The 115,343-nt window shown below is 37.8% G+C and carries 115 protein-coding genes, 17 tRNA genes, 1 rRNA gene, 1 riboswitch and 3 other annotated features (2 of these 137 cut by a window edge); of the genes, 100 read left to right on the forward strand and 33 right to left on the reverse strand.

The features are described from left to right. The 17 genes from rrf to RHP56_RS00190 all read left to right on the forward strand — a co-directional run. A 5S ribosomal RNA gene (gene rrf, locus RHP56_RS00110) occupies positions 1-106 on the forward strand; it begins 11 nt to the left of the window's first position. Between the two features lie 40 nt (positions 107-146). Then, positions 147-237 (forward strand) — tRNA-Ser (locus RHP56_RS00115). Between the two features lie 4 nt (positions 238-241). Then, positions 242-314 (forward strand) — tRNA-Val (locus RHP56_RS00120). 40 nt (positions 315-354) lie between these two features. Then, positions 355-427 (forward strand) — tRNA-Thr (locus RHP56_RS00125). 8 nt (positions 428-435) lie between these two features. Continuing rightward, a tRNA-Gly gene (locus RHP56_RS00130) sits at positions 436-507 on the forward strand. A gap of 5 nt (positions 508-512) precedes the next feature. Beyond that, positions 513-596, forward strand: a tRNA-Leu gene (locus tag RHP56_RS00135). Positions 597-601: 5 nt separating this feature from the next. Continuing rightward, positions 602-675: transfer RNA gene (locus RHP56_RS00140), tRNA-Arg, on the forward strand. Between the two features lie 68 nt (positions 676-743). Then, positions 744-817: transfer RNA gene (locus RHP56_RS00145), tRNA-Pro, on the forward strand. 28 nt (positions 818-845) lie between these two features. Next, positions 846-919: transfer RNA gene (locus tag RHP56_RS00150), tRNA-Met, on the forward strand. A 13-nt stretch (positions 920-932) separates the two neighbouring features. Beyond that, positions 933-1,006, forward strand: a tRNA-Ile gene (locus RHP56_RS00155). Positions 1,007-1,030: 24 nt separating this feature from the next. After that, positions 1,031-1,120: transfer RNA gene (locus RHP56_RS00160), tRNA-Ser, on the forward strand. Between the two features lie 31 nt (positions 1,121-1,151). After that, positions 1,152-1,225: transfer RNA gene (locus RHP56_RS00165), tRNA-Met, on the forward strand. Positions 1,226-1,227: 2 nt separating this feature from the next. After that, positions 1,228-1,301, forward strand: a tRNA-Asp gene (locus RHP56_RS00170). A 20-nt stretch (positions 1,302-1,321) separates the two neighbouring features. Continuing rightward, positions 1,322-1,394, forward strand: a tRNA-Phe gene (locus RHP56_RS00175). 27 nt (positions 1,395-1,421) lie between these two features. After that, a tRNA-Gly gene (locus tag RHP56_RS00180) sits at positions 1,422-1,492 on the forward strand. Positions 1,493-1,524: 32 nt separating this feature from the next. Further along, a tRNA-Ile gene (locus RHP56_RS00185) sits at positions 1,525-1,598 on the forward strand. A gap of 395 nt (positions 1,599-1,993) precedes the next feature. After that, positions 1,994-3,199, forward strand: coding sequence for an MFS transporter (locus tag RHP56_RS00190; RefSeq protein WP_011679034.1), 1,206 nt, complete (start codon positions 1,994-1,996; stop codon positions 3,197-3,199). A gap of 45 nt (positions 3,200-3,244) precedes the next feature. Here RHP56_RS00190 and RHP56_RS00195 read toward each other — a convergent pair whose 3' ends face one another. Beyond that, the gene (locus RHP56_RS00195; protein ID WP_011679035.1) at positions 3,245-4,021 is read right to left on the reverse strand and encodes a TIGR01457 family HAD-type hydrolase; all 777 of its coding nucleotides are present in this window, start codon (positions 4,019-4,021) and stop codon (positions 3,245-3,247) included. A gap of 235 nt (positions 4,022-4,256) precedes the next feature. Here RHP56_RS00195 and RHP56_RS00200 point away from each other — a divergent pair, with 235 nt between their 5' ends. Then, the gene (locus tag RHP56_RS00200) at positions 4,257-4,700 is read left to right on the forward strand and encodes a hypothetical protein (RefSeq protein WP_102753332.1); all 444 of its coding nucleotides are present in this window, start codon (positions 4,257-4,259) and stop codon (positions 4,698-4,700) included. Further along, positions 4,700-5,491 (forward strand): DUF6681 family protein, encoded by a 792-nt coding sequence (locus RHP56_RS00205; RefSeq protein WP_011679037.1) that lies wholly within the window; start codon positions 4,700-4,702, stop codon positions 5,489-5,491. Before RHP56_RS00200 ends, RHP56_RS00205 begins: the two co-directional genes overlap by 1 nt. 34 nt (positions 5,492-5,525) lie before the next feature. Here RHP56_RS00205 and RHP56_RS00210 read toward each other — a convergent pair whose 3' ends face one another. Then, positions 5,526-5,966, reverse strand: a complete 441-nt coding sequence (locus RHP56_RS00210) for a GNAT family N-acetyltransferase (protein WP_010287964.1) — start codon at positions 5,964-5,966, stop codon at positions 5,526-5,528. Positions 5,967-6,067: 101 nt separating this feature from the next. On the opposite strand from RHP56_RS00210, the gene RHP56_RS00215 reads away from it, so the two are divergent. From RHP56_RS00215 to RHP56_RS00230, 4 genes are all read left to right on the forward strand, one after another. Then, positions 6,068-8,266, forward strand: coding sequence for an LTA synthase family protein (locus RHP56_RS00215; protein ID WP_014324132.1), 2,199 nt, complete (start codon positions 6,068-6,070; stop codon positions 8,264-8,266). Positions 8,267-8,319: 53 nt separating this feature from the next. Continuing rightward, positions 8,320-9,381, forward strand: coding sequence for a glycosyltransferase (locus RHP56_RS00220; RefSeq protein ID WP_042252537.1), 1,062 nt, complete (start codon positions 8,320-8,322; stop codon positions 9,379-9,381). A 67-nt stretch (positions 9,382-9,448) separates the two neighbouring features. Next, a complete protein-coding gene (locus RHP56_RS00225; RefSeq protein WP_010284476.1) occupies positions 9,449-9,889 on the forward strand; it encodes a MerR family transcriptional regulator in 441 nt (146 codons plus the stop codon). An 82-nt stretch (positions 9,890-9,971) separates the two neighbouring features. After that, positions 9,972-10,865, forward strand: coding sequence for an RluA family pseudouridine synthase (locus tag RHP56_RS00230; RefSeq protein WP_010284478.1), 894 nt, complete (start codon positions 9,972-9,974; stop codon positions 10,863-10,865). A gap of 73 nt (positions 10,866-10,938) precedes the next feature. Here the strand turns inward: RHP56_RS00230 and RHP56_RS00235 are convergent, their stop codons facing one another. The 3 genes from RHP56_RS00235 to RHP56_RS00245 form a co-directional block, all read right to left on the reverse strand. Continuing rightward, complete coding sequence (locus RHP56_RS00235; protein ID WP_010284482.1) at positions 10,939-11,691, reverse strand: MIP/aquaporin family protein; 753 nt, start codon at positions 11,689-11,691, stop codon at positions 10,939-10,941. 92 nt (positions 11,692-11,783) lie between these two features. Beyond that, positions 11,784-13,835, reverse strand: a complete 2,052-nt coding sequence (locus tag RHP56_RS00240) for a copper-translocating P-type ATPase (protein ID WP_102753331.1) — start codon at positions 13,833-13,835, stop codon at positions 11,784-11,786. Further along, positions 13,832-14,257 carry a CopY/TcrY family copper transport repressor gene (locus tag RHP56_RS00245; RefSeq protein ID WP_011679041.1) on the reverse strand — a complete coding sequence of 142 codons (426 nt, stop codon included), beginning with the start codon at positions 14,255-14,257 and terminating at the stop codon, positions 13,832-13,834. The genes RHP56_RS00240 and RHP56_RS00245 overlap by 4 nt, the downstream gene beginning before the upstream one ends. 201 nt (positions 14,258-14,458) lie before the next feature. Between RHP56_RS00245 and RHP56_RS00250 the strand changes: the two genes are divergently transcribed. Genes RHP56_RS00250 through RHP56_RS00270 form a run of 5 tightly spaced genes read left to right on the forward strand, consistent with a single transcriptional unit; the run spans position 14,459 to position 18,258 of the window. Beyond that, positions 14,459-14,824, forward strand: coding sequence for a GntR family transcriptional regulator (locus RHP56_RS00250; RefSeq protein WP_010289471.1), 366 nt, complete (start codon positions 14,459-14,461; stop codon positions 14,822-14,824). Continuing rightward, complete coding sequence (locus RHP56_RS00255) at positions 14,821-15,726, forward strand: ATP-binding cassette domain-containing protein (protein WP_102753330.1); 906 nt, start codon at positions 14,821-14,823, stop codon at positions 15,724-15,726. Before RHP56_RS00250 ends, RHP56_RS00255 begins: the two co-directional genes overlap by 4 nt. Further along, positions 15,723-16,556 carry an MFS transporter gene (locus RHP56_RS00260; protein WP_025267643.1) on the forward strand — a complete coding sequence of 278 codons (834 nt, stop codon included), beginning with the start codon at positions 15,723-15,725 and terminating at the stop codon, positions 16,554-16,556. Before RHP56_RS00255 ends, RHP56_RS00260 begins: the two co-directional genes overlap by 4 nt. 25 nt (positions 16,557-16,581) lie before the next feature. Beyond that, a complete protein-coding gene (locus RHP56_RS00265) occupies positions 16,582-17,487 on the forward strand; it encodes an ABC transporter ATP-binding protein (protein WP_011679044.1) in 906 nt (301 codons plus the stop codon). A 3-nt stretch (positions 17,488-17,490) separates the two neighbouring features. Beyond that, positions 17,491-18,258 (forward strand): ABC transporter permease, encoded by a 768-nt coding sequence (locus RHP56_RS00270; RefSeq protein ID WP_011679045.1) that lies wholly within the window; start codon positions 17,491-17,493, stop codon positions 18,256-18,258. Positions 18,259-18,309: 51 nt separating this feature from the next. Here RHP56_RS00270 and RHP56_RS00275 read toward each other — a convergent pair whose 3' ends face one another. The 8 genes from RHP56_RS00275 to RHP56_RS00310 form a co-directional block, all read right to left on the reverse strand. After that, positions 18,310-19,170: an aldo/keto reductase gene (locus RHP56_RS00275; RefSeq protein ID WP_011679046.1), complete on the reverse strand. Its 861-nt coding sequence runs from the start codon at positions 19,168-19,170 to the stop codon at positions 18,310-18,312. Positions 19,171-19,532: 362 nt separating this feature from the next. After that, positions 19,533-19,604 (reverse strand) — tRNA-Asn (locus tag RHP56_RS00280). 58 nt (positions 19,605-19,662) lie between these two features. Then, complete coding sequence (locus tag RHP56_RS00285; protein ID WP_102753329.1) at positions 19,663-20,781, reverse strand: aminotransferase class III-fold pyridoxal phosphate-dependent enzyme; 1,119 nt, start codon at positions 20,779-20,781, stop codon at positions 19,663-19,665. Positions 20,782-20,791: 10 nt separating this feature from the next. Beyond that, complete coding sequence (argB, locus tag RHP56_RS00290) at positions 20,792-21,526, reverse strand: acetylglutamate kinase (RefSeq protein ID WP_014324140.1); 735 nt, start codon at positions 21,524-21,526, stop codon at positions 20,792-20,794. 43 nt (positions 21,527-21,569) lie between these two features. Further along, complete coding sequence (gene argJ / locus RHP56_RS00295; RefSeq protein ID WP_102753328.1) at positions 21,570-22,784, reverse strand: bifunctional glutamate N-acetyltransferase/amino-acid acetyltransferase ArgJ; 1,215 nt, start codon at positions 22,782-22,784, stop codon at positions 21,570-21,572. Positions 22,785-22,828: 44 nt separating this feature from the next. Further along, positions 22,829-23,869, reverse strand: a complete 1,041-nt coding sequence (gene argC, locus RHP56_RS00300) for an N-acetyl-gamma-glutamyl-phosphate reductase (protein ID WP_102753327.1) — start codon at positions 23,867-23,869, stop codon at positions 22,829-22,831. 124 nt (positions 23,870-23,993) lie between these two features. Further along, entirely contained in the window at positions 23,994-24,500 is a 507-nt protein-coding gene (locus RHP56_RS00305) for a YbhB/YbcL family Raf kinase inhibitor-like protein (protein WP_011679050.1), read from the reverse strand. Positions 24,501-24,502: 2 nt separating this feature from the next. Continuing rightward, positions 24,503-24,883, reverse strand: a complete 381-nt coding sequence (locus RHP56_RS00310; protein WP_102753326.1) for a GTP-binding protein — start codon at positions 24,881-24,883, stop codon at positions 24,503-24,505. A 110-nt stretch (positions 24,884-24,993) separates the two neighbouring features. Between RHP56_RS00310 and RHP56_RS00315 the strand changes: the two genes are divergently transcribed. Further along, the gene (locus tag RHP56_RS00315) at positions 24,994-25,290 is read left to right on the forward strand and encodes a helix-turn-helix domain-containing protein (protein ID WP_002815450.1); all 297 of its coding nucleotides are present in this window, start codon (positions 24,994-24,996) and stop codon (positions 25,288-25,290) included. 20 nt (positions 25,291-25,310) lie between these two features. On the opposite strand, the gene RHP56_RS00320 is transcribed toward RHP56_RS00315, so the two are convergent. After that, positions 25,311-25,976 (reverse strand): potassium channel family protein, encoded by a 666-nt coding sequence (locus RHP56_RS00320; protein ID WP_010286784.1) that lies wholly within the window; start codon positions 25,974-25,976, stop codon positions 25,311-25,313. A gap of 31 nt (positions 25,977-26,007) precedes the next feature. Continuing rightward, a complete protein-coding gene (locus RHP56_RS00325; protein ID WP_014324145.1) occupies positions 26,008-27,411 on the reverse strand; it encodes a TrkH family potassium uptake protein in 1,404 nt (467 codons plus the stop codon). A 311-nt stretch (positions 27,412-27,722) separates the two neighbouring features. On the opposite strand from RHP56_RS00325, the gene RHP56_RS00330 reads away from it, so the two are divergent. Then, entirely contained in the window at positions 27,723-28,928 is a 1,206-nt protein-coding gene (locus RHP56_RS00330) for an MFS transporter (RefSeq protein ID WP_011679053.1), read from the forward strand. Between the two features lie 56 nt (positions 28,929-28,984). Here the strand turns inward: RHP56_RS00330 and RHP56_RS00335 are convergent, their stop codons facing one another. Next, positions 28,985-29,707 carry a helix-turn-helix domain-containing protein gene (locus RHP56_RS00335; protein WP_014324146.1) on the reverse strand — a complete coding sequence of 241 codons (723 nt, stop codon included), beginning with the start codon at positions 29,705-29,707 and terminating at the stop codon, positions 28,985-28,987. 320 nt (positions 29,708-30,027) lie between these two features. On the opposite strand from RHP56_RS00335, the gene RHP56_RS00340 reads away from it, so the two are divergent. The 7 genes from RHP56_RS00340 (at position 30,028) to RHP56_RS00370 (ending at position 36,182) form a co-directional block, all read left to right on the forward strand. Continuing rightward, positions 30,028-30,300, forward strand: coding sequence for a helix-turn-helix domain-containing protein (locus RHP56_RS00340; RefSeq protein WP_014324147.1), 273 nt, complete (start codon positions 30,028-30,030; stop codon positions 30,298-30,300). 517 nt (positions 30,301-30,817) lie between these two features. After that, complete coding sequence (locus tag RHP56_RS00345) at positions 30,818-31,027, forward strand: Blp family class II bacteriocin (protein ID WP_014324148.1); 210 nt, start codon at positions 30,818-30,820, stop codon at positions 31,025-31,027. Positions 31,028-31,067: 40 nt separating this feature from the next. Further along, entirely contained in the window at positions 31,068-31,274 is a 207-nt protein-coding gene (locus RHP56_RS00350) for a hypothetical protein (protein WP_014324149.1), read from the forward strand. Positions 31,275-31,703: 429 nt separating this feature from the next. Continuing rightward, positions 31,704-32,369 (forward strand): CPBP family intramembrane glutamic endopeptidase, encoded by a 666-nt coding sequence (locus tag RHP56_RS00355; protein ID WP_014324150.1) that lies wholly within the window; start codon positions 31,704-31,706, stop codon positions 32,367-32,369. A gap of 177 nt (positions 32,370-32,546) precedes the next feature. Beyond that, entirely contained in the window at positions 32,547-34,103 is a 1,557-nt protein-coding gene (locus RHP56_RS00360; protein WP_011679055.1) for an ABC transporter ATP-binding protein, read from the forward strand. Then, positions 34,103-35,224, forward strand: a complete 1,122-nt coding sequence (locus RHP56_RS00365) for an ABC transporter permease (protein ID WP_102753323.1) — start codon at positions 34,103-34,105, stop codon at positions 35,222-35,224. Before RHP56_RS00360 ends, RHP56_RS00365 begins: the two co-directional genes overlap by 1 nt. A gap of 1 nt (position 35,225) precedes the next feature. Further along, positions 35,226-36,182: an ABC transporter permease gene (locus RHP56_RS00370; protein ID WP_102753322.1), complete on the forward strand. Its 957-nt coding sequence runs from the start codon at positions 35,226-35,228 to the stop codon at positions 36,180-36,182. Positions 36,183-36,221: 39 nt separating this feature from the next. Here the strand turns inward: RHP56_RS00370 and RHP56_RS00375 are convergent, their stop codons facing one another. From RHP56_RS00375 to trpX, 4 genes are all read right to left on the reverse strand, one after another. Then, positions 36,222-37,136, reverse strand: coding sequence for a lactate/malate family dehydrogenase (locus RHP56_RS00375; RefSeq protein ID WP_102753321.1), 915 nt, complete (start codon positions 37,134-37,136; stop codon positions 36,222-36,224). A gap of 115 nt (positions 37,137-37,251) precedes the next feature. Next, the gene (locus tag RHP56_RS00380; RefSeq protein ID WP_102753320.1) at positions 37,252-38,007 is read right to left on the reverse strand and encodes an ABC transporter ATP-binding protein; all 756 of its coding nucleotides are present in this window, start codon (positions 38,005-38,007) and stop codon (positions 37,252-37,254) included. Next, a complete protein-coding gene (locus tag RHP56_RS00385; RefSeq protein WP_036089366.1) occupies positions 38,000-38,899 on the reverse strand; it encodes an ABC transporter permease in 900 nt (299 codons plus the stop codon). The genes RHP56_RS00380 and RHP56_RS00385 overlap by 8 nt, the downstream gene beginning before the upstream one ends. Then, positions 38,896-39,900: a tryptophan ABC transporter substrate-binding protein gene (trpX, locus tag RHP56_RS00390; RefSeq protein ID WP_011679060.1), complete on the reverse strand. Its 1,005-nt coding sequence runs from the start codon at positions 39,898-39,900 to the stop codon at positions 38,896-38,898. The genes RHP56_RS00385 and trpX overlap by 4 nt, the downstream gene beginning before the upstream one ends. Positions 39,901-40,366: 466 nt before the next feature. Between trpX and RHP56_RS00395 the strand changes: the two genes are divergently transcribed. The 3 genes from RHP56_RS00395 (at position 40,367) to RHP56_RS00405 (ending at position 41,990) form a co-directional block, all read left to right on the forward strand. Then, complete coding sequence (locus RHP56_RS00395; RefSeq protein ID WP_002815470.1) at positions 40,367-40,954, forward strand: helix-turn-helix domain-containing protein; 588 nt, start codon at positions 40,367-40,369, stop codon at positions 40,952-40,954. A gap of 57 nt (positions 40,955-41,011) precedes the next feature. Further along, positions 41,012-41,749, forward strand: a complete 738-nt coding sequence (locus RHP56_RS00400) for an SDR family NAD(P)-dependent oxidoreductase (RefSeq protein ID WP_102753319.1) — start codon at positions 41,012-41,014, stop codon at positions 41,747-41,749. Positions 41,750-41,864: 115 nt separating this feature from the next. Next, positions 41,865-41,990, forward strand: a complete 126-nt coding sequence (locus RHP56_RS00405; RefSeq protein ID WP_011679061.1) for a putative metal homeostasis protein — start codon at positions 41,865-41,867, stop codon at positions 41,988-41,990. An 818-nt stretch (positions 41,991-42,808) separates the two neighbouring features. On the opposite strand, the gene RHP56_RS00410 is transcribed toward RHP56_RS00405, so the two are convergent. Continuing rightward, positions 42,809-44,158, reverse strand: a complete 1,350-nt coding sequence (locus tag RHP56_RS00410) for a bacteriocin secretion accessory protein (RefSeq protein WP_014324155.1) — start codon at positions 44,156-44,158, stop codon at positions 42,809-42,811. A 17-nt stretch (positions 44,159-44,175) separates the two neighbouring features. After that, positions 44,176-46,323 carry a peptide cleavage/export ABC transporter gene (locus RHP56_RS00415; protein WP_096638837.1) on the reverse strand — a complete coding sequence of 716 codons (2,148 nt, stop codon included), beginning with the start codon at positions 46,321-46,323 and terminating at the stop codon, positions 44,176-44,178. 688 nt (positions 46,324-47,011) lie between these two features. Here RHP56_RS00415 and RHP56_RS00420 point away from each other — a divergent pair. The 7 genes from RHP56_RS00420 to RHP56_RS00450 all read left to right on the forward strand — a co-directional run bounded on the left by RHP56_RS00420 (position 47,012) and on the right by RHP56_RS00450 (position 49,547). Next, the gene (locus tag RHP56_RS00420; protein WP_036089375.1) at positions 47,012-47,212 is read left to right on the forward strand and encodes a ComC/BlpC family leader-containing pheromone/bacteriocin; all 201 of its coding nucleotides are present in this window, start codon (positions 47,012-47,014) and stop codon (positions 47,210-47,212) included. Beyond that, positions 47,205-47,369, forward strand: a complete 165-nt coding sequence (locus tag RHP56_RS00425) for a class IIb bacteriocin, lactobin A/cerein 7B family (RefSeq protein WP_096638839.1) — start codon at positions 47,205-47,207, stop codon at positions 47,367-47,369. The genes RHP56_RS00420 and RHP56_RS00425 overlap by 8 nt, the downstream gene beginning before the upstream one ends. 604 nt (positions 47,370-47,973) lie before the next feature. Continuing rightward, entirely contained in the window at positions 47,974-48,150 is a 177-nt protein-coding gene (locus tag RHP56_RS00430) for a class IIb bacteriocin, lactobin A/cerein 7B family (protein ID WP_096638841.1), read from the forward strand. A gap of 29 nt (positions 48,151-48,179) precedes the next feature. Next, entirely contained in the window at positions 48,180-48,341 is a 162-nt protein-coding gene (locus RHP56_RS00435) for a class IIb bacteriocin, lactobin A/cerein 7B family (RefSeq protein WP_010287029.1), read from the forward strand. A 621-nt stretch (positions 48,342-48,962) separates the two neighbouring features. Continuing rightward, on the forward strand, positions 48,963-49,142 hold the full coding sequence (locus RHP56_RS00440; protein WP_036089377.1) for a class IIb bacteriocin, lactobin A/cerein 7B family: 180 nt from the start codon (positions 48,963-48,965) through the stop codon (positions 49,140-49,142). 13 nt (positions 49,143-49,155) lie between these two features. After that, entirely contained in the window at positions 49,156-49,329 is a 174-nt protein-coding gene (locus tag RHP56_RS00445; RefSeq protein ID WP_072612884.1) for a class IIb bacteriocin, lactobin A/cerein 7B family, read from the forward strand. A gap of 5 nt (positions 49,330-49,334) precedes the next feature. Continuing rightward, positions 49,335-49,547 (forward strand): hypothetical protein, encoded by a 213-nt coding sequence (locus tag RHP56_RS00450; protein WP_011679067.1) that lies wholly within the window; start codon positions 49,335-49,337, stop codon positions 49,545-49,547. A gap of 271 nt (positions 49,548-49,818) precedes the next feature. Here the strand turns inward: RHP56_RS00450 and RHP56_RS00455 are convergent, their stop codons facing one another. After that, positions 49,819-50,544 carry a response regulator transcription factor gene (locus RHP56_RS00455; RefSeq protein ID WP_011679068.1) on the reverse strand — a complete coding sequence of 242 codons (726 nt, stop codon included), beginning with the start codon at positions 50,542-50,544 and terminating at the stop codon, positions 49,819-49,821. 5 nt (positions 50,545-50,549) lie between these two features. Then, positions 50,550-51,860, reverse strand: coding sequence for a sensor histidine kinase (locus RHP56_RS00460; protein ID WP_061514751.1), 1,311 nt, complete (start codon positions 51,858-51,860; stop codon positions 50,550-50,552). A gap of 471 nt (positions 51,861-52,331) precedes the next feature. Between RHP56_RS00460 and RHP56_RS00465 the strand changes: the two genes are divergently transcribed. The 9 genes from RHP56_RS00465 (at position 52,332) to RHP56_RS00505 (ending at position 62,538) form a co-directional block, all read left to right on the forward strand. Next, positions 52,332-53,135 carry a hydroxymethylpyrimidine/phosphomethylpyrimidine kinase gene (locus RHP56_RS00465; RefSeq protein WP_102753837.1) on the forward strand — a complete coding sequence of 268 codons (804 nt, stop codon included), beginning with the start codon at positions 52,332-52,334 and terminating at the stop codon, positions 53,133-53,135. Beyond that, positions 53,119-53,685, forward strand: coding sequence for an ECF transporter S component (locus RHP56_RS00470; protein ID WP_011679072.1), 567 nt, complete (start codon positions 53,119-53,121; stop codon positions 53,683-53,685). Before RHP56_RS00465 ends, RHP56_RS00470 begins: the two co-directional genes overlap by 17 nt. Before the next feature lie 196 nt (positions 53,686-53,881). After that, positions 53,882-55,279 (forward strand): flavocytochrome c, encoded by a 1,398-nt coding sequence (locus RHP56_RS00475; RefSeq protein WP_102753745.1) that lies wholly within the window; start codon positions 53,882-53,884, stop codon positions 55,277-55,279. Positions 55,280-55,459: 180 nt separating this feature from the next. After that, on the forward strand, positions 55,460-56,350 hold the full coding sequence (locus tag RHP56_RS00480) for an XRE family transcriptional regulator (RefSeq protein WP_102753744.1): 891 nt from the start codon (positions 55,460-55,462) through the stop codon (positions 56,348-56,350). Positions 56,351-56,446: 96 nt separating this feature from the next. Next, positions 56,447-57,085, forward strand: coding sequence for a hypothetical protein (locus tag RHP56_RS00485; RefSeq protein WP_242824525.1), 639 nt, complete (start codon positions 56,447-56,449; stop codon positions 57,083-57,085). Between the two features lie 209 nt (positions 57,086-57,294). Continuing rightward, positions 57,295-59,397, forward strand: coding sequence for an ArnT family glycosyltransferase (locus RHP56_RS00490; RefSeq protein WP_102753743.1), 2,103 nt, complete (start codon positions 57,295-57,297; stop codon positions 59,395-59,397). A gap of 20 nt (positions 59,398-59,417) precedes the next feature. Further along, positions 59,418-60,422: a glycosyltransferase family 2 protein gene (locus RHP56_RS00495; protein ID WP_102753742.1), complete on the forward strand. Its 1,005-nt coding sequence runs from the start codon at positions 59,418-59,420 to the stop codon at positions 60,420-60,422. 109 nt (positions 60,423-60,531) lie between these two features. Next, positions 60,532-60,987, forward strand: coding sequence for a GtrA family protein (locus RHP56_RS00500; RefSeq protein ID WP_223316390.1), 456 nt, complete (start codon positions 60,532-60,534; stop codon positions 60,985-60,987). A gap of 180 nt (positions 60,988-61,167) precedes the next feature. Next, positions 61,168-62,538, forward strand: a complete 1,371-nt coding sequence (locus RHP56_RS00505; RefSeq protein ID WP_050884117.1) for an FAD-dependent oxidoreductase — start codon at positions 61,168-61,170, stop codon at positions 62,536-62,538. Between the two features lie 87 nt (positions 62,539-62,625). Here RHP56_RS00505 and RHP56_RS00510 read toward each other — a convergent pair whose 3' ends face one another. Then, on the reverse strand, positions 62,626-63,165 hold the full coding sequence (locus RHP56_RS00510) for a YagU family protein (protein WP_011679077.1): 540 nt from the start codon (positions 63,163-63,165) through the stop codon (positions 62,626-62,628). A 208-nt stretch (positions 63,166-63,373) separates the two neighbouring features. After that, positions 63,374-63,619, forward strand: a binding site (T-box leader). 68 nt (positions 63,620-63,687) lie between these two features. Here RHP56_RS00510 and RHP56_RS00515 point away from each other — a divergent pair. The 22 genes from RHP56_RS00515 to xylB all read left to right on the forward strand — a co-directional run bounded on the left by RHP56_RS00515 (position 63,688) and on the right by xylB (position 85,069). Further along, entirely contained in the window at positions 63,688-63,834 is a 147-nt protein-coding gene (locus tag RHP56_RS00515) for a hypothetical protein (protein ID WP_014324168.1), read from the forward strand. Positions 63,835-64,270: 436 nt separating this feature from the next. Continuing rightward, positions 64,271-65,353, forward strand: coding sequence for a glutathione S-transferase C-terminal domain-containing protein (locus RHP56_RS00520; RefSeq protein WP_011679078.1), 1,083 nt, complete (start codon positions 64,271-64,273; stop codon positions 65,351-65,353). Further along, the gene (locus RHP56_RS00525) at positions 65,328-66,662 is read left to right on the forward strand and encodes an MmgE/PrpD family protein (protein WP_102753403.1); all 1,335 of its coding nucleotides are present in this window, start codon (positions 65,328-65,330) and stop codon (positions 66,660-66,662) included. The genes RHP56_RS00520 and RHP56_RS00525 overlap by 26 nt, the downstream gene beginning before the upstream one ends. 21 nt (positions 66,663-66,683) lie before the next feature. After that, positions 66,684-67,241 (forward strand): GNAT family N-acetyltransferase, encoded by a 558-nt coding sequence (locus RHP56_RS00530; RefSeq protein WP_011679080.1) that lies wholly within the window; start codon positions 66,684-66,686, stop codon positions 67,239-67,241. Positions 67,242-67,255: 14 nt separating this feature from the next. Continuing rightward, the gene (locus RHP56_RS00535) at positions 67,256-67,924 is read left to right on the forward strand and encodes an amino acid ABC transporter permease (RefSeq protein ID WP_102753402.1); all 669 of its coding nucleotides are present in this window, start codon (positions 67,256-67,258) and stop codon (positions 67,922-67,924) included. Positions 67,925-67,938: 14 nt separating this feature from the next. After that, positions 67,939-68,691: an amino acid ABC transporter ATP-binding protein gene (locus RHP56_RS00540; protein WP_011679081.1), complete on the forward strand. Its 753-nt coding sequence runs from the start codon at positions 67,939-67,941 to the stop codon at positions 68,689-68,691. 34 nt (positions 68,692-68,725) lie between these two features. Further along, complete coding sequence (locus RHP56_RS00545) at positions 68,726-69,541, forward strand: transporter substrate-binding domain-containing protein (protein ID WP_011679082.1); 816 nt, start codon at positions 68,726-68,728, stop codon at positions 69,539-69,541. 25 nt (positions 69,542-69,566) lie between these two features. Further along, the gene (locus RHP56_RS00550; RefSeq protein ID WP_102753401.1) at positions 69,567-70,733 is read left to right on the forward strand and encodes an amidohydrolase; all 1,167 of its coding nucleotides are present in this window, start codon (positions 69,567-69,569) and stop codon (positions 70,731-70,733) included. Positions 70,734-70,747: 14 nt separating this feature from the next. After that, positions 70,748-71,062, forward strand: coding sequence for a thioredoxin (gene trxA, locus RHP56_RS00555; RefSeq protein WP_010291094.1), 315 nt, complete (start codon positions 70,748-70,750; stop codon positions 71,060-71,062). 74 nt (positions 71,063-71,136) lie between these two features. Next, positions 71,137-71,385 (forward strand) — a binding site (T-box leader). 72 nt (positions 71,386-71,457) lie between these two features. After that, positions 71,458-72,204, forward strand: a complete 747-nt coding sequence (locus RHP56_RS00560; RefSeq protein WP_011679084.1) for a cyclase family protein — start codon at positions 71,458-71,460, stop codon at positions 72,202-72,204. A gap of 1 nt (position 72,205) precedes the next feature. Next, the gene (locus RHP56_RS00565) at positions 72,206-73,537 is read left to right on the forward strand and encodes an APC family permease (protein ID WP_011679085.1); all 1,332 of its coding nucleotides are present in this window, start codon (positions 72,206-72,208) and stop codon (positions 73,535-73,537) included. A gap of 50 nt (positions 73,538-73,587) precedes the next feature. Then, entirely contained in the window at positions 73,588-74,364 is a 777-nt protein-coding gene (locus RHP56_RS00570; protein ID WP_014324174.1) for an acetoin reductase, read from the forward strand. A 47-nt stretch (positions 74,365-74,411) separates the two neighbouring features. Continuing rightward, entirely contained in the window at positions 74,412-75,275 is an 864-nt protein-coding gene (locus RHP56_RS00575) for a MetQ/NlpA family ABC transporter substrate-binding protein (protein ID WP_010284863.1), read from the forward strand. 35 nt (positions 75,276-75,310) lie between these two features. Continuing rightward, entirely contained in the window at positions 75,311-76,390 is a 1,080-nt protein-coding gene (solA, locus tag RHP56_RS00580) for an N-methyl-L-tryptophan oxidase (protein ID WP_102753399.1), read from the forward strand. 148 nt (positions 76,391-76,538) lie between these two features. Continuing rightward, positions 76,539-76,937, forward strand: coding sequence for a fluoride efflux transporter FluC (locus tag RHP56_RS00585; protein WP_011679089.1), 399 nt, complete (start codon positions 76,539-76,541; stop codon positions 76,935-76,937). Next, complete coding sequence (locus tag RHP56_RS00590) at positions 76,934-77,269, forward strand: fluoride efflux transporter FluC (protein WP_102753398.1); 336 nt, start codon at positions 76,934-76,936, stop codon at positions 77,267-77,269. The genes RHP56_RS00585 and RHP56_RS00590 overlap by 4 nt, the downstream gene beginning before the upstream one ends. Positions 77,270-77,315: 46 nt before the next feature. Further along, entirely contained in the window at positions 77,316-78,197 is an 882-nt protein-coding gene (locus tag RHP56_RS00595; protein WP_102753397.1) for a DegV family protein, read from the forward strand. An 83-nt stretch (positions 78,198-78,280) separates the two neighbouring features. Next, on the forward strand, positions 78,281-78,919 hold the full coding sequence (trhA, locus tag RHP56_RS00600; RefSeq protein ID WP_002815718.1) for a PAQR family membrane homeostasis protein TrhA: 639 nt from the start codon (positions 78,281-78,283) through the stop codon (positions 78,917-78,919). A 142-nt stretch (positions 78,920-79,061) separates the two neighbouring features. Then, complete coding sequence (locus RHP56_RS00605) at positions 79,062-80,516, forward strand: sugar porter family MFS transporter (RefSeq protein WP_011679092.1); 1,455 nt, start codon at positions 79,062-79,064, stop codon at positions 80,514-80,516. Positions 80,517-80,721: 205 nt separating this feature from the next. Further along, positions 80,722-81,891: an ROK family protein gene (locus tag RHP56_RS00610; RefSeq protein WP_102753396.1), complete on the forward strand. Its 1,170-nt coding sequence runs from the start codon at positions 80,722-80,724 to the stop codon at positions 81,889-81,891. 173 nt (positions 81,892-82,064) lie between these two features. Then, entirely contained in the window at positions 82,065-83,411 is a 1,347-nt protein-coding gene (gene xylA / locus RHP56_RS00615) for a xylose isomerase (RefSeq protein ID WP_179876368.1), read from the forward strand. Positions 83,412-83,557: 146 nt separating this feature from the next. After that, complete coding sequence (xylB, locus tag RHP56_RS00620; protein WP_050884109.1) at positions 83,558-85,069, forward strand: xylulokinase; 1,512 nt, start codon at positions 83,558-83,560, stop codon at positions 85,067-85,069. A gap of 152 nt (positions 85,070-85,221) precedes the next feature. Here xylB and RHP56_RS00625 read toward each other — a convergent pair. Further along, positions 85,222-85,294: transfer RNA gene (locus tag RHP56_RS00625), tRNA-Lys, on the reverse strand. A 139-nt stretch (positions 85,295-85,433) separates the two neighbouring features. On the opposite strand from RHP56_RS00625, the gene RHP56_RS00630 reads away from it, so the two are divergent. From RHP56_RS00630 to thiD, 11 genes are all read left to right on the forward strand, one after another. Continuing rightward, a complete protein-coding gene (locus tag RHP56_RS00630; protein ID WP_041775143.1) occupies positions 85,434-86,279 on the forward strand; it encodes an undecaprenyl-diphosphate phosphatase in 846 nt (281 codons plus the stop codon). 120 nt (positions 86,280-86,399) lie between these two features. Next, positions 86,400-86,657: a binding site (T-box leader), on the forward strand. Between the two features lie 169 nt (positions 86,658-86,826). Then, positions 86,827-87,858 (forward strand): uroporphyrinogen decarboxylase family protein, encoded by a 1,032-nt coding sequence (locus tag RHP56_RS00635; RefSeq protein ID WP_462794707.1) that lies wholly within the window; start codon positions 86,827-86,829, stop codon positions 87,856-87,858. Next, positions 87,851-88,852, forward strand: a complete 1,002-nt coding sequence (locus tag RHP56_RS00640) for a uroporphyrinogen decarboxylase family protein (RefSeq protein ID WP_011679097.1) — start codon at positions 87,851-87,853, stop codon at positions 88,850-88,852. The genes RHP56_RS00635 and RHP56_RS00640 overlap by 8 nt, the downstream gene beginning before the upstream one ends. A gap of 15 nt (positions 88,853-88,867) precedes the next feature. Beyond that, a complete protein-coding gene (locus tag RHP56_RS00645) occupies positions 88,868-89,728 on the forward strand; it encodes a transporter substrate-binding domain-containing protein (protein ID WP_011679098.1) in 861 nt (286 codons plus the stop codon). Between the two features lie 23 nt (positions 89,729-89,751). Continuing rightward, on the forward strand, positions 89,752-90,474 hold the full coding sequence (locus RHP56_RS00650) for an amino acid ABC transporter permease (RefSeq protein WP_011679099.1): 723 nt from the start codon (positions 89,752-89,754) through the stop codon (positions 90,472-90,474). After that, on the forward strand, positions 90,471-91,181 hold the full coding sequence (locus RHP56_RS00655) for an amino acid ABC transporter permease (protein WP_011679100.1): 711 nt from the start codon (positions 90,471-90,473) through the stop codon (positions 91,179-91,181). Before RHP56_RS00650 ends, RHP56_RS00655 begins: the two co-directional genes overlap by 4 nt. Positions 91,182-91,191: 10 nt before the next feature. Continuing rightward, a complete protein-coding gene (locus RHP56_RS00660) occupies positions 91,192-91,974 on the forward strand; it encodes an amino acid ABC transporter ATP-binding protein (RefSeq protein WP_147011347.1) in 783 nt (260 codons plus the stop codon). A 118-nt stretch (positions 91,975-92,092) separates the two neighbouring features. Beyond that, positions 92,093-93,604, forward strand: coding sequence for a peptide chain release factor 3 (locus tag RHP56_RS00665; protein ID WP_011679102.1), 1,512 nt, complete (start codon positions 92,093-92,095; stop codon positions 93,602-93,604). Between the two features lie 89 nt (positions 93,605-93,693). After that, positions 93,694-94,236 carry a hypothetical protein gene (locus RHP56_RS00670; RefSeq protein WP_014324186.1) on the forward strand — a complete coding sequence of 181 codons (543 nt, stop codon included), beginning with the start codon at positions 93,694-93,696 and terminating at the stop codon, positions 94,234-94,236. Between the two features lie 117 nt (positions 94,237-94,353). Beyond that, positions 94,354-94,486, forward strand: a riboswitch (THF riboswitch). 36 nt (positions 94,487-94,522) lie between these two features. Then, positions 94,523-95,080 (forward strand): folate family ECF transporter S component, encoded by a 558-nt coding sequence (locus tag RHP56_RS00675; RefSeq protein ID WP_014324187.1) that lies wholly within the window; start codon positions 94,523-94,525, stop codon positions 95,078-95,080. 38 nt (positions 95,081-95,118) lie between these two features. Beyond that, positions 95,119-95,946: a bifunctional hydroxymethylpyrimidine kinase/phosphomethylpyrimidine kinase gene (gene thiD / locus RHP56_RS00680; RefSeq protein WP_011679105.1), complete on the forward strand. Its 828-nt coding sequence runs from the start codon at positions 95,119-95,121 to the stop codon at positions 95,944-95,946. A gap of 15 nt (positions 95,947-95,961) precedes the next feature. Here thiD and RHP56_RS00685 read toward each other — a convergent pair whose 3' ends face one another. Next, a complete protein-coding gene (locus tag RHP56_RS00685) occupies positions 95,962-96,645 on the reverse strand; it encodes a DUF6198 family protein (protein ID WP_011679106.1) in 684 nt (227 codons plus the stop codon). Between the two features lie 127 nt (positions 96,646-96,772). Here RHP56_RS00685 and RHP56_RS00690 point away from each other — a divergent pair, with 127 nt between their 5' ends. Both RHP56_RS00690 and adhE read left to right on the forward strand, forming a co-directional pair. Next, positions 96,773-97,549, forward strand: a complete 777-nt coding sequence (locus tag RHP56_RS00690; RefSeq protein WP_010290041.1) for a (S)-acetoin forming diacetyl reductase — start codon at positions 96,773-96,775, stop codon at positions 97,547-97,549. Positions 97,550-97,775: 226 nt separating this feature from the next. Continuing rightward, entirely contained in the window at positions 97,776-100,478 is a 2,703-nt protein-coding gene (gene adhE, locus RHP56_RS00695) for a bifunctional acetaldehyde-CoA/alcohol dehydrogenase (RefSeq protein ID WP_462794708.1), read from the forward strand. Positions 100,479-100,510: 32 nt separating this feature from the next. Here adhE and rlmD read toward each other — a convergent pair whose 3' ends face one another. Both rlmD and RHP56_RS00705 read right to left on the reverse strand, forming a co-directional pair. Then, positions 100,511-102,001, reverse strand: coding sequence for a 23S rRNA (uracil(1939)-C(5))-methyltransferase RlmD (gene rlmD / locus RHP56_RS00700; protein WP_050895327.1), 1,491 nt, complete (start codon positions 101,999-102,001; stop codon positions 100,511-100,513). Positions 102,002-102,072: 71 nt separating this feature from the next. Then, positions 102,073-103,236 (reverse strand): AbrB/MazE/SpoVT family DNA-binding domain-containing protein, encoded by a 1,164-nt coding sequence (locus RHP56_RS00705; protein WP_011679109.1) that lies wholly within the window; start codon positions 103,234-103,236, stop codon positions 102,073-102,075. A gap of 273 nt (positions 103,237-103,509) precedes the next feature. Here RHP56_RS00705 and RHP56_RS00710 point away from each other — a divergent pair, with 273 nt between their 5' ends. The 4 genes from RHP56_RS00710 (at position 103,510) to RHP56_RS00725 (ending at position 107,991) form a co-directional block, all read left to right on the forward strand. Further along, entirely contained in the window at positions 103,510-103,734 is a 225-nt protein-coding gene (locus tag RHP56_RS00710) for a hypothetical protein (protein ID WP_011679110.1), read from the forward strand. A 56-nt stretch (positions 103,735-103,790) separates the two neighbouring features. After that, positions 103,791-105,941 (forward strand): AAA family ATPase, encoded by a 2,151-nt coding sequence (locus RHP56_RS00715; protein WP_462794709.1) that lies wholly within the window; start codon positions 103,791-103,793, stop codon positions 105,939-105,941. A 107-nt stretch (positions 105,942-106,048) separates the two neighbouring features. Next, entirely contained in the window at positions 106,049-107,041 is a 993-nt protein-coding gene (locus RHP56_RS00720; protein ID WP_462794710.1) for a nucleoid-associated protein, read from the forward strand. A gap of 11 nt (positions 107,042-107,052) precedes the next feature. Beyond that, the gene (locus RHP56_RS00725) at positions 107,053-107,991 is read left to right on the forward strand and encodes a DUF1810 family protein (protein WP_462794711.1); all 939 of its coding nucleotides are present in this window, start codon (positions 107,053-107,055) and stop codon (positions 107,989-107,991) included. Positions 107,992-108,022: 31 nt separating this feature from the next. On the opposite strand, the gene RHP56_RS00730 is transcribed toward RHP56_RS00725, so the two are convergent. The 3 genes from RHP56_RS00730 to RHP56_RS00740 form a co-directional block, all read right to left on the reverse strand. Continuing rightward, positions 108,023-109,453 carry an aspartate ammonia-lyase gene (locus tag RHP56_RS00730; RefSeq protein WP_010292838.1) on the reverse strand — a complete coding sequence of 477 codons (1,431 nt, stop codon included), beginning with the start codon at positions 109,451-109,453 and terminating at the stop codon, positions 108,023-108,025. A gap of 117 nt (positions 109,454-109,570) precedes the next feature. Beyond that, positions 109,571-110,257: a ribose-5-phosphate isomerase RpiA gene (gene rpiA, locus RHP56_RS00735; RefSeq protein WP_002816154.1), complete on the reverse strand. Its 687-nt coding sequence runs from the start codon at positions 110,255-110,257 to the stop codon at positions 109,571-109,573. Then, positions 110,254-110,535 (reverse strand): GNAT family N-acetyltransferase, encoded by a 282-nt coding sequence (locus RHP56_RS00740; protein ID WP_011679114.1) that lies wholly within the window; start codon positions 110,533-110,535, stop codon positions 110,254-110,256. Before RHP56_RS00740 ends, rpiA begins: the two co-directional genes overlap by 4 nt. A gap of 232 nt (positions 110,536-110,767) precedes the next feature. Between RHP56_RS00740 and RHP56_RS00745 the strand changes: the two genes are divergently transcribed. The 3 genes from RHP56_RS00745 to RHP56_RS00755 are packed head-to-tail and all read left to right on the forward strand — an operon-like array spanning position 110,768 to position 113,102. Next, positions 110,768-111,307: a dCTP deaminase/dUTPase family protein gene (locus RHP56_RS00745; protein ID WP_011679115.1), complete on the forward strand. Its 540-nt coding sequence runs from the start codon at positions 110,768-110,770 to the stop codon at positions 111,305-111,307. A gap of 47 nt (positions 111,308-111,354) precedes the next feature. Beyond that, positions 111,355-112,725 carry a DNA repair protein RadA gene (gene radA, locus RHP56_RS00750; protein WP_071951759.1) on the forward strand — a complete coding sequence of 457 codons (1,371 nt, stop codon included), beginning with the start codon at positions 111,355-111,357 and terminating at the stop codon, positions 112,723-112,725. Positions 112,726-112,727: 2 nt separating this feature from the next. After that, entirely contained in the window at positions 112,728-113,102 is a 375-nt protein-coding gene (locus RHP56_RS00755) for a hypothetical protein (RefSeq protein WP_147011368.1), read from the forward strand. A gap of 45 nt (positions 113,103-113,147) precedes the next feature. Here RHP56_RS00755 and RHP56_RS00760 read toward each other — a convergent pair whose 3' ends face one another. Next, positions 113,148-114,386 (reverse strand): YhgE/Pip domain-containing protein, encoded by a 1,239-nt coding sequence (locus RHP56_RS00760; protein ID WP_462794712.1) that lies wholly within the window; start codon positions 114,384-114,386, stop codon positions 113,148-113,150. A gap of 134 nt (positions 114,387-114,520) precedes the next feature. Between RHP56_RS00760 and RHP56_RS00765 the strand changes: the two genes are divergently transcribed. Both RHP56_RS00765 and gltX read left to right on the forward strand, forming a co-directional pair. Continuing rightward, entirely contained in the window at positions 114,521-115,108 is a 588-nt protein-coding gene (locus RHP56_RS00765; RefSeq protein ID WP_011679118.1) for a TetR/AcrR family transcriptional regulator, read from the forward strand. A gap of 98 nt (positions 115,109-115,206) precedes the next feature. Next, positions 115,207-115,343, forward strand: the 5' portion of a protein-coding gene (gene gltX, locus RHP56_RS00770) for a glutamate--tRNA ligase (RefSeq protein WP_042252391.1). Its footprint extends 1,360 nt past the window's final position; only the first 137 of its 1,497 coding nucleotides appear in the window; it begins with the start codon at positions 115,207-115,209; its stop codon lies beyond the right edge, outside the window.

Consider the following 115,343-nt stretch of genomic DNA (forward strand, 5'->3'; position numbering starts at 1 on the left):
TAGCATAGAGGACACACCTGTTCCCATACCGAACACAGAAGTTAAGCTCTATAGCGCCGAAAGTAGTTGGAGGATCGCTTCCTGCGAGGATAGGACGATGCGGTGCCGTACATAGAAAAGAAGTAGAGAGCAGTAGGAAGATAATCGGAGAGGTGTCCGAGTCTGGCCGAAGGAGCACGGTTGGAAACCGTGTAAGCAGGGGAACTTGCTTCGAGGGTTCGAATCCCTTCCTCTCCATCATGGACGCTTAGCTCAGCTGGGAGAGCACCTGCCTTACAAGCAGGGGGTCACAGGTTCGATCCCTGTAGCGTCCATTGACATTCATGTCAAACTTGCCACGTCGGGATAAGCGATGCCGACTTAGCTCAGTTGGTAGAGCACCGCTCTTGTAAAGCGGGGGTCGAAGGTTCGAGTCCTTTAGTCGGCATAATTTATGCGGAAGTAGTTCAGTGGTAGAACATCACCTTGCCATGGTGGGGGTCGCGGGTTCGAATCCCGTCTTCCGCTTCTATGCCGGCGTGGCGGAATAGGCAGACGCACAGGACTTAAAATCCTGCGATAGAAATATCGTACCGGTTCGATCCCGGTCGCCGGCATATATGCACCTATAGCGCAATTGGATAGAGCGTCTGACTACGAATCAGGAGGTTGCAGGTTCGACTCCTGCTAGGTGCATAGAGGTTGAAGGAATTCAAACTCTTTTTTTAAGTTTAGTGGGGCGATAAGCTCTCGATAGACTAATTCGGGATGTAGCTCAGCTTGGTAGAGCACCTGGTTTGGGACCAGGGGGTCGCAGGTTCGAATCCTGTCATCCCGATTGATTAGGGAAGCTAATCAAGACAGACCGCGGTGTAGCTCAGCTGGCTAGAGCGTTCGGTTCATACCCGAGAGGTCGAGGGTTCGATCCCCCCTGCCGCGATAGGCTCGATTTAGGACCATTAGCTCAGTTGGTTAGAGCAGACGGCTCATAACCGTCCGGTCGTTGGTTCGAGTCCAACATGGTCCATGCAGGACAAGTAAGAAAGATAATGGAGAATTACCCAAGTCTGGCTGAAGGGAACGGTCTTGAAAACCGTCAGGTCGGGAAACCGGCGCGTGGGTTCGAATCCCACATTCTCCTTAGGCATTTGAAGAAGGTGTCATAATATAATCGCGGGATGGAGCAGTCTGGTAGCTCGTCGGGCCCATAACCCGAAGGTCGTAGGTTCAAATCCTGCTCCCGCAATTGGTCGCATGGTCTAGCTGGTTAGGACGCCTGCCTGTCACGCAGGAGATCGCGGGTTCGAGCCCCGCTGTGACCGTTCATTGGGAACAATGAGATGGCTCTGTAGCTCAGTTGGTAGAGCAATGCATTGAAGCTGCATGTGTCGGCGGTTCGATTCCGTCCAGCGCCATAGGGAGAGGATCCCGAAGAAAAGCTTGCGAATGTAGTTCAATGGTAGAATTCCAGCCTTCCAAGCTGGCTATGCGGGTTCGATTCCCGTCATTCGCTTTTGTCTATGTAAGAGTAGGCAAGGGGAATACGGGCCATTAGCTCAGTTGGTTAGAGCGCTGTGTTGATAACGCAGAGGTCCCAGGTTCGAGTCCTGGATGGCCCATTAAGAAGTAGGAGAGGTTTAACTCTCCTTTTTTGTTGTGTAAAACCTTTGTATTGTTTTCTTCATATAGAAAAAACTAAGAAATAATTACTGTAAATTACTGAAAGAAAATAAATTTCACAAGAGGAAACAAGCAATTTAATAATATTAAAAGCTTATTTGTCAACTTATTTGACAAGTATATAAGTGAATTAAAAAAATTTTGCAACCTTTGTGAAATCGTGGTAATCTAATATCAACGGCTTAACGATTACATTATTTTCATGCAAACGCGCGCAGTGTTAAAATGATTGAAGGAACGCGATATGCATGTTTTAAAATCTGATTTCAAGTTTGCACCTACATAGCTACTTTGCTATTGTTAGAGTTGCTAAATAGAATTTGAGATTGGGAAAATGGAAGAAAAATTATTTAATAAAGGCTTTTTAACAATTACTATTATTAACTTTATCGTGTACTTAGTGTATTATCTGATGATGGTTATAATTGCTGTTGTTGCACACAATCAACTACATGCTTCGTTTGGGCAAGCGGGATTGGCCTCTGGGATTTATATCATAGGAACGTTAATAGCTCGGCTAATAGTTGGAAAAGAGTTAGAACTAATCGGACGGAAAAAGATTGTTCGATGGGGCGCTATTCTATATTTAATTACAACAATTGCTTACTTATTTGTACCAACAGTCGCTATATTAGATGCGGTACGTCTCTTTAATGGTTTTGCGTACGGAATGACTTCAACAGCCCTAAATGCTATTGTGACCGAATTTATTCCTGAGAAACGCAAAGGAGAGGGTATAAATTATTATGGGTTGAGTACAAGCTTAGCTGCGGCTATTGGCCCCTTCATTGGTTTATTGTTATTGAATGCAACTAGTTTTCGATTTATCGTGATATTATCGGTTATCTTAATTGGAATTTCAATGGTTGCATTGTTTGCAATTAAAATTAACAATGTGACGCTTTCACCAGAACATTTATCCGAATTGAAGTCTTGGAAGGTTTCTAGTTTCATTGAATTTAAAGTATTATTAATTGCTGGTGTAGGATTTTTGATGGGCTTGTCTTATTCGTCAGTACTATCATTTTTGGCTTCATATGCGGAAACTTTGAACTTGGTTTCAATTAGTTCATTCTTTTTCGTAGTCTATGCCGGTATTGTAACATTGACAAGGCCAATGTCAGGACGTATTTTTGATCGCTTTGGTGAAAATTATGTTATGTATCCGAGCTACTTTTTCTTAGCTCTTGGTTTAGTTGTTTTGGCATTGACTCATAATGGATTTACTTTGTTATTGTCCGGTGCATTCATTGGTTTAGGATATGGAACATTCATGTCAAATGGTCAAGCGGTTTCCTTAAAGTTAGTTTCGAGTCATCGTGTCGGTATTGCTTTATCAACATACTTCATCGGCTTGGACTTGGGGTTAGGTGTCGGACCATACGCTCTTGGTGCTTTACACGCCGTGTTGACATTCCGTGAACTGTATTTGGTTTCAGCTGTTATTCCCGTGATTTCAGCAATACTTTATCTGGTATTTTATCATCCAGATCGCATCAAAAAAAATGTAGCAACCATTCCTAGCGAGGAATTAGCTTAAAAATAAAAGCGGTATGTTTCACGTGAAACATACCGCTTTTATTTTTTAAATTGTCCAATTGTCTAAAGTTTCAACTTCATGGGTTGGCTTTTGAACCATCTGAGAAATTTGCTTAGGTGTAGAAACGCCTGAATATACGAGTAATGTGTCAATTTGTGAATTAATGCCGGCAAGAATGTCAGTATTGTAATTATCACCAACCATAACAACATCTTGTTGATTAATATGAAGCTTGTTTAACGCACCATCCATAATGGGTATTTCTGGTTTAGCTATCACAGTTGGCTCAACCTGTGTTGCAGTTTGGATGGCAGAAATTAATGAACCAGCTCCAGGTAACATGCCACGTTCATTGGGTAAATTAGTATCACGATTTGTTGCAATAAACTGTGCACCTTGTTGGATTGCTAATGTAGCGGTAGTGAGCTTTTCATAGTTGAATGCTCGATCTAGTCCGGCAACAACAAAATCAGCATTTTCGTCACTAGTTATTGTAAAATCAGCATTTATTAATGCATCCCGTAGACCAGATTCGCCTATTATATATACTCTTTTTTTGTCAGGTGAAGCAATCGTTTTAAGAAAATCGGCTGTTGCCATTGAGCTAGTATAAACTTGGTCGGCCGATGTTTCAATATCATGGTTTTTGGTTAAGTTATCAGCCACGTCTTCTGGGTTTTTGGTTGAATTATTGGTTACAAATAGGTAAGGAATATTAGCTGCCTTTAGTCGATCAATGAAACGTTTTCCAGAAGGCATCTTTTTGTTACCTTGATATATTGTGCCATCTAGGTCGATGAAGTAAGCTTTATATTTTGACATGTTTAATCTCCATTTAATATTGAATGTCTATATTATACCCATCAACATTGGTTGATATCAAACAACGAATCAACGGACTTCTCTCCCATCTCAATCTCCCTAAAATAAAATCTCCTAAAATATTTTATAAATATAGTTCGCCCGCAAGTAATTGCGGGTTTTCGTTGGTTATAGGTTAAATCTTTATCCTAATTTGATATAGAAAGGGTAAAATAGAATAACAGGGGAATAAATTATGCCTAAAAAATATCGAACACCACCGTTTTTAACACCATCAGCTATTGTTTCCTTAATTGTTGCTATCAGTGCTGCAAATTTAGCAGTAAACGTTGCAACTGGTACAAGTGAAGGTGGGAAAGTATCATCAAGTGCTAGTAGTGCCATGAGCACTTCGATGATAACAAGTAGCACAACAAGTAAATCGACTAGTAGTGATGATAAATCAAGTAGTTCATCAACGTCTAGCAGCGATGACGAGTCAAGTTCAACATCGGATGATACATCAGCTGATGATACGTCATCGGCTGCTACAACTTCGGCCGCAGATACGACAACCTCAAGTGCTGCTACATCATCATCTGGTACATCATCTTCAGCAACATCGTCAAGTGATAATAATGCAACATCAAGTTCATCAAATGCAACACGCACAACAAGTAGTTCGGAGGATACCCAATAATGCTGACAGTTCTTGATTTAATTAATCATTATCTCGGATATTTTACGACAAATTCAAAAACCAAAGGTCGCATATATACTGTTGTTGGGGCCGGGGGTGTTTGGTATCTACTTTATTTAGCCTATCGTTTTTTTGTGAATGGTCGTTGGTTGCGTGGTGCATTAATTGCTGCAGTATTCTTGCTATTACTTTACTTCGTCATTTTGAATATAATATATTATTTTACGAAGCATACGAGTAAGTGGGATGTTTCACCTAGGATTGAGAAATTATTAGGGGGACCTCATGAGGAAAAGAGTGAACGTGAATCGGAGACGGTTATCATGCCGGCTAATGGACTATACAGTCGACAGAATGTTATGTCAGGCACAGTGGTAAGTGACGCGCAGCAACAAGCCAATCTAGACACGCTTGCATTAGAGATGCGACAACTTGATCTAATAGCAAATGATTACGGGCATCTTGGTGAACAAGCACAACGACAAATTATTGCGCAACAAGGAGTAATTTACGCCAACCATCCTGGGACTTTGTTACCTTATTTTGCAATGCGTGAAAATAATGGTACGCTACAAATATTCGGCGGCATTAACCAATTACAAGCTCGAGAATTGGGTAATGTTTCTATGGTTGGTCTAACACCTACGGCTCAAGCATTGACTAATTATCGCTTGGCAATAGCCTCAGTAGTTCTTATAGGAGGGCCAAGTCATTTAGCGACACGGAGTGAGTTAGTTGATGACGTGCAGCCGTACAAAATAAAAATAGAAATAGCTTATGATCATATATAATAATACTATCGCATAAAAAAGAGCTAATAATTGATTATAGCTCTTTTTTCATATGTATATGTTGTATTCCAGCTTCAAAGAAAGTCGCTCCAATCGCTGCAAAGCCGAGTGATTCATAAAATCCTCGGGCCTGAACTTGAGCACCAAGGACAAGATTTTGAATACCATAAGATGGTGCTAGGGTTTCAATGTATTCCATAAGTTTTCTACCTAACCCCTGTCCACGAAGAGGAAATAATGTAGCGACACGTTGTATGTGCCAAGTATCATCTGATTCAGCTAATACACGAGCAGTGGCTGCAAGTTTGTTATCAACATAAATAACGATATGGATAGCATTCTCTTCAGCAGCTTGATCATTCAATTCATCTTTAATGTCAACCCCTTGCTCAACAATAAAAACTGCTTTACGTATTGCTAGGGCATCTTCGTGGATAGGTCCGAGGCCTTGTTCATGTTTAATCTGTATTTTCATAGCATTATTATAGCAAGTTAAGTGCAAGAAAAGCAATGGGGATAACAGTGAGACGCTGGTTCAGCAGAAATTATAAACCTAAACCCTGCAAAGTTGGTATAATGATAGTTATGAAAAAATATTTAAAAAATATTTGGCATGAAACTTTGGCGCCAAAAAATTGGATTAAACAGCTGAATACTCGTACAGGTTTTTTTACGTGGACGGTTGTATTATTTACGTTAAAAACAATTTTGGCATATGGTGCTGATTTTTATTGGTTACATGTCTCCGACCCTTTGCAGATATTCTTGATGCTAGTCAATCCAATCGGGTTTACGATAATTATCTTTAGTATTGCGTTATTTATTAAGCCTAAGCAATTATACTATGGTGCATTGATTTTACTTGATGCCGCAATGACCGGCCTACTATATTTAAATGTGATTTATTTTCGTGAGTTTTCTGATTTTATGTCAGTTAACACAATGTTGGGATACAGTTCGGTTAATCAGGGTGGAAAAGCAGCTGGAGCAATTGCGTTTGGGATTCATGATGTATTTTTCTGGATTGATATTATCATCCTGATTGGCTTATTCTTAGCGCGAAAGATTCATTTTGATAGTCGTCCAATGATGCGGTTACAACCATTTAAAATTTTAACCATCGGTGTATTTATTTTTATGGCCAATCTATTGTTGGCTGACTTGAATCGCCCACAATTACTGGTTCGGCAGTTCGATCGAGAGTACATGGTTAAATACCTTGGTATAGGACCGTTTACAATTTATGATGCCATCAATACATATCAAACTAGTCAAATCCGAAAAACGGCTACGCCATCAGAATTGACAGCTGTGCAAAACTACATTAAGAAAAACTATGCTGCGATTAATCCTAAATTTTACGGAAAAGCTAAGGGAAAGAATGTAATCGTCATTCATCTGGAAAGCTTTCAACAAATGTCAATTGATCGAAAAATAAACGGGCAGGAAGTCACACCATTTTTGAATAGTCTTTACCACAGTAAGTCAACCATTGCTTTTGATAATTTTTTCAATCAAGTTGGACAGGGAAAAACGTCAGATGCAGAAAATATGTTAGAAACGTCTACATTTGGTTTGCCCCAGGGGTCTTTATTTACTAAATTGGGTGATGATCAGACTTTCCAAGCGATGCCAGCAATTTTGAATCAACGGGCCGGCTATTCCAGTGCAGTATTTCATGGTAATATGGGTTCATTCTGGAATCGTAGTACAGTTTATAAACGAATGGGTTATCAAAATTGGGTTTCAGGTGATTATTTCGATATTACTGGAAAAAAAGCAACTTCTTGGGGTCTGAAGGATAAGTTGTTATTTCATAATTCAGTCCCTTATTTGGAACGGCTACAACAACCATTCTATGCTAAATATTTAACAGTAACTAATCACACACCGTTTACTCTAGATAAACAAGATCAAGACCCTAATTTCCAAACGAGCAATACTGGATCAAAATTAGTTGATAATTATTTCATTACTAATCATTATCTTGATCAATCTGTGAAAGAATTTTTTGCTTATCTGAAAAAATCGGGCTTATATAAAAATACAGCTGTTGTTTTGTACGGTGATCACTATGGTATTTCAAACACAGATGCCTCTTATTTAGCTTCACTATTAGGAAAAGACTCTGACGACTGGACTGATCTAGATAATGCAAACCTTCAGCGCGTACCATTTATTGTTCATATTCCGGGAATGAAAAACGGTTATGTTGACCATACTTATGGTGGTGAAATTGATGTGGCCCCAACGATAGAACATTTATTGGGCATTAGTACGAAACGTTACATTCAATTCGGGCAGGATTTATTGAGTAAAAATCATAAGCAAATTGTCGTATTTCGAAATAAAGACTGGATAACGCCAGAATATGCCAGTCTATCGGGAAGAATATGGAATACTAAGACAGGGCAAGAGATTACAACTCCAGGTAAGGCATTGCAGGCCAAGGTTGATAAAATTCAAGCATATGTAAATAAAAAGTTATCCATGTCAGATAACTTAAATCAAAAAAACTTACTTAAATTCTATACACCTGAAGGCTTCAAGACAGTCAAGGCCAATAGTTTTGACTACAGTAAAGAAGCGACCATTAAACGACTGAAGAAACAAAATAAAAAATTGGGAACAAAATCAACAAGTTTGTTTGCTCAAAATGGTAATAAGTCGACATTGAGTGATTATATTACTGATGCACCGGAAGTTGATGATGAAACGACAGATACAACCAGATTATTGCCACGAAATGCGGATGATTGGAGTAACGACGAATAATTTTTTAGAAATCAACCTGTCGTGATGACGGGAATATAAATTTGGAGTAATATATGGCAAAAATTTTAATTGCGCTCGAAAATATTGAACTCGGGGGAATGAAGCGAGCAACAACTGTCGTCGGTAATGCATTGGCAGCAAGCCATGAAGTTACCTATTATAGTTTTTCTGATTTACCACCGTTTTATGGATTGTCAGCACCTTTAGTTGTTGCTTCACCCGCGCTACGTCTAACAAGTGAAGCGCATCCATTTAAAAGATACGCCCAAGCTATTGAAAATTTCTCACTTTTAGCACAGCGCTATGATGTGGTTATTTTAGCAGGTGGACTACTATCCAGTTTTGCAGCTGTTTTGAAACCAAAGTTGCCACATACAAAACTGCTTGGGTGGATGCATAACAACATTACGACTTATAGAGATCAATACTATGCAATGATGCGCGAGGAATTTATAGCTGGCTTACGTGTTTTAGATGCGGTAGTGGTACTAACTGATTTTGATTTAGGTGGCTTTAAAAAATACAATGAACGTACGGTTAAAATTTGGAACCCTTTGACAATTGCACCTAAAGGCCCTTCTAAATTGGAGAAACACATTATATCGTTTACGGCACGTATTGCTATTCAACACAAAGGAATTGATTTTGCTGTACAATTGGCCACTAAATTACCGGATGATTGGCAATTAGCAATTGCCGGGGGTGGGATGCAGGAGGATATGGAAACCTTTGAGCAATTAATCAATGAGTACGGGGCGCATGAAAAAATAATATATCGTGGTCCATTGAAAGATAATGAATTGCGTGACCATTATCGTAACTCAAGTTTATTTCTGCAAACATCACGCTGGGAAGGATTACCGCTTGTCCTAGTTGAGGCAATGAGTTTTGGTTTGCCAATTATCGCTATGAGACAGACAGGGTCCGCAGAAGTATTAAAAGAGGGTGAATTTGGGGTTTTGATAGAGAACGGTGACATTGATGGGGCAGCTATAGCGATTCAACGGCTAATCAACAGTCGTCAGCAGCAACTTGATTTAGCAGAAAAGTCCTTAAATCGTGTTCGTGATTTTCAAATCGAACCCATTTTGAAACAATGGGAAGCTTTATTTTAATTATTATATAGATATTTGTTGACAAGTAACTTGACAACTATATAATATTAACTTAGAGGTCTAATTCATGGACAATCGCAGCACCATTCATAAAAAAACAGCATTCGATAAGTTACAATTCGGCATTGGTGATCTTGCGCGGATGACAGGCGTGTCTACCCGACAACTGCGTTATTGGGAAAAACAAGGTTACGTTAAGGCACTGGATCGTAATGACGATCAAGAATCCCGCTTATATGGCTTTCGTGCATTCTTAAAGGTTAGCATTATTAAGCAACACATTGATGATGGCGATACCTTGCGTACAGCAGTGATTCATGCTAATGAACACATTGACAGTGCAATGATTACAAAGCATATTATGAAACAAGCATTTCAGGGCCTAGAAGACTTTCAAGGTACTGTGGCAGTAAATATGGGTTACTTTGATGACGACGAGACACAATTGCTATACGTATTTTTAGAGGATGGTAAAGCCAAGTATCGCGTTGTCGATAGTAAAAAATGATTGTCAAACAGACAGTCATTTTTTATTATGTATACTCACATTTCTGTGTTGGGCAACTGAATGAAAATAGCGAATTAGATATATGAAAAAGTGGCAGTATAATTTTATAATAACATCCCAGAATTCTGGCCAAACTGTTAAGGAACTATTGATAAAATGGTACGTGCCACAAAGGATTCGCGGCGCTTTGCGAATTAAAAAGCATTTTAGTGTGAACAATATTATTGTACCTACCAACTATGAATTACGAACAGGGGATCAGTTGCAGCTTAATTTCGATGCAGATGACTTTCGTACTAGTGAATCAAATTATCTACCCAACCATCAGAAGTCGGTAAATATCATTTTTGAAAATAAAGACTTGGTTGTTATTGATAAACCTGCAGGAATGAAAATGCATCCGCATTCGCCAACGGAAACTGATACTTTGTTGAACTATTTAGCAGGTGAGTTTATTCAGCGAAAGGTCAGTGATCAGCCTTATATGGTTCACAGGATAGATCGAGCAACTTCAGGTTTAGTAATTGTAGCAAAGAACCCCGTCGTGGTACCAATTCTAGATAGAATGTTAGCAGATAAACGGATTGTACGAACTTATGTAACGTGGGTTAGTGGCGTCGTGCAAGATAATCATGGTACAATCGCAAAACCGATAGGAATCGACGCTCGAGATGATCGAAAACGTGCCGTTGACGGGAAAGAAGCCCAAGTGGCGATGACACATTGGTGGCGAATGCATACGGTGTTTTGCAGTTCATTACTACGGGTGCAATTAAGTACGGGGCGCATGCATCAGATACGCGTGCACTTAGCTAGTATAGGACACCCTATTGTTGGGGATGAACTATACGGTGGAGTATACAATGGCCGTATGCTGCTACATTCAGCAACCATAAAAATACCATTGCCGTTTGATGAGGGAGTAAGAATGATTACAGGACCACTCCCAAGCGATTTTCCAAGACAGCTACGATAAGCAACACAAAAAGACGAACACTTGAATGAGTGTTCGTCTTTTTATCTGACATCATTATTTGACTAAGATGAAATTATGCTTTTTTAGTTTCTTTAACTTCTTTTGGTGTGCTTGCAACTTCTTCCTTTTTATCAAGGAAGTTAGCGGCAAATGCTGCCAATGCACCACCAAGTAAGTCAGCAACTAGGTAAACCCATACATGAGTAAGTGCTTTACCTTGAACAAAAATTGCTGGGGCTAATGCACGTGCTGGGTTGAATGCACCACCAGTAATTGGTAATACAACAACAATTAATACGGCCAACCAGATACCGATAATAAATGGTGCTGGTACGTTATTCAACTTAGTAACAATTGCGATTACCAAAACGAACAAGAATGTTAATACAAGTTCAAATGCAAATGCATACCAACCTGAACCATCAGAGAAGTTTGTTTGTCCAAGACCAGCTAAGGATACGAATTGTTTTACGGTCATTGATTGACCAGACAAAGCAGTAGTTACAGTTGATGATTTCAGGTAAGCTGTTACACCGCCATAGACAGCAGCAGAAGCAACAATAGCACCAAGTAATTGTGCAATCACATAGCCAATAAATGTCACCCATGGTAAACGCTTTTGAATAGCCATTGCCAATGAAACGGCAGGGTTAAAATGTCCACCTGAGATATGACCAAAGGCATAGATGGCAACGGCTAATGAAAGACCGAATGCCAAACCGACAGTGATGGCCGATTGTGTTGTAGCAGCTGAATAAACAACGCTACCAGTTCCAAAGAACACTAGCATAAATGTTCCAAGGAATTCTGCGATATACTTACGCATGAAATTTCTCCTTATATGTATGTAAAATTACCAATATCTACTATTATACACTCTTAGATTAACTGGTTGTTAAATATTAAGGAAAGGTATAACTAATGCTTTAATAATAATGCATTAATTGCAACAATGATTGTGGACAGTGACATAATTAATGCGGCAATCATTGGGTTTAGCATTATACCAGCAAATGCCAACACACCGGCAGCTAAAGGAATAGCAATAATGTTGTAACTAGCTCCCCACCACAGGTTTTGCACTTGTTTAGTATTGCTACGCTTAGCTAGATTAATAAAGTCAATAATTTTTGATAACTGATCAGCTATTAATATAGCATCAGCGGAAGCATGTGCTACTTCCGTTCCAACACCGATGGCAATACTTAAATTAGCTTGAGCTAAGGCTGGGGCATCATTAATACCATCACCAATCATCATTGTCGTACCATGTTGTTGATACTCTGAAACCAGATTGATTTTGTCTTGAGGGGATACTTGTGAATGGATATCTGTTATTTTTAACTCGTCAGCAATCTGTTTAGCAGCCAATTCGTTGTCACCTGTGATCATAACAGGTGTGATCCCTTGGTTCAATAAGGTGCGAATAAAGGCAGGAGCTGATTCTTTGAGATGGTCCCCTTGTGCTATTGCAGCTATAACGCGTCCCTCTTCCAATAAGTAAGAGATTGAGCCTTCCGTTTGTAGTGGCGTAAAAGTAATATGATTTTGTTTGAGATATTTTGCCGAAGCAAGTGTATATAATTGATCATCTATTTTACCACGTACACCATAACCGGCAATGTTTTCTACGTGTGATGCTTGTATTTTTGGCGCGTGTTGTTCTTTTGCGTAGTTAACAATGGATTGCGCAAGTGGGTGGGTAGATTGCTGGTCTAATGCGCTCATAATTCCTAGTGCTTTACTTTGATCAAAGTCATAGACACTAAAGCGCTGTACAGTAAATTTTCCAGTTGTTAATGTACCAGTTTTATCCATCAAAGCAAACTTTAAATGATTTGCTGCCACTAGTGCTTTACGATTTTTGATTAATATGCCTTCTTTTGCTGCAATCGCCTTTGTTCGATTGATGACCAAAGGTACTGCTAGACCCAAAGCATGGGGGCAGGCAATGACTAACACAGTTGCGGCAATATTAACTGCAAAACCTAGTCCGCGTAGTGGCGTCCAAATAAGTAGAGAACCAATAGCAAATAATAGAGCCACCCAAAACAACCATGCTGCGACTTTGTCTGCTAGTGTTTCAGCGCGTGATTTCTTATCTTGAGAAGATAGTAAGGTTTCTTTTAGCTGGCCAATAAATGAATCATCCCCAACAGTCGTTAATTTGACATCGAGCGTACCATTACCATTAATGGTACCACCAACCACTTGAGAACCTATTTTCTTTTCGACTAGTCGACTTTCACCAGTCATTAAAGATTCATCAACCTGGCTTACACCTTCAACTACAGTACCATCAGCAGGGAAAGATTCACCAGCCAACACACGAACAATCATGTTTGATTTTAGTGTGTCAATAGGCATATCCATCAACATATCATCATGTTTGACATGAGCAATGTTTGGCATTAATTCGCGTAACTTAGCCGTCGCATCTCCGGCTTGCATGGTCACAGACATCTCAATTCGGTGACCTAGAAGCATAATAACATTTAGTGTTGCAAATTCCCAAAAGAAATCCATAACGTGAACATGAAATAGTTGCGTCGATAGAACCGCGTAAATAGAATACCAAAAAGTAACATTCAGTCCGACGGTAATTAAGCTCATCATAGCGGGCTTTTTAGTACGAAATTCAGCGTGCGCACCATCCCAAAAAGGTTTGGAACCAATGAAGTAGAGGAGGGTAGATAATAGCGCAGATACCCAAGAACTGCCAGGAAAAGTAAAAGTAAATGGCAAATGGATACCCATGAAGGGTGTGATAATGATGATTGGAAGCATTAAGAAAAAAGCCCACCAAAAACGGCGTTTCATGTCTGACATATCCATACTGTCCATGCCGGCATGAGAAGTGTGTTCATGACTGGACATGTCCATATGATCGTGGTTCATGCTTGACATGTCATGGTGCTCATGTGATGTATTTTTATTTGTCATATTCATGTGATCATGGTTCATAGTCATTTACAATCCTCACAGTTTTCGGGTAGACAGTTACAAGCAATGCTTTCCGGGGCATTTTTCACTTTTTGTGCTAGTAACGCTTGTAGTTTGACAATGTCTGATTGAGATAAGGTCATGTCAGCAAGTACATCCACTAATGTGTGGCCTATACACATGGCACACATATCGTCGATTGTGGCACGTAGTGTTTGGGTCATCGTTTCATGTTCACCTACAGTTGGTGTGTATAATCGATTGCGTGTAGCACCATCTGTACGTAACAATCCTTTTTTTAGTATTCGGTTGATCAACGTTTTAACCGTTGATGGCTGCCAATCTTTCTGGTTGTGCATAATATGAATGATTTGATTGGTGGTAGCTTCACCTAACGTCCATATCACACGCATTATTTCCCATTCACTTGTTGTTAGTAATTTATTCATACTTTTAGTCTACAACTGTAAACTAAAAAACACAACTATTTTGAATGCTTTATAAATAAAAATGATTGACAAGACAAAGTGTACTGTGTATTATAGTACACGTAGTACAGATATCATGGGGAACAATGAAACACACAAAGGAACAGTTATTGATAGGACAATTTATAAAAACCTATCAAAATTTAATAAGGAAGTGCACAGATGGCGCAAATTCAACGCAGTCAACCATTATATGAGCAGTTAATGTGGCGTATTAAAGCGCAAATTGCGTCTGGTGTATTGCATATTGGTGATAAATTACCATCAGTCCGAGAAATGGCTTTAATTGAGGGATTAAATCCAAATACAGTGGCAAAGGCTTATAAGGCTCTTGAAACGCAAAATGTGATTGAAACGGTGACTGGTAAAGGTACTTTTGTTCGCGAAAACGAGGGTATTGTAGATGATAAATTATTAGCACAATTACGTTTAAAAATGACCGAAATTGTTATTGAGGCCAAACGTGCATCTATTGATGCCAAGCAGCTACATAGTTGGATTGAAGAATTATATGGAGAAATATCATGAGTTTAATTTTAGAAAATATTTCTAAAAAGATACACCATCATGCCATTCTAAATAATGCAAGCTTTGAACTCAAAGAGGGAGAAGTTGTTGGTCTAGTTGGGCGTAATGGTACGGGGAAAACAACTTTATTTAGAACAATATCTGGGGAGATGCAAGCTGATTTTGGTCGTATTGGTCTAGATAATAAAGATTATATGAAAACAATTGCAGTTCACGACCAATTATTTTATATTGATATGCCAGACAATTGGCTAGCATATTACACACCAAAGCGGATTAAATCAATTTTATCTGTCGCTTATGTGAATTTTGATTCAGAATGGTACGATGAACGTTTGAATCAATTTGGACTAAACAATAATAAACGTGTTCAAAATTACTCAAAAGGGATGAAAGCGTTGTTCACGATTATTGTCAGCTTCGCTAGCCGTGCCCAATATGTTTTATTAGATGAACCGCTTGATGGATTAGACGTATTAGTTCGAGATCAGGTAAAACAGTTAATTATTGACCGTGTTACAAAAAATAATACGACTGTTCTCATTGCGTCACATAATTTGGTTGAACTTGATACTTTAGTTGATCGTATTCTATTGCTAAAAGATGGTACAATTGATCGCGCATTTGCGATTGAAAATAATAAAAACATTAAAAAGTATCAACTGGCTTACGATGGGGATGTGATGCCAGAATTTCTAAGGAACAATGGGACGATCATTGCTCAGGTTGGTCATATTGTAACCATTGTGTTTGATAATTTTGATGAAGATATTGGTATTAGGTTAGCTGGATCGGATTTCAAGTTCATAGAAGAACTACCCATTAGCAGTGAAGACATATTCCGCGCGAGCTTTGCCAACGAAGTATATGCTTGGCAGCAAGAATTAGGGGGTGAACAATGAAACAAGCACTACGGCTATATGGCAGGATTAAATCTAATCAAATTATATTAATAGCGATCCTTGGTGTTCTAGTGACTTGTTTTATTGGGGGCGTGAATACATATTATGGGAGAGCAATAACAAACATAGGAAGTGACAGCGAGTTGGGAGGCGTACTTATGGGTATAATGCTCATAGCAGCAGGCGCCGCTACGTACGCAGATCAAACAAGACACTTGAATACCTGGTTGAGTACGCAAAGTGCCTCTAGAAGGCAGTTCTTCATCAGTAAGGTGGTGTGGATGATTATTGCGCCAATTATATTGGGTGCTGCTATTGACTTATTTATGTCCATTACAATACGCTCTGATAATTTGCACAAAGTGGCGAGTAACAATTTAAACGACGGTGTGGAATTATTTTACGTGGCTAGTGTGGTGGTGTTGGTTAGTACAATTGTTGGACCAATATGGCAAAAAATCGTAGGTAGTTTTTTTGCATTAGTTGTTTGCTCATCACTATCTGTGGGTGTGAACACAATATCTATTGACTTTGGGATGAAAGAACTAGTTCAAAACGCTGAGTTCACAACGTTAGTTACATTTATCGTAGCACTGCTCTTACTGGGTGCTAGCTACTATATTGTGGGCATTATCGGGATAGAAAGTGAACACGACGCAGTACGTGTACCGGCTTTGCGGTGGCCAGTGGTTATATTTGTGTTTATCTCAACACTGTTCTTGCCACTAAATGAGAGTCCACTGACAGCAAGCTCATTCGTATTACCAGTAGTTTTGAGCGTAATCACATTCATCTTCGTATTTAAACCAAAATTATCTTGGCAAAAATAGTTGATTCAATAAAAAGGGGAAAAACATGGCATTATTGGAAGTAAAGAACGTTAATAAAAAGTATGGTAATAGAGCAGCAATGGACGACGTCAGTTTCAACGTTGAAGCTGGTCACATTGTTGGATTGATTGGTCCCAATGGCGCTGGTAAATCAACAACCATGCGTGCTATTACTGGTTTAATGAGCTACTCATCTGGACAAATCACGTTTGATGGGCAACCTGTGACCTTTAATAATCATAGTGCGCTTGATAAAATTGGTAATTTGATTGAATATCCAGCCATTTATCCGAACTTAACCGCGCTAGAACACTTGAAGTTGTATGCAATGGACACAAAAAATCCCGCTGATTTCAAAGAATTAATGCATAAAACGCAAATTGACGGGGACAATTTTGGAAAACGCAAGGCGAAAAACTTTTCATTAGGCATGAAACAGCGCCTTGGTATTGCTATTGCGCTCATCCGAAATCCAAAATTAGTTATTTTGGATGAACCAATGAACGGACTTGACCCACAATCTGTTCACGACTTGCGTGAATTAATTCGCTCATTGGCTGAAGAAGGGGTGGCTTTCTTGATTTCAAGCCATCTATTGGATGAATTGCAAAAACTAGTTGATGATGTTGTAATCATTAATCACGGTAAAATTATTCAAACGGCTACCATAGAAACTTTCTTTATTCATGACCAAGCACGTTGGACATTTGACACTAGTGATAATGAATTAGCTCTACAAATAGCACAAGATAAAAACTGGCAAGCTACAATTGACAACAGTCAGTTGCAAATTAGTGGGGCAGAAAATTTGCAGCAAGTGATCACAGCACTCAATGCGGCCAATATACAAATTCAATCACTTAATACTGCAACTGGCAATCTAGAAAAGTCACTACTTGATATGCTAGCGGCTGATAATCAGGGGGAATAACGCATGTTAACATTAATGAAGCAAGAATATTACAAAGCATTCAAGCAAAATAGATTATACATTTGGTTGATTTTGGGATTTATTTTTCCCATTGCTATCATTGGTATCTTTAAGTCAACAAGAACAGCTGGATCGATTATTAACCTTGGTCAGTCCTTAATTTATGTTGAAATGGCAGGAATCATTATTACTGCTTTGTCTATCTCCCAAGAGTTCGGTTTTGGTACAATTCGTCCATTGCTGTCACGTCGCTTTAGTCGAGGTGAAGTGTTCATCAGTAAGTTGTTATTAAATATTAGTGTTTACATTGGATTGTTTTTATCAGCTTTTATTGGCACTGTTTTGGCTACTGCTATATTTGCCCCTAAATATGATTTCTCACAAAAGTTAGGATATATAGGGAACAGTTGGCAGGGCATGATGATTTCGATTATGGATGTAGCACTTCAAATGATATTTGTGGCTGCATTAGTATTGATGGTTACTAATATGGTCAAGAGCTCAGGAGCTGCTATTGGACTTGGCGTAGTTATGATTGTTGCTACACCAATCATCTCTGTCATTTCGTTAAAATTAATTGATTTAGCACCAATCTTGAAGTGGAATCCATTCAATATATATTTAGGTATTGCTAGTATTGGACAAGTTAAACCTAGTATAATGGCACAAATAATGGATATGTCACAAGGAGCAATGATATCAGCATACTTGATATATATTGTGTTGATGTACGGTATCGCTTATTTAATCTTTAGAAAACGCAGCGTTTAAAATTAGTAAATAATAAAAAACACGAACTCACATTACGTTCGTGTTTTTTATTTAAAAATCGGCTGAGGAAGCATCAGTATGGAATCCACCCACGCCAGTGAGTGAATCTAATGATTCAATTTCTGCTGATGTTAGAGCAAAGTCGAATACATCGGCATTTGCTTTAATGTATGTTTCATGTGTTGATTTTGGTAAAGGTAAAAATCCCTTATCCAAGGACCAACGAATTAATATTTGCGGTACGGATTTATTGTATTTTTCACTCAGACTAACGACTTGTGGTAAATCAACGAGCTTTCCTGTACCTAGTGGGGAATAGGCTTCGTTAAGCATGCCATGATCTTTATCATAGTCAACTAATTCTTGTTGGTTATCAGAAGGGTTTAAAAAGTTTTGATTAACCATGGGTGCTATGGTTTGTGTTTTAGCTAGCGCTTCTAGATGTTCAATTTGGAAATTTGACACGCCAATGGCTGTCGTTTTTCCTATTTTATATTCGTCTTCCAAAGCACGCCAAGTATCCGCGTTTGCATCAATCCAGGCATCCTTTCCTTGTTTTTGAAGGGCAGCAGGATTTGGCCAATGGATTAAATATAAATCAACGTAATCTAAGCCAAGCTTGCTAAGGGATGTGTCAAGCGCTTGTATAGCTCTTTCATATGTGTGCGCATCGTTCCAAAGTTTAGTCGTCACAAACAATTCATCACGTGGAATACCAGAATCTTTTATGGCACGACCGACAGAATCTTCATTACCATATACAGCCGCTGTATCGATGTGGCGATAACCTGCTTCTAGAGCCCAACGTACAGACTGATAAGCTTCTGTACCGTTTGCACTTTGCCAAGTTCCAAACCCAATTATGGGAATTTCGATGCCGTTGGTTAGCTTATATGTATCTACAAGGGACATGTTATTTACCTCCGTGAGCCTTTTATTATACGGTGTTGTTTTGATAGCACCAGTTACCATCAGTATAACATGTCAGCCTCACTAATTGATTTTTAGTGCACGGAGAAAAATAATTATTTTAACACTGGTTTAATGTTAGTGCAGTACAGTGATTATATTGACAATAATACTTAATTTGTCAAATTAGCGAAGCCCCCTAAAAAAGATACACTCAATCTATTATTATTCTCTCAAATTATAATTCTCTTCTCTCCCCCGTATCTTTGGATGCGGGGGTTTCGTTTTTGAGTGGTGAAAGAATCTAGCTGTTTTAAAGTAACTAAAAAACACCAAAACCTTATCGATTTTGGTGCTTTTTTATACTGCTCCACTTGGATTCGAACCAAGGACCTGCGCATTAACAGTGCGTTATTCTACCACTGAACTATGGAGCAATTAGCTGAATTAATCAACTATTAAAGTATATCAACGTTGGAATATCTTGTCAACAGTTTATTGCGAAAGTAACTGCTTAATTTTTTGTAGTGCTGTTGTGAGCTGTGATTCTGATATTGTCAGTGGCGGTAACAAACGAAGCGTATTGTGCCCCGCACCCAAAGTAACAATTTTTTCATCCAATAAGTCAGCAACAACTTGCTTTACAGGTATATTTAATTCAATACCGGCCATCATACCAAGGCCACGTACTTCAACAACGTTCCTTAACTCTTTGAAGGCTGCCAATTCCTGCCAAAAAAGATTAATTTTTTCTGAAATATTAGGCAGAATTAAAGATAATTCGTCTAGCGTTGCACTAGCAGCACTCATAGCCAGTGGATTCCCACCAAATGTTGAACCATGTGCATTATATGAAAATGAACTGGCAAATTCGTTTTTAGCAAGCATTGCACCCACAGGGACACCGTTAGCCAATGCTTTGGCATTCGTAAAAATATCCGGTTGAAAATGATAATTTTCAAATGCAAACTTTTTCCCCGTGCGTCCCATGCCAGTCTGTACTTCATCAATCATGACTAAAGACCCATTATCATGAACTATTTGAATTAGTTCTGTAACAAAATCTTGATGCGCAGGAATGACACCTCCTTCGCCTTGAACAAGCTCAAGCATTACGCCAGCAACGTCTTTATTAAGGAGTTCTTTTAAACTATTAATGTCATTAAATTCTGCATACTGGAACCCATCTAACATAGGTAATCCATAATGAATGCTATCTTGTCCAGTTGCTGACATAGCACCATAAGTACGACCATGAAAAGAGTTTTTGAAAGTAATGATTGTTTCCCGCTTAGTCACTAAACGGGCTAACTTAATTGCCGCTTCGTTAGCTTCCGCTCCTGAATTAGCAAAATAAGTGGTATAATCTTCACCACCTAATTTTGCTGCCACAGTTTCTTGCAATTCATTTTCGTATAAATTAGGCAAGTGCCAGATTTCTTTAGCTTGAGCAATAAGTGCTGACTCAACAGCATCATTATTTGCGCCAACATTATAGACACCAATACCACTGGATAGGTCTGTGTACTCATTGTTCTTACGGTCAGTCCAGGTGGCATTTTTAGTTTTCTTAAATGTTAGTGGGGCACGTTGATAGTTTGGAAATAGCGTCATGTGATATACCTCAAATTGTGACAATAGTACCGGGATGGGTGACTGTATTTGTAATATGAACAGCGCGCACGCCATGACGTGCTGCAAATAAGGCACTGTTTACTTTTGGAATCATGCCACCGGTAATCATCTGTTTTTTTTGTAATTCTTCCATCGTTTTGGAAGTTAGATTTTGTAAAACGTTTCCCTTAATTTTCACACCAGAAACATCTGTCAATAGATATAATTCGTCAGCCTTTAGATACTTAGCCAGAGCTGTCGCTGCGTGATCCGCATTAACATTTAACCACTGACCACTATTAGTAATTGCCATCGGAGCAATAATAGGAATGAGATTTTTTTCCCAAAGGTTATGAATTAATTTAGTATTCACTTGGTGAATGTTGCCAACGTATCCGAATGTGTCTTGATCAATTGTGTGACCAGTTAACAGTTGATCACTTGCAGCATTTAATCCAATTACAGATAGGCCGTTGACACGGCAAGCTTCAAGTAGCGCAGGTTGTACCTGACCAAGGAGTGCCATTTTTGTGATGTTGATACCATTTTGTGTTGTAAAACGAATACCGTTTATCTTCTGAACAGGTTCATTAAGTTGTGACATTAAGGCAGAAATAGTGTCACCACCGCCATGAACAATTGCAATTTTATAATGTTGTTTTTGCCAAAATTTGATAGTATCAAAAAAGGCAGGTGTAAGTTGAGTGGCGGCGTTGCCACCAATTTTGATGACTATTTTTTTCATTAGACTTTATCTCCCATAAAACGAACAAGATGAGAATGAATTCTCACGTTGTATAAAGTGCATTAATTTTTACATATTCGTATGTTAAATCTGAACCCCAAGCACAACCGGATTCAGTACCGGCATGTAAATCGACATCAATGTGAATGTCATGCTCCTCAAGTTTTTCTGCCATGGCATCGGCATCAAAATCTGCAGGGGCACCATTTACTAATACAGCGATTTTATTAATGCTAATATCAATAAGATTTGGGTTAAGATCGACATTGCTGGCTCCAATAGCAGCGATAATGCGGCCCCAATTAGGATCTTTACCAAAAATAGCTGTTTTTACTAATGAGGAACCGACAATTTTTTTAGCAACCATTCGCGCATCAAGAGCACTTTGCGCATGATTTACAGCAACAGCAATTAATTTAGTGGCGCCTTCACCATCATTAGCAATAGCAATCGAAAGGGCGGTAGTTACGGTGTGTAACATGTCTTTGAATTGCTCATATTCAGCTGTATGATTCTCAATCATTTTATGACCAGCTAAACCGTTTGCCATTACTAAGACAGTGTCATTAGTTGATGTATCACCATCGATTGTAATTTGATTAAAACTTGTCTCAACATCTTCTGAAAGTGCTTGCTGTAAAAGTTTAGCATCAATGTTAATATCGGTCGTTATAAATCCAAGCATGGTAGCCATATTTGGATGTAACATGCCCGAACCTTTTGCCACACCGCTCATTGTGACAATTTTGCCCTGAATAGTGGATTGAATGGTAATTGATTTTTCCTTAGTATCAGTAGTCATAATGGCGTGCGCAAACCCATTTGTGTCGCCATCAATCTTTAACTGTTTGATACCGTTGATAATCTTATCGATTGGCAGTACTTTGCCAATAATACCGGTAGAAGCAACGCCAACCAGGCTGGTATCGATGTTTAGTTGTTGTGCAGTAAACTCTTGCATAGATTCCGCATGTGACACACCAATGCTACCGGTGACAGCATTAGCATTTCCAGAATTAACAATAATGGCTTGCAATTGACCATTTCGAATCGTTTTTTTATCCAGTTGAACTGGAGCGGCCTGCACTTGATTCGTTGTAAAAACCCCGGCCACACTAGCTATCACGTCACTGTAAATCCAACCGAGATCTTTTGATTTGTGCTTGAGACCAACGTGTTGGCCATCCGCGTGAAATCCTATGGGAGCAGCAATGTCAGCTGTTGATAGTGTTGTAATTTGATTTAATAATTCTGTCATAAGGATTTTCCTAAGTATATTTTTAGACGTTAGTATAATGAATATTATGCGTATTGAGCAATTAAATGAAGTCCTGTGCTTTCCTCTAGATCAAACATATGATTCATGTTTTGGATAGCTTGTCCAGCAGCGCCTTTGATCATATTGTCAAGAACACTAACAATGGTGAGGTATTTGGTATCAGGATTGTATGTTAGTCCGATATCAGTAAAGTTAGTACCGATAACCTGTTTGATGCTTGGTAATCGATTTTTGGGCATGACACGTACAAATTGCTTATTTGCATACGTTGCAGTGTATAATTCCTGAATTTTTTCGGCCTGGCTGTCGTCGTTTATCTTGACATAAGCACTGACAAAAATGCCGCGATTAATTGGTAGTAGGGATGTGGTGAATTGAATATGAGCAATATCGGATTGCCATTGTTGCAGTTGCTGGGTAATTTCAGGAATGTGTTGATGATGGTTGGCCTTATACATGGTGAAGTTTTCATTAACGTTAACAAAATGACTCGCTAATGTCAGGGATTTGCCAGCACCAGATAATCCGCTTTTAGCATCAATGATGATGTTATCTTTATCAAGCAGGTGGTTTTGTGCAAGAGGGGCAAGAGCAAGAAGTGTGCCCGTGGCATAACAACCAGGATTGGCAATGTAAGTTACTTTATTGTCATAAAAATCTGCTAAGCTGTAGTGTGCTTGTTGAATCGCTTCGTCAGAGGCTGGTTCGTTTTTGTACCATTTTTTATAAATATCAGCGGGAAGACGAAAATCACCAGATAGATCAATGACGGGAAACTTAGCTTGAATAAAGTCCTGAGCTAAATCTTTGGAAACGCCACTGGATGTTGCAAAAAATACAAGATCCGCTTCTTGCATAATATGCATTGGGTCGAATGTCGTAGGCGTTAAATTATACATTGATTTTAGATGCGGAAACTGTTCGCTAATGTCAGTGTTTTCTGTTTGGGTATTATGTATGGACACAACCTTAGCATTAGGGTGATTGTAAAGCAGTCGCAATAATTCAAGACCGCCGTATCCTGTAATGCCAACGATAGCAATTTTTATAATTTTGTCTGTCATGGTGTGCCCTCCTTGTGTTTGATGTTTTAAATATTAAACCAATAAGCATTTAAATACAATAAATATGCAAAACGGAATTGGATATTTTAAATTTAATGTATAAAAAAACACTTCATACGAAGTGTTAAGCTCGTGCAGGTAATTCAAGAATTGCTATATCAAGTACGTGTTCCATGCTTTTGGAACGTAATTCATTGAGGAAAAATCCGTTCTGCAGGTCCAATTTAGTATCTAAGGCGAATACAGTTAGTGTGTAGTTATGAGTCTTATCAGGAGGCATTGGGCCAATATAAGATTGATTTATGCTAGCATTGGCTGGGTGTCCTAACTTTTGCACATCATGCCAAGTTGAATTTGTACCAAATGTACCGCGTTTGGTAGCACGAAGATTTTCAGGAATATTAGTTACAGGGAGGTTTGCCGCTAACCAGTGAATCCAAGGGAAACCGCATACAGGAACGGCATCGTAGTCGATTAAACTGACAGACAATGATTGGGTACCAGCCGGCGTGTTGGATATTTCGACTGGGAAATTAGTGGTTGGCATATCATTGGTACGATAATTAGCAGGTGCATATTTTGCATACTTATCTGGTATAAAACCGTTATCAAGTGTGACATCTATTTTCATGATCATTCTCCTATTAAGTTTTTCTTGGCCTGTGCCAAACGTGTGCGAACAGCGATGGGCATTTCAGAATTATATTTACGAATGGATGAAATGGCATCAATAACAATCTCTGTGCGGGCATCTATGTCTTGTATGCCAGCAGTTTTTGAGTGTATTTCCTTTTCGAATCGTTCAATAAAATCAAGCTGGAGTTGTGTTTTATCAGCGCGGAGGGTCTCGGCTGCGGCAACTTCACCGTTAGACTCAAGGTCAGTTATAGCTATATTATACCCCTCAAAAAAGTCAGATGCATTGGTCGTATTTTTCCAAGTAATCGGTTCATTTGCTGCGTCAATATTTTTTTCTGTCGTTTTTTTCTTTTTGAAAATGTTAAAGAAAGACATAATTAGAAATCCTTTCAAGTATAAATATATAGTAATTTTTCATGTTCGTTTAATGGCGAACAAACGTTTTATCTGATACAATAAAAATAGTTTTTGAATCGGGGAAAATTATGGCAGCACATAAAACGGTATTTAATGACAAACAACGTATCTTGCGGCTTTATTCAGCATTGATAAGCCATCGAGCGCTCTCAATTGAAGAAATTGAGGACATGTTTTTTATTGGCCGAAAAACTGTCCAACGCGATATCTCCGAAATCCGAACTTTTTTGCATGATTTGCAAATCGGTGAACCAATTAAATCTGAGATTATTTTTGATCGTCATTCAAAGAAATATCGATTGACTGAGATGGAAAACTTATTTAGAGTCTTCGATAAAATCAATAAAATTGATGAAGAGGAATGACGCGGTTTTGGTGTGGATGGTTATTTATTGTTTGTTAGTTGGTCAAAATCGTCTACCATATCTTTAGGACCCACTACCGAGACAATGTCTTTCTCATGTAGTTTGTAGGTTGAATCCGGTGCCACAATAACATCCCCATCATGGCGAACAGCAATAACATTTAATCCAAATTTTTTACGAATATTCAAGTTACTAATTGATCGACCATAAAAAGCGGGGTTTACAATTTGAACCTCTGCCATTGAATAGTCATCAGATAGTTCAATGAAGTTTAACATATTAGGCGCAAGAAGTTTGCGTGCCACTCGTTCGCCCATTTCGCGTTCAGGTTGTACGACGACATCTGCGCCTATTTTTGTGAGCACACGCAGATGGGTGCGATTTTCAGCCTTAGCAATAACATTCTTAGCACCAAGATCTTTGGCGTTGATGGTCGCTAGAATGCTGGCTTGCATATTATGACCAATGGCAATCACAATATGATCAAAACTAGCAATGTCTAGTTTGCGTAACACTTCATCTTCTTGAGCGTCTGCAATGACAACTTGTGTTGCGATATCACGATAATCATTAACATGTTCTTCACTGATATCAATGCCTAAAACATCTTGCCCATTGGCAACCAATGTTTCTAAAAGGGCGCCGCCAAAACGTCCGAGGCCTATAATGGCATAGGTTTGTCTCATTTTTATTTCTCCTAACTATGGTTGCAAAACGCTATCCAATGATAACGGATTCTTCTGGGTATCGGAAGGGTGCTTTATCATCATGTACATTTAGAATGGAGAACATGACGGTATAGATTCCGACACGACCAATGAACATTGCAAGCATGATAATAAGTTGTCCAAAGGTTGTTAGATGTGGAGTCAGACCAAGAGTTAAGCCAGTTGTAGCAAAAGCACTGACCACCTCAAAAATAATGTATTCTAGCCCATAATGTGCAGTGTGCTCTTGAGTAAGCATTAATAGAAATGATAAGATGCCCAAGAATGCTAGCGATACGAAAACTAATAGCAGTGCACGAACAATGTTTTCGTGTGATAAGCGACGATGCGAAAATACAACATCCTTTTTCCCACGTAAAGCAGCGTGTGTTTGTAAAATCAACACACCAAGCGTAGTGGTTTTGATACCACCAGCAGTTGATCCTGGTGTACCACCAATATACATTAACATCATGGTTAATAACACGGTTGCTGAGCTCATTGAATCGAAACCAAATTGTGCGAATCCCGCGGTACGATATGAAATAGACATAAATAATGTATCGAAAATGCGGTTTATAGGTTGAATGTCTTGAACAGAGTTCATATTACGTTCGGTCAATTCAAACAACAACCAACCACCTACAATTAGAACACCTGTCATAACAAGTGCTAGCTTGGAGTGTAATGTTAGGCGATGTGTTGTCCGATATATGAGTAGATCACGCCAGACTAAGAACCCGAGAGAACCAGCAATAATTAGGAAGGCAATAATTAGTAGAATCCAGGGTTGATTATTATAAGCAGCTGTCCCGTGAGGTAAAATTGAGAAACCTGAATTACCAAATGCTGAAATGGCGTGGAATACAGCATAAAACATACCATGTTTCCAACCAAAGTCATTTATAAAGAAAGGCGCTAGCAACACTGCACCGATACTTTGAATAATAACTGATAGTTTAATAACATACCCAAAGACCACCCGTGTATCATAGAGGCTTTCCAAGTTATAGACTTCTTGAACCATCATTTTACTTCTTAAATCCATTTTTTTTCGGGTGGCCGTAAATAACAGCACTGAAAACGACATGAATCCTAGTGCGCCAATCTCAATCAAAACCATGATGACGATTTGACCAAAGGTGGTCCAGTGGGTTGCTGTGTCGACAACTGTGAGGCCAGTAACCGAGGCTGCTGAAGTTGCTGTAAATAAGCCATCCATGAAGGTGTGACCCACATTACCATGATAACTAAGGGGCAGCATTAGCAATAGCGCACCGACTGTAATGACTGTTAAAAAGCCTAATGACAATCGTTGTGGCATTGATATGCGTGACCAAAAAGTATGGCGTTGCGATTTGTCATGAAATTTTTGCATTTCAGCTGCAGTTGGTAAATCGATTTTTCTAGACATATTTATTTTTGTAGGGTTCTTTCTCAAAATAGATTGTTGTTTAATAGAGAGGTATATTACCTTTGTTCAATTATACACTGTGGGTTGTAAAATCGGATATTTTTGGATGATGAGCTGATTAAGATTAGCTATTTTACAGTATGATTTCACGATAATGATGACGGTTTACAAATGACGTCACTAATGTTAATATAAAATGTTCGAAAATTATGATAAAATTGTTAGATTATTATAATTGTAACTTATATTTATCATTTCTAGATAAAAAATAAACACGAATGCCATGAATTATTTAAGGGGACATATCAAGTATGATTCGATTAATGCAAAATAAAGATCAGAGGAATAATATTAGTGTACGTATTGCTATTTATTTGACCTATATTGTACAGGGATTTGCTTTAATTATTTTAGCGCAGACCGTGCAACAATTAAGTGAATTGTGGAATGCCTCAATTGCTGGTACAACTGCTGTCGTTTCAGCAATTGGTATTGGAAAGCTAATTGCTTATCCAATTTTGGGAGAATTGTCTGATCACGTTGATAGAAAAAAATTATTAATGATGGCTATGTTCATGTATTTAATATTTTTTTCTATTTTACCATTAACAAAGAATATATTTTTCGCCGTTGTCATAACCACGCTGGCAGGACTAGCCAACGCGGCATTAGATTCTGTGGCCTACCCCACATTATTAGAAATGAATCATGGTAAATCCAGTGGGAATGTACTGATTAAAGCAATGATTTCATTGGGTGAGGGGATATTACCGATTATTTTAGTCATGTTGATTAATCAACATATTTGGTTTGGTTGGTTATTTTGGGTTGCCACGGCTATTCTGGTAGTAAACTTAATTATCATGACCTCAATTAATGCAGCTGGTTTTTACACTATTCGTACCTCAAAAGGGGGCAAGAGAGCTACCAATAAGGGTACATGGCATTGGAATATTACAAAAATATTATTTATGATTTATGGATTCAGTGCAATGTGGGTGATGATTCATTTTACTCAGTGGGTCACGCGATATTTTCACATTGTACAATCATTTTCAACGGTTAGTTCGCATGTGCTAATGTCTTTTTACAGTATTGGCTCACTCATGGGCGTGGGTACTTTGTTTTTATTGACCAACCGGGGATGGATCAGCGAAAAGATATTGTTAATGATCACAGCGATAGGGACAATAGTTGGATTAGTTATTGTCGTTTTGAGCCAAGAAACAATCAGTGCTAGTTTCGGTTGCTTTATTTTTGGTTTTTCAGCCGCAGGAGGAGCGCTACAGTTGGGATTGAGTCAATTAATAGCCTCAGATCCAAAGTTTTCAGGCCGTTTGACCGGTCTCTATTTTTTCTTTGGTAGCATTGCATTTTTTGTTATGCCAATTGTCACTGGTCACTTTGCCGCACAACATTTGCAAGGTGTGATGTTGAGTTTGTTGGCTGTGGCTGGTTTGAATTTGTTTATTGTAGTCTTTAATTTTTATCATTCGCAACAAGTGCAGAAACAATAATTTCATAAACAAATACAAAAAAGCAAGACTAACATGTCTTGCTTTTTTTGTGTTTGTTATAAGTTGGACAGATACTTTTTCATCCGGTTCTGAAAATCAACTAGTGGCTCTGGTTCAGGTTGGCTCATCCAGACAGAAATAAACGATGTGAGCATTTCAATTAAGTATTCTGTGGTTAGAATGTCAGCAGCCAACTTGGGATTATATCGTGTAATTAGCGATAAATATTTGGATTTGATAAATGTAATCCAAATATTTCTAATGTATGGGCGCGTATATAAAAGGTGTAATTCTTCTTTCTTTTCGTAGAGCATCGGTGCCATGTCGTTGATAAAAACTGATATAAGATTATCATTGGTTGACAAGCTTGTTTCTACCTTGATTTTAACGTCTTTGTCAATCCGATTGATTACAGCATAAAATAAATCATCATATGAGGGATAATATTGTTTAATTTTCTGGATAGCGATACCAGAAGTTTTTTCTAGTTGTTTGAGACTAGGCTTATCTTCTCTGTTTGAATGCATATTGGCTAAGAAAGATAGTAAAATTAGCTCTTCATCATTGTCTTCACACGGATTAGTCGGTGGAATAATAAAAAAATCTAGAGGTAAATCAAACTTTTCAATAATTAAGAGCATCATTTCTGTTGTAGGGTGCCCTTTGTGACGTTCCCAATTAGAGACAGATTGAAATGAAATATATAGTTTTTCAGCGAATTGCTGTTGTGTTAGTCCGTTTTTTTTACGGAGCGCTTTAATTTTATTACCAATCTCCATAATAGTCTCCAAAATAATTCTTTGATACCATGATATAACATATTTGGAATGAATCCAATATTTTATCATAAAATGTCTGGATAATCACTAAAAAATGATAATTATTAGTGATAGATTTTGAAATTTATAAAAATCCACTTTGATATAATACTAAAAAGGATGAGAAATATTCTTTGTTTTGCACAACTTGAGCAAAAAGATTGTGGGGTACTGAATACTTCAAAGGTGATAAAAGGAAAAAAGTTAGATTACGTATTATTAAGGATAAAACTAGTAAAGAATAGTTTAACCGAAGTATAAATTTCAAAGGAGACATACGAGTGAATGCTGAAGAAACGATTACTCAAGGCGAGTATGACATTTTAGGAACTGAACAATTACAGAAAATTTATGGTGGTGATTTAGGTGAAGCTCTTAAATACTATCGGCAAGCTGCCGGTCTAACTGCTCGCGAATTATCTCGAAAAATGAATATCACACCAGCGGCTTTGTCTAACTATGAAAACAACAAAAGAAGGCCGGACTTAGAATTCATTAGAGATGTTGCTCATCAACTAGACTTATCAATTGATACGTTATTAGAAAGTATATGAGTTAACAATATGTTGATTTTGGTTGAAGTAGATTTGATTATTTGTAATACTATATTAGGTAGTAGATGAGGTATACATCATTTGCTATTTCTCATAAAGTATAAGAATTATATTTTTAGGTAGTGACACAAGAAAGAGTAATTAGTAATAATTTGAAGTTTTAAGGCAAGTTTTAAGGCATAAGATGAATAGAAGTAATGAAATACTCCAAGTTGTATCTTCAGCATCATTATTATTATGAAATGGTATGTTCCGCAACAACTTTTACAACGATTATGCTACTAGTCAGACGATAAATTGATTTAATAAGGTTGTATGTGCATATCGTAATCTGCGTGCAAAAAATACATTTGTTAATCTTATTGTGAATAATTTGTTATCCAATGACAAATTTGTGGGAAGAAAAATAATTATTACGCTGGAAATATGTGTGCACTTGCTAAGAATTTGCATATTTTTATACTGAGTTTTTAAGTAACAGATGTTAGTAAAGTGAAGATAACGGGGGACAGAAGTGATGTTAAACAATTTTGAGAAAATGAATATTGAACAACTAGAAACAGTGGTAGGTGGAGTAATGACTGGAAGAGGCCTCGCCAGAGCTATTGGAGGAGGGATTGTTGGTGGTGTGATTCGGGGAATACCTGGAGGGCCAGCTGGGATGTTCGTTGGAGCACATCTTGGGGCGGCAGCGGGAGCAGCTACTTATGCCGTAACTCATTATTAACAGTCATTGTACTGTGATAAATAATAGTAAGAGATAATTTATGAAAAAGATAAGCAATGAAAAGAAATTAATCAAACAGTTTTTACTAATGGATTGTGGCGCACTAGTATTTGGAATCGTATTTTTTTTGATAACAAATATGATGGGAGAAAAAACTACTATATTAGGTGCGGCTATAGCAACAATCATATTTTGGATATTTGATTTTGTTTTACGTGGATTTCTTGGCAAATTTAAAGAATGTTAATGTAGCTATTCAAAAAATGTAACATGCAATCAAATAGTTCAAACACTTCCAACTACATTTTAGTTATAGTGTAATGGAAGTGTTTTCGTTTTTGTGAAAGTAAACAACACAGATAAAAAAATGTAACAATATATCTTAGGAACTCAATGGATTTTTCACGCAAATTTTACAATAGCATACATGTATGTTTAATGTAAGATTTTCCTTTGTTATGCAACAGTTCAAATAAACATAGTACTTTAATGTTACCTCAAGATTTATCAACTCGAACCATGGTGTTGTTTATTTGTGTGTTTGGTTATTTATTCAGTATTCTAGACTTATCCTAAGTGTGTGCGAGACAAGCTAAAAAAGAATATAAACCCAATGCCTTGACATATAAGATGGGATTGAAGTACTCGTAACAACAAATTTTTGGAGGGGTAGATAATGACTATTGACCGTATAATAACAATTATATCAAGAATGATTGGACAATTTATTGAACTCGTCTTGGTAACAGTATTAATTTATCTTATTTCAAGCATACCCCATATTTTTATATTTATTGATCAGTCTAACGGTTGGCTTGTACTAATATCAATGGCAGCTTCAGTTGTTGTTTCATATTTTGGCTATCGTTACTTAGCATCAAAGACAACTGCTATTTTTGAACGAATTAATCTGAAAAAAATAGGATTTATTATTATCATGTTGGTCCTGACCAGAGTTCTGATGGATTTTATAATACCGGCTATATTTGGACAAAATCAAGATATTAGTTTAAATCAAAAAATGATTGAAAGTATGTTTCAGCAAGGTGGGATGGTAGCATTATTATTTAAACTGAATACTGTTATTATTGCGCCAATAATTGAAGAAATTTCCTTTCGTGGCATTATATTTGAAGAGGCAAAGCCTTTAGGGGAAGTTGTACAGTTCATTTGGCCAACGTTTGTTTTTGCGGCAGTCCATGGGCCATCGACACCGGAGCAATGGACGGTTTATTTAACTGCTGGCGCATTGTTGATGGTTGTTCGCTTAGTGACCAAAAAGTTACAATATTCAGTAATGTTTCATATGGCACATAACTTGATGGCAACGGTTGGCTTGTAGAATAAGGAAAAATAATCGTGATAAGTGGGAGTTACCTTAATTTGCTCTAATCAATAGGTAAAATGATTGCAACATCCGTGTTTAGAGAACATGGTATAATATTATTTAAGGAAAATTCCGCGAACAGTTTTTGTCCGCGGAATTTTTACAACCTATATAGAAAGAAGTAGAGAGTATATGACCGAATCAACACCAGTCATTGAAATGCGACATATTATCAAAAAATTTGGTGATTTTGCGGCCAATGATGACATTAACCTACAAGTCCAACAAGGTGAAATTCACGCGTTACTTGGTGAAAACGGTGCAGGAAAATCGACGTTGATGAACATTTTGACAGGATTACTGCAGCCCACTAGCGGTGAAATTCTGATTAATGGCAAAAAAGTATCAGTTGATTCGCCTTCAAAATCTGATGCATTAGGCATCGGAATGGTGCATCAACATTTTATGTTAATTGACGCCTTTACTGTAACAGAAAATATTATTCTCGGTTCAGAAGTAACAAAAGGATTGTCCTTAGACACTAAAACTGCTGCTAAGAAAATACAAGCTTTGTCAGATCAATATGGTTTATCAGTTGATCCAATGGCTAAGATTTCTGATATATCAGTTGGTCAACAACAGCGTGTCGAAATATTAAAGACCCTTTATCGTGGCGCTGATATTTTGATTTTTGATGAACCAACAGCAGTTTTGACACCACAAGAAATCGATGAGTTAATTGTCATCATGCACAATTTAGCACAAGAAGGTAAATCAATTATCTTGATTACGCATAAACTTGACGAAATACGTGCTGCTGCTGATACGGTGACTGTCATTCGTTCCGGTAAATCAATTGATACTTTCCCAGTTGCCGGTGTGTCTTCTCAGGAATTAGCTGACTTGATGGTTGGTCGTGAAGTTAGTTTTAAAACTGAAAAAGAAGTAGCTCAACCTGGTGCAGTGATATTATCGATTGATAACTTAGAAGTGCAAGATACACGTCGTGTTGCTGCTGTTAAAAACTTTTCGCTTGATGTGAGAGCAGGTGAAATTGTTGGTTTAGCTGGTATCGATGGGAACGGTCAAACAGAACTAATCCAGGGAATTACTGGATTAACAAAGGTACAAGCAGGACATGTTAAGCTAAAAGGAGAGGATATCACCAATAAAAAGCCGCGTCATATTACTGAAGCGGGTGTTGGTCATATTCCTGAAGATAGATTGCGTTTTGGTATGGAAGTTGAAATGACATTGTCTGAAAACTTGTCATTGCAAACGTACTATAAACAACCTATTTCAAAATCAGGTGTCTTGCAACCTGCTGAAATGGATAAATTAGCTGACAAATTAGTTCAGGAATTTGATGTGCGAGCTGCCAGTATTCATGTGACCGCGGGTTCAATGTCGGGTGGAAACCAACAAAAAGCTGTAGTTGCACGTGAATTAAATCGTGATAATGATCTCGTGATTGCTGCCCAGCCAACTCGTGGGTTAGATGTTGGAGCGGTTGAATATATTCATCAACGTTTAATCGCACAACGTACAGCTGGTAAGGCCGTATTGGTCGTTAGCTTTGAGCTAGATGAAATTCTTAATTTATCGGATCGTATTGCTGTTATTAATGACGGTAAAATTGTCGGAATAGTTGACGCTCAAGACACAAACAAACAAGAGCTTGGCTTGTTGATGACAGGTATGAGCTTAACAGAAGCTCGTGCGGCATTGAAAGAAGAGGTGGGGTCCTAATGATTGCACAAAAGAATAACCTTTCTGTGGCAATGTTTTCTGTTTTATTCGGTTTAATTGTCGGCGCATTGATTATGTTAGTGTTCGGCTATAACCCAATTTCTGGTTATGTTGCGCTACTTGGTTCGGCATTTGGTTCAATGCAGGATATTGGTGGTGTATTGACGCAAATGACACCTTTAATTTTGACAGCATTAGGGTTTGCAGTGGCTTCGTCTGCAGGATTCTTCAATATTGGTTTATCAGGTCAAGCTTTAGCCGGATGGGTTGGGGCAGTTTGGTATGCTTTGAGTTTTCCTGATATGTCAGCTATCATCATGATACCAAGCGCATTAATCATTGGAGCTGGTCTGGGTGCCATTGCTGGGTTCATTCCTGGTTGGCTACGCGCACAGTTTGGTGCTAGTGAAGTTATTGTGACGATTATGATGAATTATATTTTCTTATTTTTAGGAAATGATATCTTGCAAAATACGATGTCTAAGAATATTAAGGAGTCTGCAGAAACAACCAAACAAGTTGGTGCCAATGCATCGCTCCAGATGAAATGGTTGACTGATTTGACGCAAGGTTCAAGCATTTCAGCGGGAATATTTATTGCTTTAGCAATGATTGTTGTTGTTTGGTTTGTTATGAAGAAAACAACGCTTGGTTTTGAAATTCGTGCGGTTGGTTTAAACCCTGATGCGGCTAGATATGCTGGTATGTCAGCAAAGCGTAATGCTACAATAGCTATGGCAATATCCGGAGGTTTGGCAGGTTTAGCGGGAACCATTGAGGGACTTGGTAATTATCTGAACTTCTTTACGCAAAATGGGTCACCATCAATTGGCTTTGATGGTATGGCTGTTGCTTTACTTGGCGGTGGGTCTTATCTTGGTATACTTGGTGCTGCTGCAATTTTCTCTATATTAAAAATCGGTGGATTAGGAATGCCAATGTCTTCTGGTGTGCCATTTGAGTTGGTGGATATCGTTACAGCCTCAATTATTTTCTTTGTTGGTGTGCGCTATTTGATTCTATTAATTCAAAAGCGAATTAAAGATATGGACGAAAAAGCGGCGTTAGAGGCAGCCAATAAAAAAACGGCAAAAGCAAATCAGCAGAAAGGCGGTGAATAAAATGTCACTCATGGCAATGTTATCACTTGTTATATCTAGCACACTAGTTTATTCAGCACCTCTGATATTCACTTCAATTGGTGGCACTTTTTCCGAACGTTCAGGTGTCGTTAACGTCGGCCTGGAAGGAATTATGGGAATGGGCGCTTTTGCAGCAGTCGTCTTTAACCTAACATTTGCTGGACAACTTGGCGCTGCCACACCTTGGTTAGGCTTGCTAGCTGGTGCCATTGTTGGGGTTGTTTTTTCGCTAATTCACGCTGTTGCTACAGTGACACTACGTGCGGATCATATTATTTCTGGAACAGTCATTAACTTGATGGCCCCAGCTTTGGGTGTATTCTTAATTAAAGTTTTATATGGTAAGGGGCAAACGGAGTCCATCGGGCAAGACTTTGGTTATGCCACGGTTCCTGGATTATCAAAAATTCCAGTATTAGGGCAATTATTCTTTGAAAAAACATCTGGGCCAGCTTGGTTAGCAATTCTTGCTGCTGGGATATCATGGTATATTATCTTTAAAACAAAGTTTGGTTTACGTCTGCGCTCGGTTGGTGAGAATCCACAAGCTGCCGATACACTTGGCTTAAATGTTGCACGTTTGCGTTATTCTGGTGTGATGATTTCTGGATTGCTTGGTGGCATTGGTGGTGCAGTTGTAGCACAGTCAATTTCATTAAACTATTCAGCTAGCACAATTGTTGGACAAGGCTTTATGGCGATGGCCGCAATGATTTTTGGTCGTTGGAATCCATTAGGTGCTTTGGGTGCTTCGTTGTTCTTTGGTTTGTCACAATCACTTGCTGTGATTGGGGCACAGTTACCAGGATTGAAAAATGTTCCTTCAATTTGGTTACAAATAGCACCATACGTACTCACAATCATTGTGCTTGTGTTCTTCTTTGGTAAAACACGTCCGCCTAAGGCTGATGGTGTGAACTATATTAAAGCAGCTTAAATCACATAAAAAAGCGAATCTTTTGATTCGCTTTTTTATTTATAAGTAAGCTGCTGTTTTCTCAGCAATTGCATTAGCTGATTTTTGTAGTAGTACCTTTTCTTCATCGGTAAGTTGTAGATCAAATTCAGCAGTTACACCATCACGGCCAATAATGGCTGGCGTAGAAATATATCCTTCAAAACGTTCATCATAGTGAGAAACGATGGCTTCTCTGCGTGCATTGGATAGAACTAATTTTGCAAGAGAAACAGCAGCATGAGCAATGGCAAAATTCGTATATTTTTTACCGGCAAAAACGGTAAAGCCCCCGACACGTGCAGCCTCTGCAACCTTATCTAGATTAATATCGTACAACTTAACTAATTCATCTGCATTTTTTCCTAATGCATTAACGGTAGACCAAGCGGCAAATTGTGAATCGCCGTGTTCTCCAAGCATATAACCACTAATTCCGCGAGGATCAATTGCTAATGTATCACCTAATGCACGTTTTAAGCGTGCAGTATCTAGGTAAGTTCCAGTGCCAAAAACTTGATTCGCTGGGAGGCCAGTTGCTTTTTGATAGATACCAGTAATAACGTCAACAGGATTTGAGATAACAATGAGCACACCATTAAAGCCTGCTTGCTTTAAGTCAGATCCAACCTGTTGTACCTCTGGGGTATTAGCTTTTAGTTCTGTAAAACGATCGCCACCAGGCTTAATCAATTCGATGTGTCCCAGAGCCGAAATAACAACTTCAGCGTCTGTTAAATCTGTTACTGTTCCAGCGTGTACTTCGACATGATGATCTAATAGACTGGCAGCATCACGAAAATCAAGCTCTTCAGATGCAAGTTTTTCTGGATTTTTATCCACTAAAACAATTTCATCTGCTAATCCTTGTGCAATAATGATGTGGGCTACCGTTACACCAACATGTCCAATGCCAACAACACCTATTTTTCTCATGTGAGTACCTCGTTAATATATTATGTGTTACAAATTAGATTATACACATAATTAGTGTAAATGAAAACAGCAGTGGTACTGTCTCAGTGTCACTGCTGTTTTGGTAGGTTAAAAATTAACTGACAAAGTATTTTAAAATTTGCGTCTCATCAAGTGCTTTTTTTTCGTCATCGCGCACATCAAGTACAATATTACCGGCATTTAAAATAATTAACCTGTTACCATATTTCAACGCATCGGCTAAATTGTGTGTAATCATTAGGGCAGTCAGATTATTTGCAGTAACTTGCTCATTTGTTGCAAGCATCAGCTGCTCAGATGTCTTGGGATCAAGTGCAGCAGTATGTTCATCTAACAAAAGTAGCTCTGGTTTAACACGTGTAGCCATTAGAAAACTTAGTGCTTGACGCTGACCACCGGACAAATCACCGGTTGCTGTATTGAGACGACGGTCTAAATTGTTGCCCATGACCTTGGTTAATGCAGCATATTCAGTCAATTTTTTTTGTGTTAATCCACGACTTCGTAATGTACGCTTGCTACCTCGCTTTTCAGCAAGAAGTAGATTTTCAGCGACCGTCATTCTAGGCGCAGTACCCATTTTAGGATCTTGAAAGACACGAGCAATGTAATTTGTACGCTTAACGGCTGTTTCATGAGCAATATTATTACCGTTATGCAAGATTTTACCAGATGCTACTGATAGGTTACCTGCAATAGTGTTAAATAGTGTTGACTTACCAGCACCGTTAGTGCCCAAAACCGTGATGAAATCTCCGTCGTAAATATCGAAATTAATTGACTTTAGTATTTGAATACTATCCCCAACTGTGACAATGACGTCTTTAAGAGAGAAAACTGGTTTACTCATGTGGTGTAACACCTTTCTTAATTATTTTATCGAGATTCAGCGCATGACGCAGTTGCGGCAAAATCATAGCAGCAGCTAAGACGATAGCTGAAATAAGGTTGATGTCGTTAGTAGAAAAACCAAGTCGTAGGACAGCTAATAAGACTAAACGGTATAGAATAGAACCGACAATAACGGCAACTAAACGCTCATTTAATGTTAATTCACCGAAAACAACTTCGCCGATAATAATTGAAGCTAAAGCAATAACGATAATGCCAATACCCATGTTGATGTCAGCATAACCATTATTTTGTGCGATAACAGCGCCTCCGAAGGCGATAAGACCATTGGACAACATTAGTCCCATGATTGTCATGCGGTCCGTTTGAATCCCAATTGATTGTGCCATGTTAGGGTTGTCACCGGTAGCAATAAAGGCTTGTCCTAATTCGGTTTGCAAGAAAAAAATTAATCCTGCTGTGATGACAGCAATAATAACCAATCCTAAGAAAACAGAGTCAAAATATTTTGGTAAGTGCTGCAATATTTTGATAGAGAAAATCGACTTTTGATTTAGCAATGAGATATTTGCTGAACCCATAATACGGAGATTAATAGATAATGTTGCCGTCATGACTAAGATACCAGATAAAAGAATAGGAATTTTTCCTTTGGTATAAAGTAACCCAGTAATTAACCCAGCAATTGTGCCGACTAAGAAAGCGGCAATGGTCGCGATAAATGGGTCAATTCCGTGAGCAATCATCGCTACTGCTGTTGACGCACCTAAAGGGAAAGAGCCTTCAACGGTCATATCAGGAAAGTTTAAAATTCGAAATGTGAGAAACAACGCGACACCGAGCACGGCCCATAAGAGACCTTGCCCAATACTAGATACAATCATACTCATTTGAAGACTTCTCCTTTAGTTTCAGCTTCCTTAACCATGCTTGCTGGCAAATTGATACCTAGCAGTTTGGCTTGCTTTAAGTTGATGGTCATCTCGCCCTTTGTAATGGTTTTGACAGGGTAGGTTGCGGTGTTCTTACCCTTTAAGACTTGTCCGGCCATGACACCGGCTTGATAACCTATATCATACTGGCTAACGGATACAGTGGCGACGCCACCATCCTTCACCATGGTATCCACGGCAGGGATAACTGGAATTTTTTCTTGGTTGGTGACGTTAATGAGTGTTTTCATAGCACTTGCAACGCCGTTATCTTGTGGTGCATAGACAACATCAACTTGGCTGGCCATTGTTTCGGCAACTTGTTGCATATCGTTAGTTGTTGAAATAGTGTACATTTTAACAGTGTAGCCAGCTTTTTTAGCCAGTTTTTCCATGTTTTTAGCATTATATTCACCACCATGATCTGATGTTGTGTAAATAATACCTAATGTTTTAGCTTTGGGAACGACTTGTTGAACCACATCTAAATGTTGCTGCAAAGGAGAGTCACCAGAAACACCGGTCACATTATTTCCCGGGCGTTGCGTTGTTTTGACTAATCCAGACCCCGCGGGGTCAGTAATTCCGGCTAGGATAACCGGATTATTGCCATCAGCTGTTTTGGCTAAGGATAGGGCAGCTGGTGTGGCAATGCCGATTGTTAAATCAGCATTCTCATTGGCAAATTTTTGTGACATTGTTTTGAGATTTGATTGGTCAGCCTGAGCATTTTGATAGTCAATCTTAATCTTTTTACCTGAGTAACCTTGAGATTTTAGTCCCGCAACAATACCATGATGAATTTGATCTAGGGCAGGGTGCGTAACTAGTTGTAAAATGCCAACAGTTGGCACGTAAGTTGATTTTTTTTCTTGTGTGTTTGGTTTGCTAGTAACAATAAATGCTACGGCTAGAAATGCAACAATAATTGTAATTGCCGACAAAAGTCGTTTGTTCATGATATTCTCCAAATCTCTCTGCTCTTCTAAACTAAAATGACCTTGGCTCGCCACGCAGGGCTTTCCAAGGTCAAAAGAAAAGTCTGCATGGCATATTCCCATACAGACCCGATTGTTGCAAAAAATAGTCGGTATGGATAAAACAAATGTTTTAAACATCAGCTTTATCCGTTACCGAAAAGCTGATTCTACCGACGCCACCAGGCGTTATTGAGTTGAACTGCTAAGTTTTGCATAATTATCTCCGAGTTGTTTATGAAATAAGAATACTAAGAATTTGATGAGTTGTCAATAGTTTTTTCAAAATAAAAACGTATCAGTATGTGTCCTTTTAAAACAGTGTAGAATGCCTAAAAAGTTTTTCTCATAAGAAAAACTGAAAGAATAAGCAATATTTATGGATATAATAAAGATAAAAATATTATGTTTATTGTCAACGTAAACATATTAACTAAAAGGGAGTTATATGAATGATTTAGTCAATACTTTTTCAGAAGTCAATAATTTAGGTCGGTTAATTCGTGGCATGCGTGAAGCACGTGGCGTTTCTGTCAATGATTTAGTCCGAGCGACAGGGTTGTCGCGTAGTATGATTTCTAAATTTGAAAGAGGGCAGACAGACATTCAGTTAAGCAGCATGATTAAGATATTTAGTGCTATGTCCTTAACCTTAGATGACTTATGTCATGCGAGACTATTTGACGAATTTTTAATGAATGAATTGTGCGAAAAAGCTTATCAATTTCAAAATGATCACATCGTGTTAAAACAAATTTTAGATGAAATATGTAGCCGTGATTTTTTAATAAGACAAGAAGAAATTTTAAAATTAATTTTGCAGACGTTGCTCAATTCTAATCGTGGTTTGCCAAGTGAAGTTGAGAATTATTTTGATAACCTAGATGGCATTTGGTCTTTCGATACTTATTTGGCATTATTGGCAGAACCTTTCTTAACTCAACGTATTCACTTACGAATTGCTAAGGAATTAGCCCAGTATCAAGGATATCGTCCCAAAATTATTAACACCGCGTATCATGTTTTTGTTCATTAGGAGGTTGTGTTTAGGCTCCGGCATCCTACAGAAAAGATCACTCTAAGGAGAATGTTGATGAAAAATATCGTTATAACGGGTGGTACTTCTGGCGTGGGATTTTCCATTGCCAAAGAAATAGCAAAAGAAGGACACAATATAATTATTGTTGGTCGTCATGAATATAAAGCCCATATAGCTCAGAAGAAGCTAGGAAATAATGTTAAAGTAGCTATCGGAGACCTATCCGACGAAGCTGAACGTGAGGGTGTGATTGATGAAATTAAAAGGTCATTTTCACATATTGACGTGCTAATTCATAGTGCAGGTGTTCTCCCACGCAATGCGAGTGAAAATATCTATGTGAATTTATTACCACATTATTATTTAACGACTAGATTACGTGGCTTATTAGCAAACAGTAGGGTGTTGATTATCACAGGACACCCACAAGCAGTAAATCTTGTACCGATTTGTGAAATACAAAGTAGCGCATTTTCTAGAGCAGCGTGGGTAATCACGCACAAAACGCTCCTAATGATCTTATTAAATCAAATGTTGCGAGATTGCAATAGCACAGTCAATAGCTTTTACCTCGGACAAGTGAATGGCAATTTGATGAGATATACCAAAAAAATAGATAACACAGAAGTATCGGTAGGAGCATATTTGGCGCTTAATGCTACTTTAGAGAAAATGTCAGGCATATTTTTTGATGAAAATGGTAAAATAGTACAGCTTGATAATAAGAAGTATAATTTAAAAACAGCAGAAGAAATTTTGGCACCATACTTGAGTAAGATAACTACGTATTAGGAACTATCATATTGTGGATTAATGAATTGGATGTTATTATTCTATTGACTTAAATAGTAATAATTACTATAATTAAAAGTAATTGTTACTATTTATTGAAAAGGAAAAAATAATAATGGCAGAAAAAAATGATTTAAGCAGTGCATACCGACGATTAAAGAGTCCGAACGCGAAGACAAGAGACCGTGCTTTGAAATTATTAAAAGAAATCAAGGCTAAAAAGTCACAAAAAAGTAAATAGCTGTTCAATATGTGAAAAGGCATCGTATGTTATGATGCTTTTTTTGATTGGGCGCATATTTTTAACCGTTTAGTGCATTTTTACAACCGTTTATGTTATTGAAGTAGAAAAACTAAATCAAGTGTATATAGTTATTGTTATATAGATTAAAATACAACAAATTTAAAAGGGAGGGTGAAAAACATCAAATTACATCAGAAGGGATAATCATCAAAACTATCTGATGCGTTTGTTTATGTTTTGAAATTTAGATTGATCTTAATCGTGCTAATTATTGTTTATAATTGGGGAATTGTATGAAGTGATTTTGAAAAAAGTCATTTCAGGTGATAATGTGCATGCGCCATAGAACTGTTTTTTATGGTGATTCAGTCTACATACTTGGGACACTTAATTTGAATCATAAAGTGTTCTTGTTATTGAAGTGAGTTAATGGGGAGAAGGATATGAAATGGAATCGTTATTTATTCAAGTTCATTACCTTTGCATGTGTAGTTCTATCTTCAAAATTAATGGAGATGGACAATTTTCGAAAAAGCTAGTATGTTAGATCACAATTTTACATTGATCAGCTTCGGAAAATTTGTTGCACTATAAAAAATTTTTGGAGTAGTATAGGTCCACAATTGAAAAACACAGCAAGGGGGCTGTGTTTTTCAATTGTGGTGGTCTGTGATGATGAAGAACAATTGATATTGGGGCTCATCATGTCACGCTTGTGCTCGTGTCCTATTCCTTCAACCATGCGTATGGGAATCAAAAAAAAACGTACCACCTTTTTTACTCAAGGGTGATACGTTTTTTTTAGGTTGTGCACGCTATTGATGAATCAACGTGTTTTTAATGTGCGAAATCCAAGTGCTTTTCCCCGTGATGATACTAACTGTTCCAGTTTGTCCATAATGAATATTTTGATAGTCTTTTGGACGTAAGTTTAATATTGCACTGACCTGATAAAAATTACCGGTTTTTGTTGTAATAGGATTAGCAGGAATACTTGTAATATTGCCTGGTATCACCATGTGTTTGCTATTTTTTTCTGTTAAATGATAACGTATTGATTGATTTTCCACTATCTCTGAAATTTCATTTGCAGAGATATAAAAACTAACTTTTAAGTCAGGAGTTTTTTTGAGATTTGGATATATTTGTGCAATATTAGTTCCTTGAGGAATGCTAGTTAATTTTGTTTTGTTGATTAATAAATTGACCGTGCCGGATTCAGTAGCGATGATAGTATTTTTGCCACTTGTTTCTGTTGCAGCGTGTTGTATTTTGGTCTGTTCAATTTCTTGATTAAGCGTTTCTAATTCTTTCGTAATAGAGGCTAGTTGTTGTGATTTTAGTTCGTTGAGCTTGTTTGTGAGCGCATCTTCTGCTAAATTTGTGGAAGAAAAACCGGCATATTGTGTCTTATAGCTAGTTAACGCGTCATTTATTGAATCAATTTGTTGTTGAATACTAGTTACAGTTTCTTTTTTTAGTTTATCTACCTGTGAAATGGGCAACTCTTTTGTTTGATGTTGGTAGTCTAAGAAGGTGCTGTAGTAGGCATTTTTAGGTGATAAGCTTGTGTTTTTTATTATGGCATTAATCAGGTCTTGATACTGGCTAAGCTCTGAATTTTTCTTATTTATAGCTTCTGATATAATTATTTTTTGCTGTTTGACGCGATCTTGGTCATTGACTTGTTGCTGATGGTCTGTAGACAGACTGCGACGTTGAGAAAGATAACTTTGGTATGAAGTGGAACAACCAAAGTTATCGTCATCAGTAAATAAATTTTGATTCTGTTTTATGCTGTCTTTATAGATTATTAGTGCTTGTACATGTTCTTGCAGATTTTTAAGCGATGATTTTTGTAATTGTAAATTGGTATCTGATTCAGTATTTTGATACTGAATCAGAATATCTCCAGCAGTGATTTCCTTTTTTGTAAGTAATTCATTTTTAATGATGGGATTATTACTTGTTGATTGTATCGTTCTAAGTATTTTGATTGGTGCTATCTCTCCAGTGCTTTTAATAACAGTTTCTTTATGAGTAAGGCAAGCAAGCAAAATAAGCAAGACCAAAAGAATAAGTGTTGGAAAAATGATGAGTGTTGTGAAATTTTGATATCTTTTAGTATAAAATTCTGAGCTTTCTAAAAGCCTCTCGTTGAACATAGTTGTACCTCCCATTATTAATGCTTTACAAGATGATAGTATTTTGATTTTTTATGTATAAGTTCAGCATGGCTACCATCTTCACTGATGATCCCTTTTTCAAGCAGAATAACGCGTTGGACTTTTTCAGCAATAGTCAGGCGATGTGCAATAAAAATGATTGTTTTATTTTTAAGCGATAATAAATTATCAATAATCTTTTTTTCAGTTGCGACATCAAGATTACTGGTTGATTCATCCAAAATAAGTATTTGAGAATTACTAAGGAGGGCTCTAGCTAAAGCGATACGCTGCTTTTGGCCTCCAGACATGCCGCCTTCCTCTGAAATTTCGGTTTGATAACTTTGTGGCATATTTTCGATGTCATCTTTAATGTCAGCAAGCTCAACAGCATGTAGGATGTCTTCTTGTGTTGTGTTTTCACGAGCACCTAGTGTTAAATTATCTAATATGCTTCCAGTAAATATGTATGGGTTTTGTGGTAGATAAAGAATATGTTGCCTTAAATTTTGTCGTTGAACGTGTTTAATGTTTTGTTCACCAATAAAAATGTTGCCAGCACTAGGAGATATAAAATGAACAAGTAGTTTGGCTAATGTTGACTTACCGGAACCGCTAACACCGACCAGAGCAATTTTTTCACCAAAGGGGATCTTAATTGAAAAGTGGTGTAATATGTTCTTTTGATAACCATATTGATAGCTGACGTCGTCAACTATAATGTTATGAGGGTTGTTATGATGAAGCTCTTGTGATTCTGATTTTTTAAACTCTGATTTTACAAGATAGACTTCGTTTAATCGTCGGTTAGCAACCGTTGCCGTTTGTAATTTCGCCTGCAAGTTAATAATATTTTGGAAAGGCTCAGTAAAGTAGCCTAGTAATGCATTATAGGTAACTAACTGACCGACACTAATTTGATTACTAATCACTAGCTTGGCACCCAACCATAAAACGAGCACATTGATAATGAGTTGAGTTGCTTGTTTAATACTATTTTGAATGGCTTCGCTTTTTTGATGGGCAAAGGATTTTTTTAAATAATCGACAAATTCACGATCAATTTTTTGGTAGCTCGTCTTCTCGCTTGTCAAAGATTTTATGGTTTCAATACCATTGATGTCTTCAATAATAGATGAGCTCAGCGTTGCATTACTTGCCATCTGTTCTTGATTCAATCGTTCAAATGGCTTCATGAAACAATAGACAATCAAGAAGTAGATAGGAAAAGAGATTAGAGATAGCAGAAAAAGTTTTGTATTTTGAATTGCTAAGACGCTGCCAACAATTATCGTGATACCTAAATCTAAAAAAAGTGAGAGAATTGTATTTGCCATGGCATCAATAATGGTGTTGGCGTCATTAAAACGCGTGACAATTTCACCTGTTCGACGTGTGGCAAAGAAATTAACAGGTAATTCGAACAAGTGCCGTATGTATGATAGTATGACTTCAATCGATAATCGTTGTCCCATAATAGTTAACAGATAGGTGCGAGCAAAACTAAGTAGCTGTTGTAACACATAGGTGGCAATGAGTCCTAATGAAACAACGGTTAATGTGTTAGACATAGCACTAGGAATATAAGCATCAATCACTAGTTGCATATAATAAGAGCCAGCGATACTAATTAAAGTGACTAGCAAAGAAGCGACGACAATATTAGCAATTAATCCTTTTTGTCGACTAATAATTGGCAGAAAGGATAGGATACTGTTTTTATTTTCTTTAAAAGGTTTATATCTGGGTGAAGGCGACATGAACAATGCTACACCAGTCCACTCTTTAGAGAATTCTTGTAACGTCATTGCGGTTTTAGCAACTGTTGGATCTGGATCTGCAATGATAACTTTGTTTTTAGTGAATCCGTACACTACATAATAATGCAAATATTGACCTTTTTTCTCAACATGAGCGATGAACGGCAGAGGCAAATCTTTCATGTTGAATAAGGTAAGGTCAGCTTGAATAGGACGGACATCCATATTGAATGATTCAGCGGCCTTCACTAAGCCTAGCGCCGTTGTACCCGATAGGGATGTTTGACAGCGTTCACGAATGTTAGCTAATGAAACATCTGAGCCGTGTCGCTTTAAAATCATAGCTAGTGCTGCTACGCCACAATCTTTTTCTTCAAGTTGTGATATATAATGAAACTTTCTCATGCTTATGCGCTCCTATAAAATAGCTTTAAAAGTTTATTTTATAGTGAGAATGGCATTTTGTTATTAATTGATCATAATTGGTTGTTATTTTGTGTTGAATGGTGGACTTTTAACCATTCAATGTAATCAAATGATCATTTAGTGTATGATGTATTCATTATTCATTCTTTGTTGTATATTTAATGTATTCGTTGCGCAACGATAGAAAGAGGCTATTGTTACAATGTGAAATAAGTTCGGAGTACTTTTAAAATGAAATTGTTCGTTTTTATATGTAAACACATACACAAGAAAATTTATTAATGGATTGCGGTGCAATTATGTTTGGATTTTTTTTAATACCTGTAACCATAATGGGAGAAAAAACATCTTTATTAACTGCTATTATAGCAGCAGTCATATTTTGGATATTTGATTTCCTTTTAAGTGGTTTTATTTGTAAGTTTAAAGAGTGTTAATTTATTGTAATAGCTTCATTCTTTTTAGTAATCTTGTGTGTCTTATGTATAGGGAGTCGTAGCTTGTAAAATTAAACCAAACAATTGAACAAAAATTTTGTGGATTTTTCAGGGGTAATTGACTAAAATCAACCATAAAGAATTTTTCATTTATAAATTAAAAGTATTGTCTATTTTATTATTATCATGTTTAACATTTCACATGGAATAGTTTATTTAAAGGAGAGTTTATGAACTCACAATCATTGACTAGTTTGTCTGAATTTGAAGCTATTGATAACGGGCAGCTTGAACAAATTGAAGGTGGTATCTTCCCACTCATCATCGGTGGGGTAGTTATTACCAAGGGAGCGGTTATAACAGGTGGTTTATTAGCGGGAGCAGCGGGAGTAGGAGCATATGTTGGATATAAAGCAAAGAAAAATGGATAGTTTTAAAAATTTGGATCACTCAGAACTTTCTGAAGTTGTTGGTGGCGTGGTGCCAATAATAGTGGGTGGCGCTGTAGTCCTGAAGGTGGCTGCTGGTATGGGTGGTGCTTTTGCGGCTGGATATACTATTGGATACGCGCTCACAAAGAAAAAGTAAGGTAAATAAATTATGACTATAACAAGCAAAAGTGTTTTAAAGATTTTTAGTTTGATATTTGTTATTTTACTTAGTGTTACTGCATTGCTTATATATACTAACATCATTGATAGTATCAAAAATTTTTATATATTATACATTTTTTCATTGCTTGCTTTATACTTTAGTTGGACCTGAAAATTAGAATGAGCTTATGTTGTGAATAACTGCGATGTAAGTTCTTTTTTTGGAAATAAATTAAATTATATTCTACAAATAGACGAACATGATTGTGGTGTAGATGCCCTAGCTAGGGTTTTGGTTAAGTATATGGGTATCGTTAAGACTGTCAATGTTTTAAAATTTGAAAACGATGCTTATTCAAGAGGGCTTGGGTTTATTTGATAAAAATTATCCTATCCTTTTATTGCTCATTTCGTAAACTAGAAAAGCATCACCATTATCATTGCTTCTGGTTGTTATTTTGTGCTGAATGGTAGGCTTTTAACCGTTTAACATTTCAACATGACTACTCGTTCCATTCATCTATAGAAACACAACAAGTTAGTGTATGTTTAGTTCTATCGCTGCGCAGCGGTTAAATACCAAAATAATAGGGAGAAGTATGATCAACAGTACAGCGGTTAAGGAATTAAATGACATGGAATTAGAAAGCATTAATGGTGGTTGGTCACCACAAGGTTTTGCTATTTCCTTTGTACTTGGAGGGGCAGTGGGTGTTGGTGTCTATTCAATATATCAATTCGGTATGGACCAAGGATATCGAAACAATAAAAAATAGGATTATATTTATTAAGGAGGGTATTACGTATGGCATTATTTAAAGAATTAAGCAACAAGGAATTGGTAAATGTAAATGGGGGAGTAGTCCCAGTAGCTGTAGTTTTGGGTGTGCCAACATTAGCACTTGGAATATACCAGGCTGGATATGCGGCAGGAAAAGACAGAGCTCAAGCTGGCTTACGTCGATGAAATATCTACTGTTGCTTTTACAGTGTCTAATATTTATCGCTTTATGTTTATTGGTAATATTAATAGGGTTAAGTGATCAACATCGTTTTGGAGCTTTATCATATCATGCTATGAATAATATGTTTGTTTTGTTGATGCTTCTCCAGTTTGTGTTGTTTTTAATACCCAATAAATTATTAGGTGCATTCGAAAACAGTTTGTCCGGATATTTGAGAAAAAAATCATTATGGAAAATTGTTGTATGGACAGGAATAAGTGGTGGCATATTGTCGTTGAAGGAAATAGTTTGTAATAAATTTTAAATTCATATATCTTACATCAAGGATTAAGATGTTTGCGAAACTCTTAAGTAGATTTTTATGGCATGGAGAAATCCATGCTTTTTTTTTGCAGTAAAATTGGTATTGAGCAATTATTCAAATAGTCACTCAAAGATTAGCTATAAATTGCTTTTGAATGTATCATGAATGGTTGTTAATACTCTGTAGATGGACCAAATGGACCTTTTACTACCCTAAAATAGCCACTGACCTCACTTATGTATATATTGTTAATAAATTTTTGTATACTCGAATTATTCGTTGCGCAACGATAAAAAAATATGGGACTAGGAGAAGAGTCATGGATAACTATCTGGGATTAAGTAACTTTAAAGAGTTGAATTCTGAAGAATTACTGGATTCAGGAGGAATAGCTCCTCTGATTGTAGCTGGTTTATGGATCGCTGGAGGAGTTGGCGGTGCTGGAGTTGCCGGCTTCGCTATCGGAGCGACGGCTGGGTACATTGCTAATAAAAAGTGAGGAGAATAAGAAAATGAAAGAATTGAATACATTTGCTAATTTATCAACAGAAGAAATGAAAAATATTCATGGTGGAATTATTCCTGTTAGTCCGAGTACTGTTAAGTGGTATTGCGCTGCAGTTGGTGGTGCCTTTGTGTGGGGATATGACAAAGGATATCAATTTGGAAAGGATTTGGCTAAATAATAATCATGACAGATGATACGAACGCTGCAATAGCATTAGGAGCATTTATATTATACTTTGTCATTGCAGCACTACGTTTTTTTACAGATGTAGGTATCTTAAATATTATTTCTGCAAGAGACTTAGAGCAAGCATCTCATTTTTTGCTAATAATAACTTTTGTTAATTTGATTGTATGGCCATTAAAAAAAGACAGTAAATTTTCTCTTCTTCGGTAAATAGTATTATATAGTTGTCTTTTATTACATAAAATACTATTTTATATAATTCAATTGTAAAAAAACAATCACATTACTTATTCAAATTAGACAGATGGCAAGAAAGTATATGGTTATTATAGGGGAAAACATATCAAAAGTTCTCAGGTTACTGCATTATTGTTAGTGATGTACTGTTGGGAAACTATTAATTCTAGCTATTGCAGATCATACACAAAAAAATAAAAAAGTCGGGTTCACTGAGATGGTAACAGTGAACCCGACTTTTTAGTCACAGGAGGTTTCTTAATGCTTTTATTTTTCTTCGGGAAATTAGACAAGTCAGTTGATTATGAAGGATAATTTCATTATTGACTTTATCAATTTGTTCAATTTTATTAATATTTACAAGATAGGAACGATGGCTACGGAATAATCGATCATCCATCGCTTCGATATCTTGTAATCGACCTGTGAACTGGATACGTTTATTTTTACTCACTAAAGCGATTTGTCGTGTACCAGATATTGTTTCAAAGAATAGAATATCATTGAAGGGTATCTGAAAATGGCATTGTGAGGTATTGTAGTGAAATAAGTCTAGAGGCTTATCTTGATGCTTTTTTTCTACAAGATGAGTTAAGCATTCTTTTAATTGCTGCTTAAAATCACTTGATGATTGCGTTTTATCTATAAAGTCCAGTGCAGAAATATGATATTGGAAAGTAAGTGGCAAGAACTCAGAATGAGTCGTGACAAAAATAATAGCAGCATATGGATCATGTTTTCTAATTTCTTTAGCGACCTGAAACCCTTTTTTATCCGATCCTTTGATTTCAATATCGAGAAAGTATATGTGATGCGTTCCATTACTAAGTAAGTGCTGTGATAATTGTTCTGGCTTTGAGTAAGTGTTAATCTGTTGGCATGACCAATTGTTTTCCTGGACTAATTCGTTTAAGTAGCGTCGCAATTTTTGTTGCTGTATGATATCATCTTCTAAAATGTTGATGTGCATAAAATTTATCCTTGTGTAATCAATGTCTGTCGGAATCGATAATTGCTGTATTCGGTTTCTATGTGTGCTTGTTCATAATTACTTAAGATATGTTGCATATTGCTCAATCCAATGCCACGATTAGCTCCTTTACTAGTTACGCCATCTTGAAAAATATGGCCGATATTAATAAATTCTTGGTTAGTGGAATTTTCAATAATGAGACGGTGCTCCTGCTTAATATTATCTGTAATAAACGCAATATTAATAAACGCCACTGAGCATGCTTCGCTGGCTTCAATAGCGTTGTCTAATAAAATACCCAGCATACGAATATAATCAAAAACATCAACGTGACAAGTGGACCATTTTTGTTCAATTTCGAATTCTATATGAATACCTTTTTCTAGTGCTAAAATAATTTTATTTGATAGAATACTTTTGATCGCGGGGATGTCGATTTTTGTTAATGATCCTAAGGTGTGATTCCCATGATTTAATACATTCGGGGAGTTTTTTAATACATCTTCATATATAGAGCGAATCTGATTGATATCACCGGCTTGTATACTTGTTTCTAAACTGACAATTAGGTTGGCATAATCATGACGAAAACCATTGATACTTTTATAGAGATCTTCGATTTGTGTTGTATAGGTTGTTAAATGATCTAATTGCTGTTGCTTTTGCTGCGCTAATTGAAAGTTGAAATAATTTTGGGTAGTATTCTTAAGATAAACCAATAATGATATTAAACTAATAACAAAGAACATATTAACAGCATTTTTATATGAAGTATTGTTAAATTGGTACGTCAATAAATAAAGTATTAGGCTAATAGACAATAGTGAGTTGATAAATTTCAAACGATTGCTTTTCTGTAAATGTTGGTTTTTTCGTATAATTTCTAGATTCGGTGCAATCAGTTTGATTACACCAAACTGTATAATGCCTATGAGTATTGGTGTAGCAATGCTGTCATAGAGAGTCACAACATCGTCTACAAAAAAGTGCGAAGGCAAAAATAGTTCGCCAAATGATTGAAGTATAGTTCCTAAAGCAGATACCGTTAAAATGGCGTATAGTCCATAAAAACAGATGAGATGAATATTTTGAGTTTGTCTATTGGGAAGTACCCCCAACAGGACTAAGTACAATACTTGTACAGAGTGCCCCAGTATACTCAATGAGTGTGTTGTTACTAGAATCACTATTACAAATAAAACAAAATAGCGTAGGCTGTACTTTGTTTTACTCATCGCACAGAATATAATATATTTTATGCCTGATAAAAATAGAAAACCAAACATAACGTTAATCATTACTAATATATACATAACAAGTTCCCCCTAACTCTAGTTACATTTTACATTAAAAGATAAACGTTTACCATTAAAATCAGCTCAGTCAATTAAGTAAACCAAAAACCATTAACGTAATGTTGTTGACCGTTCAATGAGACAATATTGAAGTTTTATAGAATAGTAGAGATAATGGTTATACAAATATAATTTGAGGGGGTTAAAAGTAATGGAATTAGAACAATTCAAAAAATTAAATCAGGAAACGTTAACTAAAGTTAATGGGGGAGATTTGCTGCGTGGTATGTGCAGGATAATGAACAACGCACATTTTTTTTGAACTAAGTAGTAACTTATAAAAATATTTAGAAGGCCACTAGTCTTTGAAAATTAGTGGCTTTTTATAATACATTAATTAGTATCAAAAATTTTCTGTTTGATATCACCCAGTAAACTAGTATAATAGCATTTATAATTACAACTTGACAAAATTTAAATGGGAGAATTATGAATAAAATATTATCTATCGGTGGGTCAGATACAAGTGGTGGCGGTGGTATAGAGGCGGACATTAGAACTTTCGAAAAATACAACATATTTAATTTGGTTGCTATTGAAAATATTGTGACTATGGCACCACAAACATGGGCAGTGACACAATATACAGTGCCAAATCATCTGTTTGCGTCTCAATTACAAACAGCGGTGGCGGTTGATCTAGCTGGCATTAAAGTTGGTATGGTTTCAGATGTTGATAATTTCAATACACTGGTTGGCTATCTAGAAAGCGTGAAGCCTAGTGCATTGTTAGTGGATCCCGTCATGGCTACAAAATTGTCAATCGATAATGATCGTACGGTTGATCTAGAGACTTATAAAGAAAAGTTATTAGCCAAAGCGGACATTATTACGCCCAATATTTTGGAAGCAGCGATGTTAACGGGAGTGAAGTCTATTAACAACGTGTCCGAAATGAAAGTAGCCGCTGAAAATCTATCTAGCTACGGCATCAAATATGTTGTCATTAAATCAGGTAGTAGGTTTGATAATAATCTAGCTACAGATATGCTGTATGATGGCACTACTTTTGAAATATTCCAACGAGAATTGATAGCAACTGATTACAATCATGGTGCAGGCTGTACTTTTTCTGCAGCTATATTGGCGAACATTGTGAAGGGGATGCCGATACACGAGGCGGTTCTTGATGCCAAAAATTTTACATTTCAGTCGATAGAAAATGCAGTTAGAGTCAATCAATTTGTAGGCCATGTTTGGCAAGGAGAAAATGGTCATGAGACAACAAAATAGGATAGTCATAGACATTGTGTTAGTTGCTTTATTTACTAGTATTACATTTGTAGCGACCAGTATACAGGTTCCAATGCCGGCACTGATAGGAAAACCATTTGTACATTTGGGCAACTCAGCAGTGCTCCTTTCAGTACTCTTATTAGGCTATAAACGGGGTGCATTGGCTGGTGGCTTTGGATTAGCATTATTCGATGTGATGCATGGTTATGCCATGGAAGCGCCTTATTATTTTGTTGAGTGCTTCATTGTTGGTGGTGTTGCGGCCTATGTGTTTTCATTAGTAAACTATAAACAACATGGAACCAATTTAAAATTAATTCTTGTTATTCTTTCAGCTGTTTTTGCTAAATTAGTAATGACAACGGGGCATAATTTTGTGATGAGCTTATTTAAGGGGATGACACTGCAACCGGCAATAATAGCTACTATTTCATCTCTTTTTCCTACTATAATTAATTGCATTACGACATTAGTTGTTGTCTTTGTGATATATCGAGTACTAGCTGAACAGTTTAAACGATTATTTGTAAGAAATAATTTTAGTTAAACTTCGACTTAACGGTAAAAAGCTATTATCTTATTATTTATAGGATAGTAGCTTTTTTGCTCATAACAGTTGTGATTAACGAACACTATTTTTTCTGACGGTGGTTTCTGAATTAACTCTAAAACGACTGAAGTATAGTAAGATAAAGATATATTTTATTAAGCATAGTGATTGCCATAAAATGAGGGGAGCAAATATGGTCAAATTTAATTTTTCATGTACCAATATTGATAATTTGAAAAGTTCATATGATTTTGTAGTTATTGGGTCGGGCGCGACGGGCATGACTGCTGCCATTCAGTCGCAAGAATTAGGGCTGGATGTGGTTATATTTGAAAAGTTAAATAGCCTAGGGGGTAATTCAATGCGCGCGTCTACTGGTATGAATGCTGTTGAAACGATGACACAATTAAAGTATCAGATAATTGACTCGCAGGAATCATTTTATGAAGAGACACTTAAGGGTGGAAAAGGTAGTAATAATAAGGAATTATTGTCATATTTTGTGAGACATACTGAATCTGCAATTGAATGGTTGTCTTATCATAATATTGAATTAAATGAGATTGTATCGACAGGTGGTATGTCAAAAAAACGCGCTCATCAACCAACCGGTGCCACTGCAATTGGCGGTTATCTTGTAAAGGGGCTGCAACAGCAGTTAGCGGAGAAGCGCATCCCCGTCTTTAATCAGACAAAAGTCTTATCTTTAGTTAAGAATGATGGTCATATCTCGGGGGTTGAGATTGAGCACCCGCAAGCAGGAAAAAAGATTATTAATGCCAAAACAGTTCTGATTGCTAGTGGTGGGTTCGCACAGAATCGTGCCATGATGTCAGTATATGCTCCTGATTTATTAAGGTTAGGCACGACAAATCATCCCGGTGCGACCGGTGACGGTATTAAGCTTGCAACAACTGCCGGTGGTGCACTGGTAGATATGAACAAAGTACAAGTTCACCCAACTGCCCAGCAGGAAACGGATCATATTTATTTAATAGGCGAGGGATTGCGCGGTGCTGGTGCTATTTTGATCAATCATTTAGGCAAACGCTTTACTAATGAAATGGCTACGCGTGATCAGGTGACTAAGGCCATTGATGACCTGCATCAGGATGGAGCGACACTGGTATTTGATCAGGGCATTTGCGAGGCATTTAAAGCAGCCGACTTTTATGTTGCCATGGGGTTAGCTGTTTCAGGAAATACAATATATGAGCTAGCGGAAAAAATAAGTGTAAACCCTAATAACTTGGAAAAAACAGTAAGTAGTTGGAACATGTATCAAAAGGCCTTTGAGGATATAGCATTTGATCGCCAGACAGGCATGGATCGTGGTATTGAGAAGTCGCCTTATTATGCAATTCACATTAAACCGGCCGTTCATTACACAATGGGCGGAATAAAGACTAATCGTTTAACTGAAGTTTTAAATGAGATAGGTGAGGCAGTACCAGGATTATTTGCTGCTGGTGAGGTGGCTGGTGGATTACATGGAGATAATCGCATTGGTGGTAATTCAATTGCCGAAACAATTGTTTTTGGTCGACAGGCGGGCCAGCAAGCTGCAAAACATGTTTTGAGTTTGTCATAAATTAAATTTTTGAGAGAAACGTGGAAAGACTATTGGTGAGGCAATAGTCTTTTTAGTATGCAACTACTAGTTGCGACCAGCGCAGCTAAAGGGATACAGAGATATTGCGCTTTTGATGGTCAAGTGAAATCTTTTACGTATAATAAAACCTGTGCACAACAAAGTGAAGGGAATTAAAATATGGAAAATATATTCAGTTATCAGCTCAATATGTTACGGCAAAAGAAAAGTTTATCGCAGGAGATTATTGCTCAAAAGTTATATGTTTCGCGTCAATCCGTTTCAAAATGGGAGCGTGGGGATGCTGAACCAGACATTGATAAACTTATTGCGTTAGCGGACATCTTTGGAGTTGATTTAAATTATTTATTGGCCGGACAACAGAGCCCAGAAGAATTATTATTGAAGTTGACGGCCGTTCGTAAAGGCTTTAAAAAACCAGTATTAAATGATGTGAATTTAGAAATTTATGGTAAGGATCGCATTGCATTATTAGGGAGCAATGGTTCGGGTAAGTCTACTATTGTAAATATTATTGCGGGCATGCTACGACCAGATGAAGGTCACATCGAAAGATTATTTGATCCCAAAGAGGATTTAAATGTTATGCCCCAAGAAAATACTTTAATAGAAACGCTTCGATTGGCAGAACATATCGCTCTTTCTGCCGGCATTCATCGCATTTATTCAACGCAATTTGTTAGTGGGTTATTGCAAAAGTTTCATTTGGAAGAACAAGCTAATGTCAGAATCAGTGATCTATCTGGCGGTCAAAAAAGAAGACTTGCATTATTGTTAAGTGTAATGAGTTCTTCAAAGCTTTTGATTCTAGATGAACCGACAGTTGGCATGGATTTAGAATCTATTGATTTCTTTTGGAATTATATGGATCATGTTGCTGGTAGTGTTTTGACTATTACACATGATTTTAATCAAATTGATCGGTATTTTAATCGTGTTTTGTTATTAAAAGACGGCGTGATTGTACAAGATGAAAAAGTGACGGAAATACATTCTAATAATCAGACAATTGAAGAATGGTACCGTAAGTATAATAATAACGAGGGGTGATACAGGATGATTACATATATAGAATTAAAGGAAACGTTTCGAAATAGACGCTTCATTTTATTTACACTTATTTCACCAGTAATGTGGTACATATTCATGGTTAATATAGCAAAGTCTGCCGGGTTCTTTACTCATCGTTATTCGAGTATTTGGTTTGTTGCTTCTTGCGTAATGGGTATTATGGGCAACTCGGTTGTTACGTTTGGAAAAACCATTAATCGTAGTCAAAATTTTTACTTTTTACAGGCTAAAACCTCGCGTTATGGTATAAAAAATTGGGTGTTGGATCAAATGATGATTCAGTTGATTTTAAATGTCCTCATTGCGTTAACTGTAACCATTTGTGGTGTTGTTATGCAGACAATACAAGTAGACATTAATTTTATTTTTGAGGTCTTGTTGTGTCAGATCTTGGGAGTATACTTTTGTTTAATAGGATTTGCGATGGGCATCGTAGCCGATAACAAAGTGTTGGATGCGTTATCCTTTCCAATTATGATGGTTTGGGCATTATTGATTATACCTTTTGATACGTGGACCACAGGAAGATTCGTCACGATTATCAGTGCTGTTCAAAAGTTGTTTCCTGGGTATTATTTATTTACGATAATACAGCATTTGATTGATAGTAGCAGTCTTGGATATAGTTTATTGCGTTTTGTAGCAACGATTGTTATGACTGCTGTCCCTATAGGGGTATTTACTTACCTGCATATTCGACGGATGACGAGTTAATTACATTTAATAAATGGGGTTGTGTTTGGATAGAAAATACTGAGGGAAAATAGAAAGCATAAGGTGCATATTTGCATGTTATGCTTTCTATTTTTATGCATTAAGTCAATGTAAAAATGCATTGATTTAATGTTGAATTAATTTTTGTTTAACTTACATATATTAATCCACTCTTACAATAAATTTATCTGAATAAGGAGGTAGCAGTTTTGCAATTAAAAAGAATGCAAAAAACAGATTGGTATTTAGTCGGTATTTTAATACTAAGTGCCTTTTTGTATGGTTGGGGTATATGGGATGCTGGTAGTGCTAATAGCTACTATACGGCGGCTATTACCTCGATGACAAAAAGTTGGTCGAATTTTTGGTACGGCGCTTTTGATCCAGCAGGATTTATTACTGTTGACAAACCGCCAGTTGCATTATGGCTAATGGCCATATCAGCTAAAATATTTGGTGTACATGGCTGGTCGGTTGTTTTACCAAGTGTTTTGTCGGGTATAGGATCTGTTTACTTAATGTATAAATTATTAGCACCAAAGTTTGGTTTATTGGCCGGACGAATTGGGTCCTTGATTTTGACATTAACGCCAACGGTGGTTGCTAATAGTCGCACAAATAATATGGATGCTATACTGGTATTTTTCTTGCTTTTAGCTGTATATATTTTACAAAAAGCAGTCGCTAAGAAAAATATTTGGCTAGTCATTGTCAGTTTTGGTTTGATTGGTGTGGGCTTCAACATCAAAATGTTACAAGCCTTCATGATTTTACCAGCAATGCTTGTTTATTATTGGGTAGCAATCAAACTACCGTGGAAAAAGAAAATTGCTTGGTTAGTTGTTGGTATGGCTTCCTTATCGATTTTTACAGTAGCCTACCCGTTGGCAGTTGATTCTGTTGACCAATCTAGTCGACCATATATTGGTAGCTCACAAACGAATTCATTAATGGAGCTAGCATTTGGATATAACGGTACCGAAAGATTGTTAGGACAATCAACAGGAACCGGCGGTGCTTTCCCTGGCATGGGAAGTACCAAAAAATCAACAGGAACTCAAAAAAATAACGGTGCTCCGAGTGGTAAAAAGCCGAGCGGGTCAGCGCCAACTGGTAAAATGACCGGACAGGCACCGACCGGACAACAAAACGGTGGTAAAGCGCCAACTGGCACGCCACCAAACCAATCTACAAATAAAAACGCAAAACAGGCTAAAGGCAAAGCACCTGGTCAGTCAGGAAAAATGACCAGACAAGCACAAGGTGGCCAGGGTGGCGGTAACAGTGCATTTGCTATTGGATCAGCTGGACCATTTAGGCTTTTCCAATCAGATTTGGGTTCACAAATTGGTTGGTATCTGCCACTTGCAATTCTTGGACTTATTGCTGGTTGGTTTGGATTTAGAAAACGTGGTGCTAAATGGTACCATGTTTCTGAGGAACAATCCGAGGTTCTGCTCTGGGCGGGCTGGTTCGTTCCAGTCTATGGATTTTTCTCAGTTGCTAGCTTCTTTCACCCGTATTACACAATTATGCTAGCCCCTGCGATTGCTGCACTGACAGCAATTGGCGTAGCGGCGGTTGTGAAAATGTCTGCTCAAAGCAATAAAGAATCAATGATCGCACGAATAGTAGTCAGTGTTGCCGTATTAACAACGCTTCTACTGCAAGCGTACTATGTATGGTCATATTATCAAATTATCAGCATTATCTTGATTATTGTAGCAATTGGCTTATCTATCTGGTGGTTATTGCCTATACAAATCAATAACAAAATAAAAATTGTCTTGTCGGCAATTAGTATCTTATTAATGGCAGGCTGGTGGTCGTTAACACCAACATTGTCGCACAATTCTGCAGCAATACCAGCCGCTAGTCCTTCCTTGCTAAGTCAAACCGGAAGCAGTGATATGGGCGGGGAAGTCAATAATCAATTATTGAGCTACACTAAGAAGCATCAAGGCAATGCTAAATACTTATTTGCTACAACAGATTCTAATTCAGCATCTGGATATATTATCAAATCAGGCAAAGCAGTTATGGCTATAGGTGGTTATAACGGTACTGATCCAACGATGTCTCTATCCGAGTTTAAGAAGCTAGTCAAGTCGGGACAACTTAAATACTTCGTTATGGGTAATAATAGTAAAACTTCAAGTGGTCAAATTAGTAAAATACTAACTTGGGTTAAAAAGAATGGTACTAAGGTCACATATAGTTCTAGTACGTCAAATCAAAGTTCCCCAACGCAACAAATGGGTGGACAATCACAAAGTACAACGCTATATGATCTATCAAATATATACGAATAAGAAAGGAGAATACTTTAAATATGCTGACAAGATTTACAACACCAAGACTTGGGTTGATTTTACCAGCCTATAATGAGCAGGAAGTTTTGCCTACAACCTTGTCCAAATTGAATACGATTAAAGAGACTTTGATTCAAAAAAATCTCATTAGCGACGATAGTTTTATTATGGTTGTGGACGATGGCTCTGTAGACAATACATGGGAAATTATTCAAGAAAAAGAACAATTAAATTCTGATTTAATTGGTGTCAAGTTATCTCGTAATTTTGGCCACCAATCAGCATTATTAGCAGGAATGTCAGAGAGTATTAAATTAGCGGACATTGTTATAACACTAGATGCTGACTTGCAAGATAATCCAGATATTATTCAAAAAATGGTGCTTAAATATAAAGCGGGCAATGAAATCGTATATGGGGTCAGATCCAGTAGAAAAACCGATACATGGTTCAAACGTAATACGGCACTAACCTTTTACAAAATTTCATCATTCTTAGGTGTTGAAATGGTACCAAATCACGCCGACTTTAGATTAATGAGTCGTGTTGCCGTGCTAGCATTACTGCGACTACCTGAGCGAAATGTTTTTCTACGCGCTATGGTACCGCTAGTTGGCTTTCAGTCAGATAAAGTTTTCTATGAACGTGGTGAACGTCAGGCAGGTACATCAAAATATCCATTAAAAAAGATGTTGAGTTTTGCTATTGATGGCATTACCAGTTTCAGTGTTCAACCGATTCGTTTATTATTTAATTTAGGCATTCTTGTCATCAGCATCGCCAGTATTGAAATTGTTTACACAATATTTGAAAAAATGATTGGAAACACAGAAGCAGGTTGGTCATCTTTGATGATTTCCATTTGGTTACTGGGAGGCATTAACTTGGTAGCAATATCGATTGTTGGTATTTATATTGGCAAAATATTTACTGAAGTGAAGCAACGACCTTTATTTCAAATTGAAACTGAAACAGGGCCATTCGTGGAAAAGCTACGTCAAGTTGATGACTATGCCATGAAGTGATTTTCAAGCATAATACAATTGATAATGATATTGTTCAATAGTAATCAAAGTACTCTTTGGATTTGAATGGAGACGAATCGTTTTGCGTAAATATTTACTTTCTGAAAAAATGAAGTATATTTTCTGGGGTGTGGCAACGACCATAGTATATTTAATCGTTCGACTCATTTCCATGAAAATATTTGATGACACAATGCTGCCTGTCCTAATCTCGCAGACACTGACCATTATATTCGCATTTGTTGTTAATAAACTGTTTGTTTTTACAACCAAACAAACAAAAAGCGTGTTCGTTCAGTTCGTCAGATTCCTTTGGGGACGGTTATTTGTGGCCGGAATTGACTTCTTTTTAACCTACGTTATGATCGAAAAATATAGCAATATTTTTATTCATATTTTCTTTCTTAATCAAGTAAACTTTAAGCTATTTCCTTTTTCATTACCAATAGTAAACCAATTCGCTTCAAATAGTACGGAACTAAATAGTTTTCTAGCAATTATTTTGATACAAGTGTTATCGGTAATTGTAAATTATCTTATTTCAAAATTTATGATTTTCAATTAACATCTTTATCAGCTACCTGTAGATAAAAGTGATGACTTTATTTAAGAACAAGCAAGTTTAGAGCAGCTATTTGATATAGCTGTTCTTTTTTGTCAAAAAATCAAAACGATTGCTTTCTGTTTAGAATTGTTCTAGCATGGTAGGTAGGAAAAGGATAACAATATTAAGGAGGAATTAGGAATGTCAAAAACAAAGATTATTATAGTTGGTGCATCTCATGGGGGACATCAAGCTATTCTAGAACTAACTCGTAAATACAAGAACCTTGACATCAAGTTGTTTGAAGCCGGTGATTTTATTTCATTCATGTCTTGCGGCATGGAATTATATTTGGAAAATAGTGTTACTGATGTTAATGATGTTCGTAATTTCCGTCCTGAAGATATGGAACAGCTGGGCGCAGAAATTTACAGTAACCACGAGGTACTGGCAATTGATGCTGATGATAGAACAGTTTCTGTCAAAGACGTTACTACCGGTAGTACTGAGAAATATAGCTATGATAAGCTGATATTAAGTTCAGGCGTGACACCAAATAGTCTACCTGTTCCAGGGACCGATTTAGAAAATGTCTACCTCATGCGTGGTAAAGATTGGGCAACAAGTATAAAGGCCAAGTTAGAAAATCCCGATGTTAAAAATATCACAATTGTTGGTGCGGGTTACATTGGCGTTGAGGCAGCGGAAGCTAGTGTTAAGGCCGGGAAAAATGTTACTTTAATTGATATGATTGACCGCCCTTTGGGAAATTATTTAGATGCTGAATTAACAGCTGTTCTGGAAAAGGAGTTAGCTGATAAAGGTGTAAAAGTGGTTACTGGCGTTCGCATCGAAAGTTATGAAGGAACTAGTCAAGTAACGGCAGTAAAAACAGATGAGGGAAAGTACCCGAGTGATTTAGTTATTCAAGCCGCTGGGGTTAAGCCAAATACGAATTGGTTGAAAGGTGTGATTGATTTAGACGATCGAGGCTGGATTAAAACGGATGAATATTTACGGACGAATTTACCAGATGTTTATGCTGTGGGAGATGCGGTTCTATCGTATTCAATCCCTGCCCAAACTAAATTACCAATTGCACTAGCAACCGTTGTACGGCGTGAAGTCCGTTATATAATCGCACATTTATTTGAAAATCAGCCCTCAGTTCCTTTCAAAGGGGTCGTTGGCTCGTCAGCGTTAAGTGTGTTCGATTACCATTTTGCAACGGCTGGATTAAATACCACAACGGCCCAAAAATCAGGTGTTACTTTGAAGAGCTCCTTCTACCAAGATACCTTACGGCCCGACTACGTTCCTCGAGAAAATGGGAACACTGAAGTTTATGTCGAGCTGGGCTATGATCCGCAGACACATCGTATTTTAGGCGGTGCGGTGCTATCGACTTATGATATAACGGCTCAAGGTAATGTCATTGCGCTAGCGATCGAACACGGACTTCGTTTGGAAGATTTGGCTGAAGCCGACTTTTTCTTCCAACCAGGATTTGACCGACAATGGAGTCTATTGAACTTAGCGGCACAACATGCACTTGGTGAGCCTAAATTTTAATTAGTTTGTGAATAAGGTAATATTAGGCTACAAATAAAAAGAAACGCAACTCGAAAGGTTGCGTCTCTTTTTATTTAATAAGTAGAATTATACGTTTTCTAAATGACCATTCTTATCCTTAGCAATTAAGAAGTAGACCGTCACTGCGATCGACCATGCCCAAACAATATGCCCAAAGAACTCAGAAATATGTTCATCTAAAGGTTGATTCCATGGAGCTGGAATTGTTCCAAATGCAGGCATGATAATGATATGCCAAAGAATCCAAAGGAATATACCATAAGCAGCACCTTGCCACAAAGCTACTTTAGACCAATATTGAGATACAAATACGTATAGTATTGCAAACGCAATGGCAAATGAGAAGTGTAGAATCAATGTGAACCAAAATACTTTTTGATCTTGAGAGTAGTAAAAGAATGAATGAACTAGTTTAGATGGAATGCCAAGCTGTTCAGCCATATGTTGTGGTGGGTTAGTGGCATTACGAGCTAGTGTACGTGGTGGCAAAATATTTTCCCAACCGATTTTAACCATTCCTGAAATCATCCCTGCAATAAATCCGTAGAAAATACTTTTAGTAATGATCTCCTTTAGTGATGCAACTGGTTTATTTAGTGTAACCATAGTGTTTCTCCCTTATGTGAATCATTTAACAACTGTTAATAATACAGCCATTGGGATCGTTTGTCAATTCATTTGATTTCGGGAATATGTTCGATTAATTATGGATATTGCCAAAATTGTGAAATAAAATACTTGTAATTAAAAAACAATGAGAATAAAAATAAATGGTTGCAAAATAATTATAAATAGTGTAAGGTTATTACAAATAAATGAGACAAAGAAAAGATAAGTAAATTTTAGGGGTAATCAAAGAGAGCTAACATTTGGTGAAAGTTAGTATTACGAATGAATTGAAAATGGTCTTGGAGTCGTTAGTGGTATAAGCATGTTCGTGAATACCGCTCGGGTGCGCCCGTTATCGCGTTAAGGTATCTCTCTTTTGATGTACCTGTCAAGTATAAAGTAGTGATACTTTATAGAATTTGGGTGGTAACACGAGTTTTTCGTCCCATAATCTTTGTAGATAATGCAAAGATTATGGGACTTTTTTTGTTGATGAATAAAATGAATGGAGAATAAGTAATGACCAATAAATTGTATGATGTTTTGACTGTATTAAAGAAGTTTCCATGGATTGATTTAACTATTTTTCCAGCTTTTATTGATGTGGGCTTTGAAACAATATTGATATCGGATAGCAAGCCTATATCGTCTACGACTAAGTTATAATTATCAATTTTAACTTTAAAAAAGTAACTGCAGTTTTAAAGACAAAGAAAAGATAAGTAAATTTAAAGAGTAACTGAAAGAGAGCCGACGAATTGGTGAAAGTTGGTGTTACGAATAAGTTGAAAATGGTCTTGGAGTCATAGAATGGGTGAGCAAGTATGTAAATTCATTCCGGGTGTGCCCGATATAGCACAGAGTTTTGTTAAAAAACAGAACTTAAAGAGAATAATTTAGTGATAGATTATTGAATGCGAGTGGTAACACGATTTTCGTCCCGCAATCTGGCTATTTTTAGCTGGGTTGCTTTTTTGTGGTCTGAAATAAAGGGGGTGGTCATAATAGAGCTGAAAACAGCCTAGTTAAGGTGATATATAAAGATGATGATTTAAAATACTTAAAAAAATATAGACGAAAGAAAGATTTGAGGAGAAACAGTATGAGTGATCAAACACTACAAAAAGAACTAGAAAACATTGAGGTAACGGATACACTACAGGCGTGTCCGATTGATTTTTCACAATCAAAGGTTGCTAATCCGCGAGCGCATCAAAAGCAAAAAGAATATGACAACGGTAAAGACAAGTCCAATTTTAATGAACGAGAAAAGTTTTCAGCCTATCAAGGCCCCCAATTTAAAGCCCGGTTTACAGACGGTACGCTTCCTGTTACACCTAACCGTTATCGCTTGATTTGGTCTCGTCATTGCCCTTGGGCTAATCGTATTGCCATTGGTATTGATTTATTAGGTTTAGATCAAGTGATTTCTAATGGCATCGTTGATCCTTTGAGACCAGCTGGGGTAGTTGGAGACTGGTTCTTTACGTTAGATGATGGGGATGTTGATCCAGTATTAGGGATTCATTCACTTGGGGAAGCTTACCGGTTAGCTGATCCTTCATACGATAAAAGAACGACGGTACCAGCACTCGTTGACACTCAAACCGGTAAGGTTGTTAACAATGATTATAATAATTTAATCAAAGAATTTGCCTTAGCCTGGCAAGAATATGTACCAGAAACTGCACCGGACTTATATCCTAAGAACTTGCGTTCAGATATTGATGCGTTGAGTGACATCATATTGATGGACATCAATTATGCGGTTAATGAGGCGGGTCATGGACGTTCTCAAGCAGATTATAAAAAATGGTATGACAAAGTATTTAATCGATTAGATTGGCTAGAGGAACGCCTAGCCAACCAACGCTACTTATTCGGTGACCAAATAACATTAGTAGATATTAATTTATATGTCACGCTGTCACGATTTGACTTAGTGTTTTATCAAAAGTATTTTGTTAATAAAAAACGTTTAGTTGATTATCCTAATTTGTGGAACTACGCTAAGGATTTGTATGCCATCCCTGCATTTGGCGACAATACTAATTTTGAATCAATGCGTCAACGTTTTTATGAGGTTGATCATACACCGCAAGAGGATCTGCCTCGAATTATTCCATTAGGGCCAGATGATAGTATTTGGGAAGAAGCAAATGACAGAGCAGAAAAATTTGGTTAGTAATACTCGGAAGTTAGCCCAGTTAATTGTAGATTCCAAGTTCCAAATAGACGAATTGAATGTTGCCAAAAAATGCTTTGTGGATTATTTAGCAAGTGCCTATGTTTCTAGAAATGAACCAGCGGTGAAAAGATTATTTGACACACTCAAAAATGCTGGACCGGCTAAGCTTTTAGGTCAAGCTGGTACAGCTAGTAGTGATCATGCCGCATTATTTAATGGATTCGCTGCACATTACAATGATTTCGATGATGTTCAAGCTAATTTTCGCGGCCATCCAAGTGTTGTCATTTATTCAGCTTTGTTAGCTCTTGCTGATGGGACTGAAAGTGCAGATAGATTTTTTGAGGCCTATATTGTAGGGGTGGAAATTGCTGGACAAATTGGATTTCAAGTCAACCCAACACACAAGTTATCTGGGTACCACACAACTGCAACCCTTGGTACGATTGCTGCAGCTGCTAGCCTTGCTTTCTTTAAACGTTTTTCCTTGGGTCAAACTATCGACATTTTATCATTTGCTGCTACACAAGCCGCAGGTCTTGGAATAGAGGCAGGTACTGATACTAAGCCAATGCATGCGGGGTTAGCTGCACAGCGTGCGGTGCAATCCTATCAATTTGTGTCCAGCCAACTTACAACCAATCAAGATGTTTTTAACAATCAAACAGGCTGGGTAAAAATAGTTGTTGGGCAGGAATTAGATTTAGATTTAATAGAATCAACATGGTTAACTCCTGCTCAAATTATCACGCCTGGCATCTGGTTTAAGCGACATCAATTTTGCTCTGCTGCTATGTCTGGGTATGATGCAATCAAACAGGGCTACCTTCAGGGAATTAATATAAAAAACATCAAGCAAGTAATTTTCCATTTTAGACCTTTTGGAGATAAGGTCTTGCGGTATAAGCAACCATTGAATGGGCAAGAAGGAAAGTTTTCAATTGAGTACATTGCGTGGCAAATATTAACCTTTGGGGATGTGAATGACAAACTTTTTGATAGCAGTGTAAGTACAGAAAAGTTTCAAGAGATGAGTTATTTGTTTAAAAGAGTTAATGATTTAAAGAATATAGCTGTTGATCAAAGGGAAATACTAGTTGAGTTCGTGCGTACTGACAAATCTATCAATACAATATATATTGATTGGCCCCAAGGGTCACCACAGAATCCACTAACAATGGATGAGATATATGTCAAATTAGCTCATGCATTGTCGATAGATGAAAATGAATTATTCGATATTTTGACGGCGGGATTGACATCGAAATCGGTAGCAGGATTGCTTAACATTATTGCAAGAATTTAAAGCAGCTACCCTGGAGGAAAAGTGATTACTAATCGATTCATTAAAAAAAATGAAGTAAAAGAATTACAGCTCTTATTACATGAAGCGTATAAGAGTGACACACAACTAGGTATTAATTTTCAAGCGGCAAGAGTTACTTTACAACAGATTGATGAACATATCGAGAACACAGCAACCTTTGTGACAGAGATAAATCATACTATTGTAGCGACGGTATCTGTCAGGTTACCTTGGTCAAAAAATCCAGGTCCGTATGCTATACCTCATCTTGGATGGGTTGCTACTCATAGTCAGTTTTCAAAGCAAGGTTATGCAACACAACTTATTGATTGGGTTGAAAAAGAGTACATTCAAAAACAACTAAAAGCTCCAATGGTTAGTTTAGGAACAGCGGTTGAACATCCTTGGTTAAAAAGATTTTATACTTCAGTTGGTTACCAACCCGTTGAGATGGTACAAAAAACGCCGGATCATTTGACAGTGTATATGGTAAAAGTTTTGAATAGAAAATTTGACCAGTTAGAGTCTGAACAATTGAAGAAATATCTAAATAAAAATAAAACAAAAGTACGTTATTAGTGAGTAGGTGAAATATGAATTTTGATTGGCATTACTTTGTAAATACATTTCCAGAACTTGTGAAATATATTCCGATGACGCTTTTGTTAGCAACACTATCTATGTTATTAGCGATAGTATTGGGTGGCATAATTACATTACTACACTTTTCGCATTATAAGGTTATTCATTGGTTTGCTTCAATATATGTATCTTTCTTTCGAGGAATGCCAGCTTTGGTGCAGCTATTCTTAATCTATTATGGTTTACCACAAATTTTCCCGATATTTAAAGGGTTGCCTGCCATTATTGCCACTGTTATTGGTCTTGGTTTCAAGCAATCTGCTTACTTATCTGAGGTATTTAGAGCAGCGGTAAATTCTGTTGATAGAGGGCAAATAGAGGCAGGACAGTCACTTAATATCAAAAGTTTTAAAATTTTCCGTTATGTAATTTTACCGCAAGCATTTATCAATGCCTTACCTGCTACGGGTAATACATTTGTTGGTTTGTTAAAAGAAACTTCGTTAGCCTTTACTTTAGGCATAACAGAGGTTTTTGCAGAAGGAAAGATGTTGGCCGGTGATTCATTTAAATATTTTGAAACATATTTAGCGGTCGGTCTTACATATTGGGTGTTAATTATTCTTTATTCATGGGCACAGTCTGGGGTAGAGAGAGTACTGAACACGCCATATAGTTAGAAAGGATAGACATTATGGCTCTGATTGAAGTAAATAATTTATCTGTTGAAATTAAAAAAAAGAAAATACTGCAGGAAATCAATTTTTCTGTTGAGAAGGGAGAGGTGACGGTTTTGGTTGGACCGAGTGGTTCAGGGAAAACAACGCTCTTACGAACACTAAATCTGTTACAAGAACCTTCTCAAGGTACTATAAAAATTGGTGGAACATCTATTGATGGCCGTAAAATTAACAAAAAATCAACGCGATCCTTACGATCGGAGTCAACAATGGTATTCCAGCAATTTAATCTATTTAAAAATATGACTGTCATTGAGAATGTGATGGCACCCCTATTGTTAAATAAATTGGCTAAGTGGGATGAAGCACATGACATTGCTGCATCAGTCTTATCGGAAGTAGGATTAGTGGCGTTTCAAGATAAGTATCCAAGTTCACTTTCAGGGGGACAGCAGCAGCGCGTTTCAATAGCTCGTGCAATTGCAGCAAAACCATCTGTTGTCTTATTGGATGAGCCAACCTCGGCATTAGATCCTGAATTAGTTGGAAGTGTTTTAAAAACGATACTGGCATTAGCCAAACAGCATATAACAATGGTTATTGTGACACATGAAATGGAATTCGCCCGACTAATCGGAAATCAAATTATTTTCTTAGAAAATGGACAAATTGTCCATAAAGGATCGCCTGATCAAGTCTTGTCAAGCAATGGTCCCAAAAGAGTCAATGATTTTGTAAATTCTGTTTCAAAAAATAATTATTTATAAGCTGTATTGAATAAAAAAGAAAAGAGAAGAGCGTATGAAAAAAAGGAACCCAATCATTAGTGTGATTATCGTCGTAGTATTAATTGCTATTGTTGCCGTAGGCGGTTTGATTTATCAAACCAATAACCATAAAAACGAAGCCAAAGGAGATACTAAACAAAAAGTGCTTAAAATTGGCGCGACGGGAACCAGCTTCCCAACAGCATACAAATCAAAAGGAAAATTAGTTGGTTTTGATGTTGACGTAATCAATGCTGCAGCAAAAAAAGCAGGATACAAAGTACAGTGGGTCACTGGTGAATTCGATGGTTTGCTGGGGCAACTAGATAACAATAAGCTTGACACTGTGGCTAATGATGTTGCTATTACACCAGAAAGAAAAGCTAAGTACAAGTTTAGTAATATTTATAACAAAGAAGAAACAACAGTAGCAGTTAACAAAGATTCTGATTATAATACATTAAATGATTTAGAAGGCAAGACAATTGCTGGCGCATCTGCTTCAAACAATACCAAAAATTTGCAAGACTATAATAGTAAAATCAAATTTAAGTTATATGATGCCCGTGACGTCACTTTTCAAGCTTTACTAGCAGGGCACGTTGATGGTGTGGTTAACACACGTAATAATTTAGAGGCGTTAATCAAAGCCAAAAATTACCCTTGGAAGGTTGTGAAAGGGAGTGCAGCAACTGTAAATATTGCCTTGCCTTTCCGTAAAGATGATAGTGAAAGCGCAAAAATATTAAAGAAGCTCAACCCAGCAATCAATAAACTAAAGGAAGATGGGACGTTGAAAAAACTATCTGAGAAATACTTCGGGTATGACGCAACAGCTGATTTAAAGTAACAGGATAAGAACATGAGGCAATATAATGGCAATCAATGACAAAACACTAGAAGATAAATTAACCAAGGTACGCCATCAGCTGCACCAACATCCGGAACTATCTAATCAAGAACACCAGACTACATTGTTTTTAAATAGTTACTTGGAAACTTTAGGTTATCATATTGTAACACCACAAAAATTATTGACTGGTGTGATTGCTGAAATAGGCCCAAGTGAATCAAAAGTAATTATTGGATTAAGATCAGATATTGATGCCTTACCAATCGCCGAAAAAACTGGGCTCAATTATGCATCGGTTAATGAAGGTATTATGCATGCTTGCGGGCATGACTTCCATATGGCTTCCTTGTTAGGAGCGGCAGAATTATTAGCTGACCAAGCTAATAAGCTAACCGGCAGGGTTCGATTAATTTTTCAACCCGCAGAAGAAATTCATGTAGGTGCCCAAGCTGTGGCAGAAGCTGGTGGTATTAAAAACTTGAATGCAATTATTGGTTTTCATAATAAGCCGGACCTGAAAGTTAACGAAATTGGCATTCTATCTGGTGGATTGATGGCGGCAGTTGATCAATTTAAAGTTACTTTTCGTGGTCAGGGTACACACGCGGCTATGCCACAGTTAGGGAATGACCCCATTGTTGCTTTAACGAGCACCGTCAATACGCTACAGACCGTTGTTAGCCGTAAAACAGATCCACAAAGTCCAGTTGTTGTTTCTGTTACACATATTGATGGTGGTAGTACATGGAATGTATTACCTGATGTTGCTTGGTTTGAGGGTACGGTTCGAAGTTTTGACCAGGCCAGTCGTCAATTAGCTCGAGAACAATTCTATCAAATTGTTAACGGCCAGGCTGCAACTTTTGGTTTGGCGGTTGATATTTCCTGGATTGAAGGTCCAAACGTTGTTAATAACGATAGTGAGCTGACGCCCATTGTTATAGAAGAAACCAAACAACATGCGAAATTACTCACACCAAAACCATCTAATGCAGGAGAAGATTTTTCGTATTTTAGTCAGAAAGTACCAAGTGTTTTTGCATTTATTGGTAGTGCAGGCACAACTGATTGGCATCATGATGATTTAATTATTGACGACCGTGGTCTGTTGCCAGCTGCTAGATGGTATTTCTACACAGCTAACCGGTTATTAGCACATTTTAGTGGTACAACCACAAATGATAGATAGGAGAATTTTTAAGAATGGTAGTAAAAGCAATAACTGATGAACAATATCAAGAAGAAGTAGAAACTGGTGTTTCTATCGTTGATTTCTGGGCTACTTGGTGTGGCCCGTGTCGGATGCAGTCACCTGTGTTAGAAACTGTATCTGAAGATAGAAATGATATTCATTTTTTTAAAGTTGACGTAGACATTAGTCAAGAAACAGCTGCTTCGCTTGGCATTCGAGCTATACCTACCTTGGTAGTGCACAAAGACGGGAAAATCGTTGAACGACTAACTGGCTTTCATAATAGCGAACAGCTAGTGAATATTTTAAATAAGTATGTTGATTAAGCATTAGCAGAGGAAGACATCGAATAATAACATTGACATTATTATTCAATGTGGATACAATAAGATGATTATAACCAAAAACTTTGAAAAGATAAGTACAAATTAGAGTGATTGTGTAGAGAGCTAACGTGAGGTGAAAGTTAGCATCATAAAAATTTGGAAAATGGTCTTGGAGTTAAATTGATATGAGCTTAATGTGAGTAAATGTCATTCGGGTGCGCCCGTTATCGCGTTAAGGTATATTTCTTTTGATGTACCTGTCAAGTATAAAGTAGTGATACTTTATAGAATTTGGGTGGTAACACGAGTTTTTCGTCCCATAATCTTTGTAGACAAGGCAAAGATTATGGGACTTTTTTATTGTCGTATGTAGAAAAAATAATGGAGAATGGTCTATGACAAACAAATTAAATAACATCTTATCAGAATTGAAAGAATTTCAGTGGGTTGATTTAACCCATACATTTGGGCCTGATAGCCCGCACTTCCCAGCGTTCGCTGCCGCAAAATTTGAAACACTTTTTACACATGATGATGGTTTTTTCGTGAAACAGTATACCTTCCCAGGTCAATATGGTACGCATATTGATCCACCGGTACATTTCGAGAAAAATCAGAATGTATATGACTCAGATATTGATCTGAAAGACTTTTTACTACCGTTAGTAGTCATTGACAAATCAAGTGAAGTAGCAAGTAATGCAGATTATATTTTAACAGTGGAAGATATTAAGCAGTGGGAAAAGGAGCATGGCACCATTCCACCAAAAGCTTTTGTAGCGTTACGAACAGACTGGTCAAAGCGTTGGCCATCACAAGAACAATTTGAAAATAAGGATGATAATTTACAAAATCATTATCCTGGCTGGTCTTTGGAAGCACTTAAATATATTTATGAAGAGCGTCAAGCAATAGCAAATGGACATGAAACTTTCGATACTGACCCTGCCATTTTACAACCAGAAAAAGGGTTTGAAGGTGAATATTATGTATTGAGTAGTGGCCATTATCAAATTGAACTATTGGCTAATTTGGACCAAGTGCCGGCCACGGGCGCTTTAATTTCAATATCAGTGCCGAAAGTTGAAAAATCTCCTGGATTTCCAGCTCGAGTATTTGCCATAGTTCCCGAGGAGGTTTGATATGGCAGAGAATAAAATAACATTATCACGATCACTTTCCACAAAAGATTTGGTTGTTTACGGCATTATATTCATGATCCCAGTAGCGCCTATCGCCTTTTACGGTTCATTTCTATCGCCAGCCCATGGTATGGTGGCGCTAGCTTATCTAATCGGAATGATTGCTATGTTATTTACTGGATTTAGTTATGCTAGCATGGCTAGTGAGTTTCCTTACTCTGGTTCGGTGTATACTTACGTTCAAAAAGGAACAAATCCTGTGTTAGGTTTTCTATCAGGATGGGGTATAACGCTTGATTATATTTTAATTCCCGTTATAACCTATCTTATCAGCGCGTCTTTCGGTCAGTCATTGTTGCCGGCTGTTCCTTTCTGGGTTTGGATTCTAGGCATAGCCATATTTAATACAGTTATCAATTTATTAGGGATTAAAGTTGTATCGAAATTCAGTTGGTTACTTTTTGGGTTACAGGGCGTGGTTTTAATAGCTTTCATCGTGGGGACTATTGTTGCCTTAGCGAATGGTACAGTTAGTTTTAATGTCAGTTCGTTTTATAATGCTAGTCATTTTGATTTGTCCGGAGTTGTTCAAGCGACTGGGATTGTTATTGTCAGTTATTTAGGTTTTGATGCCATTAGTACTTTATCAGAAGAAGCTAACGATCCAACTAAATCAATTGGAAAAGCGATTGTGTTGTCAATTATTTTAATCGGCTCATTATTCGTCATCGTTACATTCTTTGCAGGGTTTGTTGCACCAAATTATAGTGAATTAAATCCAGATACAGCATTTTTAACTATTTTGGGAAAAGTGGGTGGTAGCTGGTTAGTGCATTTAGCTGAATTCACTTTAGTTTTATCATTTGGTTTGGCGGGTGGTCAAGAAGGGCAGACTGCGGTATCAAGAATTTTGTATTCAATGGGACGAGACGGTATTTTACCAAAGCGCTTATCCTACTTGCATCCCCGTTATAACACGCCGTGGGTTGCCATTATACTTGTGGGGATTGTATCTGTTGCCCTTTCCCTATCATTATCGTTAACCACAGTATCAAATTTAATTAGCTTTGGCGCCCTATTTGGTTTTTTGTCATTAAACATAGCTGTTATTTGGCATTTTTATATCAAGCGTCCCGATAAAAATATTGAGTCGTTTGTAAAGTATTTAGTGTCACCCTTCATTGGGTTTTCAGTGAGTTTGTGGATATTTTTGAGTTTAGCTCTTGAAGCAAAATTAACTGGGTTATTTTGGTTAATCATTGGACTCGTTATTTTAGTATATAAAACGAGTATTTTTAAAAAACCTGTACCCCAGTTTGATTTTTCAGAATAAATTTTCAATGCTAATGATACAAACTTTATGTAAAGAGACAGGAGTAGTAAATGTCAAAGAAAGTAGCAATTATTACAGGCAGTGGTAGAGGAATAGGAAAAGCAATTGCTGAGAGACTCGCGACAGAAAATTATTACGTTGCAGTAGTCGACATTGATGAATCTAGTGCTAAATATGTGAGTGATAGTATCAACGCTATTAAGGAAAACCAAGCCAAATATTATGTTTTAGATGTTGCTGATCGAAAATCAGTTTTTGATTTGGTTGATAAAGTAGTAGCTGATTTTGGGCGTCTAGATGTATTTGTTAATAACGCAGGGATTGCCTACATTGATAGCATTATCGATAGTGATCCGGAAAAAGTTGAGCGGTTGTTTGATGTTAACCTTAAGGGCACTTTTTGGGGAATCCAGGCGGCTGCAAAACAGTTGAAAAAGCAAGGGAGTGGCGGAAGGATAATCAATGCTGCTTCACTGGCTGCAGTGGAAGGATCTGCACTACAAGGCGCATATTCAGCTTCCAAATTTGCCATTAGAGGATTAGGTCAATCTGCGGCAAAAGAACTCGCAAAATATAATATCACTGTAAATGCTTATGATCCGGGTATTGTTATTACACCTTTGCGCGATTATATTGATCAGCGAACAGCACAAATTAAAAACACAACAGCTGAGATTCAAAGGCAAAGTGTTGTCAATGAAATTGCGTTAGGAAGAGCGGCTTTGCCTGATGATGTAGCCGATGTTGTATCATTTTTGGTTTCACAGCAGGCAAAGTATATTACTGGGCAATCGATTTTAATTGATGGTGGTATGAGATTTCATTGATGTTTTGTAAGTAATTCTAATAAAAAGTACAGGAAAGAGAATTTGAGATGGTAAAAAAGAAAACGGTAGTTATAGCAGCTGTTGTGGCAGGAATTGTTATTGTAGCAGGTGTGATTATTCATAGAAACACGGCGCAAACAACCGATAAGACGGAAGTGACGGTCGGATCAATAGGATCGGATGCCCAAATTTGGGAATATATTGCAAAACTACCAGAAACCAAAAAAGAAAATATCACTATCAAGGTTAAGAACTTCACTGATGGGGTTTCACTAAATGCAGCGACTGCACAAGGGAAAGTGGATGTTAATGCCTTTCAATCATACGCATATTTTGTGGCTTATAACAAGAATAATAGTTCGAACAAGTTGAGTGTTTTAGGGACGACATACTTAGAGCCTATGGGCATTTACTCTGAAAAATATGATTCTATCGACGATATTCCAGATGGTTCAACAATTGCTATTGCTAACAATGCAGCTAACACGGCACGTGGATTGAAACTGCTGGCAAAAGCAGGATTAATAACATTAAAAGATAATTTTGGTAGTCTTTCTGGCGTTAATGACATTAAAAACAACCCACACAACTTCAAGTTTAAAGAAATTGATGATACGACCGGGCCACGAGTGATTAAAGACAATTCGATTGCCGCTGCACTTATTGGAAATACAATCGCATTGGAAGGCAAACTGAATGTTTTGAAAGATTCACTTTACTACGAAAAAATTAACCAATCAACAAAGGACAATATTAATATTCTTGCCACAGCAGAAAAGAATAAGAATAATGCTAAATTTAAAAAGTTAGTTAAGTTGTATCATAGTAAAGCAGCTCAAAAATATATTAACAAAAAGTTTGATGGTACTAAAATCGAAGTTCAAAAGTCTGTCTCTTATTTAGCTGACTAGTTTATCATTAGAATTTCCAAAAGTAAGGAGTTAACATGGCTGAAATTTATGATTTGATTGTTATAGGAACTGGTTCTGTTGGCTCTAGCACTGGTTATTATGCCGCTAAGAGAGGGTTAAGTGTTTTGGAAATTGATTCCGCCACACCGCCACATACTAATGGATCACACCATGGCGAAACTAGGATGATTCGCCATGCTTATGGTGAAGGTTCATCTTACGTACCTCTTGTATTGCGTGCGCAAGAACTATGGAACGAACTAAAAAGAGACACACAAGTTGACATATTTCATCAAACAGGAGTGCTGAATATAGCACCTAAGCAATCGAGCTTTTTAAATAATATCATAACTTCTGCTGAAAAATATGAGTTACCGATCGAAGTATATGATGCTTCTGAAGCCAGAAAAAAGTGGCCACAATTTACAATACCTGATCAATTCAGGGCGGTTTTAGAAAAGAACTCTGGCTATTTGAAATCAGAACTAGCTATTGATACGTATGTTAAAGAAGCTAAACGGTTGGGCGCTCATGAACAATTTAACACGCAGGTCATTTCGGTTGATAATGATGATAATGGATTTGTTCATGTGACCACAAATGCAGGTACATTTATAGGGAAATCGGCTGTTATAACTGTTGGTACTTGGGTTAAAGATCTGATACCCAACCTACCCATTCAGCCAGTTAGAAAAGTTGTTTCGTGGTTTGAAGCACCAAAACAGCTGGCAGAAGAGATCGGTTTTCCAGCCAATAAAGGGCTCATTAAAATAGGTCGACACCAGGGAGGGCAATATATCACGAAGCGAGAAGAACGACTTGACTTCGATGCCCTTAATGAGGATAGAACAGAAATAGAACCTTTGTTAAACAGTGTCCTGAAAACTGTTGGCAACTTGGATCATGGTGTGGCCTGCAGTTATGATTTGTCACCGGATGAACACTTTATCATTGACGATTTGCCAGGAAAGAAAAATATTCAGTTTGTTTCAGGATTAAGTGGTCATGGTTTTAAATTTGCTAGTGTGTTAGGCGAAATATTGGTTGCCAAAGCGTTAAATGAAAAATTGGATTTTGACCTCTCACCATTTTTGTTATCGCGGTTTAATTCATAAGAAAATATTGAAATGCTTTAGTAAAATTAAATGATGGCGTGAAAAAAAGCAACTACTAATTTAAGTAGTTGCTTTTTCAATGTTCATGATAAATTTATAACAGTTAAAAATTTTGCTGAATAAGCATAAAATTGCTAAAATAGAGGGTATGCAAAATCAGAAGAATTTTCTAACTGAACTATTAGTTACCGGACTTGGCGGTGCCATTGGTGGGGCTACGCGGTATCTTTTGGGATTAGTTCCAATAATTGGACCAATGCCAGTAATGACGATGTTAATTAATTGGCTTGGTACTTTGCTATTAGCAATGTTGGGTGCCTATCTAGCGAGTCATCGCAGTCGGTTAGAGCGGTGGCAGTCTTTCCTTGGTACTGGTGTTTTAGGTGGATTCACGACATTTAGCACCATGATTTGGCAAGTACATCAACAGTTATTCATTAGCGTAGCCAATGCTTTAGTTTATATGATATTAACTCTTGGTGGTGGTCTTATCATGTTAAAATTGGGTAACTACTTTGGCAACAAGATCGGTGAGGCACATGTATGACAATACTAGGGGTAGCCATTGGTTCGGCATTAGGTACAATGCTGCGGTATATTGTTCTGAATACGTGGCCAGCTAAGTCGAAATACTTTACTGCCGTATTCATTGTTAATATGGTTGGCAGTTTCGCGCTAGGTTATCTTATGGCTACAGGCGCAACCTACGCGATGCATAGCTTTTGGACGACGGGTGTAATTGCGGGGCTAACGACTTTTAGTACGATGATGACACAAAGCGGTCAATACACTCGTGGCCAACAAGCTTGGTACTTAGCTTGGCAAATCATTTTTGGTATGATTTTCTTTAGTGCAGGTACTGCGCTAATCACGATATGATGAAAGAATACCAAATTAAGTTGAACATATTAATGAGGACAAAATAATGAGTAAAATAGCAGTTATTATTGATTCATCTTCGGCAATGCCAGTAGCTATTCGCAACCGGTATCATATTTTTCAAGTGAATGATCCCATTATTTTTGGGGATGAAGTCTACAAGGAGACTGTGGATATTCATAGTTTGGGTGAACTTGTTAAAATGATGCAAGAAAAAAAGCAATTGGCCTCCACATCTCAACCGGCCCCTGGCGATTGGGAAGAAGCGCTGAACTTAGCTAAAGCATCCGGTTACAATCAGGCCATTTTGATTACGCTTTCATCTGGTATTTCAGGCACCTATCAAACAGCTAATGCAATTGCGCAATCATATGACGGTATGGATGAAGTTCGCGCGTGGGATTCAAAAATAGCAGTAATGGGTGCCGGTGTGCAAGCTATATTAGCAGCTGCCATGGCGGAGAAAAACCGTTCACTTGATGAAATTATTACATCATTAGAACAACTACGATCAACCATTGACGTTCGCTTCGTTGTCAATGATATTTCACATTTACAACGCACAGGTCGCTTATCACGCGGCCAAGCTTTAATTGGTGGTTTGTTGAATATCAAACCAATTTTGTCCATTGATGTTCAAGACGAAGGGAAAATCGGAGCTGTTGGCAAGGCACGCAAGATGAGTGGGGCTTTAAAAGAAATAAAAGAACCATTACGTGAGTCATTAGCAGAAGCTGATTATCCTGTTCGGGCCTATGTAATTGATGGTAATAACACGAAGTTAGGCGATAAATGGTTGAAAGATTTACAGTCTGAATATCCTACCGTTAAATTTGAACGTGGTGTGATTGGTGCATTTATTGGCGTACATACAGGCGATGGCGCCATGGGTGTAATCTGGGCACGTGATTGGGAAGATTTAATTTAATCGGTAATAAAAACCAGTATCAACCAAAATTGGTGCTGGTTTTATTGTATAATTAAGAATAGAATAATTTACGGGGTTTACTAATGCAACGATCAAGACGTTTTCAAATTGTTTATGAAGTGCTCAACGCGGTCACGCACGGATTTGGGTTCATTTTAGCTGTGATTGCCGGTGTAATGTTGATGATTCATGTGTTGAGCAAACCAGTTACCGCATTGACTTTAACTGCGGTTATCATCTATATTAGTACGGTTGGTTTTTTTCTACTTGCCTCAACGCTATTTCATTCGCTCGTGTTTACCCGTGCGGCAAAAATCTTTCAATTTTTTGACCATGCAGGCATATATCTTGTTATCTTAGGTAGTTACACGCCCTACACATGGTTATTGATTAAGGGCTGGGTTGGCTGGACTATTTGGGGCGCTATTTTAGCAATGACGATTGCCGGATTTGTTTATGATTTATTTTTTGTTGGACGATGGCCTTGGGTATCGGTGACGATTTATCTGGTCATGGGGTGGTTGATTATTCTAGCAATGCCTATTCTTTGGGGCGTTTTGTCGCATACCGCCTTCTGGTTACTTGTTGCTGGAGGCTTGACCTATTCGGCGGGAACTATTTTTTATCTTATTCCTAAAATTCCAATGGGTCATGTTTATTGGCATCTCTTCGTCTTAGGTGGCGCTGGATTAATGTTTGCTAGTATCTACATTTCTTTGTAAAAGCCGTTAGGCTTTTTTTTATGACTATTTTCAAAATAATGATTACTTTATTAAAGTTAGTTGGTTGCGTAAATAAACTAACGGTTGTATAATGTATTTGTTGTAAGCGCTTCCAATATAAAAATAAAAGTAAGGAGAAATCATGTTGAAACGTAAACCTATCTCAAATAATTTTATTTATTTTTTTGGAGCCCTTGGTGGCCTCCTATTCGGATATGACACGGGTGTAATATCTGGTGCTATGTTATTCATCGGAAAAGAATTAGAAATTCAGACAGGATCTTTTGAAGATGGATTCATTACGGCATCTGTATTGCTTGGTGCCATTCTTGGTGCCGCAATTATAGGTCCAATGTCTGATAAACTAGGCAGGAAAAAACTTCTTTTATCAGCAGCGATAATTTTCTTTGTAGGTGCTTTGGGATCTGGAATTGGTTTTAATTACACACTACTGGTCACTTCGCGGGTATTGTTGGGTATCGCAGTTGGAGCGGCTTCAGCATTGATTCCAACTTATCTGGCAGAATTATCTCCTGCAGACAAACGTGGCGGAATAGGAACCTTATTTCAATTAATGATCATGACGGGAATATTTCTTGCCTATGTTTCAAATGAATGGCTTTCTCCAAGTGGATGGTTAGGACTCAATCAAAATGTCGGATGGCATTGGATGCTTGGATTAGCAGCAGTGCCGGCTGCCCTGTTATTTATCGGCGGTCTTTCGCTTCCAGAGTCGCCACGTTTCCTAGTCAAACAAGGAAAAATGAGTGAAGCCCAAAAGGTCTTATCAACCATGAATCCAAACGCAAAACTTGTAGAAGAAGAGTTATATGATATTAAACTACAAGCGAATACACCTTCCGGTGGTTTCAAGGAACTATTTGGTCCCATGGCACGGCCAGTGTTAATAATGGCTTTAGGACTGGCCATTTTTCAACAGGTTATGGGATGTAACACCGTATTATATTACGCACCAAAAATATTCATTTCTGCGGGGTTTAGTGAACATTTTGCACTCCAATCACATATTGTTATCGGATTATTTAACGTGATTGTTACCGCCATTGCGGTTAAAATAATGGATAAAATAGATCGAAAGAAAATGCTAACCTATGGTGCTATTGGTATGGGTGCATCGCTGTTAACGATGTCAACAGCGATGCTTGTTCTTCGAGCGGGAAATGGTAATGTTGGTTCATGGATATGTGTCATTGCTTTGACGCTCTATATTGCTTTCTTTTCGGCTACTTGGGGACCAGTTATGTGGGTTATGATAGGAGAGGCATTTCCACTTAATATACGTGGACTTGGTAACTCGTTTGGTGCCGTTATAAACTGGACAGCTAATTTTGCTGTGTCACAGTCATTTCCTATGCTTTTAATCGCTTTTACACCAGATCATGCTATTAATGCAGAGGGGCAAGGGATTGCTAAGCTCTTTATCATTTATGGTGTTTTGTGCTTTGTTGCTATTTGGTTTATTGCTAAATTTACAATCGAGACTCGTAATCGTTCATTAGAATCTATCGAATCAGACTTGAGATCAAAAGCCCATGCAAAAGGCTATCTGGAGAGTGACTATGTTGGGATAAAATAGCTGAACTCATACGTATTCTGAATTTTTACTCATTAAACCTATGCGCATCAAGCAAATATTTTGTACTGATGCGCATAGGTTTTTTAGTTTAAACATTCATTGCTTCATATTCCGGTGTTTGGACGCCAACTTGAAAGCATGTGTCGGTTACCGTACAATGGAGGTACTGTTAAAACTAATAGAAAACTATTTGAGGGCATTTCAGATGAAAAAGTCAGATCATCTAACTATTCGTGATCATAATCAGCGCTTAGTTTTACAAGCGCTTTTTAATGCTGACGAAACATCCCGGGCGCAATTAGCTATTGATTTAAACTTAAATAAATCGACAATCAGCTCTATTTACCGCGATTTGGATGAGAAAGGCTTTATTGAAAGCCTTGGTGATGGTGAAACTTCCGAGACAGGAGGCCGTAAAGCAAAGCTGATTCGGTTTAATCGACGTTATGGGTACGTCATTTCTTTTGATATGGGGCGACATCATTTGCGGACAGCACTGGTTCAGGTTGGTGGAGCAGTGATTATGAAACAAAATACTGCTGTGGACGGCATGAGCGTATTACAAGTAACTGAGCTAATGATATCTCAGATTAAAAAGTATAAGAATAATAAAAATGGTACCTTGAACGGGCTGATGGGAATATCAGTTGGTATCCATGGTGTCGTTGAAAATAACAAGGTACAATATTCCCCTTTTTTCGATTACTCACAACTAGACATGGCAGTAGAACTTGAAAACGTCAGTGGCGTACGTGCGGTTTTGGAAAACGAAGCCAATTTTGCGGCCACCTATATGCGCGATTATCATGATTATCGCAAGTCTGATCATTATAATAATATGGTTGTTTTAAACATTCACTATGGGATTGGCGCTGGGATTATAATTAATGGTGAGTTGTATCGAGGGATACAGGGTCGAACCGGTGAGATAGGTCGTAGTGTGATTGAAACAAGTACAGGTGAGACAGTTAGAATTGAAGATTTATATTCTGAAGATGCTATGTTACGAAGAACTGCCGAACGAACTGGGTTGATTGTTCAAGATAGGGATCGATTTATTCAACTGAGAAAAGAACAACCAGAGACTGTTAGTTTGTTGCTTGATGAGTGGGTTCGTGGTATTTCACGAGTGGCATTTAATTTAGTGCAAACACTGGCACCGGAAGCTTTATTCATTCATTCACGTTTTATTGCTGAAATGCCTGACTTATTAGAGCGCGTGATTGTGGCTTATCAAATGTTAAATCCAATCAATCAGTCCGAGATATTATTTGCAAATCACTCAGTATACGATGCAACATTATTAGGTGGGGCATCGAGCATTGCCAGAGAAGTATTAGATTTAGACGGTTTGTCGCTTAGTTTTAGGCTATAATCTTTTTGTGAAGCAGGACAGTAACTACGCTGTCCCTGCTTTTTTATAATTGTTACGTTAGTGGACCTAGTTAATAAGCTTGCATAAATTAATGAAAGCGTATACAATTATCATAGTTGGTTGGTGTAACCAACTATGATAATTGTATAAATTAATACAGGAGGATAAGTACAATGGCAGAACTTTTTGATTTTCCCCAAGTAACATTTGTAGGAACACAATCGTTACAAGCGGGTGATGGATTTCATTATTATAACCCAGATGAAGTAGTTAAAGGTAAGAAAATGAGTGACTGGCTAAAGTTTTCAGTGACTTATTGGCATACAATGGATCAACGCTTAGTAGACCCATTTGGTGAAGGAACAGCAGTCCGGCCGTGGGACAATCAAGGTAAACCAGATTCAATGGAGCAAGCATTAGCGAAGGTTGATTATTTGTTTGAGTTTTTGGAAAAAACTGACGTTAATTACTTTGCCTTTCATGATCGTGATCTTGCACCTGAAGGGAATACACTTGCCGAAACAAATAAAAATTTAGATCAAGTTATTGACAAAATTGAACAAAAAATGCATGAAACAGGTAAAAAACTTTTATGGAATACTTCATCACTATTTACGAATAAACGTTTTTTGGCTGGTGGCGCAACTACACCATTTGCTGAGGTGTTCGCTTACGCAGCTGGACAAATTAAGCATTCATTAGATATTGCCAAGCGCTTAGGATCAGAATCATATGTTTTCTGGGGCGGACGAGAAGGCTACGACTTTCTATTAAATACTGACACCAAACGTGAATTAGACCATATTGCAGCATTCTTTAAGCTAGCTAAGGATTATGCAAATGAAATTGGTTATCAGGGACAATTCTTGATTGAACCCAAGCCCAAAGAACCAACACAGCATCAATATGATTTTGATGTGCAAACAACAATTGCTTTCTTGAAAACTTATGGATTAGAGGATACATTCAAGTTGAACTTGGAAGGCAATCACGCCTACTTAGCTGGTCACACGTATGAGCATGAAGTGAGATTTGCGCGAGAGGCTGGTTTGTTAGGGTCATTAGATGCTAACATGGGTGATAAGCTCACTGGTTGGGACATTGATGAATTTCCAAATGATGTTTATGAGGCGACCTTAGTAATGTATGAATTCTTGAAAAACGGGGGTCTACCAACTGGTGGTTTGAATTTTGATTCGAAAGCACGCCGTCAAAGTTTCCAAGCTGACGATTTGTTCTACGCGCATATTGCTGGTATGGATACTTATGCTGCTGGCTTGAAAGTTGCTGCTAAGCTAATTGATGACCAAGTGATTGAAAATGTTCTGAAAGAGCGGTATGCTTCATTTGATTCGGGTATTGGCGCTGATTTTGAAGCTGGGAAAGTTACCTTAAAAGAATTGGCCACCTATATTGAAAATAAAACAGATGAAGAAATCAACGCAACCCTCAAGTCAGGTCGCCAAGAACGAATCAAACAAACATTGAATAATTACATTTTTTCTGTACTTGGATCTTAAGATTTGAATGTGTCTTAAGACATTCAAATTGGTACGAGTAGTATAAATATTTTCAAAAGAGACTAGTTTAAACTGGTCTTGTACATAACACAGGTGAACTGTGTTGAGTTATCTTAGTAAAGATGAACAGAAAGTGGAGGCTAGACATGACAAAGGTAGTGCTTGGTATTGATCTTGGTACCTCAGCAGTGAAAGTATCAGCGGTTGATCGGCGAGGGAACATTGTTGCACAACAAAGCTTTGATTATCCTGTTACACAACCACAAGTTGGCTGGTCAGAACAAAATCCTGAAGATTGGGTCAATGGAACAACTGTTGCAATTGTTAATCTGATTTTAAAAGATCATATTGCGCCAACAGAGATTGAAGGAATTTCTTATTCTGGGCAAATGCATGGGCTTGTCTTGCTAGATGAAAACCATCAGGTACTGCGACCAGCAATTTTATGGAATGATACACGTACCAGCGCACAAGTAGAGGAAATTAAGAATAAACTAGGTAAAAAATTTCTTGATATTACCAGAAACTATCCTCTAGAAGGTTTTACTTTACCAAAAATTTTATGGGTTAAGGAGGAGGAGCCAGAAATTTTTAAGCAAGCGGATCTTTTCTTACTACCTAAAGATTATTTACGATATCGTATGACTGGTAAATTAGCCATGGATTACTCTGATGCAGCTGGAACGGTTGTCTTAAATGTTACTAAAAAGTGCTGGTCAACAGATATTGCAGAAGCGTTTGACTTACCATCATCTTTTTTCCCTGATCTCATTGCGTCAACTGATTTTGCTGGTCATATTTCAGAATCTTACGCGACATTTTCCGGATTGATGACACAAACTAAAGTATATGGTGGGGCGGCTGATAACGCCGCTGGGGCAATTGGAGCGGGTTTGCTCAAATCAAACATGGTCATGTCTTCCATTGGAACGTCAGGTGTGGTTGCAAAGTTTGAAGATAATGCTGATATAGACTATCATGGAGAAATTCATTTCTTCAATCATGCTATTCCTAACAAGTATTATTCCATGGGCGTGACGTTAGCAGCTGGTGACGCCAATTCTTGGTTTAAGCGTGTTTTTGGTGAAACACAAAGCTTTTCAGCATGGTTACGTGAAGCTGAACAATCAAGTGTAGGTGCCAATGGTTTATTGTTTACACCTTATATATCAGGTGAGCGAACACCATATCCTGATGCAGATATCCGTGGAAGCTTCTTAGGACTTGATCGCAAACATCAACGAGGCGACTTTATCCGTGCGGTTTTGGAAGGCATAATCTTTAGCTTCAAGGATATTATGACAATTTATGACCAACAAGGGGTTGACTTTGACACGATTATTGCCATTGGTGGCGGTGCAAAGTCACCACTATGGTTACAAATACAAGCTGACATATTTGGAAAGCGGGTCACAACGCTAGAAAATGAGCAGGGACCGGGATTAGGCGCCGCGATAATCGCAGCCACAGGATTGGGCTGGTTTGACAGTGTGCAAGAAGCTGCGCAATCCTTCCTATCGTTTGGAATGGTTTACGAACCGAAGGCAGAAAATGTTTTGAAGTATCAGCAAATATACAGCATTTATCAAACGGCATATCGTTCAACTGCAGAAATATCACACAAATTAGTTGCTTATCAGCGTAAAATCAGTTCTTAATTGAAAAAGAAGTTTGTAAGGTTCTTATTTTAAATACACGGACAGAGGTGTATTTATCATAGGAACTTTTAGGTTGAAAATATACTACGTTTTCTCAACTAGTAATTATCAAATCAAAAAAACCACTAAACAATTGTTTAGTGGTTTAATAGTGGTCAGCCAGGGGCTCGAACCCTGGACCCACGGATTAAGAGTCCGTTGCTCTACCAACTGAGCTAGCTGACCATAATGTCGTGTTTCACAACATCAAATATAATACCATGTGAAAATACAAAATGCAATAGCTAAGTATGATAAAATGAATATATTCTATATTGGAAGGAGATGCGTGGATTTTTGCACCATTTGTTCACGCTCTATTAGCATGTTTGATCTTATCAAAGCAATAATTATTGGTATCATTGAAGGCCTGACGGAGTTTTTACCAGTCTCTTCAACTGGACATATCATCTTAGCAGAAGCATTGATGAAAATTCCTAGTGGCAACGTTTGGACGAAGGCGTTTAGTTCAGTATTTGATTATTCGATTCAATTGGGAGCAATCTTTGCGGTTATTCAATTGTACTTCGACAAGTTGAATCCGTTTTCATCTAAAAAAACAGATCATGAAAAATTCCAAACTTGGCGTTTGTGGATTCGAGTAATCGTTGGTGTATTACCAGCCATTGTGTTTGGATTTGCATTAAATGACTTTATGGATGCACATTTGATGAATTTCTGGGTTGTGTCAGCAACACTTATCATTTATGGTATTGCGTTTATTGTGATTGAGAACCGTCAAAAAAGCATTGTACCGGTAATTACTAATGTAAACCAAATTACTTTTAAACTAGCATTGTACATTGGTTTGTTTCAAGTGCTATCAATCGTTCCCGGTACATCACGTTCGGGAGCAACTATCTTGGGTGCTATTATCTTAGGAGCATCGCGATTCGTGGCTGCAGAATTTTCATTCTTCTTGTCAATTCCGGTTATGTTCGGTGTGACTTTCCTTAAGATGGGTTCATTCTTTAGAGATGGTGGTTCATTCACGGGCATGCAAAGCATAGTAATGCTTGTTGGTTTCATCGTATCTTGGATTGTTGCTTGGTTTGCTATTAAGTTTATGATGAACTATATTAAGAATAATGATTTCAAGGTATTCGGTTACTATAGAATTATTATAGGCGCTATTTTCTTAGTTTTCGGTATTCTTGGCATCGTGGGGTAATAAAAAGCACAGGCAATGGCTTGTGCTTTTTTGTTTCATATTTTTATTCATAAAAAAATATTTAAAATTAAAATAAAAAGTGATTGACATGAGAAAATGCATAGTATATAATTAGTTCAACATATAACGTTGAAAAGATAAGTACTTGTCAAAATGATTGTATAGAGAGCTAATGTTTGGTGAAAGTTAGTATCAGGATGGCTAGGAAAATGGTCTTGGAGTTAATAGTGATGTGAGCAATAAGGTTTGTAAATATCATTCGGGTACACCCGTTACAGTGTCAGAGTATCGAAAGCATTGTCTTTTCTGTACTTGGTAAGTGTGTACTAGTGATAGTATGCAGAAAACGGGTGGTAACACGGTAACTTCGTCCCGCAGCTTTGATTATTCAAGGCTGCGTTTTTTTGTTGTATGAAATAAAGGAGAAATTGATATGCGCTATTTGTTAACTAAAAATATATTAGTTAGATTAAAGGGCTTAGGCATAGCTCATAGCCGAATGTGATTCTGTTTATTAACTTTAAATTAATATCATTAAGGAGATCACATGGAAAGCACGGGAAAATTATCCTTTACTAATAATTACAACTACGTTCCAGCGAGTTTTTGGTATCATTTTTCGGCAGCCTCAGGTGTAGAGCTGGATGCTTTTAAAAATCCTGAGATTATTGAAGGTAATATTTTAGGTACTAAGAAGTTAGTTGAGACAACCTCACCAGATTTTGTGAAATTAATGAGCGACGGCCTGTTTCATTACGAATTTAATTACCAAGATGCTGATGATAAAAGGGTAGTTTACGCTAATTTATCACCAATAGCGGATAATCATCCATGGTTGATAAAAACAGCAGATTTAGTTAGACGGCAAAAGCAGGTCATCGGTGAGCGAGCTTCATTTTATAATGTTTTTTCACCAACGACGTTACTTAAATGGGCACTAGTTAAAAATCCAGATGGACACTACGATAAAAGTAAAGCCGATGAAAAGCTTGCTGATATTATTTTGACAGATAGCGAAAATGTTCGTCAGGCATTAGAGGTGATTACACTAGATGTAATCAAGCAGGTGAAGGCTGCGGTCAATGCTGGTGCCGATGGGATCTATTATAGTACGCAAGTTATTCAGGATACACGGCTAGGACATGCCGATTTTGATGAATTTGTCGCTGCGACTGATAAACAAGTTCTAAAGGCAGCAAATCAATTGTCAGATACAAATATCTTACATATTTGTGGTAATGGCGGCGCCAGAAATGCAATTTCATGGTTTGAAAATTATCCGGCATCAATTGTTAACTGGTCGGTTGATACGGAAGACATATCTTTACATGAGGGCAAAGAGATCTTCCCAGGGAAAATTGTTCTTGGTGGGTTTGGTAACACCGCGAAAGATGTTTTGTATCGAGGAACACAGTCTGAAATACAACAATTTGCTAAACGTTTAGTTCAGGAAGCTGGTGCCGATAATTTAATTATTGGTGCTAATTGTACGGTTCCCCGGGATATTGATCCTCAACATCTACAGTGGGCGATAGAAGCAGTTCAAAAGGAAAGTGAAGGTTTGAAAATTTATGAGTAATCAACAAAATGTATTATTAGATTCAACAGAAAAAATACCGGTTAGTTTTTGGCGCCATTTCGCTGATGATGAAACCGTCGACGCATTAGAAAATCCAACAATTGCTACGATTAATATTCAAGGACATAAGGAATATGTTGACGACTTACGTCCAGATTTTGTGAAGTTAATGAGTGACGGTTATTTTAATGTTCCTTTTGACAATGTCACTGATCCTAAAAATATTGATAATTTAAGTAAAATTCAAGAGATACAAGATGATGATCCTTGGCTTACTGAACAAGTCAAATTAGTGCAAGAGCAGAAAAAAGTTATTGGTCAGCGTAGAGGTTTTTATAATATCTTTTCACCAGTGACGATTTTAAAGTGGGCACTCTATGATGCAGAAAGTGAGTTGCCTGCCAAGGGCGATGAACGCTTAACCGAACTGTTTATTCAATACCCGGAGGAAATTAAGCATATTCTAAATGTTCTAGCTAAGAACATTATCAAGCAAGTAAAGGCGGTTGTAGTAGATGGTGGTGCTGATGGAGTCTATTACAGTACACAAGAATTACAGAGTTCAAAATATACTAAAGAATTGTTTGATGGTATACAAAAGAATGTTGATTTAAGTGTTATAGATGCAATTAAGTCTGTTAGTGATATTAGCATTCTTCATATCTGTGGTTTCAGCGGTACAAGTAACCACTTAGAGTGGTTTATAGACTATGACTTGCCAATTGTCAATTGGGCAGTGACAGTGGAAGGTATTTCCCTCCAACAGGGACAGCAAATATTTAAAGACAAAGTTGTATTGGGCGGATTTGGTAATACAACAGATGATGTATTATACAACGGGTCTAAAGACGAAATAGAAGCGGCTGTACAAGGATTATTGTCCAACGTTGATAAAAAGCGTGTTATTATCGGTGCGGATTGCACTGTTCCCCGCGATATTCCTGTGGATCATTTGAAGTGGGCGATTGCCGCCGTACATGAAAACGTTGTGTAACGAGGAGAAGAGAGAATGGTAAATAAAAAAGGGATTATTACTGCTGCGGTAGCCGTTGTCATTATTGGTGGTGGTTTGACTATACGTCATCTTAATGCAGACAGCAACAAGGCAGCAGCCAAAAAAGTAAGAACAATTAATGTGGCACATACACAAAACTATGTGCCATATGATTATGTGAAAAACGGTGTATCAAAAGGATATGAAGTTGATGTTTTGAAAGCTGTTGATAAGCTATTGCCCGATTATAAGTTTAAGTATCATCCAACATCAGATGAAGATTTATTAGTTGGCTTGGATTCAGGAAAATATGATGTTGGGGTGAAGGGTGCTTGGTGGACAAAAGAACGTGCCAAAAAGTACATCTTACCCAAGCAAGCGGTTGGTGCGTCTATCATAGGAATCACTTATCGAAAAGATGATAACTATAAGTCATTTGCCGAGTTTGCAAAGAAGTCAGGTAAGTTGGTACCAATTTCACCACAGAATGGTCAATACGCAGTAGTACAGGAGTGGAACAAAAAACACCCTAACGAAAAAATCACATTAAAATCAGCTGATCAATTTACTGTTGGTGATGCATATAACTGGGTATTGGAAGGCCGATATGATGCTTACTTTGATGTGAAGGTAAATTACCAAAATTCAGTTGTTAAGAGCAGTGGCGCTTACCATAGTTCAGCCGACAAATTGGCCTACACACCCTACAAGGGCATTAAGACTTATCCGATTATCAGTCGTGCCAATAAAGACAACTCAAATTTCTCAAAAGAATATGACCAAGCTATCAAGAAGCTACAGAAGAACGGTACGCTGGAAAAGTTGTCACAAAAGTATTTCAAAGAAAATGTTTGGGACTTTGTCGGTGATAAATAAAGTTTCAGAATTAAGGAGTTAAGATGCCACCATTTAGTTTCAAATTTTTCCTATCGGTTTTTGGTGAGGTACTGCCTTATTTTCCAGTAACGCTACTCATCATTGTTACATCGATAATTTTTAGTTCCTTATTAGGGGCATTGGTGGCTAGTGGGCAACTTAGTCGATCACCAATATGGAGAACCTTGTCACAAGGTTATGTTTTTGTACTGCGCTCTACGCCACCCATCGTTTTGTTGTTTTTAGTTTTTTATGGGTTACCTAAATTATTATTGCTATCCTTGAATATTAATATCAATGATTGGCAAAAATCGATTTTCGTCATTATCGCGTTATCCTTACTGTTTGCGTCAAATTTAGCAGAAGTGTTTAAATCTGCCTATTTATCTGTGAACACTGGGCAACGTGAAGCGGCATTGATGGTGGGCTTATCAGAATGGCAGACATTTTATCGTATAACCCTACCACAAACAATCGTAGTCGCCTTACCCAATTTCGCAAATACTGTCGCCGCATTAATTAAAGATGCAGCTTTGGCATATGTCATTGGACTACTAGATATGATGGGTGCAGGTGATAATCTGATTTCTAGGAATTTTGGACACCACTCACTTGAGACATATTTAGCGTTGGCCATTATTTATTGGATTTTATTTGTAATCATTGAGCAAGGCGCGAAGTATTTAGAAAGATATCTTGGTAAAAGCCGTGCAATTGCATCAAATCCTGCGGAGGTTGTCGCATGAATGTACCATTTTTAATTCAAACTTTCTGGTCGGCTATAAAAGCTGTGCCAATAACATTATTAATTACCGGTGCGTCATTGCTCATTGGTTTGCCGCTTGGCTTTTTATTGGCATGGATTAAAATTAGAAAAATTCGTATACTTTATCCGCTCGTTGTCGCATACACATCTCTCATGCGGGCCACGCCGATGGTATTACTGATTTTACTGTTTTATAGTACATTACCAAGCTTGTTGAATGTCTTAGTTAACCAAAAACTACACTGGAATGTCAAGGTGTTCGATACTAATCCCATTATTTATGCCATTATTGTTTTTGCTTTAATTGCAGTTGCAAATTTATCGGAAGTATTTCGATCAGCAATTTTGACGATTGATCCTGGACAAAAAGAGGCAGCTTTAATGGTTGGATTGACGCCAATACAAGCTTATTATCGTATTATTATTCCACAAGCATTGGTTTCGGCTGTGCCTAACATTGGTAATTTAACGTTAAACATTTTAAAAGGCACTTCGCTTGCGTTCATGATGACGGTTCAAGAAGTAACGGCGGTTGCTAAAACAGCAGCCTCATATACTTATGATTACACGGAAGCTTATATTGATATTTTTATAATTTACTTTATCTTAGGAACGATACTGCAAATCATTTTTAAATATCTGGAACGTTACTTAGGTCGACATAAGCTACGCGGAACAGTTGTATAGGGAGAATAGCATGTTAAAAGTCAGAAATTTCAGAAAAAAGTATCATGAACATGAAGTATTGAAAGGAATTGATATTGAAGTTAACCAAGGGGATGTAGTAGCATTACTTGGACCATCAGGATCTGGTAAGACTACGTTTTTAAGAGGGTTAGCTTTTCTAACACAGGGAGATTCTGGTGTTATAGAATTTGATGATCAAAAAATAAGTATTGAATCGGCAACGCCTGTTGATATTAAAAAGTTGCGACAAAAGATGGGCTTCGTTTTTCAAAATTTCAATTTGTTTGCTAATAAGACGGCCATACAAAATGTCGAAGAAGGTTTGATTATTGGGCATAAGGAGCCAAAAGAAATAGCTCGAAAAAAAGCGCAGGAAGCCTTACAAAAAGTAGGTTTGTTGGAATTTGCCAATCATTATCCAAGTCAATTGTCTGGTGGACAAGCGCAGCGCGTAGGAATTGCTAGAGCAGCAGCTTTAAATCCGGAGATTATTTTATTGGATGAGCCGACGAGCGCGTTAGATCCCGAGTTAGTAGCAGATGTTTTGCAGGTGATTAAACAACTAGCTGATGAAGGGAAAACGATGATTGTCGTCACTCATGAGATGGCTTTTGCCCGTGATGTGGCTGATAAAGTTGTTTTTATGGATAAAGGTTTAGTTGTAGAGGAAAATGAACCCGTTGAATTTTTTGATAATCCTAAGTCGCCACGTTTGAAAGAATTTTTAAGTCGTATTAGCGCTGCCAATGTTGCTGACAACAGTTTTGAGTATGAAAAGGCTAATCAAAAATAAATTAAACGCGCTCTTTAGACTTGTAGCAGCATCTAGCGGAAAATGTTTCACGTGAAACGGATAAAAATATTTAATTGGTTACTAGCGATTGGCTTGTTTTTCAGGTAAACTAGATACTATGGAAAACTTTCAAGAACAACTAAAGAACCGACGTACTTTTGCGATCATCTCCCATCCCGATGCTGGTAAAACAACCTTAACTGAGCAATTATTGTTGCATGGTGGAGTGATTCGTGAAGCCGGAACAGTTAAAGGCCGTGGGTCGAACAAATTAGCTTCATCTGATTGGATGGCGATTGAGCAACAACGTGGTATTTCAGTAACGTCATCTGTATTGCAGTTTGACTATGAAGGTAAACGAATCAATATTTTGGATACACCGGGGCACGAGGACTTTTCAGAAGATACCTATCGTACTTTGATGGCTGTGGATTCAGTAGTCATGGTAGTCGATGCCGCCAAGGGTATTGAGCCACAGACTAAAAAGTTATTTGAAATTGTCTCACAGCGTGGAATACCAGTCTTTACGTTCTTTAACAAAATTGATCGTGACGCTCGCCCAGCACTTGATTTGGTTGACGAGCTTGAAACTGTATTAGGAATTCAAGCTTACCCAATGAATTGGCCAGTCGGCTCCGGCCAGGTTCTGCAAGGCATTTATGATTTGCAGGCTGACCAACTTGTGCCCTTTAAGAATGCCACAATTCATTCCGAGATCGTCGATGAGGCGATGGATGAAATTGAATTGTTACGTGATGCGGGTAATCCATTTGATGAGGATAAAATCGCTCATGGGCAATTAACACAAGTATTCTTTGGCTCAGCGTTGGTTAATTTTGGTGTAACAGAATTCTTGCGTGAATATTTGACGTATGCACCAGCCCCAGCAGCGATGACGACAGTTGATGACAAAAAAATTAATCCAGAAGACGCACAGTTCAGTGGTTTTGTATTTAAGATACAGGCCAACATGGATCCCAGACATCGAGACCGTATTGCATTTGTGCGGATCGTGAGTGGGGAGTTTAATCGCGGTATGGATGTGTTATTACAACGGAATGGCAAGAAATTAAAGCTCTCGAACGTGACACAATTTATGGCTGAAGAACGTGAAAATGTCCAGACAGCAGTTCCTGGTGATATTATTGGTGTCTATGATACGGGGAATTTCCAAATAGGTGATACAATCTACTCTGGAAAGAAAGCTGTACAGTTCCCTGATTTGCCAACATTTACACCTGAATTGTTTAACCGTGTGGTTGCCAAGGATGTGATGAAGCAAAAGTCATATCATAAAGGGATTGAACAACTCGTTCAAGAAGGAACAATTCAACTTTATAAATCATGGAACGGCGGCGACTACATTATTGGCGCTGTTGGACAATTGCAGTTTGAAGTGTTCCAGTTCCGTATGGAAAACGAATATAATGTTGAAATTCAATTTGAACCCATTGGTTCCAAAGTTGCTCGCTGGATAAAGCCAGAACAATTAGACGAGAAAATGAGTTCATCACGTAATTTACTAGTAAAAGATCGGTATGATGAACCAGTATTCTTATTCGAGAATAAATTCGCCTTGAATTGGTTCCACGATAAATACCCTGATGTTGAATTAGAAGAAAAAATGTAAAAACACCAAGCATATTGGAACGTCTGTGGACGTTCTTTTTTAATATCGTAATATGTTAGAATATAGTAACAAGAATATTGGAGAAAATCATGTCATATTATACACAACAACTTTTTAATGGCCAACGCGATCGTATTTTGCGTGTTGTTGATTCAGATGATGCTACACAAGCAACTGCTGGTTTTATTCATATTTTTGACGAACGGCGAGCTTTTGACTTTGAATACGCTAAAGAATTAACGAATGGTGAAATCACACAGGAACAGTTTGATGAGGAAGGAGAGTCGGTTAACACATTTAGCGTTAACTTTATGCCCCTAGCGCATGCTGAAGAGGAAGAAATTCCTAATGAATTGTTTGAGGAATGGGCTGGCCTAATTGGCCGTGAATATGCATTGGTTCCCAACTTACATATGAATATGTATCAACAGTCTCTGAAACCTGAAATTGAGGAAATTGATAAGGATCTTTTCGAAGAAAGATTGTTAGAACTAGTTACACGTGTTCTTGGATCTTCTGTTGTTGGATTTGAAGAAAAAGCTTTGACACTTTACCCAAGCTTTTTAGTACAAGAGCAACCTGAACAATCCGAACAAAAAGGGCCATCAACCCAGATAATATTACCAGAATAGTGAATATATGGATTGATGAATAGTATATTTAGCTAATTTAGCGAACGTTTTGTAAGCATTATCGTTAACGTTCGTTTTTTTTTATGGTACAATGTCTGGGTCGATAAGACAAATAAAATCGGGGTAGATTGGTGCGCGTTAAGTGCAGCGGAGACGGAATGTGAGCCGCTGACGAAACAAACATTCATTGCTAGCATTTTTTCGTGTTAGCACTGAATGTTTGTGCGGTGCATCAGTCACATTCACCACTATATAAGGTGAACACTCCACTCGGAGGTTCTATAGCATGGAAAATACAACACGAACGTGGGTTTTCCCAAAACTAGATACGCGCCAATTCGTTTTATTGGCGATGTTGATGGCACTTCACATGGTGCTGAGCAGGCTGACAGTCGGCACTAATGTACTTCAAGTAAGCTTTGCATTCGTAACGATGTCTCTGATTGCTAAATGGTATGGTCCATTGTGGTCTATGTTAATTGCGGCAATATTAGACGTTATCGGCGCAACAATTATTAATCCTGGTGCATTCTTTTTGGGATTCACTTTTACAGCAATGATTAGTGCGTTAATTTATTCACTGGCTTATTTCAAGCATGACAAAACAAGCTGGTGGCGAGTAAGTGTTGCTGTGGGGTTGGTATTATTAATTGCTAATATTGGTTTAAATTCCATTTGGTTGGTTATGATGTATCATACAGCACACGATTGGCCTTCATTTTTAGCCTTTATTACACCACGTGTCATTAAGAATTTAATTATGTTTCCCATTCAAGTGGGTATTTCGTATTTTCTTTTAAATAATCAGGTTATTAGTCACACCACAAAAAAGATTTTTAGTTAAACAGCTTCGGCTGTTTTTTTGAAAGCAGAGGTTTTAATATGGTAAATGAATTTCCACAAGTTTTAACAATAGCAGGTTCTGATTCAGATGGATCAGCAGGGATGCAGGCAGACTTGCATACATTTTTCATTAGAAAAACATACGGTATGAGTGTGTTAGTTGCTGCTGTGGCTGGTAACTCATACGGTATTCATGCTGCGGAAACATTACCGCTACACTTTGTTGACAAACAGTTTGAGGTTCTTGCTGACGATTTTAAAGTTCGCGCTAGTAAGACAGGCATGTTATCAGATGCTAGCTTAATTGAAGCAGTGGTAAAAGCTTATAAACAGTTTGACTTTGGTCCTTTAGTAGTTGATCCGGTAATAACAACAAAACATGGTGCTCAATTGTTAGAGGCAGCGGCCTTTGAGGCACTAAAAGAAAAACTTCTACCACTGGCAACAGTTGCAACGCCGAACTTTTTTGAGGCACAATTGCTAACTGGACGTACTATTGATAATGAACAGCAACAGACAGCTGCTGCAAAAGATATTCAATCTCTGGGCGTTCAAAATGTTATTGTCAAAGGATGGCATAATCAAGATAACCAAAATGAGGTTGCTGACTATGTTCTTCTCGCGGATGGCTCTGATTTTTGGTTAAGGCACCCGTATTTTGATACTACACACATCAATGGTACTGGGGACACTTTAAGCGCTGCTATTGCTGCTGAAATTGCTAAGGGGAAAGACGTTGCAACAGCTATTCGCATTGCCCACGATGTGACGGCAACAGCGATTGAACATGAAATTGCTGTTGGACATAAGTTTGGACCAATTAATCACTGGGCAGCTCAAGACTATAATAAAAAAGAAGACAAATAGTTTGTCTTCTTTTTATTATGATGCACCGGTGATATCACCATGAACAAGTCGTTTGAAAATATGACGATCCGCCCAAGCAATATTACGTCCCTGTAAAAGGAAGGACATGACAGTGCCAATACCGAGCGCCACGATTTGATGGCTAATGATGAGACAAATAATCGAAATACCAATTGCAACAGCGAAATTACTCATTTGAGCTTTACTAGCATTGCCACGGAAATAATCAAAGCGTAAGATATTCGTCAGGTCATCTAAGGGGTGAAGAATCCAATTAACACGCTGGTATATGGAAATAGCCACGCCAATTGTCCAAATACCAAACAAGTCAAGAGGAATACGCCACCACCAACTAAGTTGACGAATGCCCAGCGAGACAAAGTAATTGGCGAATACGCCAACTAAAATACTAAACGCCATACCGAAGAAAATATTGCCGAGTAATCGTAACCAATTGATACGCATGGCTAACCACATATTTAAGAATGCCACAGAAACAGCTGTAATAGCTAAAAAGATACTAATTTGCCAGCCAGTGGTGTTAGATAAGTTAGCGGCGCTTGCAGTCCATGGGGCCGAACCCATGGCGCTAGCCACACTTAATCCATTACCAAATGAGTTAATGATTAAAGAGATAAAAAAGAAACTAATTTTTTGTTTATATCCCAGTTGATAAAATTGACCATCTATATAGTACATTGTGTAATTTTTTCCTTAGTTGATTATCTTCTTATTATAGCATTAAGAAAGGTGCTTAAAGATAGTTTACAAAATCACAATTAAGGTATAGAATATATGCATTAGAAAATTGTGAGGAAAAAAAACAATGTCAGAAAATAAAGTCGCTTTGGTAACTGGAGCTGGTCAAGGAATTGGACAGGCAATCGCAGAACGATTGTCAAAAGATGGGTTTAAGGTTGCCTTAGTTGGACGTCATATTGAAAAAGTACAAAAAGTAGCTGATGAAATTAATGAAAATGGTGGTGAAGCCATTGCTATTAAGGCTGATGTGGCTAAACGTGATGAAGTTTTTGCAGCCGTCAAAGAAACGAAAGAAAAGTTCAATGGTTTTGATGTGATTGTTAACAATGCGGGTGTTGCGCCTACGACACCAATCATGTCAGTAACGGAAGATGATATGAACTGGACATGGGGCATTAATGTTAATGGTATTGTCTGGGGAACACAAGCTGCGACAGAAGCCTTCAAGGAATTTGGTCATGGTGGCAAAATCATTAATGCAACATCGCAAGCTGGTGTGCAAGGAAATGCTAATTTGACTGCCTATGGATCAACAAAATTTGCCATTCGCGGTATTACACAAACAACAGCTAAAGAGTTAGCAGAATTTGGTATTACAGTAAATGCATTTGCGCCTGGAATTGTGAAAACACCGATGATGGAAGATATTGCTCATGAAGTAAGCGTGAACGCTGGTAAAGACGATGAATGGGGAATGGCACAATTTTCAGAAGGAATCACCTTAGGACGACTAAGTGAACCGGAAGATATAGCAAATGTGGTTTCCTTCTTGTCTAGCTCAGATTCAAACTATGTGACAGGCCAAACATTAATTGTTGATGGTGGTATGGTATTTAGTTAAATTCAATATATAACTTTAAATGCATCTCAATTTCTTTAATTGGGGTGTTTTTTTGTGCACTAATCTAAATATGTGATTTATTATACAATATATATATTATTATGTTAGCGCTAACAAAAGCTTTTAAATAAGGGTTTAATAAACATATTCAAAAAAGGTTGCTTTTTAAAAAAGAATGATATATACTTATATTGTTAATAAATGAGCAAGTAAAGGAGCAAAGATTATGGCAGAAGCAATTGCAAAGAAACCCGCAAAAAAGGTTTTGACCCCTGAAGAAAAAGCGGAATTACAAACACAAGCTGAGAAGATGACTGAGGTATTGATTGAAAAATCACAAAAGGCATTGTCTGAATTTTCAACATTTTCGCAAGAACAAGTTGATAAAATTGTTGCAGCTATGGCCTTGGCAGGTTCTGAGAATTCACTTCTGTTAGCCCATGCTGCTCACGACGAGACTGGACGTGGGGTTGTGGAAGATAAGGATACGAAAAATCGTTTCGCCTCAGAATCAGTTTATAACGCTATTAAGTTTGATAAGACTGTGGGTGTTATTAGTGAAGACAAGATTCAAGGTAAGGTAGAATTAGCAGCCCCACTTGGTATTTTGGCTGGAATCGTCCCAACGACAAATCCAACGTCAACAACTATTTTCAAATCAATGTTGACAGCAAAGACACGTAACACAATTATCTTTGCTTTCCATCCCCAGGCTCAAAAAGCATCGGTTCTTGCTGCAAAAATTGTTTATGATGCTGCTGTTAAAGCAGGCGCACCGGAAAACTTTATCCAATGGATTGAAAAGCCTTCACTTTATGCAACAAGTGCGCTGATACAAAATCCTCACATTGCTTCAATTCTAGCTACTGGTGGGCCATCAATGGTTAATGCAGCTTTGAAGTCAGGAAATCCATCCATGGGTGTCGGTGCTGGAAACGGTGCAGTTTATATTGATGCAACTGTTGACACAGATCGTGCCGTGTCCGATTTGTTGTTATCAAAGCGTTTCGATAATGGCATGATTTGTGCCACAGAAAACTCAGCCGTTATTCAAGCACCAATCTATGACGAAATTTTAACTAAGTTACAAGAACAAGGTGCATACCTTGTTCCTAAGAAAGACTACAAGAAAATTGCTGATTATGTCTTTAAGCCTAACGCAGAGGGATTTGGTATTGCTGGTCCTGTTGCTGGTATGTCAGGACGTTGGATTGCTGAGCAAGCAGGCGTAAAGATTCCTGATGGTAAAGATGTACTTTTGTTCGAATTAGATCAGAAGAACATAGGTGAAGCGTTATCTTCTGAAAAGTTATCGCCATTACTTTCAATTTATAAAGTTGAGAAGCGTGAAGAAGCTATTGAGACTGTTCAATCCTTGTTAAACTATCAAGGCGCGGGGCACAACGCAGCAATTCAAATTGGTTCACAAGATGATCCGTTCATTAAAGAGTATGCTGACGCTATTGGTGCATCACGTATTTTGGTTAACCAACCTGACTCAATCGGTGGTGTTGGAGATATTTATACAGATGCTATGCGTCCATCGTTGACACTTGGTACCGGATCATGGGGGAAGAATTCATTGTCTCATAACTTATCAACATACGACTTACTTAATATTAAGACCGTGGCTCGCCGCCGTAATCGTCCTCAATGGGTTCGTTTACCTAAGGAAGTTTACTACGAAGCCAATGCCATTACTTACTTACAAGACTTGCCTACTATAAACCGTGCATTTATTGTCGCTGATCCTGGTATGGTTCAGTTCGGATTTGTTGGCAAAGTACTAGGCCAACTTGAGTTACGTCAAGAACAGGTTGAAACAAATATCTATGGTTCAGTTAAGCCTGACCCAACTTTGTCACAAGCTGTTGAAATTGCTCGCCAAATGGCAGACTTCAAACCAGATACAGTTATTTTACTTGGCGGTGGTTCGGCACTTGACGCTGGTAAAATTGGTCGGTTCTTGTACGAATACTCGACACGCCATGAAGGAATTTTAGAAGATGACGAGGCGATTAAAGATCTATTCTTAGAACTACAACAAAAGTTTATGGATATTCGTAAGCGAATCGTTAAGTTTTACCACGCACGTTTGACACAAATGGTTGCGATTCCAACAACTTCAGGTACTGGATCAGAAGTCACACCATTTGCCGTTATTACAGATGATGAAACACATGTAAAGTATCCACTAGCCGATTATGAATTGACACCGGAAGTTGCTATTGTTGATCCAGAATTTGTTATGACCGTACCACAACACACGGTATCTTGGTCAGGATTAGATGCTTTGTCACATGCTTTGGAATCGTATGTCTCAGTGATGGCTTCTGAATTCACACGTCCTTGGGCATTACAAGCTATTAAGTTGATTTTTGATAACTTAACAAATTCATACAATTATGATCCTAAACACCCAACTAAGGAAGGTCAGAATGCACGCACAAAGATGCACTATGCGTCAACATTGGCTGGTATGTCATTTGCGAATGCCTTCTTGGGACTTAACCACTCACTAGCACACAAAACTGGTGGAGAATTCGGACTACCTCACGGTATGGCAATCGCTATTGCAATGCCACATGTGATTAAGTTTAATGCGGTAACAGGAAATGTAAAGCGCACACCATACCCACGTTACGAAACCTATACAGCACAAAAAGATTATGCTGATATTGCACGTTACTTAGGTTTGAAAGGTGAAACAGATGCTGAATTGGTCGATGTATTGATTGCAGAAATCAAGAAGTTGGCTGCATCAGTGGGTGTCAATCAAACACTATCTGGCAACGGTGTTTCAAAGCATGACTTTGATACAAAGTTAGAAAAGATGATTGACTTAGTTTACAATGACCAATGCACGCCGGGAAACCCTCGCCAACCAAGCTTGGCAGAAATTCGTCAATTGTTGAAAGATCAGTTTTAAAAAAAGAGACCTTACAATTAAGTAAGGTCTTTTTATTTTTGACGTTTTGTTAATTTAACAACGCCCTCCCAACGGGCAGTTTGAGGGAACATGTCAATACTTTGAATGTAATCAACTTGGTAGGCTTTTGATAAATCAACCAAATCACGAGCCAAAGTTGAGGCGTTACATGAAATATACACAAACTTTTCAGGTTGTGTGCGCAAAATTTCTCGACGCAGTGCAGTGTCTAAACCTGTGCGTGGTGGATCAACAACTAATGCATCAGCTATCCATCCTTCTGATTGCCATTTAGGAAACAGTTTTTCAGCCGTACCCACTTCATAGTGAGCATTACTAATATGATTTAAAGTAGCATTTTGATTAGCATCATCAACTGCTTCGGGGATAATTTCCATACCACGAACTTCGCCAGCCTTGTCAGCTAAGGACAGACCAATTGTACCTACACCAGCATATGCATCGACTAGTTTATCAGCGTGCGTCAAATCAAGTGCTGCCAAGGCTTGGTTATAAACTACGGACATTTGCGTATGATTTAACTGCATGAAAGCACGTGGTGATAATTGGAATGTTTTCCCGAGAACCTTTTCTTCGATGTAGTCCTTACCCCAAAGCTTAAGTGTCTCTTCGCCCCAAACGAGGCTAGTACGACCAGGATTATAATTTTGAAAAATACCAGTAACTTCTGGTAGGGCCTGATTGATTGCTTCAATCAGTGCGGTATCACCTGGGAATCCATCTGTGTTTGTGATAAATGTTAGTTGAACTTCGCTGGTTGTCTGAGATACACGAGCAACAATAGTTTTTACCGTACCACGATTTTTATCTTCATTGTAGACTGAGACAGATAATTTATCGAGTAACTCACGAACGGTACGCATGACTTTCATCGTGGCTGGGGTTTGTGTATGTACAACCGGTAAATCAACCAAATCATGGCTACCACGTTTATACATACCGACACTCAGTTTATCGCCAATTTTTCGCACAGGGAATTGGGCTTTGTTACGGTATTCATACGGATGATCCATGCCGATTGTGTCACGTATGTCATAATTAGACCAGCCCTTCGGTTGGAATTTTTCAAGCGATTGAACGAGTACATCTTTTTTGAAGCGTAATTGTGCTGGATAATTCATATGCTCCAATTCAAATCCACCAACACTATCTGCGAATTCATCAAGCGGTTTCACTCTATCCGGAGATTTCTCACGTATTTTCAAGACTTTAGCGGCGATATATTTTGGTTCTACTTCAGTAACCTTTACAACAGCCACTTCATCAGGTAAAGCGCCAGGTACAAATACAATCTTACGTTTAAAGTAGCCAATTCCTTCACCGTTAATACCGAGGCGCTTGATTGTTAACGGGAAGTTTTGGCCAACACGTACGTTGACACCTTCACTCGTGTTGCCTCTTGGTGCGCCAGACTTACGGGGATCGAAGTTTTTACCATAATATGGTTTTTTACCGTTATTGTTGCGACTTTTTTGATAAGGTCGCTTGTTTTGTTCTGTCATATTCATCTTTCTGCATTGCAATGCCCAAGGTTCATTATTATGTAACCATCATAACATGATAGCATGAAAAGTCAGGAGATGGGGACTACGAATGTTTGATAAGTGTGATAATAGAGTCGATAAATGTTTTGAAATAGTAGTAGTATCCAACTTAAAGCCAACACAAAGGCAACAATCTCGAAGGTTGTTAGAGACAGATAACCTACCCATTGAAATAAAATCATACTGGTTACTAGGATTGCACAGATGATATAGGATGTTGCTTCGAATTCACGCGGTGCATTTGGTAGTAGCCAGCGGTTGCCCAACATCATAATTAAAATAAAGTAGATTAAAAAATTGGCCATTTGGTCATGCAAAATATGAAGACGTCCAGCGTTGTTTGGAAACAGACCGACACCAGCTAATGACAAAGCCGATAAATTTAGCAATATGCGCAACGTAATGAGCCGTCGGTTGTGACGCAGAATTTTTTGTAAAGGAACGAATAGATAGTCTACTAACGCCAACCAGATTAACCCAGCTAGAATTAAAGTGGCGTTAAACTGCCAAGAGTCCAGCGCATTATCAGTTCCTAAAAAACTTAGGTTATATTGCCACCACATACGCGAGCTATTTGTAACCATCGCTGTTAGTACACCGCCAATGATAGTCATTACAAAAATTGAAGTAATGAATAAGGTAGAGATTGATAACGCTGAATAAATCATTAAAAAGTTAATGATTCCGTTAAACATAGTAAATAGCGCAATTGACGTGAATAAATCAAACGATGCGGTTTGAAATAAGTAATTAATTGCCCAAAAGAATCCTGATGTCACAAAAGCTAAGATAATAGCAAAAGCTACGGTTAAAGCTGGTAAGACGCGCCAACTGGTTTTACGACGCAGCTTATCAATTTGTTGTCGTTGTTGCTGAAAGTATATTAAAAGGAACATGAAAATTCCGCTGATCTCACTTAACATAATGACGGCACTAGCGATAGAGTTGTCGCCACCCAAAGGGATACGAAACATTTTTTCCTCCACGGCATAAATTGTGAAAATGATTGCCATCACCATAGAAGGAATCAAAAAATGTCGCAACGACAATGTTTGACGTTCATTAGGATTATTTGTCTGCTGTATGATCAATTGTCCGTTTCTAAGCGTGAGATTTAGTGGTTGATTGTGTTTTAAATGCAGCTCGCTAACAATTTCATCAGGTAACGTAAGTTGATACGGTGTCTTTGACATAATTCTCTCCAATATGTTCTAGTTTAGCATGTTCATAAAAGAAGATTGAAAGAACATGTATTTTTTAATATTTTGTATTTATATATCACATTTGTGTTATAACAAATGTGTGGTATAATATAGATGTAGAGAGGAACAGAAAAAGTAGCAGATGTGCCTCAGAGACCTCTCGAGCTAAAGGAGATGTGGATAAATGATTAAACGCAGAAACTTTATTAACGAGTTTGTACACAATCGCGTACGAGGTCAGACTGAATAGGATGGCGATTAGTAATGAGATTTGATATAAAGGCTTACTTAGATGATAATTCACTAACAATTTACCGCGTAGCAAAGGAATCTGGTTATGGATACACAACGATACACAAGTCGTTTAACAAAACACAATCAGATGCCACGAGCCTAAACATGCGTGATTTAGATGCTCTGGCTAAGGTGCAACATAAACAAATGTGGGAAGTGTTACGAGAATTAGAAAAACTTTATTTTGATGAATGATAAACGTGCTTGGGGTAAGCACAAGCACATAGAAAACTAAAAGGAGATTTTAGACTATGGCTAACAATGATTTTTTCAATGATCCATTTGGATCAGACATGAATGACATTTTTAATAACATGATGGGTAATATGAACGGCATGAACTCTGAGAACCGTCGTTATTTGATTAACGGTCGCGAGGTTACGCCGGAAGAGTTTGTTCAATATCGACAGACTGGGAAACTACCACAAGGTCTTCAAGCATCCAATGCTACAAACGGTCAGCCAGTAGCACAACAAGCTGGGCAACCTGGACAAGTAAAGCAGGAAGGAATGCTGGCAAAGCTTGGACGTAACTTGACGAAAGAGGCTCGCGACGGTTTGCTTGATCCAGTCATTGGACGTAACAAAGAGATTCAAGAAACGGCTGAAATTTTAGGACGCCGTACAAAGAACAACCCAGTGCTAGTTGGCGATGCTGGTGTTGGTAAGACAGCAGTGGTTGAAGGTTTGGCACAAGCGATTGTTAATGGGGACGTCCCAGCAGCAATTAAGGACAAGGAGATTTACAGTATCGATATCTCTAGCCTTGAAGCTGGTACTCAATTCCGTGGTGCTTTTGAGGAAAATATCCAGAACCTTTTGAAAGAAGTTAAACAAGCAGGCAACGTTATCTTGTTCTTTGATGAGATTCATCAAATCTTGGGAGCTGGTTCAACCGGTGGCGAAGATGGCGGTAAAGGACTAGCTGATATTATCAAGCCAGCTTTGAGTCGTGGTGAAATTTCATTAATTGGTGCGACAACGCAAGATGAATATCGTAACACGATTATGAAGAACGCTGCACTAGCTCGGCGTTTTAATGAAGTGACTGTGAATGCACCATCACCTAAGGATACGCTTGAAATCTTGAAGGGGATTGCGAAGTTGTATGAAAAGCATCACCATGTTTCATTGCCTGAAAACGTATTAAAGGCAGCAGTTGACTATGCAGTACAGTATATTCCACAACGTTCATTACCAGATAAGGCGATAGATTTGCTTGACATGACAGCGGCTCACCTGTCAGCTAAGAACCCAGTAACAGATAAGGTAAGTTTAGAGAAGCAGATGAGCGATGCTAAAGCAAAGCAAGAAAAGGCTGTTGCTGATGAAGACTATGAGGCCGCTCTAAAGTACAAGAACCAGATTGCTGATTTGGAAAAGAAAGTTGGTAGCGCTGACGAAGCTAAAAAGGTTGAGGCAACGCCTAATGATGTGGCCGAATCAGTAGAACGTTTGACTGGTATTCCTGTGGCACAGATGGGTGCGTCAGATATCGAACGTTTGAAGACAATTGGTGATCGTTTGGCTGGTAAAGTTATTGGTCAAGATGAAGCCGTAAGTATGGTCGCTAAAGCCATTCGTCGTAACCGCGCGGGATTTGATGAAGGAAACCGACCAATTGGTTCGTTCTTGTTCGTCGGTCCAACTGGTGTTGGTAAGACGGAGTTAGCAAAGCAACTAGCTTTGGACATGTTTGGTAGCAAAGATAACATTGTTCGTTTGGATATGAGTGAGTATTCGGATTTGACAGCGGTATCTAAGTTAATTGGTACGACCGCTGGGTATGTTGGCTATGATGACAATAGCAACACACTAACTGAAAAAGTTCGCCGTAATCCTTATTCAATTATTCTCCTTGATGAAATTGAAAAGGCCAATCCACAAGTACTAACGTTGTTATTACAAGTGATGGACGATGGTCGCTTAACAGACGGTCAGGGAAACGTCGTTAACTTCAAGAACACGGTCATTATTGCAACATCTAACGCTGGATTTGGACACAACTCGAGTGATGCAGATCAGGATTTGATGGCTAAGTTGGCGCCATACTTCCGTCCAGAGTTCTTGAACCGTTTTAACGGTGTGATCGAATTTAGTACGTTGACTAAGAATGATTTGAAGCAAATTGTTGATTTGATGTTAGATGATGTCAATAAGACATTGGCTAAGAAAGACTTGACATTACATGTGTCTGACGAAGTTAAGGATCACTTGATTGAAGATGGTTATGATGAAGCCCTAGGTGCACGTCCATTGCGTCGAGTAATTGAGCAACAAATTCGTGACCAAGTAACGGATTTCTATTTGGATAATCCAGGTGAAAAATCCTTAAGCGCAGACTTGGTTGATGGCAAAGTTGTCATCTCGGCTGTTGTTGAGAAGACTGCGGTTACTAACTAATGTTTGAAAAAATCACGTTCGTGTACAAAACGTGGTTTTTATTTTGCTTTCAATGAACAATTTATTCAGCATGGTATAATGAATTCATTAAACTAAAGGATGTCTACATGATTATTCAACATGCAATTCTCCATATACTGGACACGAATACAGGTAGTCTCATTGCATCGCAAGGAGAAATGAACGTCGACAATGTTGGCGTTCATGAATATATTGAAAAGCTGGTTAATAAAATCTATAAAGGTGACATCAAGACAGGAAATTTATTGCCAGATAGTTATCTGGACAAGATGATTAAACAATCGGATTTTCCGGAAGTAACGACACAAATGGCCACTAAATTATTTGATACGATTTCTGCTAGTGAGTCTATTCCAGCTGGTGATTTGTTAAGTTTTCAGGCTACAATTGATGAAGGGCCAATCTTTGGATTAATCAAACTCAATTTCGGCGCTCGTTATGCTCACGCAGTAGAGTACGAAGATGACCAGATGGTGAATAACTTGGTGCTTAATCAGTCAATTTTACCGGCTGCAACGCAAACAGTTGATGAAGCTATTTTGGTAAATGTCGATGATGGCAGCTATCAATTGTTGGAAAAGAAACAATTGATTGACGGGCATCGTGTGCCTTATTTTTCAGAAAATTTTTTGGAAATAAAACCTGAAGTTTCAGCAAAAGAAAATATCCAAGTCATTAAGCGTACAATTAAAAATATTGCTGAAAAATATGATGAGCCAGAACATGAGGTACTGGCTGCAACGCAGGAAGTGATTTATAATAGTTTAGCAGAGACGGGTAGTATTAGCACAGATGTTATTGCAGAAAAGGTGTTTGGTGATAACATCACGGCTAAAAAAGAATATCAAGAAAAGCTGACTGCAAAATCATTGCCAACGGAAGTTTCGGTTGTTAATTCCGAGAAGTATGAGAAAAAGTATCGAACACAAAAATTTAAACTCGATTCTGGAATTGAAATTTCTATTCCTGTTCATGTTTACCAGGATTTGAGTAAAGTTGAATTTGTCAATAATGCTGATGGGACAATCACCTTAATGATTAAAGATATCGCATCAATATTAAATAAGTTCAATGTGTAGAGGAGAAAATAATGCCTTATCAAGATTCTTATGTTGCTAAAATACGCGAAAAAATTGGGCACGACTTTGAGCTCGTGATGCCTACGATAGATGTGGTAATTGCCAATTCAAAAGGTGAACTTTTGATGATTTATAACCGTGATTTTGATGGTTGGGCTTTTCCAGGTGGTTATATTGAGCCAGAAATGTCATGGCAAGAAAATGCAGCACGAGAAGCTTTGGAAGAGTCTGGCATTCGTGCGAATGCAAAAGATCTGCAATTGATTGGTTCTGTTTCAGGAGAAAACTATCGTACGCAATATCCTAATGGTGACCGGGTTAAGCTCTATACAAATGTGTTTTTGCTGACAAAATGGTCAGAAGAGTTAGATAAGATAGACGATACAGAGATTGACGGGAAAAAATGGATGACACCGCAAACAATTGATCATGTTCATTTAACCTTTTCCGGTCGAGCAGTGTATCAGGCATATCGTCAATTCCAAGAAACGAAACAAATACAATTGTTAACCATCAATAGTGAACTGCAGCGTTTTTTGGATGCGCAGGATGGTCGCATTGCTGATGTGAATACGTATGAGGATGCAATTAATGAATTGACTGCCGGTCAAAAAAGAACACATTGGATGTGGTTTGTATTACCACAACTTCGTGGGCTAGGAACAAGTGAACGTGCGACGTATTACGGTATCAAAAATGCCAAAGAGGCTCGTGAGTATCTAGCAGATGATGAATTACGTACTCGCTTGGAGAAAATTTTAAAAATTGTATCGACTATTGAATCATCAGATCCAGTTGCCATATTTGGACAAGTAGACGCTGAAAAGTTTCATGCCAGTGTGACGTTGTTTGCACAAGTTGCAGAAACACCTGATTTGTATCAGCAAGTATTAGTGAAATATTTCAATGGTGACTTACATCAACCAACACTAGACTTATTAAACAAATAAAAAAGGCGACTTAGTCGTCTTTTTTATTTGTTTATACTGTTGTTTTTGGCGCGTGCAGTACTAGACCATGCTCTGGTGTTCGAGCATTAATAACGATATCTTCAACCTTGAAAATATGTGCCAATTCACTTTCAGTAAATCTATTTTTCTTTTCAGCGATTTCACGCAAAGATTTTCCAGTGCGCAGAGATTCTTTAGCAATTTTAGCGGCTTCTTTGTAGCCAATTATTGGCGCCATCGCGGTTGCAAAGCTCACCGACAAATCAATGTCTTGTGACAAGCGATGTTTGTTTACTGTAATGCCGTCAATGGCATTGATGCGTAGAGTATTCATAGCTTGTTGGAGATGTTCAATGCCAGTGATTAAGCTTTTGAAGATAATGGGTTCAAATGCATTCAATTCTAATTGACCAGCTTCGCTTGCTGCCGTAACGGTGGTATCAAAACCAATCATTTCAAAGGCGACTTGATTGACAACTTCTGGAATAACTGGATTAACTTTACCAGGCATGATTGATGAACCTGCTTGTTTTGAAGGTAAGTTAATTTCATGTAATCCCGAACGTGGGCCAGAACTGAGTAAGCGTAGATCATTAGACATTTTAGATAGATTAACTGCTAAATTTTTTAATGAACCAGACAGGGCAACATAGGAGTCTAAGTTTGAAGTTGCATCAAATAAATCATGGGCTTGCTCAAGTGGAAGCCCAGTTATGCTAGCTAGGTTAGGAACGATGTGCACTTGGTAATGATAACTTACGTTAATACCGGAACCAATAGCTGATCCGCCCAGATTTAATGTATATAGCTCATTGCGTGCGGCTTCGATACGTTTAAAGTCTCGACGAAGTGGTTTTAACCAAGCATGAAAGGTATTTCCTAAGGTCATGGGCACAGCATCTTGTAGCTGTGTACGACCCATTTTGTAAGTTGTTGAAAATTCGTCGGCTTTGTTACCAAGAGCGTCTACCAATAATGTTAATTCTGAAAAAAGTGGTTCGAGTAGTCGGATAAGAGCAATTTTTCCTGCGCTAGGATAAGTATCATTGGTACTCTGACCCATATTAACGTGGTCATTTGGGTTAACGTAGCCATATTCACCACGTGCACGGCCTACCTGCTCAAGAGCTGTATTAGCAACAACTTCATTGACGTTCATATTGGTACTTGTACCAGCACCACCTTGAACGTCACTAATTGGAAACATTGTAAGATCGATTGGCTGACTTAACAAAATTTTTGTTGCATCAACAATATGTTTAGCAACAGCTCGATCTAGATTACCAGATGTAGCATTTGTTTGTGCCGCAGCCTGTTTAATTTCTAAAAAGGCTCGAATGATTTCTGGATGGGTTGTTTCTTTTGAAATTGGAAAATTATTTAGCGCACGTTGAGTGTGTGCCCCGTAGTAGACATCTTTGGGTACGTTGATTTGGCCGAGTGAATCTGATTCTGTGCGCATATTGCTTCTCCTTACTGGTTATGAGAATATTTTACCGCAAAAAATAACTATACCAATTTTATTTGTTAAGTTTTATGACACCATATTTTTCTTTCTTGATATAGAAAAAAGCACCCTTTACGGTGCTTCAATAATTTCAACGCCATCATCACTACCAATGACTACACGGTTAACAACATCAGTGAACAGACCGTGCTCTACAACACCGACCATATTAATTAATTCTTGACCCAAATCACGTGGATCTTCGATAACGGGAACATGTAGATCAATGAGGTAATTTGCTGAATCTGTACGTACAGGGTTGCCATTTTGATCTAAACGCCAAGTAGGATGGAACCCATCTGCAGTAAAGCGTTTAAATAATTGGTCAGATCCATATGGAATAATTTCGACTGGCAAATACTGATTTAGTTTGGATACACGTTTGCTACTGTCTACAACCCAGATATTCTCACGAGAGTTAAACGCAACGATTTTTTCCCATAAAAGCGCGGCCCCGCCACCTTTAATGGCTGAGAAATCATCCGAAATTTGGTCAGCTCCATCAATTGTAAGATCAATTTTATCGACATCATCAACGTTGTACATCGGGATCCCTAGTTTTGCAGCATTGCGCCTTGTCTTTTCAGAAGTAGGGACGCCGACGATTTTTAAATTTTCATTGGCCACGCGTTCACCTAAAGCGGTAATGACTTGAGCAATTGTTGATCCAGAGCCAATGCCCACTACCATACCGTCCTGAACAAAGTCGGCGGCGCGGCGACCTGCAATAATTTTTTGTAAATCCTGTGATGAACTCATGATTTGTACTCAATCTCCTGATAAGTGTCGGGGTAACGTAAAAATGCTTCTTTTACATAAGGACAAACGGGCTTTATTGTCATGTTTTTGGCACGCGCATCAGCAACAATCGTGTCTAACAATTTTTTAGCAACACCTTGCCCACGTAGAGATGGATCCACTACGGTTGAATTAATTGAATAGGTTTGCCCCTCGTTGATTACTGTATAAGTAATCTGAGCTATAACTTTGCCGTTTTTTTCCAAGAAATAACGACCATTTTCGTGTTGGAATTCCATAATAATTTCCTCTCGTTTTATTATAACAGCATAATGATTAGCGGTATTTAATTGAGTGCGTGAAAATTTACTATTTACCTATGATACTAACATAATTTGTGCTTGTCTGTGTTACTTGTTCTGACCATTTTTTAATCCATCTAACATTTTATAATTTAACGTATATTTTTTAAAATAAAGACAATATATCGTATAATAAGGGATAAACTATTTATGAAGAGGTGTACTTATTATGACACGTGGATTTGAGATTGTTAGCAAATATGCTGACGAGAATATTACTGTTCCAAAGCGCAGCACACAGCAAGCAGCAGGTTATGATTTTGAAGCCGCAGTGGATATCACTATCCCTAGCGTTTTGAGTAATAATTTTTTCAAGGGACTTAATATTTTATCGCTTGGGAAACTTTCAAAGCTACGTGATAATGAAGATTTGCAAGATATGCTTAAACCGGTACTTATTCCAACGGGTATAAAAGCTTACATGGGGGAAGGTGAATACTTGCAACTTGTTTCACGTTCAAGTGGACCTATTAAAAAACGGATAATGATGCCTAATGCAGTTGGTATCGTAGATGCTGATTATTATAATAATGAGGGTAATGAAGGGGAAATTTTCTTTCAGTTTATTAATTTTGGCCTTAAAGACGCCCATATTAAAAAAGGTGAGCGCATCGGTCAAGGCATATTTTTGCCCTATTTATTAGCTGATGGCGATGATGCTGTGGAAAAGTCAGATCGTAAGGGTGGCTTTGGTTCAACAGGGCAATAATATCTTTTATCATTATGTTAGAACGAATTAAATGAAAGGACTAGGATATCGCTAAAGTAAAAACACAATTTATATGTTCCAACTGCGGTTTTGTTTCGGCGCGGTATTTAGGACGCTGCTCAAATTGTGGTGAATGGGGCACGCTTGTTGAAGAAAAAATCCAACCAGAATCAAATGATCGTAAAAGTCGTGTGAGTCTAGATGGACGCAATGCTAAAGTTGAAAAAATAAACGAGATTACATCTGAAGAGACACCGCGCGTAGCAACTAAGCTTAAAGAACTAAACCGAGTTTTAGGTGGTGGTGTTGTCCCAGGTTCGATGGTTTTGATTGGTGGTGATCCTGGTATTGGCAAGTCAACATTACTACTTCAAGTATCTGGACAACTTGCTCAAGAAGGACGGGTACTATATGTGACCGGCGAAGAGTCTGCCACACAAGTGAAACTGCGTGCCGACCGCTTAGGCGTTGGGCACGATGAGTTTTATTTATATCCGGAAACGGATATGACGGCCGTGAAAAAGCAGATTGAGGAATTACAACCGAATTTTGTTGTTATTGACTCGGTACAAACCATGCAAGAACCTGATGTCTCATCGGCTGTTGGATCAGTGTCACAAATTCGAGAAGTGACAGCCGATCTGTTGCAAATCGCTAAGACTAATAATATTTCTATATTTATAGTAGGGCATGTGACTAAAGATGGCGCCATAGCGGGGCCAAAAATTCTGGAGCACATGGTTGATACAGTATTGTACTTTGAAGGAGATAGTAATTATAAGTACCGCATTCTGCGTGCGGTTAAAAATCGGTTTGGCGCAACAAATGAATTAGGTATTTTTGAAATGCGTAATGGCGGTTTGATAGAGGTAGCTAATCCCTCTGAGATTTTCTTAGAAGAACGTTTATCTGGTGCCACTGGATCGGCAATTGTGGTCGCGTTAGAAGGATCACGACCTATTTTGGTTGAATTACAAGCCTTAGTAACGCCGACTGTATTTGGTAACGCACAGCGTACAGCAGCAGGCCTCGATAGGAATCGTGTGTCATTGATTATGGCTGTATTAGAAAAACGCGCTAACTTATTATTACAAAATCAAGATGCGTATTTAAAGGCAGCAGGTGGCGTGAAACTTGATGAACCAGCAATTGATTTAGCGATTGCTGTTGCTCTAGCTAGTTCGTATCATGATAAAGAATCAAGGCCAAGTGATGTCTTTGTTGGCGAAATTGGTCTAACTGGCGAAGTCCGTAGCGTAGCAGATATTGAAGGACGATTAAAAGAAGCTAAAAAATTGGGCTTTAAGCGTGCTATTGTTCCTAAAAATAATTTAAATGGCGTCGAATTACCTCAAGGTATTCAAGTTATTGGAGTAACAACATTAAGTGAGGCGCTTAAAATTGCCTTAGGAGAATGATCATGTCAGAGCATTTATTAACAGGGTTGACTGACATCAATTGTGCTCTCTATGAACATGTTGAGAAAGGGAAAGCTTACAGCGTACGTTTTTTCGTCGGGGTAATGATATTTTGTGCATTATTGCTGTTTTTTCTTATCGGATCAGCAGTCACGTTCTTTTTGATGGGAATTGTCTTTGAACAACTAGAATGGATAGCAATGATTTTGGTATTGTTTTCGGCATTAGTTACGGGTATGGTTGGCTGGTTATCTTGGGAATGGGGGCACCTACTTTGGCAGCTTTTAAAACAAGTCGATGAAAATGGGCATTACTACGCCCATGATAAAATACGTGCCAGTGACCAAACAAAAATCCATTTGGGTAAACATTTTTAAATAGCTAAACATAAAAAAGGGCCTTCCTAGAAAGGTCCTTTTTTGTTATGAAGGTTGTACCAGCGGTGTGCTCTTTTTTTGGAAAGCAACAATAGCTAGGTGAATAATAATAGCTACGATGCCAATGGTCAGAAGTTGCAGCCAAAGGGTGTGTGTGTTATTGCCGCCGTATAAAATGTTGTAATCTGCACGAATTGAATAGAAACAAGGAGAAATGTTACTCATGACCTTGAAAAAATCAGGCAGGATTGGGCGTGGAATGAGACCGGCCCCTGAAACGACTTGAGTCAGCATGAAAGGCATATTGATCATAATACCAAGTTGTCCAAAAATTAATGAGAAGATTAGGTTGACATTCAATGATGCAAATAACTCAATAGAATGGTTAACCCACAGTTGCCAATAGGTATTACTATCAAAATGAAGCATACTTTTGCTTAATGCAACAATTAACAGCGGTGCTATCATTGAAATTAAGATAATAGCGATTTCCGTATAAGTGTATGCTTTCCAGCGACCTATTAATGGTGAAAATGACTTGTATGCAACGACAATTAACATGGCGCCAATCATGGAACCAATATAAAAAGCTAGTGACATAAAGAACGGAGCCATGCTATGTTGCATACCAGAAGGTGCTTTATTCACTTTTACAATGCTGTAATTGTATGAATTAGCAACGTTTGCATAGGTTTGATTTATTTTTGCTGTAGCAGTGCTTTTTGTTTGTTCAGCTTTTTGTAAAATAGCGTCTTTTTGTGTTGGATTAGCTGTGATTAATGATTTTGTCTCTGATTCTAATTGTGACAATTCGGTGGCTGTTAGAACCCCCTTGCTTTGCTGCAGTAAAACACTTTTTTGAACATGATTACCGACTGATTTGGCGACAGTTTCCATGGCTGAAACTGATGTCATAGGATTGGCGTAGTTGATGTAAAACTTAAGTTCACCTTTAGATTGACCATCTATTTTCTTGAGGTTGGCATTGAAATCTTTTGGAATATCAATAATTAAATAAATTTCGCGATCGTTCAATTGACTTTTAGCCTGTTTCATATTCAAATCAGTTTTGACGTGTTTAAACGGCAAGCTTTTTTTAAGTTGTTTTTTTAATGTAGTGCTGTCCTTATCTTGGTTGACAATGGCAACTGGCAATTGGTTTATTTTGCTGGGCACGACTTTATACCCTGAAAAATAAATGCCAACCATCAATAAGCCGTAGAATAGCACGATAATGAGCGCTCCGATGACACCCTTGCTGACAATAAATTTTTTGAAACTCATGTGGAACTCCTTTTCTTTTGCTGACAATAGAGTAGCACTTATTCGTTTTGCATGCAAGTAGTTGCGTGCATACTAAAAATAGTCTGTCTTTCAAAAGAGAATATGATAATATAACTAAAGAAGAGGTACGAAACATGTCCAAACAACCATCAAAATACGATTTAATTTTAAATGCGTTCATTACATTGTTGATAGAAGTTGGTTATCAATCGGCAACCATCAACAAAATTGCTGAAAAAGCGAATGTCAATCCTAGTACAATTTTTAGAAAGTTTAAAGACAAAGAAGGGTTACTATCAGCTGTGATTGATAGGCATCTCAATGATTTGGCTGCTATTTTTGATGATGCACTGGTTGTGACGGGTGATATTGAGACTGACCTAATCAATATGTCAAGAACGTATCAAGAGTTTCAGGAGAAACATCAAGAAGTTGTTTTGATAGGCCTTCAAGAATCTTTTCGAATGCCAAAAGTGAGTCATGCGGTCGAAGAAATACCAATTCGATTCAGAAAAATCTTACTGCAGTATTTTACAGAGATGAGGGCACAAAATAAAATAAAAAAGTCGGTAGATGTGGAAGCAGCGGTTATGAATGTCATATGGTTGAATTTCGGTTATTTTTTGACTGCGATTCGCTATGACAATCCTGAGTTAATTACTGAACCAGAAGATTTCTACGAAAAGCAAATTCGCTTTTTTGCAAAAAGTTTACGTCCATAAAAACACGATATAGTGATTGGAAATTAGTATCATGAGTGTTGTATACTAGTACCTAGACAAAACGGTACTAAATACCATACATAGGAGATTATTGATTCATGACAGAAGACATACGTGTTCGCTATGCGCCGTCACCAACGGGACATTTGCATATAGGGAATGCACGAACAGCTATTTTTAATTGGTTATTTGCACGCCACTACAATGGCACATTCGTTATTCGTATTGAGGATAC

The organism is Leuconostoc sp. C5 (genome assembly GCF_056530425.1).

Coding starts and splice junctions, on each gene's coding strand:
- RHP56_RS00270 (WP_011679045.1), top strand. CDS start 17,491: ATGTTAACATTAATGAAGCAAGAATATTACAAAGCATTCAAGCAAAAT.
- RHP56_RS00445 (WP_072612884.1), top strand. CDS start 49,156: ATGAAAGAATTGAATACATTTGCTAATTTATCAACAGAAGAAATGAAA.
- RHP56_RS00485 (WP_242824525.1), top strand. CDS start 56,447: ATGGTTAATATAGCAAAGTCTGCCGGGTTCTTTACTCATCGTTATTCG.
- RHP56_RS00395 (WP_002815470.1), top strand. CDS start 40,367: ATGAATGATTTAGTCAATACTTTTTCAGAAGTCAATAATTTAGGTCGG.
- RHP56_RS00205 (WP_011679037.1), top strand. CDS start 4,700: ATGCTGACAGTTCTTGATTTAATTAATCATTATCTCGGATATTTTACG.
- RHP56_RS00190 (WP_011679034.1), top strand. CDS start 1,994: ATGGAAGAAAAATTATTTAATAAAGGCTTTTTAACAATTACTATTATT.
- RHP56_RS00360 (WP_011679055.1), top strand. CDS start 32,547: ATGACCGAATCAACACCAGTCATTGAAATGCGACATATTATCAAAAAA.
- RHP56_RS00305 (WP_011679050.1), bottom strand. CDS start 24,500: ATGAAAATAGATGTCACACTTGATAACGGTTTTATACCAGATAAGTAT.
- RHP56_RS00250 (WP_010289471.1), top strand. CDS start 14,459: ATGGCGCAAATTCAACGCAGTCAACCATTATATGAGCAGTTAATGTGG.
- trpX (WP_011679060.1), bottom strand. CDS start 39,900: ATGAACAAACGACTTTTGTCGGCAATTACAATTATTGTTGCATTTCTA.
- RHP56_RS00365 (WP_102753323.1), top strand. CDS start 34,103: ATGATTGCACAAAAGAATAACCTTTCTGTGGCAATGTTTTCTGTTTTA.
- RHP56_RS00685 (WP_011679106.1), bottom strand. CDS start 96,645: ATGTACTATATAGATGGTCAATTTTATCAACTGGGATATAAACAAAAA.
- RHP56_RS00560 (WP_011679084.1), top strand. CDS start 71,458: ATGACAAACAAATTAAATAACATCTTATCAGAATTGAAAGAATTTCAG.
- RHP56_RS00505 (WP_050884117.1), top strand. CDS start 61,168: ATGTCAAAAACAAAGATTATTATAGTTGGTGCATCTCATGGGGGACAT.
- RHP56_RS00455 (WP_011679068.1), bottom strand. CDS start 50,544: ATGCACATCAACATTTTAGAAGATGATATCATACAGCAACAAAAATTG.
- argJ (WP_102753328.1), bottom strand. CDS start 22,784: ATGACAGAATTATTAAATCAAATTACAACACTATCAACAGCTGACATT.
- argB (WP_014324140.1), bottom strand. CDS start 21,526: ATGAAAAAAATAGTCATCAAAATTGGTGGCAACGCCGCCACTCAACTT.
- RHP56_RS00515 (WP_014324168.1), top strand. CDS start 63,688: ATGACCAATAAATTGTATGATGTTTTGACTGTATTAAAGAAGTTTCCA.
- RHP56_RS00370 (WP_102753322.1), top strand. CDS start 35,226: ATGTCACTCATGGCAATGTTATCACTTGTTATATCTAGCACACTAGTT.
- RHP56_RS00465 (WP_102753837.1), top strand. CDS start 52,332: ATGAATAAAATATTATCTATCGGTGGGTCAGATACAAGTGGTGGCGGT.
- RHP56_RS00760 (WP_462794712.1), bottom strand. CDS start 114,386: ATGAGTTTCAAAAAATTTATTGTCAGCAAGGGTGTCATCGGAGCGCTC.
- RHP56_RS00240 (WP_102753331.1), bottom strand. CDS start 13,835: ATGACTATGAACCATGATCACATGAATATGACAAATAAAAATACATCA.
- RHP56_RS00725 (WP_462794711.1), top strand. CDS start 107,053: ATGCCTTATCAAGATTCTTATGTTGCTAAAATACGCGAAAAAATTGGG.
- RHP56_RS00755 (WP_147011368.1), top strand. CDS start 112,728: ATGTCAGAGCATTTATTAACAGGGTTGACTGACATCAATTGTGCTCTC.
- RHP56_RS00745 (WP_011679115.1), top strand. CDS start 110,768: ATGACACGTGGATTTGAGATTGTTAGCAAATATGCTGACGAGAATATT.
- RHP56_RS00730 (WP_010292838.1), bottom strand. CDS start 109,453: ATGCGCACAGAATCAGATTCACTCGGCCAAATCAACGTACCCAAAGAT.
- RHP56_RS00260 (WP_025267643.1), top strand. CDS start 15,723: ATGAAACAAGCACTACGGCTATATGGCAGGATTAAATCTAATCAAATT.
- RHP56_RS00430 (WP_096638841.1), top strand. CDS start 47,974: ATGATCAACAGTACAGCGGTTAAGGAATTAAATGACATGGAATTAGAA.
- RHP56_RS00440 (WP_036089377.1), top strand. CDS start 48,963: ATGGATAACTATCTGGGATTAAGTAACTTTAAAGAGTTGAATTCTGAA.
- RHP56_RS00470 (WP_011679072.1), top strand. CDS start 53,119: ATGAGACAACAAAATAGGATAGTCATAGACATTGTGTTAGTTGCTTTA.
- RHP56_RS00630 (WP_041775143.1), top strand. CDS start 85,434: ATGTTTGATCTTATCAAAGCAATAATTATTGGTATCATTGAAGGCCTG.
- RHP56_RS00550 (WP_102753401.1), top strand. CDS start 69,567: ATGGCAATCAATGACAAAACACTAGAAGATAAATTAACCAAGGTACGC.
- RHP56_RS00335 (WP_014324146.1), bottom strand. CDS start 29,707: ATGGAGATTGGTAATAAAATTAAAGCGCTCCGTAAAAAAAACGGACTA.
- RHP56_RS00265 (WP_011679044.1), top strand. CDS start 16,582: ATGGCATTATTGGAAGTAAAGAACGTTAATAAAAAGTATGGTAATAGA.
- RHP56_RS00690 (WP_010290041.1), top strand. CDS start 96,773: ATGTCAGAAAATAAAGTCGCTTTGGTAACTGGAGCTGGTCAAGGAATT.
- RHP56_RS00410 (WP_014324155.1), bottom strand. CDS start 44,158: ATGTTCAACGAGAGGCTTTTAGAAAGCTCAGAATTTTATACTAAAAGA.
- RHP56_RS00380 (WP_102753320.1), bottom strand. CDS start 38,007: ATGAGTAAACCAGTTTTCTCTCTTAAAGACGTCATTGTCACAGTTGGG.
- RHP56_RS00605 (WP_011679092.1), top strand. CDS start 79,062: ATGTTGAAACGTAAACCTATCTCAAATAATTTTATTTATTTTTTTGGA.
- RHP56_RS00385 (WP_036089366.1), bottom strand. CDS start 38,899: ATGAGTATGATTGTATCTAGTATTGGGCAAGGTCTCTTATGGGCCGTG.
- RHP56_RS00640 (WP_011679097.1), top strand. CDS start 87,851: ATGAGTAATCAACAAAATGTATTATTAGATTCAACAGAAAAAATACCG.
- RHP56_RS00375 (WP_102753321.1), bottom strand. CDS start 37,136: ATGAGAAAAATAGGTGTTGTTGGCATTGGACATGTTGGTGTAACGGTA.
- RHP56_RS00665 (WP_011679102.1), top strand. CDS start 92,093: ATGGAAAACTTTCAAGAACAACTAAAGAACCGACGTACTTTTGCGATC.
- RHP56_RS00210 (WP_010287964.1), bottom strand. CDS start 5,966: ATGAAAATACAGATTAAACATGAACAAGGCCTCGGACCTATCCACGAA.
- RHP56_RS00475 (WP_102753745.1), top strand. CDS start 53,882: ATGGTCAAATTTAATTTTTCATGTACCAATATTGATAATTTGAAAAGT.
- RHP56_RS00450 (WP_011679067.1), top strand. CDS start 49,335: ATGACAGATGATACGAACGCTGCAATAGCATTAGGAGCATTTATATTA.
- rlmD (WP_050895327.1), bottom strand. CDS start 102,001: ATGACAGAACAAAACAAGCGACCTTATCAAAAAAGTCGCAACAATAAC.
- RHP56_RS00510 (WP_011679077.1), bottom strand. CDS start 63,165: ATGGTTACACTAAATAAACCAGTTGCATCACTAAAGGAGATCATTACT.
- argC (WP_102753327.1), bottom strand. CDS start 23,869: ATGACAGACAAAATTATAAAAATTGCTATCGTTGGCATTACAGGATAC.
- RHP56_RS00195 (WP_011679035.1), bottom strand. CDS start 4,021: ATGTCAAAATATAAAGCTTACTTCATCGACCTAGATGGCACAATATAT.
- RHP56_RS00590 (WP_102753398.1), top strand. CDS start 76,934: ATGACAATACTAGGGGTAGCCATTGGTTCGGCATTAGGTACAATGCTG.
- RHP56_RS00320 (WP_010286784.1), bottom strand. CDS start 25,976: ATGAGACAAACCTATGCCATTATAGGCCTCGGACGTTTTGGCGGCGCC.
- RHP56_RS00460 (WP_061514751.1), bottom strand. CDS start 51,860: ATGTATATATTAGTAATGATTAACGTTATGTTTGGTTTTCTATTTTTA.
- RHP56_RS00405 (WP_011679061.1), top strand. CDS start 41,865: ATGGCAGAAAAAAATGATTTAAGCAGTGCATACCGACGATTAAAGAGT.
- RHP56_RS00420 (WP_036089375.1), top strand. CDS start 47,012: ATGAACTCACAATCATTGACTAGTTTGTCTGAATTTGAAGCTATTGAT.
- RHP56_RS00720 (WP_462794710.1), top strand. CDS start 106,049: ATGATTATTCAACATGCAATTCTCCATATACTGGACACGAATACAGGT.
- solA (WP_102753399.1), top strand. CDS start 75,311: ATGGCTGAAATTTATGATTTGATTGTTATAGGAACTGGTTCTGTTGGC.
- thiD (WP_011679105.1), top strand. CDS start 95,119: ATGGTAAATGAATTTCCACAAGTTTTAACAATAGCAGGTTCTGATTCA.
- RHP56_RS00535 (WP_102753402.1), top strand. CDS start 67,256: ATGAATTTTGATTGGCATTACTTTGTAAATACATTTCCAGAACTTGTG.
- RHP56_RS00545 (WP_011679082.1), top strand. CDS start 68,726: ATGAAAAAAAGGAACCCAATCATTAGTGTGATTATCGTCGTAGTATTA.
- RHP56_RS00595 (WP_102753397.1), top strand. CDS start 77,316: ATGAGTAAAATAGCAGTTATTATTGATTCATCTTCGGCAATGCCAGTA.
- RHP56_RS00565 (WP_011679085.1), top strand. CDS start 72,206: ATGGCAGAGAATAAAATAACATTATCACGATCACTTTCCACAAAAGAT.
- RHP56_RS00500 (WP_223316390.1), top strand. CDS start 60,532: ATGAAGTATATTTTCTGGGGTGTGGCAACGACCATAGTATATTTAATC.
- RHP56_RS00435 (WP_010287029.1), top strand. CDS start 48,180: ATGGCATTATTTAAAGAATTAAGCAACAAGGAATTGGTAAATGTAAAT.
- RHP56_RS00705 (WP_011679109.1), bottom strand. CDS start 103,236: ATGTCAAAGACACCGTATCAACTTACGTTACCTGATGAAATTGTTAGC.
- RHP56_RS00255 (WP_102753330.1), top strand. CDS start 14,821: ATGAGTTTAATTTTAGAAAATATTTCTAAAAAGATACACCATCATGCC.
- RHP56_RS00230 (WP_010284478.1), top strand. CDS start 9,972: ATGAAAAAGTGGCAGTATAATTTTATAATAACATCCCAGAATTCTGGC.
- RHP56_RS00355 (WP_014324150.1), top strand. CDS start 31,704: ATGACTATTGACCGTATAATAACAATTATATCAAGAATGATTGGACAA.
- RHP56_RS00650 (WP_011679099.1), top strand. CDS start 89,752: ATGCCACCATTTAGTTTCAAATTTTTCCTATCGGTTTTTGGTGAGGTA.
- adhE (WP_462794708.1), top strand. CDS start 97,776: ATGGCAGAAGCAATTGCAAAGAAACCCGCAAAAAAGGTTTTGACCCCT.
- RHP56_RS00525 (WP_102753403.1), top strand. CDS start 65,328: ATGACAGAGCAGAAAAATTTGGTTAGTAATACTCGGAAGTTAGCCCAG.
- RHP56_RS00570 (WP_014324174.1), top strand. CDS start 73,588: ATGTCAAAGAAAGTAGCAATTATTACAGGCAGTGGTAGAGGAATAGGA.
- RHP56_RS00645 (WP_011679098.1), top strand. CDS start 88,868: ATGGTAAATAAAAAAGGGATTATTACTGCTGCGGTAGCCGTTGTCATT.
- RHP56_RS00740 (WP_011679114.1), bottom strand. CDS start 110,535: ATGGAATTCCAACACGAAAATGGTCGTTATTTCTTGGAAAAAAACGGC.
- RHP56_RS00275 (WP_011679046.1), bottom strand. CDS start 19,170: ATGTCCCTTGTAGATACATATAAGCTAACCAACGGCATCGAAATTCCC.
- trhA (WP_002815718.1), top strand. CDS start 78,281: ATGCAACGATCAAGACGTTTTCAAATTGTTTATGAAGTGCTCAACGCG.
- RHP56_RS00235 (WP_010284482.1), bottom strand. CDS start 11,691: ATGCGTAAGTATATCGCAGAATTCCTTGGAACATTTATGCTAGTGTTC.
- RHP56_RS00765 (WP_011679118.1), top strand. CDS start 114,521: ATGTCCAAACAACCATCAAAATACGATTTAATTTTAAATGCGTTCATT.
- RHP56_RS00310 (WP_102753326.1), bottom strand. CDS start 24,883: ATGTCTTTCTTTAACATTTTCAAAAAGAAAAAAACGACAGAAAAAAAT.
- RHP56_RS00285 (WP_102753329.1), bottom strand. CDS start 20,781: ATGACGCTATTTCCAAACTATCAACGTGCCCCACTAACATTTAAGAAA.
- RHP56_RS00710 (WP_011679110.1), top strand. CDS start 103,510: ATGAGATTTGATATAAAGGCTTACTTAGATGATAATTCACTAACAATT.
- RHP56_RS00635 (WP_462794707.1), top strand. CDS start 86,827: ATGGAAAGCACGGGAAAATTATCCTTTACTAATAATTACAACTACGTT.
- RHP56_RS00350 (WP_014324149.1), top strand. CDS start 31,068: ATGAAAAAGATAAGCAATGAAAAGAAATTAATCAAACAGTTTTTACTA.
- RHP56_RS00715 (WP_462794709.1), top strand. CDS start 103,791: ATGGCTAACAATGATTTTTTCAATGATCCATTTGGATCAGACATGAAT.
- RHP56_RS00425 (WP_096638839.1), top strand. CDS start 47,205: ATGGATAGTTTTAAAAATTTGGATCACTCAGAACTTTCTGAAGTTGTT.
- RHP56_RS00655 (WP_011679100.1), top strand. CDS start 90,471: ATGAATGTACCATTTTTAATTCAAACTTTCTGGTCGGCTATAAAAGCT.
- RHP56_RS00520 (WP_011679078.1), top strand. CDS start 64,271: ATGAGTGATCAAACACTACAAAAAGAACTAGAAAACATTGAGGTAACG.
- xylA (WP_179876368.1), top strand. CDS start 82,065: ATGGCAGAACTTTTTGATTTTCCCCAAGTAACATTTGTAGGAACACAA.
- RHP56_RS00200 (WP_102753332.1), top strand. CDS start 4,257: ATGCCTAAAAAATATCGAACACCACCGTTTTTAACACCATCAGCTATT.
- RHP56_RS00345 (WP_014324148.1), top strand. CDS start 30,818: ATGTTAAACAATTTTGAGAAAATGAATATTGAACAACTAGAAACAGTG.
- RHP56_RS00660 (WP_147011347.1), top strand. CDS start 91,192: ATGTTAAAAGTCAGAAATTTCAGAAAAAAGTATCATGAACATGAAGTA.
- RHP56_RS00215 (WP_014324132.1), top strand. CDS start 6,068: ATGATAGTTATGAAAAAATATTTAAAAAATATTTGGCATGAAACTTTG.
- RHP56_RS00330 (WP_011679053.1), top strand. CDS start 27,723: ATGATTCGATTAATGCAAAATAAAGATCAGAGGAATAATATTAGTGTA.
- RHP56_RS00415 (WP_096638837.1), bottom strand. CDS start 46,323: ATGAGAAAGTTTCATTATATATCACAACTTGAAGAAAAAGATTGTGGC.
- RHP56_RS00220 (WP_042252537.1), top strand. CDS start 8,320: ATGGCAAAAATTTTAATTGCGCTCGAAAATATTGAACTCGGGGGAATG.
- RHP56_RS00315 (WP_002815450.1), top strand. CDS start 24,994: ATGGCAGCACATAAAACGGTATTTAATGACAAACAACGTATCTTGCGG.
- RHP56_RS00325 (WP_014324145.1), bottom strand. CDS start 27,411: ATGTCTAGAAAAATCGATTTACCAACTGCAGCTGAAATGCAAAAATTT.
- xylB (WP_050884109.1), top strand. CDS start 83,558: ATGACAAAGGTAGTGCTTGGTATTGATCTTGGTACCTCAGCAGTGAAA.
- RHP56_RS00245 (WP_011679041.1), bottom strand. CDS start 14,257: ATGAATAAATTACTAACAACAAGTGAATGGGAAATAATGCGTGTGATA.
- trxA (WP_010291094.1), top strand. CDS start 70,748: ATGGTAGTAAAAGCAATAACTGATGAACAATATCAAGAAGAAGTAGAA.
- RHP56_RS00670 (WP_014324186.1), top strand. CDS start 93,694: ATGTCATATTATACACAACAACTTTTTAATGGCCAACGCGATCGTATT.
- RHP56_RS00610 (WP_102753396.1), top strand. CDS start 80,722: ATGAAAAAGTCAGATCATCTAACTATTCGTGATCATAATCAGCGCTTA.
- RHP56_RS00675 (WP_014324187.1), top strand. CDS start 94,523: ATGGAAAATACAACACGAACGTGGGTTTTCCCAAAACTAGATACGCGC.
- RHP56_RS00225 (WP_010284476.1), top strand. CDS start 9,449: ATGGACAATCGCAGCACCATTCATAAAAAAACAGCATTCGATAAGTTA.
- RHP56_RS00575 (WP_010284863.1), top strand. CDS start 74,412: ATGGTAAAAAAGAAAACGGTAGTTATAGCAGCTGTTGTGGCAGGAATT.
- RHP56_RS00495 (WP_102753742.1), top strand. CDS start 59,418: ATGCTGACAAGATTTACAACACCAAGACTTGGGTTGATTTTACCAGCC.
- RHP56_RS00540 (WP_011679081.1), top strand. CDS start 67,939: ATGGCTCTGATTGAAGTAAATAATTTATCTGTTGAAATTAAAAAAAAG.
- rpiA (WP_002816154.1), bottom strand. CDS start 110,257: ATGAGTTCATCACAGGATTTACAAAAAATTATTGCAGGTCGCCGCGCC.
- RHP56_RS00400 (WP_102753319.1), top strand. CDS start 41,012: ATGAAAAATATCGTTATAACGGGTGGTACTTCTGGCGTGGGATTTTCC.
- RHP56_RS00585 (WP_011679089.1), top strand. CDS start 76,539: ATGCAAAATCAGAAGAATTTTCTAACTGAACTATTAGTTACCGGACTT.
- RHP56_RS00480 (WP_102753744.1), top strand. CDS start 55,460: ATGGAAAATATATTCAGTTATCAGCTCAATATGTTACGGCAAAAGAAA.